The organism is bacterium (assembly GCA_036504735.1).
In the GTDB taxonomy this organism is placed as follows: Bacteria; Electryoneota; RPQS01; order RPQS01; family RPQS01; genus DASXUQ01.
Window position 1 is genome coordinate 173,015 of record DASXUQ010000010.1, and the last position, 115,343, is coordinate 288,357.

The 115,343-nt window shown below is 59.4% G+C and carries 94 protein-coding genes and 2 tRNA genes (2 of these 96 running past the window's edge); 74 read left to right on the top strand and 22 right to left on the bottom strand.

From position 1 onward, the window contains the following. The 41 genes from flhB to VGL38_10200 form a co-directional block, all read left to right on the top strand. Positions 1-78: the 3' end of a flagellar biosynthesis protein FlhB gene (gene flhB, locus VGL38_10000; GenBank protein HEY3295761.1), read on the top strand. 996 nt of this gene lie to the left of the window's left edge; 78 of the gene's 1,074 nt are visible here — the last part of the coding sequence; its start codon lies beyond the left edge, outside the window; it ends in the stop codon at positions 76-78. Between the two features lie 6 nt (positions 79-84). Further along, positions 85-2,193 carry a flagellar biosynthesis protein FlhA gene (flhA, locus tag VGL38_10005; GenBank protein ID HEY3295762.1) on the top strand — a complete coding sequence of 703 codons (2,109 nt, stop codon included), beginning with the start codon at positions 85-87 and terminating at the stop codon, positions 2,191-2,193. A 6-nt stretch (positions 2,194-2,199) separates the two neighbouring features. Continuing rightward, a complete protein-coding gene (locus VGL38_10010) occupies positions 2,200-3,399 on the top strand; it encodes a GTPase (protein ID HEY3295763.1) in 1,200 nt (399 codons plus the stop codon). A gap of 13 nt (positions 3,400-3,412) precedes the next feature. After that, positions 3,413-3,706: a hypothetical protein gene (locus tag VGL38_10015; protein ID HEY3295764.1), complete on the top strand. Its 294-nt coding sequence runs from the start codon at positions 3,413-3,415 to the stop codon at positions 3,704-3,706. 6 nt (positions 3,707-3,712) lie between these two features. After that, positions 3,713-4,480 (top strand): FliA/WhiG family RNA polymerase sigma factor, encoded by a 768-nt coding sequence (locus tag VGL38_10020; GenBank protein HEY3295765.1) that lies wholly within the window; start codon positions 3,713-3,715, stop codon positions 4,478-4,480. Between the two features lie 29 nt (positions 4,481-4,509). After that, positions 4,510-4,794, top strand: a complete 285-nt coding sequence (locus tag VGL38_10025) for a hypothetical protein (GenBank protein ID HEY3295766.1) — start codon at positions 4,510-4,512, stop codon at positions 4,792-4,794. Between the two features lie 25 nt (positions 4,795-4,819). Beyond that, entirely contained in the window at positions 4,820-5,935 is a 1,116-nt protein-coding gene (locus VGL38_10030) for a hypothetical protein (protein HEY3295767.1), read from the top strand. A 17-nt stretch (positions 5,936-5,952) separates the two neighbouring features. Next, entirely contained in the window at positions 5,953-6,210 is a 258-nt protein-coding gene (locus VGL38_10035) for a hypothetical protein (GenBank protein ID HEY3295768.1), read from the top strand. Between the two features lie 185 nt (positions 6,211-6,395). Further along, entirely contained in the window at positions 6,396-7,115 is a 720-nt protein-coding gene (gene flgF, locus VGL38_10040; protein ID HEY3295769.1) for a flagellar basal-body rod protein FlgF, read from the top strand. A 14-nt stretch (positions 7,116-7,129) separates the two neighbouring features. Beyond that, on the top strand, positions 7,130-7,915 hold the full coding sequence (gene flgG / locus VGL38_10045) for a flagellar basal-body rod protein FlgG (GenBank protein HEY3295770.1): 786 nt from the start codon (positions 7,130-7,132) through the stop codon (positions 7,913-7,915). 1 nt (position 7,916) lies between these two features. Continuing rightward, the gene (gene flgA, locus VGL38_10050) at positions 7,917-8,591 is read left to right on the top strand and encodes a flagellar basal body P-ring formation chaperone FlgA (GenBank protein HEY3295771.1); all 675 of its coding nucleotides are present in this window, start codon (positions 7,917-7,919) and stop codon (positions 8,589-8,591) included. A 13-nt stretch (positions 8,592-8,604) separates the two neighbouring features. Further along, complete coding sequence (locus VGL38_10055; GenBank protein ID HEY3295772.1) at positions 8,605-9,159, top strand: flagellar basal body L-ring protein FlgH; 555 nt, start codon at positions 8,605-8,607, stop codon at positions 9,157-9,159. Between the two features lies 1 nt (position 9,160). Next, positions 9,161-10,255 (top strand): flagellar basal body P-ring protein FlgI, encoded by a 1,095-nt coding sequence (locus tag VGL38_10060; GenBank protein ID HEY3295773.1) that lies wholly within the window; start codon positions 9,161-9,163, stop codon positions 10,253-10,255. Then, positions 10,252-10,560 carry a rod-binding protein gene (locus VGL38_10065; protein HEY3295774.1) on the top strand — a complete coding sequence of 103 codons (309 nt, stop codon included), beginning with the start codon at positions 10,252-10,254 and terminating at the stop codon, positions 10,558-10,560. Before VGL38_10060 ends, VGL38_10065 begins: the two co-directional genes overlap by 4 nt. Then, the gene (locus VGL38_10070; protein HEY3295775.1) at positions 10,557-10,922 is read left to right on the top strand and encodes a hypothetical protein; all 366 of its coding nucleotides are present in this window, start codon (positions 10,557-10,559) and stop codon (positions 10,920-10,922) included. The genes VGL38_10065 and VGL38_10070 overlap by 4 nt, the downstream gene beginning before the upstream one ends. Before the next feature lies 1 nt (position 10,923). Then, positions 10,924-12,318: a flagellar hook-associated protein FlgK gene (gene flgK, locus VGL38_10075; GenBank protein HEY3295776.1), complete on the top strand. Its 1,395-nt coding sequence runs from the start codon at positions 10,924-10,926 to the stop codon at positions 12,316-12,318. A 12-nt stretch (positions 12,319-12,330) separates the two neighbouring features. After that, positions 12,331-13,281, top strand: coding sequence for a flagellin (locus VGL38_10080; protein HEY3295777.1), 951 nt, complete (start codon positions 12,331-12,333; stop codon positions 13,279-13,281). A 10-nt stretch (positions 13,282-13,291) separates the two neighbouring features. Then, positions 13,292-14,347 carry a GDP-mannose 4,6-dehydratase gene (gmd, locus tag VGL38_10085; GenBank protein HEY3295778.1) on the top strand — a complete coding sequence of 352 codons (1,056 nt, stop codon included), beginning with the start codon at positions 13,292-13,294 and terminating at the stop codon, positions 14,345-14,347. Between the two features lie 40 nt (positions 14,348-14,387). Beyond that, on the top strand, positions 14,388-18,254 hold the full coding sequence (locus tag VGL38_10090) for a glycosyltransferase (GenBank protein ID HEY3295779.1): 3,867 nt from the start codon (positions 14,388-14,390) through the stop codon (positions 18,252-18,254). 10 nt (positions 18,255-18,264) lie between these two features. Further along, positions 18,265-21,171: a glycosyltransferase family 9 protein gene (locus VGL38_10095; protein HEY3295780.1), complete on the top strand. Its 2,907-nt coding sequence runs from the start codon at positions 18,265-18,267 to the stop codon at positions 21,169-21,171. Beyond that, positions 21,155-22,375, top strand: coding sequence for a 6-hydroxymethylpterin diphosphokinase MptE-like protein (locus VGL38_10100; GenBank protein HEY3295781.1), 1,221 nt, complete (start codon positions 21,155-21,157; stop codon positions 22,373-22,375). Before VGL38_10095 ends, VGL38_10100 begins: the two co-directional genes overlap by 17 nt. Then, positions 22,368-24,197, top strand: a complete 1,830-nt coding sequence (locus VGL38_10105; protein HEY3295782.1) for a glycosyltransferase — start codon at positions 22,368-22,370, stop codon at positions 24,195-24,197. The genes VGL38_10100 and VGL38_10105 overlap by 8 nt, the downstream gene beginning before the upstream one ends. After that, on the top strand, positions 24,194-25,801 hold the full coding sequence (locus VGL38_10110) for a glycosyltransferase family 9 protein (GenBank protein ID HEY3295783.1): 1,608 nt from the start codon (positions 24,194-24,196) through the stop codon (positions 25,799-25,801). The genes VGL38_10105 and VGL38_10110 overlap by 4 nt, the downstream gene beginning before the upstream one ends. After that, the gene (locus VGL38_10115; GenBank protein ID HEY3295784.1) at positions 25,785-27,425 is read left to right on the top strand and encodes a glycosyltransferase family 9 protein; all 1,641 of its coding nucleotides are present in this window, start codon (positions 25,785-25,787) and stop codon (positions 27,423-27,425) included. Before VGL38_10110 ends, VGL38_10115 begins: the two co-directional genes overlap by 17 nt. Then, positions 27,409-28,038 (top strand): hypothetical protein, encoded by a 630-nt coding sequence (locus VGL38_10120; protein ID HEY3295785.1) that lies wholly within the window; start codon positions 27,409-27,411, stop codon positions 28,036-28,038. Before VGL38_10115 ends, VGL38_10120 begins: the two co-directional genes overlap by 17 nt. Before the next feature lie 140 nt (positions 28,039-28,178). Continuing rightward, entirely contained in the window at positions 28,179-28,529 is a 351-nt protein-coding gene (locus VGL38_10125) for a MerR family transcriptional regulator (protein ID HEY3295786.1), read from the top strand. A 36-nt stretch (positions 28,530-28,565) separates the two neighbouring features. After that, positions 28,566-29,465 (top strand): flagellin, encoded by a 900-nt coding sequence (locus VGL38_10130; GenBank protein HEY3295787.1) that lies wholly within the window; start codon positions 28,566-28,568, stop codon positions 29,463-29,465. A gap of 46 nt (positions 29,466-29,511) precedes the next feature. Further along, the gene (locus VGL38_10135; GenBank protein HEY3295788.1) at positions 29,512-29,955 is read left to right on the top strand and encodes a hypothetical protein; all 444 of its coding nucleotides are present in this window, start codon (positions 29,512-29,514) and stop codon (positions 29,953-29,955) included. A 7-nt stretch (positions 29,956-29,962) separates the two neighbouring features. Further along, entirely contained in the window at positions 29,963-31,798 is a 1,836-nt protein-coding gene (gene asnB, locus VGL38_10140) for an asparagine synthase (glutamine-hydrolyzing) (protein ID HEY3295789.1), read from the top strand. A 150-nt stretch (positions 31,799-31,948) separates the two neighbouring features. Further along, positions 31,949-32,845 (top strand): flagellin, encoded by an 897-nt coding sequence (locus VGL38_10145; GenBank protein HEY3295790.1) that lies wholly within the window; start codon positions 31,949-31,951, stop codon positions 32,843-32,845. Between the two features lie 110 nt (positions 32,846-32,955). Further along, positions 32,956-34,872, top strand: coding sequence for a flagellar filament capping protein FliD (gene fliD / locus VGL38_10150; GenBank protein HEY3295791.1), 1,917 nt, complete (start codon positions 32,956-32,958; stop codon positions 34,870-34,872). Positions 34,873-34,874: 2 nt separating this feature from the next. Then, a complete protein-coding gene (fliS, locus tag VGL38_10155; protein HEY3295792.1) occupies positions 34,875-35,291 on the top strand; it encodes a flagellar export chaperone FliS in 417 nt (138 codons plus the stop codon). A 70-nt stretch (positions 35,292-35,361) separates the two neighbouring features. Continuing rightward, positions 35,362-35,670 carry a hypothetical protein gene (locus VGL38_10160; protein ID HEY3295793.1) on the top strand — a complete coding sequence of 103 codons (309 nt, stop codon included), beginning with the start codon at positions 35,362-35,364 and terminating at the stop codon, positions 35,668-35,670. A 202-nt stretch (positions 35,671-35,872) separates the two neighbouring features. Next, complete coding sequence (locus tag VGL38_10165; GenBank protein ID HEY3295794.1) at positions 35,873-36,688, top strand: response regulator; 816 nt, start codon at positions 35,873-35,875, stop codon at positions 36,686-36,688. Next, positions 36,685-37,968: a HAMP domain-containing sensor histidine kinase gene (locus VGL38_10170; GenBank protein HEY3295795.1), complete on the top strand. Its 1,284-nt coding sequence runs from the start codon at positions 36,685-36,687 to the stop codon at positions 37,966-37,968. The genes VGL38_10165 and VGL38_10170 overlap by 4 nt, the downstream gene beginning before the upstream one ends. Beyond that, complete coding sequence (locus tag VGL38_10175) at positions 37,946-38,311, top strand: response regulator (GenBank protein HEY3295796.1); 366 nt, start codon at positions 37,946-37,948, stop codon at positions 38,309-38,311. The genes VGL38_10170 and VGL38_10175 overlap by 23 nt, the downstream gene beginning before the upstream one ends. A gap of 1 nt (position 38,312) precedes the next feature. Continuing rightward, positions 38,313-38,621, top strand: coding sequence for an Hpt domain-containing protein (locus VGL38_10180; protein ID HEY3295797.1), 309 nt, complete (start codon positions 38,313-38,315; stop codon positions 38,619-38,621). Then, positions 38,618-40,111: a response regulator gene (locus VGL38_10185; GenBank protein ID HEY3295798.1), complete on the top strand. Its 1,494-nt coding sequence runs from the start codon at positions 38,618-38,620 to the stop codon at positions 40,109-40,111. The genes VGL38_10180 and VGL38_10185 overlap by 4 nt, the downstream gene beginning before the upstream one ends. 39 nt (positions 40,112-40,150) lie before the next feature. Continuing rightward, positions 40,151-40,516: a response regulator gene (locus tag VGL38_10190; protein ID HEY3295799.1), complete on the top strand. Its 366-nt coding sequence runs from the start codon at positions 40,151-40,153 to the stop codon at positions 40,514-40,516. 153 nt (positions 40,517-40,669) lie between these two features. Next, positions 40,670-42,631 carry a response regulator gene (locus VGL38_10195; GenBank protein HEY3295800.1) on the top strand — a complete coding sequence of 654 codons (1,962 nt, stop codon included), beginning with the start codon at positions 40,670-40,672 and terminating at the stop codon, positions 42,629-42,631. A 64-nt stretch (positions 42,632-42,695) separates the two neighbouring features. Next, positions 42,696-43,298, top strand: a complete 603-nt coding sequence (locus VGL38_10200) for a phosphatase PAP2 family protein (protein HEY3295801.1) — start codon at positions 42,696-42,698, stop codon at positions 43,296-43,298. 60 nt (positions 43,299-43,358) lie between these two features. Here the strand turns inward: VGL38_10200 and VGL38_10205 are convergent, their stop codons facing one another. Then, positions 43,359-43,760, bottom strand: a complete 402-nt coding sequence (locus VGL38_10205) for a hypothetical protein (GenBank protein HEY3295802.1) — start codon at positions 43,758-43,760, stop codon at positions 43,359-43,361. Between the two features lie 78 nt (positions 43,761-43,838). Between VGL38_10205 and VGL38_10210 the strand changes: the two genes are divergently transcribed. After that, positions 43,839-45,242 carry an MBL fold metallo-hydrolase gene (locus VGL38_10210; GenBank protein ID HEY3295803.1) on the top strand — a complete coding sequence of 468 codons (1,404 nt, stop codon included), beginning with the start codon at positions 43,839-43,841 and terminating at the stop codon, positions 45,240-45,242. A gap of 79 nt (positions 45,243-45,321) precedes the next feature. Here the strand turns inward: VGL38_10210 and VGL38_10215 are convergent, their stop codons facing one another. From VGL38_10215 to VGL38_10235, 5 genes are all read right to left on the bottom strand, one after another. After that, positions 45,322-48,480 (bottom strand): S8 family serine peptidase, encoded by a 3,159-nt coding sequence (locus VGL38_10215; protein HEY3295804.1) that lies wholly within the window; start codon positions 48,478-48,480, stop codon positions 45,322-45,324. 146 nt (positions 48,481-48,626) lie between these two features. Then, positions 48,627-49,838: a T9SS type A sorting domain-containing protein gene (locus tag VGL38_10220; GenBank protein HEY3295805.1), complete on the bottom strand. Its 1,212-nt coding sequence runs from the start codon at positions 49,836-49,838 to the stop codon at positions 48,627-48,629. A gap of 378 nt (positions 49,839-50,216) precedes the next feature. Then, entirely contained in the window at positions 50,217-52,679 is a 2,463-nt protein-coding gene (locus VGL38_10225; GenBank protein ID HEY3295806.1) for a T9SS type A sorting domain-containing protein, read from the bottom strand. A 158-nt stretch (positions 52,680-52,837) separates the two neighbouring features. Continuing rightward, entirely contained in the window at positions 52,838-53,221 is a 384-nt protein-coding gene (locus VGL38_10230) for a hypothetical protein (GenBank protein ID HEY3295807.1), read from the bottom strand. 230 nt (positions 53,222-53,451) lie between these two features. Further along, positions 53,452-56,484, bottom strand: coding sequence for a PAS domain S-box protein (locus VGL38_10235; GenBank protein ID HEY3295808.1), 3,033 nt, complete (start codon positions 56,482-56,484; stop codon positions 53,452-53,454). A 704-nt stretch (positions 56,485-57,188) separates the two neighbouring features. Here VGL38_10235 and VGL38_10240 point away from each other — a divergent pair. The 3 genes from VGL38_10240 to VGL38_10250 all read left to right on the top strand — a co-directional run bounded on the left by VGL38_10240 (position 57,189) and on the right by VGL38_10250 (position 61,405). Then, a complete protein-coding gene (locus VGL38_10240; GenBank protein HEY3295809.1) occupies positions 57,189-57,935 on the top strand; it encodes a UDP-2,3-diacylglucosamine diphosphatase in 747 nt (248 codons plus the stop codon). Between the two features lie 131 nt (positions 57,936-58,066). Then, the gene (locus VGL38_10245; protein ID HEY3295810.1) at positions 58,067-60,190 is read left to right on the top strand and encodes a PBP1A family penicillin-binding protein; all 2,124 of its coding nucleotides are present in this window, start codon (positions 58,067-58,069) and stop codon (positions 60,188-60,190) included. Between the two features lie 51 nt (positions 60,191-60,241). Next, positions 60,242-61,405 (top strand): hypothetical protein, encoded by a 1,164-nt coding sequence (locus tag VGL38_10250; GenBank protein ID HEY3295811.1) that lies wholly within the window; start codon positions 60,242-60,244, stop codon positions 61,403-61,405. Between the two features lie 454 nt (positions 61,406-61,859). Here the strand turns inward: VGL38_10250 and VGL38_10255 are convergent, their stop codons facing one another. Further along, positions 61,860-63,098 (bottom strand): LptF/LptG family permease, encoded by a 1,239-nt coding sequence (locus VGL38_10255; protein ID HEY3295812.1) that lies wholly within the window; start codon positions 63,096-63,098, stop codon positions 61,860-61,862. Between the two features lie 79 nt (positions 63,099-63,177). Between VGL38_10255 and VGL38_10260 the strand changes: the two genes are divergently transcribed. From VGL38_10260 to lptG, 10 genes are all read left to right on the top strand, one after another. Further along, positions 63,178-63,260: transfer RNA gene (locus tag VGL38_10260), tRNA-Ser, on the top strand. A 71-nt stretch (positions 63,261-63,331) separates the two neighbouring features. Next, a complete protein-coding gene (locus VGL38_10265; protein ID HEY3295813.1) occupies positions 63,332-63,778 on the top strand; it encodes a DUF1801 domain-containing protein in 447 nt (148 codons plus the stop codon). A gap of 110 nt (positions 63,779-63,888) precedes the next feature. Further along, positions 63,889-64,206, top strand: a complete 318-nt coding sequence (locus VGL38_10270) for an Hsp20/alpha crystallin family protein (protein ID HEY3295814.1) — start codon at positions 63,889-63,891, stop codon at positions 64,204-64,206. Positions 64,207-64,286: 80 nt separating this feature from the next. Next, positions 64,287-64,376: transfer RNA gene (locus tag VGL38_10275), tRNA-Ser, on the top strand. A 38-nt stretch (positions 64,377-64,414) separates the two neighbouring features. Further along, positions 64,415-64,888 (top strand): VOC family protein, encoded by a 474-nt coding sequence (locus VGL38_10280; GenBank protein ID HEY3295815.1) that lies wholly within the window; start codon positions 64,415-64,417, stop codon positions 64,886-64,888. Positions 64,889-65,075: 187 nt separating this feature from the next. After that, positions 65,076-65,963 (top strand): metal ABC transporter substrate-binding protein, encoded by an 888-nt coding sequence (locus tag VGL38_10285; protein ID HEY3295816.1) that lies wholly within the window; start codon positions 65,076-65,078, stop codon positions 65,961-65,963. A gap of 9 nt (positions 65,964-65,972) precedes the next feature. Beyond that, positions 65,973-66,674: a PEGA domain-containing protein gene (locus tag VGL38_10290; protein ID HEY3295817.1), complete on the top strand. Its 702-nt coding sequence runs from the start codon at positions 65,973-65,975 to the stop codon at positions 66,672-66,674. After that, entirely contained in the window at positions 66,671-67,051 is a 381-nt protein-coding gene (locus VGL38_10295) for a DUF3566 domain-containing protein (protein ID HEY3295818.1), read from the top strand. The genes VGL38_10290 and VGL38_10295 overlap by 4 nt, the downstream gene beginning before the upstream one ends. Continuing rightward, positions 67,044-68,471, top strand: coding sequence for a glutamate--tRNA ligase (gene gltX, locus VGL38_10300; protein HEY3295819.1), 1,428 nt, complete (start codon positions 67,044-67,046; stop codon positions 68,469-68,471). The genes VGL38_10295 and gltX overlap by 8 nt, the downstream gene beginning before the upstream one ends. A 66-nt stretch (positions 68,472-68,537) precedes the next feature. After that, positions 68,538-69,614, top strand: a complete 1,077-nt coding sequence (lptG, locus tag VGL38_10305) for an LPS export ABC transporter permease LptG (GenBank protein HEY3295820.1) — start codon at positions 68,538-68,540, stop codon at positions 69,612-69,614. 93 nt (positions 69,615-69,707) lie between these two features. Here the strand turns inward: lptG and VGL38_10310 are convergent, their stop codons facing one another. The 11 genes from VGL38_10310 to VGL38_10360 form a co-directional block, all read right to left on the bottom strand. Next, positions 69,708-70,964, bottom strand: a complete 1,257-nt coding sequence (locus VGL38_10310; GenBank protein HEY3295821.1) for a DUF5723 family protein — start codon at positions 70,962-70,964, stop codon at positions 69,708-69,710. Then, positions 70,964-72,493, bottom strand: a complete 1,530-nt coding sequence (locus VGL38_10315; GenBank protein HEY3295822.1) for a hypothetical protein — start codon at positions 72,491-72,493, stop codon at positions 70,964-70,966. The genes VGL38_10310 and VGL38_10315 overlap by 1 nt, the downstream gene beginning before the upstream one ends. 9 nt (positions 72,494-72,502) lie before the next feature. Continuing rightward, positions 72,503-73,840, bottom strand: a complete 1,338-nt coding sequence (gene ahcY / locus VGL38_10320; protein ID HEY3295823.1) for an adenosylhomocysteinase — start codon at positions 73,838-73,840, stop codon at positions 72,503-72,505. Next, positions 73,837-74,964, bottom strand: a complete 1,128-nt coding sequence (gene metK, locus VGL38_10325) for a methionine adenosyltransferase (GenBank protein ID HEY3295824.1) — start codon at positions 74,962-74,964, stop codon at positions 73,837-73,839. The genes ahcY and metK overlap by 4 nt, the downstream gene beginning before the upstream one ends. Before the next feature lie 302 nt (positions 74,965-75,266). Beyond that, the gene (locus tag VGL38_10330; protein ID HEY3295825.1) at positions 75,267-76,268 is read right to left on the bottom strand and encodes a sugar phosphate nucleotidyltransferase; all 1,002 of its coding nucleotides are present in this window, start codon (positions 76,266-76,268) and stop codon (positions 75,267-75,269) included. Between the two features lie 77 nt (positions 76,269-76,345). After that, positions 76,346-77,416, bottom strand: coding sequence for an SIS domain-containing protein (locus tag VGL38_10335; protein ID HEY3295826.1), 1,071 nt, complete (start codon positions 77,414-77,416; stop codon positions 76,346-76,348). Between the two features lie 458 nt (positions 77,417-77,874). Beyond that, on the bottom strand, positions 77,875-79,677 hold the full coding sequence (gene ptsP, locus VGL38_10340) for a phosphoenolpyruvate--protein phosphotransferase (protein ID HEY3295827.1): 1,803 nt from the start codon (positions 79,675-79,677) through the stop codon (positions 77,875-77,877). Beyond that, on the bottom strand, positions 79,667-79,933 hold the full coding sequence (locus VGL38_10345; GenBank protein ID HEY3295828.1) for an HPr family phosphocarrier protein: 267 nt from the start codon (positions 79,931-79,933) through the stop codon (positions 79,667-79,669). Before VGL38_10345 ends, ptsP begins: the two co-directional genes overlap by 11 nt. A 62-nt stretch (positions 79,934-79,995) precedes the next feature. Beyond that, positions 79,996-80,745, bottom strand: coding sequence for a PTS system mannose/fructose/sorbose family transporter subunit IID (locus VGL38_10350; protein HEY3295829.1), 750 nt, complete (start codon positions 80,743-80,745; stop codon positions 79,996-79,998). After that, complete coding sequence (locus tag VGL38_10355; GenBank protein ID HEY3295830.1) at positions 80,736-81,455, bottom strand: PTS sugar transporter subunit IIC; 720 nt, start codon at positions 81,453-81,455, stop codon at positions 80,736-80,738. The genes VGL38_10350 and VGL38_10355 overlap by 10 nt, the downstream gene beginning before the upstream one ends. Beyond that, positions 81,455-82,543: a polyprenyl synthetase family protein gene (locus tag VGL38_10360; protein ID HEY3295831.1), complete on the bottom strand. Its 1,089-nt coding sequence runs from the start codon at positions 82,541-82,543 to the stop codon at positions 81,455-81,457. The genes VGL38_10355 and VGL38_10360 overlap by 1 nt, the downstream gene beginning before the upstream one ends. Positions 82,544-82,944: 401 nt before the next feature. Here VGL38_10360 and VGL38_10365 point away from each other — a divergent pair, with 401 nt between their 5' ends. Then, complete coding sequence (locus VGL38_10365) at positions 82,945-84,186, top strand: T9SS type A sorting domain-containing protein (protein HEY3295832.1); 1,242 nt, start codon at positions 82,945-82,947, stop codon at positions 84,184-84,186. A gap of 18 nt (positions 84,187-84,204) precedes the next feature. Further along, complete coding sequence (locus VGL38_10370) at positions 84,205-85,446, top strand: T9SS type A sorting domain-containing protein (GenBank protein ID HEY3295833.1); 1,242 nt, start codon at positions 84,205-84,207, stop codon at positions 85,444-85,446. A 547-nt stretch (positions 85,447-85,993) separates the two neighbouring features. On the opposite strand, the gene VGL38_10375 is transcribed toward VGL38_10370, so the two are convergent. The 3 genes from VGL38_10375 to VGL38_10385 are packed head-to-tail and all read right to left on the bottom strand — an operon-like array spanning position 85,994 to position 89,808. Continuing rightward, positions 85,994-87,448 carry a TolC family protein gene (locus VGL38_10375; protein HEY3295834.1) on the bottom strand — a complete coding sequence of 485 codons (1,455 nt, stop codon included), beginning with the start codon at positions 87,446-87,448 and terminating at the stop codon, positions 85,994-85,996. After that, the gene (locus tag VGL38_10380; GenBank protein HEY3295835.1) at positions 87,366-88,886 is read right to left on the bottom strand and encodes an HD domain-containing protein; all 1,521 of its coding nucleotides are present in this window, start codon (positions 88,884-88,886) and stop codon (positions 87,366-87,368) included. The genes VGL38_10375 and VGL38_10380 overlap by 83 nt, the downstream gene beginning before the upstream one ends. A gap of 16 nt (positions 88,887-88,902) precedes the next feature. Continuing rightward, a complete protein-coding gene (locus tag VGL38_10385) occupies positions 88,903-89,808 on the bottom strand; it encodes a hypothetical protein (protein ID HEY3295836.1) in 906 nt (301 codons plus the stop codon). Between the two features lie 743 nt (positions 89,809-90,551). On the opposite strand from VGL38_10385, the gene VGL38_10390 reads away from it, so the two are divergent. From VGL38_10390 to fbp, 17 genes are all read left to right on the top strand, one after another. Next, the gene (locus VGL38_10390) at positions 90,552-94,154 is read left to right on the top strand and encodes a S8 family serine peptidase (protein HEY3295837.1); all 3,603 of its coding nucleotides are present in this window, start codon (positions 90,552-90,554) and stop codon (positions 94,152-94,154) included. 54 nt (positions 94,155-94,208) lie between these two features. Continuing rightward, on the top strand, positions 94,209-96,761 hold the full coding sequence (locus VGL38_10395; protein HEY3295838.1) for a S8 family serine peptidase: 2,553 nt from the start codon (positions 94,209-94,211) through the stop codon (positions 96,759-96,761). 67 nt (positions 96,762-96,828) lie between these two features. After that, positions 96,829-100,155 carry a M14 family zinc carboxypeptidase gene (locus tag VGL38_10400; GenBank protein ID HEY3295839.1) on the top strand — a complete coding sequence of 1,109 codons (3,327 nt, stop codon included), beginning with the start codon at positions 96,829-96,831 and terminating at the stop codon, positions 100,153-100,155. Positions 100,156-101,007: 852 nt separating this feature from the next. Continuing rightward, positions 101,008-102,621: a gamma-glutamyltransferase gene (gene ggt, locus VGL38_10405; protein ID HEY3295840.1), complete on the top strand. Its 1,614-nt coding sequence runs from the start codon at positions 101,008-101,010 to the stop codon at positions 102,619-102,621. A 102-nt stretch (positions 102,622-102,723) separates the two neighbouring features. Continuing rightward, entirely contained in the window at positions 102,724-103,140 is a 417-nt protein-coding gene (locus VGL38_10410) for a helix-turn-helix domain-containing protein (GenBank protein ID HEY3295841.1), read from the top strand. Between the two features lie 62 nt (positions 103,141-103,202). Next, positions 103,203-103,541, top strand: a complete 339-nt coding sequence (locus tag VGL38_10415; protein HEY3295842.1) for an STAS domain-containing protein — start codon at positions 103,203-103,205, stop codon at positions 103,539-103,541. Next, positions 103,525-105,051 (top strand): GAF domain-containing SpoIIE family protein phosphatase, encoded by a 1,527-nt coding sequence (locus VGL38_10420; GenBank protein HEY3295843.1) that lies wholly within the window; start codon positions 103,525-103,527, stop codon positions 105,049-105,051. Before VGL38_10415 ends, VGL38_10420 begins: the two co-directional genes overlap by 17 nt. Position 105,052: 1 nt before the next feature. Beyond that, entirely contained in the window at positions 105,053-105,460 is a 408-nt protein-coding gene (locus tag VGL38_10425; GenBank protein ID HEY3295844.1) for an ATP-binding protein, read from the top strand. Beyond that, on the top strand, positions 105,457-105,945 hold the full coding sequence (gene coaD, locus VGL38_10430) for a pantetheine-phosphate adenylyltransferase (protein ID HEY3295845.1): 489 nt from the start codon (positions 105,457-105,459) through the stop codon (positions 105,943-105,945). Before VGL38_10425 ends, coaD begins: the two co-directional genes overlap by 4 nt. Continuing rightward, positions 105,942-106,622: a pyridoxine 5'-phosphate synthase gene (locus tag VGL38_10435; protein ID HEY3295846.1), complete on the top strand. Its 681-nt coding sequence runs from the start codon at positions 105,942-105,944 to the stop codon at positions 106,620-106,622. Before coaD ends, VGL38_10435 begins: the two co-directional genes overlap by 4 nt. 10 nt (positions 106,623-106,632) lie before the next feature. Further along, on the top strand, positions 106,633-108,198 hold the full coding sequence (locus VGL38_10440) for a glycosyltransferase family 39 protein (protein HEY3295847.1): 1,566 nt from the start codon (positions 106,633-106,635) through the stop codon (positions 108,196-108,198). A gap of 45 nt (positions 108,199-108,243) precedes the next feature. After that, on the top strand, positions 108,244-109,821 hold the full coding sequence (locus VGL38_10445; protein ID HEY3295848.1) for a glycosyltransferase family 39 protein: 1,578 nt from the start codon (positions 108,244-108,246) through the stop codon (positions 109,819-109,821). 41 nt (positions 109,822-109,862) lie between these two features. Then, positions 109,863-111,428: a hypothetical protein gene (locus VGL38_10450; GenBank protein HEY3295849.1), complete on the top strand. Its 1,566-nt coding sequence runs from the start codon at positions 109,863-109,865 to the stop codon at positions 111,426-111,428. Between the two features lie 22 nt (positions 111,429-111,450). Beyond that, complete coding sequence (locus VGL38_10455; GenBank protein ID HEY3295850.1) at positions 111,451-111,993, top strand: HD domain-containing protein; 543 nt, start codon at positions 111,451-111,453, stop codon at positions 111,991-111,993. Positions 111,994-112,058: 65 nt separating this feature from the next. Further along, positions 112,059-113,429 carry a tryptophanase gene (locus tag VGL38_10460; GenBank protein ID HEY3295851.1) on the top strand — a complete coding sequence of 457 codons (1,371 nt, stop codon included), beginning with the start codon at positions 112,059-112,061 and terminating at the stop codon, positions 113,427-113,429. Between the two features lie 5 nt (positions 113,430-113,434). Beyond that, a complete protein-coding gene (locus tag VGL38_10465; protein HEY3295852.1) occupies positions 113,435-114,079 on the top strand; it encodes an HAD family phosphatase in 645 nt (214 codons plus the stop codon). A gap of 20 nt (positions 114,080-114,099) precedes the next feature. Further along, the gene (gene fbp / locus VGL38_10470; GenBank protein ID HEY3295853.1) at positions 114,100-115,110 is read left to right on the top strand and encodes a class 1 fructose-bisphosphatase; all 1,011 of its coding nucleotides are present in this window, start codon (positions 114,100-114,102) and stop codon (positions 115,108-115,110) included. Positions 115,111-115,185: 75 nt separating this feature from the next. Here the strand turns inward: fbp and VGL38_10475 are convergent, their stop codons facing one another. Then, positions 115,186-115,343, bottom strand: partial view of an MFS transporter gene (locus tag VGL38_10475; protein ID HEY3295854.1) — the end only. Its footprint extends 1,054 nt past the window's final position; the window shows 158 of its 1,212 coding nt (coding positions 1,055-1,212); the start codon falls outside the window, past its right edge; its stop codon occupies positions 115,186-115,188.

Below are 115,343 nucleotides of genomic sequence, written 5' to 3' on the forward strand. Positions count from 1 at the left end.
GCGGATCTTTACAAAGCGGTGGCGGAAGTGCTGGCTTACGTGTATCGTCTGAAACGTAAATTCTTCGGAGTGGCCTGATAAGATATGGGCGCGGCAAAACCGAAAGTCATGATGCCGGGAACCAAGAGCAACGGTTCGGCAATGAAGAGCCTCCTGTCCCACAGCGATATCGGGATGGCGCTGGCCCTGGTAGCGATTATCGTGGTGATGGTGATTCCCATTCCCACCTTTCTGATTGATATTTGCCTGGCCCTGTCCATCGCCCTCTCGCTCTCGATTCTGCTGACGGCTCTGTATGTCAAGGAGCCGCTGGAGTTCTCCGTATTTCCCGGCCTGCTGCTGGTGACGACGCTGTTTCGCCTTGCCATGAACGTGGCTACCACCCGGCAGATTCTCGGCCAGGGGTATGGTGGCGAAATCATTCAGGCGTTCGGCAGTTTTGTGATCAAGGGCAACTACGTTGTCGGTATCATCATCTTCCTCGTGCTGGTGGTGATTAACCTTGTGGTGATCACCAAGGGCTCGGGACGTATTGCGGAAGTTGCCGCGCGGTTTACCCTCGATGCCATGCCCGGCAAGCAGATGGCGATTGACGCCGATCTGAATCAGGGCCTGATCGATGAGCGCGAAGCCCGCCGCCGCCGCGACAAGATTCACCGCGAAGCCGACTTCTACGGCGCGATGGACGGCGCGTCCAAGTTTGTGCGCGGAGACGCCGTGGCCGGCCTGCTGATTGTCGGCATCAACATTTTCGGCGGATTTGCCATTGGCATGTTCCAGATGAAGATGGGTTTCGCGCAGGCGCTGCAGACGTTTACCACGCTGACGGTAGGTGACGGCCTGGTTTCGCAGATTCCGGCGCTGATTACCTCTGTTGCCGCCGGTATTACCGTAGCCCGTGCCGCCTCCGAGAATAATCTCGGGCGTGAAATTGCTTCTCAGCTTCTATCCTATCCCCGCGCGATCTACGTGGCGTCCGGTGTGCTGGCCTTCTTTGCCATCACGCCCGGCATGCCTACCATCCCGTTCTTGATCCTGTCCGCCTCCCTGTTTGCTCTTGCGCGGCTCTCCGCCGAAGCGGCGAAGCATCCCGCGCCCGCCCAAGCCGAGGCCGAGCAGGCCGAAGCCGCCGCCAAGAAGAAGCCCGAGCGTGTGGAGGACTTTGTGCTGGTGGATCCTTTGGAAATCGAAATCGGCTACGGCCTGATTCCGCTGGTGGAAGGCGGCCCGGGCGGAGACCTTCTGGACCGCATCACCAGTCTGCGGCGGCAATTTGCCATGCAGACCGGGCAGGTAATTCCGCCCGTACGCATCCGTGACAACACCCAGCTTGCGCCGAATCTGTATGTGATGAAGATCCGTGGCACCGAAGTGGGACGCAGCGAACTGCGCCCGAACATGCTGCTGGCTTTGACTCCGGGCGATGGCGCGCCGCGCATCGAAGGCGTTCCCACCCGCGAACCGAGCTTCGATCTGCCCGCCATCTGGATTCCGCGCCATGACAAGGAGCGCGCTCAGACCTCCGGTTACACGGTGATTGAACCCGCCGCCGTGGTCTGCACGCATCTCTCCGAGATCCTGAAGAAGGAAGGCTTCCGCCTGATGTCCCGCGACGCCGTGCAGGAGCTGATCGACGCGGTGAAGAGGACGCACAAGACAGTAGTCGAGGAACTGGTGCCGGGTCAGCTCGGAATCGGACAGATTCAGAAGGTCCTGCAGAATCTGCTGCGGGAAGGCCTGCCGATCCGGGATATGGTCACCATACTGGAAACCCTTGCCGACTACGCGCCAATCACCAAGGACACCGATTATCTGACCGAGGCGGTGCGGGTTGCGCTCTCCGCGGCGATCGCTCACCGCTATGAAGATGAGCCCGGCAAGCTGACGGCGCTGACGGTGGATCCCAAGCTGGAGCAGATGATTGCCGACGGTTTACGGACCTCCGCAAAAGAAGGCACGGAGTTCGCACTACCAGGTGCTATAGCTCATAAATTGGCCGATAAACTGCGGGATCTGTCCAAAACCATGCTGGCGCGCGGCTTCCAGCCCATACTGGTTACAGCGCCGGGAGTACGCAGTTTCGTCCGCCGGATGATCGAGCCGGAAATTCCCAACCTGATCGTGCTCTCGATCGGGGAATTGCCGCCTGCCACGAAGATTTTTCCCATGGGTATGGTCAACCTTGAAGGATAAGCGACCATGAAGACTCAAAAGTTCACCGCGCCGACCATGAAAGAAGCTCTGGCCAAGGTTAAGGAAGCCTTGGGCGAGGATGCCTTAATCATCAAATCGGAGAAGGTTAAATCGGACGGCGTACTGGGCTTCTCGCGGCAGGAAGTGATTGAAGTCACGGCGGCCCGTCCGGAAGAAGTTAAAGCAGACCTGCACAGTGGCCCCGAATTTGCTGAGACTCTACAGGAGACCCTGTCCAAGCCACCTGTTCAGGAGATCCCCGAACGCGAATCCATGGACCTGAGCAATCTGAATAGCGAAGTCAAACGGCTCCGCGAAGACCTGATGGATATCGGCAAGTTTATCAAGTATAACAACTTGCCAAATATGCCTCGGGAACTGGTGCGGGTTTGGGAGACTATGGGAGAGTCCGGCATCAACAAGGAGTGGGCTACCGATCTGGCGCAGGATGCTCTGGTCAGATTGGGCGCAGAAGAGCTGATCTCTGCCCCCGCCGTCGAGAACTACCTGATTTCCAAGCTGTCCACAGCGGTTCGGCCTGCCCCTCAACTTCAGTTGAAGCGTTCGACGCCTTTTAAGGTGATGCTGGTGGGCGCTCCCGGAGCGGGGAAGACCACCTTAATTCAGAAATTAGCTTCCGATCCCCTGGGCTACGCCAAACGCAAGATCGGCCTGATATCGCTGGACACTCATCGCATGGCGGCGATTGAGCAGATCCGCGCCTTTGCCCGCATCGCGGGCACACCCTTGGAAGTTGTCTTCCAACCGGAGCAAGCGGCGGCGGCACTCTCGCGGCTGGCTTCCTGCGAAGTAATCCTGATTGATACTCCCGGATGTTCGGTCGGCGACAGCGACCGCCGGGCTTTGATGAAACAGTTCATTGACGCGCTTGACCCCGATGAAGTTCATCTGATCCAGAACTCATCTGTGCGCGACGAAGACCTGATCTTCGCCTGCCGCCTGTTCCGGGATCTGGGAATTACCCATCTTGGCTTCACGCGGCTCGACGAGTCGCTGCGGCAGGGCTATCTTCTCAATGTGGTTAAGGCGGCGGAGCGGCCGGTAGCCTGGCTCAGCAAGGGACAGGGATTTATGGGCTGTCTGGAGCGGTTTACCACCGAACATCTGCGGCGCTGGACGGCTTTAACCGCAGCGGCGAACGTTGCTTCCGAGCAACCGAGAGTTGCCGAAGCCTTGAAGAAGTGAGACGGTAAACCCCATGCCCCGCGCCGCCACGTCTGATCTTTTTGAGCTGCTGAAGCTGCTGCGGCGCATTGTTGTGCTTGGCGTGGCCGCCTACGGTCTGGCCCGCGAAATGCCCTATACCACCTTAGCTGTACGGCTGGCCGCCCTCTGGGCCGTGCTCTATATCAGTTCCGGTCTGGTGGACATCGTGTTCCGGCGCCTGAGTTATCAGGCGGCGCAGAGCGAAGAACAAAAAGACGAACAAGCGGATGCCCCGAACCCGTCTGGAGCGAATCTTCCGGTGATGAGCGAGAATCGAGCCTCATAAGCGTCTATGAAAGCCATTAATCCAGCGATCGCAGGATGGGAAGCCTACACCCAGTCCCGCACTCCCGAAATGCGCGAGAAGCTGTTGCTGCAGTATCTGCCGCTGGTGCGCCGCGTGGCAAGCCGGATGCTGGGATCGCTGCCGCGCAGCGTACGCCTCGACGATCTTGTTTCCGCGGGAGTTGTTGGGCTGCTCTCCTCTCTGGATGCTTTCGATCCGACCCTCGGCGTCAAGTTCGAAACGTTTGCCATGAACCGCATTCGCGGCGCGATGGTAGACAGCTTGCGTGAACTGGATTGGGTTCCGCGCTCGGTGCGCCAGAAGGCCCGCCAGCTCGAACGCACGATGGAAGAACTGGTGCAGAAGCTTGGCCGGATGCCCGAGGACGCCGAAGTCTCGGACCGGCTTGGACTATCGGTAGAAGGTTATCAGGCGCTGATGGAAGAGGTCAACGTGACCGTGCTGCTGTCGCTCGATGATGCCTTTCCGAACCAGAACGGCGACGGAAGCTGCCTGTCGGAGATTGCGGCCGATCCCAATGCCGAGTCCAGCCATGAGCGCATGGAAGAACTTGAGCTGCGCGGCCTCTTAGTGGATAACCTGAAGAAGCTGCCGGAGCAGGAAAAGCTGGTGCTGGCTCTGTACTACTATGAAGAGCTGACCTTCAAGGAAATCGGCGACGTTTTGAAACTGACGGAATCGAGAGTCTCACAAATCCATAGTAAGGCGATCTTGAAGCTCCGGTCCAGTGTCCGCCAGACGATGAACCAATGAGGCGGCAGGGGCAGGAGCGGAGGTAGCTCATGATACAGCCCCTCGAAGAAAAGAGAAATCCCGGTGAATATATTAACCGGGTGAAACGGGTGGAGCATGATCACGGCCCGGGCTCGCGGGATTTCGCCTATGAGGTTGGCGAGATTTCCGAGGAGCAGCAGAAGCGCCGGCAGCCTCCGCACGAGTTCGGTGAAGATACGTACGAGCATTCGGAAGAAGAGGCCGGCGCTCCCGAGGCCGGACCGAATGACGACGCCAGGCACGGAACCACGCCCCCGCCTTCGGACGAAGGCAGCTTAGATATTACCATCTGATATGTCTCTCCGCACATTCTTCTCCATGACCCTGCTTCGCGTGGCGCTTCTCGGAAGCATGGCCCTCAGCGCCTTCGCCGCGCCCAACAATGCGTTGCTCGACGTCCGCATCGGCACTCACAAACAGTTTGACCGTGTGGTGTTCGAGCTTCAGAGCGCCCTTGTGCCGTCGGTAAAGGTCAAGGACGGCCAGCGGATCGAAGTGCGGTTCAGCGGAGTCAACGTGCCGCAGAATTTCTCATTGCCTTCTCTGCCGCCCGATCTGACGATCCTGAAGCGCATCGATGCCTTCCGTGAAGGGGAGGACATTCTATTCGACCTCACGTTGGTGCGCGACGCCACTCCCACGGAATTGCCTCTGATGGGCACTCCCTGGCGGCTGGCCATTGACCTTGCCCCGCGCACCGCGGCGGCACCACCCGAGAAGAAACCCGAGTATATTCCGGGCGATTTGCCCATTCCTACAAAGTTAGCCGGTGAGGATGTGACCGAGGCTCCGGAAGATCCGGCGCAGGCTCATGCGGTGCTGGCCTACTTCTATCTGGATCGCGGCGATACGGCCAATGCGGCGCAGGAAGCCCTGGCGTATCAGCAGATCACGGGCAAGGCCTTGGATCTGTCTGCCCGAACCGTGGCCAAAGCCACGCCGACGCCGCCTCCTCCACGACCGCAGAGTGCCCAGGCCAAGCAGGGCTTTTGGCCGAAGAAGTGGCCGAAGCTGGTCATTCCTACTCCCGTGATCTGGCTGATCATCTTTGGCGGCGGGTTGCTGGGTGGTCTGGCGATCAGAGGCGGTATCCGTCCGCCGCGTTTGCGCATGCCCAAGCTTCCCCAGCGCAAAAAGAAGCCGCAAAGCCAGGACATGGAAACGGAACTTTCGGACGATCTGCAAGCCCTCGAAGAGGCCGTTGCCCAGGAGCCGCCGCGCAAGGCCGCGCCTGCCGCACCGCCACCGCCGGAAAGGGAATTAATTCCCGAGCCGGTGCTTGAGGAAGAACAGGAGGTCCGGGAGAGTCTGATGGATCGCCGTGTACGCCGCGTGCTGGAACTCAATCGTGAGGGCCGCAGTGTCACGGATATCGCTGAAGAACTGCAAATGGGCCAGGATGAAGTAAAGCTTATTCTCGATCTCAACCAATAATTCGAAGGGTTTCTGTTTTGTCTATCCTGCGCATGCCGATGCGCGTCGGTGAAGTATTGTCCGCCACCGTGCGCCGTAAATTGTCCGAGAACCGCGTGCTGATCTCTTTGAAAGGCCACACTCTCGTTGCCGAACCGGAGCACGACGTCAGCCCCGGGGACGAAATCTCGGTGCAAGTGTTGACGATTTTCCCGCGCATCCGGCTTCGCGTGCTGACCGCGCCGCTGGCCGCAGACGCCAGTCGCCGCCGACCGCCCCTCGACCTGCATACCTGACCCGACCATGACGCCACAAGCGGCAGGGAAAACTCTGCCGCTTTTTGTTTACCCCCGCCGCCTTCAAGCTCTTCTCTAACTTTCCTATTCACAGGCCTTTAATTTGCGCTAAGTTTCGCGTGAAGGTGTTATAACGTTTGGCACCTTCCTTGCATCCTTTCCTTTAGCGAAAATGGAAGTTTGCAATGATTAAAGGCATCTACACGTCCGCCATGGCCATGCGGCAGGGTATCCTTAAGCAGGAAATCACTGCCAACAATCTGGCTAACGCGGGAACCACCGGCTTCAAACGCGACCGTCTCTTTGCGCAGGAATTGACCTCGGCGCAGGGCGATCCTGTCACGTCCGATCCCCTCTCCAAGAACGTCAGCCATTGGACGGAGTTCTCGCAGGGCGCCTTTGTGCCAACCGGCGAGACCATGGATTTCGCGCTGCAGAACAAGGGCTTCTTTGTGCTTTCCGACGGCCAGGGCGAATTCTACACCCGCAACGGGCACTTCGAGCGTTCCGCCGAAGGCCTGCTGGTTGACGTCCAGGGCCGCATGGTGCAGGGCGAAGGCGGGAATATCTCACTGCCCAACGGACTGGTCACGGTGTCTCCGGAAGGCCGCGTCAACGTGGACGGCGTGATGGTGGACCGCCTGCGCGTGGTGGATTTCGACAATCCCCAGACCCTGCGCAAGGCCGGAGGCTCCGCCTTTGCCAAGTCTCCCGAGACCAGCGGCGATATGCCGGTGGATGCTCCGGTCGTTCGTCAGGGCTTTCTGGAAAATTCCAACGTGGATGCGGTCAAGGAAATGGTGGAGATGATTTCCACCTCGCGCAACTACGAGATTAACGCCAAGCTGGTGACCACGCAGGATGACACGCTGCGCCAGGTTGTCGGCGAAATGGGCCGAGTCTAACCCCCACCCATCCTATGATCAAATCGCTGTATTCCGCGGCTTCGGGCATGAACGCCCAGCAGACGAACCTCGACAACGTAGCGAACAACATCGCCAACGCCAACACGACCGGCTTCAAGCGCAGCCGCGTGGAGTTTCAGGATTTGGTCTATGAAACTCTGCGTGGCACCTCCGCTACGGCGCAAGGAACCTCGGTGCCGGTGGAGTTGCAGATCGGCGGCGGTACCAAGCCTGTGGCGACCGTGCGCAACTTCGAAACCGGGACCCCGCAGGAAACCGGGAATCCGCTGGACATGATGATCCGCGGCGACGGCTTCTTTCAGGTGTTGATGCCCGACGGCTCGCGTGGCTACACGCGCGATGGATCGTGGAAGACCTCTTCCAACGGCCAGGTTGTCAACGCCGACGGCCTTCCTATGGAGCCCCCGCTGACCATACCGCAGGACGCCACCGGCGTCACGATTCAGACCGACGGGCGTGTGATGGTGACCACCGCCACGGCCACCGAGCCTACCGAACTGGGCCGTGTTGAACTGGCGCGCTTTGTCAATCCAGCCGGACTGACCAGCCTCGGCGGCAACCTTTATAAGCAGACCGTTGCTTCCGGTGATCCGATTGTGGCGCAGGCCGGCCTTGACGGCACGGGCACCCTCGATCAGGGCTACATCGAAAGCTCCAATGTGAAGATCGTCAACGAGATGATCGCCATGATCACCGCGCAGCGATCCTATGAATTGAATTCCAAGTCGGTCAAGACCGCCGATGACATGATCGGCATCGCCACCAGCCTTAAGCGGTAACATGAATACGCGCTTCAGTCTTCTCATTACCCTTCTTATCCCCCTGTGCCTGCATGCGGAAACCGCCGAGTGCCTTGTGCAGCGGCTGATTGCCGATGCCTGGTCGCCGCGCAGTGCGCGCGTGGAGTGGACGTTCAGCGGCAAGGTTCCCGCGGACTTGGGCGCGCATGATGACTGGAAGCTGTGTGAGCCGCGTCCAACGCGCCTGGCGGGAAACATCATTCTGGCCTTTGAGCGCACGGATGGCGGCGCCACCCGGCGGATCGTCGTCACGGGCACAGCGCATGTTTTTGGGCCTTGCCTGACGGTGAAGCAGACGGTTCCCGCCGGCCAGCCGGTGCAGGTTGCGAATCTTGACAGTATCAGCGCCGAATGGACCTATCTTAATGGCGATGCGGCGCAACTGTCCGATTTCTCAGCGGCCAAGGTCGCCACCCGGGCATTGACGCAGGGCAAGCCCATCACCACGCGGGACATCAAGGGCGCCAAACTGGTGCATCGCGGGCAAAACGTCAGTGTTTATTATGCCGAAGGCTCCGTGCGCATCCGGATTTCGGGACGCGCGCTCTGTGACGGCGCCATGGGCGATGTGGTTCCCGTGTCTACGGAACTTGTCGCGTCGCGCCGCCTGAGCGGCACCGTCAGCGCCGATGGTTCGATTCAACTCGAGAGATAAGAGAGGCTTCGCCATGCGACTACTCCTCGCCATACTGATTCTGATTCCGGCTCTCGTAGACGCCGGTCCCGCGCCGTCCATGTTTGCGGACCGTATTGCGCGGCAGGTGGGAGACGTGCTCACGGTGCAGATTGTGGAAAACACCAGCGCCACAGCGTTGGCCACAACCAACACCAAGGAAGAGTACAAAGCGGATTTGAGCGGCGGCAGTTCCGGAGGCTTCAGCAAGCTTATACCTTTCGGAGCCAACGGCGGCACCAAGAGCGAGCACAAAGGCGATGGCCGCACCGTGCGTCAAGGCCGGCTTACCGGCACGCTGACCGCTAAAGTGGTGGAAGTCTATCCCAACGGCAACATGCGCATCGAAGGCCAGAAGTGCCTGATCATCAACGGCGAACGGCAGATGACGATTCTGACCGGCGTCGTTCGTCCCGAAGATGTTGCCCCGGGAAACGTGGTCAGTTCCGACGTCATCGCCGATGCGGAAATCGCCTTCAAGGGCAAGGGCGTCCTTGCCAATGCCGAACGTCCCGGACTCATTGCACGCCTTTTCGACTGGTTGTTTTAATATGCGCAGCGCCATTCTCACTATCCTTATTGCCGTTCCGTTGCTGTCAGGTTTTGCTCAGGTCCGCATCCGCGATCTGACCACCTACCCGAACACTACGCCGACCACGCTGACAGGCTACGGCCTTGTGGTGGGTCTGGCCGGATCCGGCGACGGCAGCAAGTCCACCTTCACCCCCCAGTCCTTTGCCACCATGCTGAAGAGCTACGGCATTCAGGTCGATCCTAACGGTCTGAAGTTGAAGAATGTCGCGGCGGTGATGGTCACCTGCCAGGTCAAGGCCGGTTCACGCACGGGCGGACGGAATGATGCGCTGGTCTCTTCCCTTGGTGACGCCACAAGTCTGCAGGGTGGAACACTCCTGCGCACGGTGCTGCTCGATCCGTGGGGCAAGGCTGTGGCCGAGTGCCAAGGGCCGATGTCCATCGGTGGCTTCAATTTCGAATCGGCAGGCTCAAGCATTTCGCGTAACCATGCCGTGGTTGGCCGCATTCCCGACGGCGTCGTGCTTTTTGAAGATGCGCCCGCGCTGCCCGCTCCCGCCGACACCTTTGTCTTGAACTTACGGCAACCGGATTTGCAGCTTTCCGTGCGCATTTCCGACGCCATTAACGCTCGCTATACTCTGAGCGCCGACGTCCGCGACCCTGCCACCATCGTGGTGCATGTCCCGCCGGCACGCGGCACGCTGAGTTCACGCCTCGCCTTTCAATCGGAAGTCGGCGAATTGACGGTGACTCCCGTCGCCTCGGACCGCGTCGTCATTAATGAGCGTACCGGTACCATTGTCGTCGGCGCTGCCGTTGTGCTGATGCCTGCCGCAATTGCCCACGGCAATCTTACGGTGGAAATCACGGATCGCGCCGCGGTCAGCCAGCCGTCGCCCTTTTCACAGGGACAGACGATTTCCGAGCGTCAGAGCAAAATCTCGGTGGACAATGCCGGAACAGGGTTGCTGGAGATGGCCGGTGCGGCTTCCGCAGGCGACGTCGCCCGTGCTCTCAACGCGCTGGGCGTCAGTCCGCGCGATATGATCGCCATTTTTCAGGGACTCAAGGAAGCCGGCTCCCTGCAGGCGGAATTGGTAATTATATGACACAGAAAATCAGCCACGATCCGCTTCCGCTTGCAGCCAAGGCATCGCAGCCGCTGCACGCGAAGCCTAAGCACACTCAGGCGGACCAGGCGGCAGAACAGTTCGAGATCATGATGGCGCAGCAGATGATCAAGAGCATGCAGTCATCGCTCGAAGGCGGCAGCCTGTTCGGCGGCGGTGTGGCCGGTGATATTTACAGTGGTTTAGCAGAAGTCCAACTGGCGCAGACCCTGACCAAGGGTTCTCATTTTGGGCTCAAAGAGCAGATCCTTCGGCAATTGCCTAAGGCGGAGGTTCAGAAGTGATGAAATCTGTCCGCGGTGAATTTGTACGCAAGCTTGGCTGCTTGCGGCTGGAAGTCCAGCATCTGAATGAAAGTCTGCGCACCAACAACTTCTCGGGCATCGAAGAACGCTCGCGCACCATTCAGGATCTGCTCGTGGATCTGGTAAAGTACCAGCGAAAACTGACAAAGCTCGAACAACTGTCGATGAAACCCCGCTTCGCAACCCTGCGCGATGAAGCCCTCCAAAGCCTGGAGATCGCACGGCACATTCTCGACGACAGTCTCGAAGCCATGCTCGAGCTGGTGAAGTCGGTGCAGATCACATCGGGCTATGGACCCGATCAGCCCGGTTCCTCTTACTTCGTAGACCGGAAGGCCTGAGATGAGTACCCTTGCGGACATTATGAACACCGGCAGCTACGCGCTGCGCATCCAGCAGTTGGCGATGCAGGTGGTGGGACAGAACACCGCCAACGTCAACACGGATGGCTTCACGCGGCGCCGCCTCGACCTGACCACCGCGCCTCCTTCCGCCGGCCTCGGCGTGTGGGACGCGGGCGCAGGCGTGGATGTGCTGAACCTCGCGCGAGTGCGGGACGGAGTGCTGGACCGGCAGGTCCGCACCGGCAACGGCGATCTCAATTACTGGTCGAAGAAGGATGACGTGCTCAGTCAGGTGGAAAATGTCTTCAACGAGATGGGCGACTCCGCCATTGGCACTCAGCTTCAGGATTTCTGGGCGTCATGGCAGGATCTGGCGAATCATCCCGAAGGCGATGCGAACCGCAGTGCGGTCCTGCAAAAGGCTCAGACTCTTTCCGCCGGCGTACGCCGCGCCTACTCCGACCTTTCCCAGCGCCACGACAATGTAGATTCCCAGATCAAAACGGACGTTACCGAAGTCAACTCGCTGACCTCGAAGGTCGCACAACTGAACGTACAGATTGTCCGTTCGGAGATGAGCGGGGGAGAAGCTTCGGACCTGCGCGATGAGCGCGACCGGGTGCTCGACCGCCTCTCGTCTTTGATGAACATTTCGACGCAGGAAGACTCCAACGGCGCGGTCTCCGTGTTCAACGGCGGACAGGCCATCGTGCAGCTCGACCACAACACGGAACTCACCATGAGTACCGTGTCCAGCAACGGTTTGCTGAACACCGTGGTCACCTACGGCACCAGCGGACGGCAACTGGAACTGCAGGGCGGCGAAATTAAGGGACTGATGGACGTACGCGACAAAGACATCCGATCCGTGATGGACAATCTTGATACTTTCGCCGTGGCTCTGGCCAATCGTGTCAACGAGGTGCACCGCACAGGCTACAGCGGGACCAACATTACCGGCGTGGACTTTTTCGCCAGCGACGTAACCGGCGCGGCCAGTTTCCGCGTTTCGGACGCCGTAAGCGATGACTATTCTCTGATTGCCACCGCCGCCGCGCCCGATTCTCCCGGAGACAATTCCATTGCCCTGCAATTGGCCGGCATTCAGAACGAGAAACTGCTGAACAGCGGCCGCTCGACCGCCAGCGAGTTTTATCGCGATGCGATGCTGGATCTTGGGTCAAAGAAGTCCTTCGCCACCAGCCAGCTCAAGGTGGAGCAGGTTGCGGCGGACAACCTCGAAAATCGCCGCCAGCAGGTGTCCGGCGTATCCCTCGATGAAGAGATGACACGCCTCGTTCAGGTGCAGCAGGCCTACGGCGCCGCCGCCAAAATCGTCAATGCGGTGGACCAGATGATGCAAACCGTGCTTACTTTAGGCACGGCAGCGTAGTAAGGAGGCTCTATGAGAATTTCCGAAGTACAACGCCATCGTTCCTTCACCCAGAATGTCGACCAGCGTCTGGTCAACATGAATCGCATTCAGGAAGAGATCGGCACCGGACGCAGTCTGTTTACGCCGTCCGAAGGCGTCAGTCGCGCCAATCAGGCTCTCACCGCGCGCGATGCCCTTGCGACCGATGGTCAGTTTCTGCGCAATATCGACGATGGCCGGACCTGGGTGGATGCCGCGGATTCCAAACTGCAGGCCGTGGTGGACCTGCTGAATGAAATCGACGCGCTGGCCGTGTCGGCGGATAACAGCAGCCAGACTCCGGAAGATCGCCAGGCGACGGCATTGCAACTGGACCAGAAGCTGGAGACCCTGATGGGTCTGGCCAACGCGAAGAATGGCGACCGCTACCTCTTCGGCGGCTATGGCACTACGACCAGCCCCTTCTCGGCGGCCCGCGACGCCAACGGCAAGATTCAGGGCGCGGTGGCCAATCCGGACACCATTGCCGGAAAGATCTATCGCCGCATCGGCGATGGCGACGACATCCAGATCAACGTTTCCGGAGCGCAGCTCTTTCAACCGGTGGGCGCTGAAGGCACGGACGGCGACGTGTTCTACGTGATTTCGGCGCTGCGCGATACCATCGGCAATAATAACACGCCGCCCGCCGGCTATGAAGATACGCGTTCCAACGAACATCTTCGTGACCAGTTGGCGACGATTCGGGAACGCATCACGCAGCAGCAGACCTATCTTGGCAGCATCGGGCAGCGGCTCGATCAGACCAAGTCACGCCTGAAAGAGCGTGAACTCAACTTGACGAACAGCCTCGAGGACGCGCAAGGCGTCGACATGCCCAGTCTCGTCGCCCGCATGGCGACGGAATCCGGCGCGTACAACGCTTTGGCGGCGATGGGGCAAAAACTGCTCGGGCAATCCTTAGTAGACTATTTAGGATAAAGGTGAACACATGCGGGCATTGATTACAGGCATCACGGGGCAGGACGGCAGCTATCTGGCGGAACTGCTGCTGGCAAAAGGCTATCAGGTCTACGGCATGGTACGCCGCTCGAGCCAGGACAATCTGGGGCGCATCGAGCATCTGCGCACGCGCATTCAGGTGTTGCAGGGAGATTTGCTGGACGCCAACTCGCTGGAGAAAATTCTGCGCGAATCCCGCCCGAACGAGGTCTATAATCTCGCCGCGCAGAGCTTTGTGCCGACCTCCTGGGAGCAGCCGATTCTCACCGGTGAATTTACAGCCCTCGGCGTGACGCGCCTGCTTGAAGCCGTGCGCTCGGTGGATCCGTCGATCCGCTTCTACCAGGCATCGTCTTCGGAAATGTTCGGCAAGGTGCGCGAAGTGCCGCAGGGCGAGAATACGCCGTTCCATCCGCGGAGTCCGTACGGCGTCTCCAAGGTCTACGGCCATTACATCACCATTAACGCTCGCGAGAGTTACGGGCTGTTTGCCGTCTCCGGCATCCTTTTCAATCATGAATCCCCGCGTCGCGGTAAGGAATTCGTCACCCGCAAGATCACCCGCACGGCTGCGGCAATTCGCCTCGGTCTGGCCAAGACCCTCGATCTGGGCAATCTGGACGCGCGCCGCGACTGGGGTTTTGCCGGCGACTACGTGGATGCCATGTGGCGCATGCTGCAGCAAAACACGCCCGAGGATTTTGTCATTGCCACCGGCGAAACTCATTCGGTGCGCGAGTTCTGCGAACTGGCGTTTGCGCATCTCGGCTTGAATTACCGCGACCACGTGCGCGTCAACACCCAACTGGTCCGTCCCGCCGAAGTCGATCTGCTGGTGGGAAACGCCAGCAAGGCAAAGGCCCTGCTGGATTGGGAACCGCGCATCCGCTTCCCGGAATTGGTACGGGTGATGGTAGATCATGATCTGGCCGACTTGCAGAACGGCGCGACCGATTACCCGCAGGCCACGCGGACGCAAAACCGCCGCAATGACCTGAATCCCGTAGTGATTCCGCCGGCAGCAACGGTTCCGGCAGTCGGCTGACATCTTTCTTCATGTTCGCAACATCTAAAGAGATCCATAAGTGAATCGCAGCCTGCGCATCGGGATCGACGTTCGAGGCCTTGAAGTCGAGACCTCTCTCCGTCGCGGCATCGGACGTTATGTCTGCAATTTGATCCGCGCTCTTGCCGATCAGACGGTGGGACATCAGATCACGCTCCTCGGCGATGCCATGCCCTGGCACGTGGCACATCTTGCGCCGCTGCTCGAGCGGGGGCACGTGCGCTATGTCACCTACCATCCGACCTTCGCGTCGGAACTCGACGTGCTGCTGCTCACCGATCCCGCGCCGGTCCTGACCGGGCGCAAACTGCTGGCGTATCCGCTGAACGGGCTGCCTTGTGCGACGATTTTCTACGATTTGATTCCGCTGGCCTTTGAGCGGGAGTATCTGGAACCGAATCCTCAGTTGCAGCAGGAATACTTTGCGCGGCTGGAGGAAGCGTCCGAAGTGGCGTCGCTGTTTTTGACGATTTCGCGGTTTGTCGCCGAAGACCTTCATGTCCGTTTGGGCGTTGAGCCCTCGCGCATTGAACCGGTGATGGGTGGTCTCGACGAGGCGTTTCGCGACGCACCGTCTGCCGGCGAAACGGAGGCTGCACTGAAGCGTCTGGGCATCAGCGACCCGTATTTTCTTTACACCGGCGGCACGGATTTCCGCAAGAATGTCTCGGCAATTTTGGCCGCGTTTTGGCAGATGCAGGCGCAATCGCCGCGACGTGTCAAACTGGTTCTGTCCGGCGAGTTTTCCGCGGCGTGGAGACAGCAGGCGGAGAGCAATCCGGACTTTCGCGAGCATATGCAGGACATTATCACGCTCGGCTATGTGAGCGATGAAGACTTGCGCTGCCTGTATGCCGGCGCGATCGCCTTCGTGTTCCCGTCGCTTTACGAAGGTTTTGGCCTGCCTGCCCTCGAGGCCATGGCATCGGGATGCCCGGTGATCGTATCCGACGGCAGTTCTTTGAAGGAAATTGTCGGCGATGCCGGGCTGCTGGTCAATCCCGCGCGATCCGCCGAAATCGCCCGTGCCATGCTGCGCGTATTTGCCGAGCCCTCCCTCGCCGCATCGCTGCGCGAAAAAGGCGTTCAGCGCGCGAAACAGTATACGTGGGAAGACGTTGCCGCGCGAACGTTTGCCGCTCTTGGGCGCATTGCCCGTCCGGGCCGCACGCTTTCCGCTCCGTCACGCCGGATGCGTGTTCTCCTCCAGAACCGTTCCAACGCTTTCGAGTCTCCCGGTGGCGACACCGTGGTCATGGAAGAGCTGTACCGCACTCTCCGCGCGTATGATGTGGACGTTGAAGCGGCCGGCGGCTCGCCCGATTTGGCCGATGTGGATCTCGTGCATCTCGTCAACCTCACGGTCACCAGAACCGGCGAAGAGGTGGCGCGCAACTGCTCGAGCCAAGGTGTACCCTTCGTGCTAACGGCGTTGTTTGAAGATTGGCCGCTCTATTTGAATCCGTCCTTTGAGTCTGCCGGTCTTTTCAAAGAGTACCTTGAAAGCGGGCAGGATGAAGCGGTTTTCGCCCGTGGCTTGGCCCGCTTGCACTCCATGCCGGCTGGACCGCGCGTGGGCGGCGAAGACATTGCCCATCAGGCGGCGATGCTGTTCGCCTGTGGTGAATCGGAAGCCGCGCGCCTTGCCGAGGCTTATCCGCAGAGCGCCGGCCACATTCGCATTGCCAAGTTCGGCATCCGGCCCTACACGCAATCCAATGCGCAGGGCAAGGCGATGGTGAAGCGAGCTTTGGGCGTGGACTCGTACGCGCTCTGTTGCGGACGTCTCGAAACCCGCAAGAACCAGCTTATGCTTTTGAAGGCGCTCGAAGACAGCGAACTCCCCATTGTGCTCGCGAGCGGCGGCTTCAGCTACCAGCCGCCTTATGTCACGATGGTGACCAGATTCCGGCGCCGGGGACCGGTTCGTGTGCTTGGACGCGTCAGCTTGCCCACACTGCGCGAAATTATGGCGGCGGCCACTGTACATGTCCTGCCGAGTTGGTACGAACTACCCGGCCTGGTTACGCTTGAAGCGGCCAGTGCGGGCACCGCAGTTGTCGCTTCCGACTGGGGCGCAATCCGGGATTACCTGCCCGAAGGCCTGGTACATACCTGTCAGCCCGACGATCCCGCATCGATCCGCGCCGCCATTGAACGCGCACTTGCCGCCGGGCCTAATCCCGAAGCCAAAGAGCAGGCCGAGCGCCATACGTGGGAAGCCTTCGGCGAAGCCACGTACTCGGCATATGAACACCTTCTGTCACGCTCGCGCGCTTCATCCGTGTCATCTGCCGCCGTTCCGCAAGAAGAATCCAACATTCAACGATACCCTTCCGTGGAGGAAACCATGAACTCTGCCGAACGCATGACTCCGCGTTTCGACGCATCGATCATCATTCCCGTTTACAACCGCAGCCGCCTGACGCAGGAGTGCCTGGAGGCACTGTCCGCCGTCGAGTGTCGCGCCAGTTACGAAGTCATCGTGGTGGACAATCATTCCACCGATGAAACGCCCCGTATCCTTCAGGCGCTGGAAGGGGACGTCACCATTTTGCGGCAGAGCGAAAATCGCGGTTTCGCCGCCGCCTGCAACCGGGGGGCGCGCGTGGCGTCGGGTGAGTTTCTCGTCTTCCTCAACAACGACACGAAGCCGCAGCCCGGCTGGCTCGACGCCCTCGTGGATTGCGCCCGTGCCGAGTCCAATGCAGGCGCGGTCGGATCCCGGCTGCTGTATCCCGATGGCAACGTGCAGCATGCCGGTGTGGCGATCAGCGAAGCGGGCATTCCCTACCATATTTTGCAGAATTTCGGCAGCGAGCATCCCGCGGTTACCGAGCAGCGCGACATGCAGGCGGTTACCGCCGCGTGCATGCTGATGCCGGCGCAGCTCTTCCACGAGTTCGGCGGATTCGATGAAGGCTATCGCAATGGCTTCGAGGACATCGATCTTTGCATGCGCATTCGCGCCCGGCAGTATCGTGTCATCTATTGCCCGCAGTCCACGGTCATCCATCATGAAGAAGCTTCCGAAGGCCGCAAGGCGCACGACGCCGAGAACTTGAACCGCTTCCTCAACCGGTGGCAGGCGGCCATACAGCCAGATGAACTGCAGCTTCTGGCGCGGTACGGTCTGACCATTTCGTGGAAGAACGGAATCGGCACCTATGGCGATCTGCCGAAGAAGACCGAACCCCAGCATCCTGAGGCCACTATCGAATCCGCGCAGAAATTGTATGCCGATGGCCAGCTCGAAGAGGCGGCTACCGTGCTGCAAAGCCTTGTGGAAAGCCGGATGGTGCTGGGCAAGGAAGACAGCTTTGAAACCTACCAGACTCTTGGCAACTGCCTGGCGCGTCTGAATCGCATCGAGGAAGCCGAGAAGGCTTACTGCGAAGCGATCAAGCTCGATGAGGCTTCGGATCGTCCGTATCTCGGCCTCGGCGCGCTGGCAATGCTTCAGGAAAACTGGCAAGCGGCCATGTACGGCTTCATGACGGCACTGGCGAAGAACCCCGGAACCATCCGCGGCGAATTCGGCGTCGCACTGTCCATGGCGGTGCGCAACATGCACTGCGACGCTCTGGAGCACTTCCGCCGCGTGCTTGAAAAAGACTCGAACAATGCCGAAGCGCTGTTCTATTTCTACCGCAGCGCGGTGGAAAGCGGTCAGCCGCAAATGGCCATTGAGCCGTTGACGCGTTATCTGGACAGTCATCCGCGCGACACGAACTTCCTCTTCAGCCTTTGCGGCGCTTACTGGAAGTCCGGCGAAATGTCCCGGGCCGTGGATCTATGCCAGCGCGTGCTGGAACTCGACCCCAACCACGTTGCGGCGCGTGAAGTGATGGAACACCTGCAAAGCACCGTACTCGAACATGCATAGAGTCGTCGTAGTGCAATGGTCCCGGCTGGGCGACGTGCTGCAAACGCGGCCGTTGCTCCGCCACATCGCACGGCGCGATCCGGAGGCCCGGATCACGCTCTGTGCCGATGCTCGCTATGCGGGGATCATTGCCGCGATGCCCGAGCCGCTGGATTTCTGGCCGGTTGATCTGGCCCGGCTCAGCGCCCTTGCCCGTCATGCGTCGTCCCAGGCTCAGGCGATCTCCGATCTCCGCGACCTGCTCGCCCGCGACGCCGGAACGGAAATCCGCAACGTCTACGTATTGAGCCGTTCGCGCGCGGCGTGCATCTTTGCCGAAATGTTGCGTTCCAAAACCACCTTTGGCTACCGGCGCGTAGACGGCGCGATTCTTTCACCGACTCTGCTTCAGGACTTTGAGGCCGGCATGGCGAATGGAACGCCGCCGCCTGTGCAACTGGCCGATCTGTGGACCTGTCTGGATGAAGCGGCGCGAACTTCCGAGTGGCTGTCACCGCTCCGCAGCCCGTGGCACGGGACGAGCGAGGAGGGCGCTGAGAACATTGCCCTGCTCTGCGATGCGGGAGAAGAGACCCGGACTATCCCTACGGACTGGTTGGCCGAAGTCGCCACAAAGCTGCTCGAGCGGGAGAACGTACGGATCACGCTCCTTGGCGCGCGCGCACCTCATCCGGGAAATGACCGGTTATCTGCGCTGAGCGCAAGCACGCACCGCGTATCCGACCATCGGGGGCAGACAACCCTCGATCAGTTCTTTGCCAACCTTGCCCGGCAGGACCGCGTGATCGGACCGGATACCGGCGGCCTGCATCTGGCCGCTGCGCTGAACGTCCCGGTGATCGGCCTCTACTTTGGCGGCGCCTCCTGCCTCACTACGGGACCGTACAGTGCGCGAGCGGTGGTCTTGCAGGATCCGGCGTGGATGGATGAAACCGCCATGCATGTCGTATCGCTGACCGATGCCCGAAAAGAGTTGCCGCCGAGTGCCTGCACACCGGCGTTGGATGAAAACGGTGTTCGTTATGAATCCGCCGCCTGGCCCTACGATCTCCGCGAACAGATTGCTTCAGCCCGCAGGGACTTCATCACGCGAATGGCAGAAGGTGTGACGGTCATCATCCCCGAGTGTTCCGAAACTCACTATACGGACGAATTGCTGACCGATCTGCACCGTGACCTTGCCGGAACAGCCGCGGAAATTCTGCTCGTCAGCAGCGGTCCGGTCAGCCGGCGCACCGTCCCCGATAGCTGCCGGTGCGTATCCAGTCCAGAGTTGCTTACGTTCGCCCAAGCCTGCAATCGAGGCGCTTTCGACGCTCGCTTCAACCGCTTGCTCTTTCTCAACAACGACACCCGGTTTGCTCCCGGCGAACTGCGCACGTTTCTTTCGGCAGCACCGCGCGAAGGCGTTTGCTCGCCGTTGATCCGCTACCCCGATGGGCTTGTGCAAAACTGCGGCGTCCGGTTCGAGCAGGGCCGTGTTGTCGAAATCGGTCACGGTTCACTTGAGACGCAGGCATTGACCGAGAAGGCAGATGCCCTGTCTGCCGTCGCCTTGCTGGTCAACCGGAAAGACTTTTTGGCCCTGAACGGTTTCGATGAGCACTTCGTGAATGGCTATGAGGATTTGGACCTCTGTCTTAGAGCGCGGGAATCCGGCCTGTCATGCCGCGTTGTGCCTTCGGCATCGGTCACACATTTTCGCGGGTCCACTGCCGGACGCTTTTCTCAGGAAGACCCCAATCGCGTGCGGTTCGCGCAGCGCTGGGAAGAGTCTTTAACCGCGTCGCATTCTGCGTCTGACCCCGACCAAACCCTGACCAGCGCGCCGCTGCTGTTGATTTCCGCCGAGTCCGCCTGCGCCGCAGGCAGTTCGCTTCGCTGGATGTGGCCGTTGGAAGAAAGGGGCCTTCGCCCTTATCAAGATTTTGTCTGGCTGACCGAGGCCCGAGCACGGCGGCAACCTGAGACCCTTCAGCGTCTGCTCACCTCCGCGAAAACGGTGATCGTCTTTCGAGCCCTTGAGACCGATCAGGTTCAGGATGCCGTGCTGAACAGCGGCCGCAGACTCATCGTCGATTCGGACGACCTGTTGATCGGACGTTTCGCGGCGGATTCGCTGCGCGGCCAATCCCGCCGCGCTTACGAGGACCGTTTCCGGCGCCTGCTCGACAGGGCAGCCGTCATCACCGCCAGCACCACGCTGCTGGTCAATGCGCTGCGGGACCTCGGTTACACTACGCTGCATCTGCCTACCGCGCCCGCAACTCAGCAATGTTCGCCGCGAATGGAAGCAAGAGATGAACGCCGGGAACTGCGCATCGGTTTCTTCGGTACTCCGTCCCATCTGCTCGACTTGGGGAGCATCGTTCCCGCCCTCGATCAGGTCCTGGAAACGCATCCGGACGCCCGCTTCTACTGGTGGGGATGCCGCCCGGGCGAACTGGCCTATCATCCTCAGGTGCGGCAGGGTGGACCGGTGGTTGAGGATTACACCACGCACCTGCGCCGCCTTCACCGGTTCGATCTCGATCTGGTTCTGGTCCCGCTGCTGCCCGGCAAGGCCTCGCGCATGAAGAGCGCCGTCAAATACTTCGAATATGCGCTGGCCGGGCTTCCCGCGATTTATTCCGCCGTTCCGCCTTACATGGACGCCGTCACGCACGGCATCACCGGCTGGCTGGCGGATGAATCAACCGCATCGTGGATGAATGCGCTGAATACCTTGTTGACCGATGCCGGTCTGCGCCGCACCGTGGCGGCCAATGCTCGCCGAGACGTGGAGTCCCGCATCCTTGACTCCCGTGCGTGCCCCATCGTGAATGAGATTCTGAATTCGATTCTACCGGCGCATACGGCGCAAACTCTATTCGACAGGAGCCTTGCCGTACAGGCAGATCATGAACCCGTTTGCTGAATTTGCCATCTTCCCATCGCGCTGCGGCTTGCCTTCGGCGATGCACGTGCCCACAGACACGCTGATTCACAGCCGCGTGAACCCGGAGCGCGAGGCCGCTGATATTGCCGACGCGCACTCGAATCCAGCGGCTTCGTCGACCGTGATCATCGGTGGCGGGCTCGGTTATCTTGCCGAGGCGGTATCGCAGTTGCGCGGAGCCGGACACCCGGTTCATGTGATCGAGCCTCACCGCGAGGTGCTTTATCTTGCGCGTGCGAGCAGAGGCTATTGTGCCTATCTTACATCCGAACGAATTCACGTGCACTGCGCGGTTACGCGCACCGGTCTCTCTGCCACGCTACGGGACCTGCCGGCGGATGCGGCCGTGATTGTTGCTCCTTATCTGCTGCGACTTAGCGAGCAGGCGGATTTCCCGCTGGGTGGTCTGTTAAGGATCGTGCGTGCCGAAATCGCCTCGTCTGCAGTGTACAATCCGCTGCTGGCGGCGCAGTCGGGAGTCTTCGACAGGGTTCTGGCGAATCTTCCCAGCGTCTTCGCCGCGCGTCTAAGCGGGAGCAAAACCTCCATCGTAGCCGGCGCCGGGCCGAACTTGACCGAGTGTCTGCCTGCCTTGGCCGCACAGCGCTCAGGAATCACGCTCATCGCCGCCAGCGGCGCCGTTCCCGCGCTGCTCAATGCGCGCCTGACGCCCGACTGGGTATTTGCGCTGGAAGCGAAGGACACCGTCATCAAAGATCTCGAAGGTCTACCCCTCGGAACGCGTGTTGTGGTCTTTCCGTCTACGCATCCGGCCATCATCGGCGGAAACCGGTTCTCGCTTATCGCGGGCGCGAGTGCGGGCGCGCCGGGCCTGGAGACTCGCGGCGGCAGCTCCGTGATTCCGGCTCTGGATTTTGCCCTGTGCTCCGGCAGCAGCGATGTGGTGTTGATAGGTGTGGATTTGGGCAACCAGAACGGCACCTATGCTGCGGGCAGCGCGCGAAGCAATGCGGTATCGGAGTTTCGGAATGCCGAGCCTCCCAAGTTTCTATCGATGCGTGCCGGGCTCGAACGCGTCCTGCACGAGCGACAGCATCCATCTCGCGCCATTTATCACGTCCTCCGCCAGGGCCGGACGCTGTGCGGCACGGAGCGAATTTCTCCTGAGCGGGCGCGAGTGCTGCTTCATCAACGATCATTTTGCGAGGTTCAAGGTGAATAACATTTCCGGGTTCGAGCGGTATCTTCTGGATCCCGAAAGCCTGCGCGCAGTCAGCGAAGCCACCGATCTGCCCACCGGGCGGGCGCGAAACGGCCAACCGTCACTTTCGTTTCGCGGTATTCGCCTTCACTCGCAGGGAGATCCGCAGGCGGAAGCCGAGTTGCTGCTGGAGAGTGCGCGCGGTGAACTGGATGCGGCGCTGGCAAAATCCGTCGATGAACCGGTCACCTGCCTGATCTACGGTGCGGGTCTCGGGTACCTTATCCAGGCGATCTGCGCGTATGCGCCGGAGGGGCGGATCCGCATCGTGTGCCTCGAAGCGGATGCTGAAGTCGCCCGCAAGGCATTGCAGTTGCGCGTGTGGGAGCCCTGCAACGTGCCTGTGAGTTGGGTTGTCGGTGCCGGCAACCGCGATGGATTAAAGCACTGCGGCAACACGGCGAACGCGGTCGTCTTCAAGCTCACGCCCGGTTACCGGGCCAATAAAGCGGTCTATGCAGAGTGGTTGACGTCACTCGATGCGCGCGTCACCGCCGGACGCCCCATGCGCATTCTCGTTCCGACGCCGCTTTATGGCGGCTCCTTGCCCATCGCTTTCCACTGCGCGGAAGCCTTTCGTGAACTGGGGCACACGGTCGATGTCCTCGATCTGTCGCCGTGGCATCCGCAATACAAAGCGATTGAATCGGTCACGACGGACGCGCGCCATCGCAAGGTTCTGCAGGGCATGTACGCCACGTATCTTAGCGAACTGATTGCCGCTCGGGCTCTCGATTGGAATGCCGACCTCGTGTGGGCAGTGGCGCAGACACCGCTCACGGCCGGTGCGCTCGATGAGATGCGTCACGAGGGGATTCACACCGCCTTGTGGTTTGTCGAAGACAGCGCCGTCTTTGGTTACTGGCGCGAACTGGCGTCGCATTTCGACGCCGTATTCAGCATTCAGCGCGGCAAATTCCACGACGAGCTTAAAGCCGTCGGCGCCAAACATGTCCATTATCTGCCCTGCGCGGCCAATCCAGCGGTGCATTATCCGCTGAATCTCAGCGAGGCCGATCAACAGCGCTTCGGTTCGGACGTGAGCTTCGTCGGTGCGGGCTATGCCAATCGTCAAACGCTCTTCGCACAACTGGCGCTCAAGAACTTCAAGATCTGGGGCGCGGATTGGCCGGCTCAGTCTCCTGCATCGGTGTATGTGCAAGAAGAAGCGCGTCGTGTGACTCCCGAAGAGACGGCGGCCATCTATGCGGCAACCAAGGTGAATCTTAATCTGCACAGCTCGCCGCACCATGCGGGCGTGAATCCATTCGGCGACTATGTCAACCCCCGCACCTTCGAAATCGCCGCGTGCGGCGGATTCCAACTGGTGGATTCCCGTTCGGAGCTTGCGGAACTGTTCGAAGCCGGTAAAGAGATTGCGGTGTTCAAGGACGCCGCGGAAATCCCTGAGCTGGTGAATCACTACCTTGCCAACCCCGATCAGCGGGAGCAGATGGCAGCGTGCGCGCGCGAACGCGTGCTAAAGGAACATACCTACACCCATCGGCTGTCCGGTGCGCTGTCCTTCCTTGAATCACGCTTCCGCAAGCTTGCCGAGCGCAAGCGCGGCCCAAACTATGTATCCTCTCTTAAGCAGGCCGCCGGAGATGATGAAGAGTTACTGGCCTTCCTGTCGGCGTTTTCCGATGAGGAGGAGATCGATCTGGACAAAATCGTCTCGCGGATTGAAGTAGGCAAAGGCGAACTGACACGCACAGAAGGCATCTTCCTGCTCATGAAAGAATTTCGCGATTGGGGCCGCGAGAAAGGTGTGATCCAGTGAGCGCGCGCCATATTGCAGTGGTGAACTTCACGCGCATGGGCGACCTAATTCAGAGTGGACCGCTACTGCGATCCCTCGTGTCCGCGAACCCAGGGTGCCGGTTGACCCTCGTGGTCTTCGACAAGTTCCGCGATGCCGCAACGCGACTGCCCATGGTAGATGACGTGATCGGCTTCGACGTCGACAGTCTTTCTGCGCGGCTTGACGCGCGGCGCGGCGATCTTCCCACGGCCTATGGTTACATCCGCTCGTTCCTCCGGCATCCGCTGCTGCAGAAGGTCGATGATCTCTACAACCTGTCGCACACACCGCTTTCGGCCACGCTCTGCCGCCTGATGCGGCCGGCGAACACGTTTGGAATGCAATGCACACCCTCCGGCCGGACCACGGTCCGCGGAGAATGGTTCAATTACCTGTTGAGCGTTATGTCTAACCGCCGTCTGAATCCGTTCAATCTATCCGAAATCTACCTGCGAATGAACGGGCAGGGCGGCGATCATTCCGGTTTGGAATTCACCATAACCGAAGATGACCGCTCTGCCGCTCGCGCGCTGCTTGAAGCGGCGGGCATCGGCATGAATGAGCGCTATGTCGTCCTGCAACCGGGCGCCAGCAGCGCCTCGCGGCAATGGCCGGCGGCAAGTTTCGCCGATCTGGCACGCAGGCTGGCAAATGCGAAGTATCGCGCGGTCATAACCGGATCCGTTTCCGAGGAAACGCTCGCCGCACAGATTGCCGCCAACTCGGCGCAGAATGCGGTTTCGCTGGCCGGAAAGACGAATGTCGGGACATTGACTGCCGTGCTCGAAGGGGCCGAGCGCGTCATCAGCAATGACACGGGCACGATTCACCTATCCGCGGCTGTGCAGACTCCCGCCATTGGCATTTACCTCGGTCCAGCCTCGGCGAAAGATACGGCTCCCTACGGGGACGGCCACATCATTCTTGAAGCGGACGAGCCCTGCGCACCGTGCGACTATCAGCATCATTGCCGTGATTATGCGTGTCACCGTGCCATTTCGCCGGAAACAGTGTTCGCACTGATCGTCAATGCCGGAACGAGTCTGCCGCAAGTGAAGGGCGCCCGCGTGCACCGCACGTCGCTTACCGCTAACGGCACCTTCCGCCTGGCCCGACTGAATCAGCCTGAAACCGGCCATGATGATGCGCTGCTGGCCTTGTACCGGACGCTCTGGGATGCCCTGCTGGATGGTCCCTCGCCTGAACACGATGTGCTCCTGGCAGAGTGTTCGGAGGGATTGGATGACCTGCGGAGCATTCTGGCGCAAGCCCAGCAGTCTTCCGATGCCATTCGCCGTGAGGCTCTGAAGCCGGATTCCGACCGCGACCGCTTGACCGCGCTGCTCAAAGGACAATCGGTGTGGCATAACGCGCTATGTGAAATCATAGCGTCCCATCCGGATTTGTCACCGTTGCCGCGCTTTCTCCTCGTGCGGGCCAGCGCTCTGCACGCGGACACGCTTAAGGGCTACCTTGAAGATCTCCGGATAACCATGCGCCTTTTCCGGCGCGGTGTGGAGATTCTGGAGTCCGTGTGCAAACTCTCGCAGCCATCCAGGAGCAGCTATGCCGTCGCAGAGTAAAATCCTGGTCATCAGTCTTACGCGGATGGGTGACATCATTCAGTCCATCCCTTTCTTCCGCCGCTTGCGGCTGAAGCATCCGGACGCGGAGATTCACATGCTCGTCGAGAGCTGCTTCACCGATGTCGCCGCACTCGTTCCCGGCGTCGACGCGGTGCATGCTGTGAAACTCGAAGACCTGCTGCCATGCCTTGGCGCGGGGAAAGCATTGGATTTGGCTCGTGCGGTCTCCTTTTACCGGACGTTTGTGGATAAACTCCGTAACCAGAACTTCACCGAAGTGTGGAATCTGACGCACACGCGGCCCTCTATGGTGCTCTGTAATCTCCTCGCCGGAGAGCAGGGAAGAGGCGTGACCCTGGATCGCGAAGGACTGCAGCGCGTCAATTCTCCCTGGCTGCGCTATTTTTTCGCCACCAATCTCGCCCGCCCCTGGTGCCAGTTCAATCTTGTGGACATCTACGCCAATTGCGTCGATGGAGTGGAGTGGACGGCGGGTCGCGATCTGCAGGTGGATCTTCCAGCCGCGTCATGTTCCGGCACTACCACTGCGGCGCACTGGATCGCCATTCATCCGGGCGCCTCGCAGCAGGCGAAGCAATGGCCCGTGGCGCAGTATCGCGAGGTGGCGCGCCGGTTGGCGAAACACAGCGATGTGGAGTTCGTACTGATTGGCGGCCGTTCGGATGCACCGCTTGCCCGCGAGTTCGAGGGCATCCCGCGCGTCCGGAACCTTATCGGCAAGACATCCGTGCCGCAACTGGCGTTGCTGCTTTCCCATTGCCGCCTGTTGCTCAGCAACGATTCCGGGCCGATGCACATCGCCGCCGCCGTGGGCACCCGCGTCATCGATCTCACCGTCGGCAGCGCCCTGGCCGGCGAAACCGCGCCCTACGGCGAAGGCCACCTGGTGGTCGAGCCGGATAGCGATTGTTTCCCCTGCTCGCCGCATGGCGCCTGTCCTTCGCAGCCGTGCGCCGCGCGCATCTCAGCGGAGACGGTTGCCGCGCTGACGGAACTGGAACTGGGTATGCGATCCTCGCTGGCTCCCGATGATCTCGGCGGCTGCCGCGTCTATCGCACTCGCTTCTCACAAGCGGATGGCCTGCTGGAACTCGAGCGCCTCTTCTCCCGTACGGCTTGCGTACGCGACGACGTCAACGCGTTTGCCCGTCCGGCCTGGTTGTCCGCGCTGGAAGGCCGCGGAGTGGGGGCGGCCGCGTCGCGCTTCGTACCCACGGATCTGATGGCGGCGGCGCAGCGCGCGCAGGATGCCGCCATGCAAATCGAAGATCTCGCCGCCCAGATCGCCCGTGCGGCCACGTCTGCCCATGCGGACATCGAAGCCATTCAACGCTGGGGCGCCGCCCTTACGGGACAGGAAGAGCTGCTGCGCACGGCGCTTCAGAGTCACGGATTGCTGCGCAGTGCCCGTGCTTACACCGATATTGCCCGCGCCAGCCTCGCGGGAGGCACCCTGGCCGACCAAGCCTCCGAAACCGCGGACATCTATCACATGCTGGGCGCGTTGCTGCGGCACATCGCGGGCGCGGCTCCTACCCTCGAAATCAATAATTCACACATAACGTACTCTCGTGAGGATGCTCATGCGAATCTCGCTTAATGGACTTGAACTCGCGCGCCGCGCCGAAAACGACCAGACGGTCGGCCAAGTGCTTGCCGAACTTCGTTCGGAAATTCAGGCAGGCGGCAAAATCGTCACCGACGTCGTGCTGGACGGCCATGCCCTGCCCGACGGCTGGCAGCGCCGGCAGCGCCTCTCCGCGCCGGTTGCCGCCGTGCGCAACCTTGAGATCACCGTGCAGGAACCGCAACTGCTGAAGCGCCAAACGCTGCATGACGCGGCCTCTCTCGCCGGACGGCTGGTCAACCAGACCAAGCCTCTCAGCCGCAAGTTCCGCCTCGGCGACGAAGTTACCGCCAATACCGAACTGGCCTCCTTCCTCGACGATCTTAAACTGGTGCTTGCAGGTCTCGACCATTCCACTCGTACCGCCGATCCGGCGGGCCGCATCACCCCCGTGCGCGACCGCATCATCGAATCCGCCAATCGCCTTTTGCCGTCGCTGGACCGCCTCTACAAGGCCCAGGCCGGCGGGGATTACATCGCGGTGGCCGATGAACTGGAGTATGATCTCTGCGAGCAAATCTCCGGCTGGGAGCCGTTGCTGACGGATGCGGAGCGCACATTGGACTCTCTGCCGCAGGCTCAATAGCAAGATGCTCCCTGCTTGCAAGAAACTGTGCCGCGCCGCTCCCACGAAAATTAAAGTTTCACGTGCTGGTTTCCGATACTGAGAGTGACTGACGAATTGACAACATTTACCAAGAACGTGAAAGTGAAGGAGCCGCTGTTATGCCGAAGGGACATGGATTGAAAGCGCCGAAGCTTTTCTCGATAGGGCAGGTCAACGCCATTACCGGCATCCCGAAGCCCACCATCCGTTACTGGGAAAAGGAATTCGAAGGGTTTCTTGAGCCCGGGCGCACCACAGGGAACCAGCGGCGCTATGACGAGAAGAGCATTGCCGATCTCGAAAAGATCAACTATCTGGTCAAAGTGCAGGGATACACGCTGGATGGCGCCCGCCGCAAACTGGATCTGCTGCAGAAAATCGAAACCAGTGATGTTCCGCCGTCCGATCCGCTGGCCGAACTAGCCCGCGCCATGTCGCAGTACCTGCTGAAGAAGCTGGTCAAAGAGTAACACAATCGCAACAAACAATCAGAAAATAGGTTCATCATGAGTACACGGATCAATCACAACTTGCTGTCTATGTCGGGTCAGCGCGCGCTCTGGACCACCCAGAACGATCTGGACCAGGCAGTGCAGCGCCTCTCCTCCGGCCTTCGCATCAACCACTCGTGGGACGACCCCACCGGGCTGGGAATCTCGGAGCGCCTCCGTTCGTCCATCGGCGGCATGCAGGAAGCCGAAAAGAACGCCTCCTACGACATCAACATGATGCAGACGGCCGAAGGCGCGCTGGGTGTCATCGACGAGAAACTGGTCCGCATGCGCGCCATCGCGGTGCAGGCCTCCAACGGCGTGCTGACCACCCTGGACCGCCAGGTGGCCAACGTGGAATTCCAGCAGCTCAAGAGCGAAGTGGACCGCATTGCGAAGACCACCAACTACAACGGCTTCTACCTGATCAACGGCAGCCACGCGGCGGCCTCGCAGAGCACCGACACCACGATGGCCCTCGGCTACAACAATGTATCCACCGCGGGTGACGCCGCCGCCATCAAGTTCCATATCGGCGAAGCCAACGTCGCCGGTCAGGACTACTACTACGTGAACCTCGCGTCCATGACCAGCTCATCGCTGGGTCTGGCCGGTCTCGATGTTTCCAACACCGCCAGTGCGCAAATGGCTGTCGATACGATTATCTCGGCCATCAACTCCAAGGACGTCTCGCGCACCTTTATCGGATCCATGGTCAGCCGCCTGCAGAATACGATTCTCAATCTGAAGATCCAGCAGGAATCCGCCACCAGTTCCGAGTCTTCGATTCGCGACGCCGACTTTGCCGCGGAAATGTCCAACTTTACGCGGGCGCAGATTCTGATGCAGACCGGTGTCTCCATGCTGTCCACGGCGAACCAGCTCCCGCAGATGGTCACGCAGTTGGTTGGCTAATCCTATGATGTGAGGTCCAAACGCTGAATCCGAGGCGATCAAACTCATGACAGGCGCAACCTTTAAGGCGCGCGGTGCTTATCCAACAGCCCGCGCGCTGCGCAGTTTGCTTCAGGAACTGTTTGCGCAGTCCCTGCGGCAGATTGAATTGCTGGAGTGCGAGGACTATGAGGCCCTCGACGAGGTGCTGACCAGAAAGGCCTGCCTCGCCGAGATGCTGGCCGCTGTTCTCGAACAGGCGCGCAAGCTGGGCTGGGAGCTGCAGGATCCCTCGACCTATCCGGTCCAGGGACCGTGCGTACCCGTGATTCGCGACGCGGCCGAACTTTCCACGCGGCTGCAGGCGCACGAAAAGTACTGTCTGGGCGAGATGATTGCCCGCAAGAGCCGCATCGGAGAACGGCTGACCTCGCTCCTGAATCGTCGCACCGCCGCGGCCGGGTATAGAATACCCCGGGTGCGCGGCAACACCATCGATACCGAACGCTGAGACTCTTATGTGCGGATTTGCCGGCGAATTTCTGCTTGACGAACAGGACCAGGTGAACCCCCGGACCCTCGAGCGCCGCGCGTGCTATTTGCACCACCGTGGTCCCGATGCTCAGGGCACATGGCATGACGAGCTGGTGGGGCTTTCCCACGTGCGCCTCAAGCTGCTGGATCTGGACAATGGCCGTCAGCCCATGCGCAGCCCGCAGGGCACGGTGCTATCCTATAACGGGGAAATTTACAACAGCACCGAGCTGCGCGCGGAACTTACCGTGCGCGGTCACGAGTTCCGCACGGTCAGCGACACGGAAATCGTGCTGGCCGCCTATGAGACATGGGGCGCCGCCGCATGGAACCGTCTGAACGGCATGTTCGCCTTCGCGCTGTATGATCCGCACAAGGCCCGGCTGTATCTGGTGCGCGACCGGCAGGGCATCAAGCCAGCCTATTACCGTTTTACACCGCGCGCCGTGGAATTCGGCAGCGAGCCCTCGGCATGGGATCATCTGCATGTCGGCCAGACTCCGCTGAATCCTCCGGGCGTGCTGCATTACCTGCGTTTTGCGCAGCCCACGTCCGGCGCGCATTCCCTCTTCCACGACCTCAAGGTGCTGGAGCCGGGAACGCAGCTCGTGGTCGATCAGCATGGAGCCGTCGTTGAACGCTGGTTCGCGCCGTCGCAAAACTCCCACGTCGGGACTCAGGACAGCCTGCCCGTGATCCGCGCCAAGGTGCGGCATCTTCTGCATCTGGCCGTGGGGCGTCAAATGGTGGCCGATGCGCCGGTGGGTGTGTTCCTCTCCGGCGGGGTAGACAGCGCCATCCTCGCCGGACTGCTTGCGCAGATGCGGCCCGAGCGTCCGCGCACCTATACCATTGCGCTGGAAGGCGATGAGGCGGAGTTCGCTCCCGCGCAAGCGGTGGCCGACCGCTGGAAGTGCCGCCACACGCAGGTCGCGGTCTCGCCCGCCCGCTTCTTTGAAGCCATGCGTGACATCGTCCGCCTGCGCCATGTTCCCACAGTGTATCCGAATGAAATTCTGATTTGTCTCCTCGCGCAGGAAGCGGCGGCGGATGTCAAAGCCGTGCTGACCGGCGAGGGCGCCGATGAACTTTTCGGCGGGTATACGGGAGTGCTGACGGTCTTTGACCTCTATACCCGCGCCTTGGCCTCTCCGGAGCCGCTGAAGGTGCTGCTGCAGAACGTTTTGAAGACCGAGAACCCCAACCTCGATCTGCGCGACGACTCGCGCTTCTTCGCCAGCGTCTTCTCCTGGTTTCATCCGCAGGAATTGGAGCCTCTGCTTTCGCGGCGCTGGCGGGAACACCTGCACCGGTTTGAGGCCGAAGATCCCTTTGCCGGAATCCTGCGGACTTTTGGCGGCACCTCTCCGGAAAATCGTTTCCACTGGCTGTTGCAGTATGCTCATCTGCCCAACCTGCTGGGACGTTTGGATGGCGCAACCATGGCGGCCTCCCTCGAAGGGAGAGTGCCCTACACCGACACCGATTTAGTGGAATATGTCTCGGCGCTGCCTCATGCTCTGAAATTTGAGGCGGGTCAGCCCGACAAACCTCTCCTTCGCAGCATTTTTTTCGATCTCTTGCCTCCTGAGGTGGCCCAGCGGCCCAAACGTGCCTTCGATGCCTCGCTGGATCGCCTCTTCGCGAGCCCCGAGGGTCGGCGCGAGCTGGAGCAAATCAACCATTCCGGACCGATGTCGGAGATCTTCAACCCTTCGGCGCTCGCCATGTGGTTGAACTCCAACCGGTCGCTCGGCCACTGGCAGAAGTGCTGGCTGCTCGTCTGCCTGAACATGTGGCTGAATCGCAACATCTTGTAGCTCATTGGAATAGAGACCCTTCTCCGGGTACACTGCGCTAAAGTCCACCGCGCCTTCGCCGATAACTCTAACGAATAGTTTGAACGCGAGGCATGAAAGCGAGCCCAGCGTCCCTGTGTCACAAAACGCACTCTTCGGAGGAGGAAGTAAATGAGTACACGGATTAATCACAACATGCTGTCGATGTCGGCGCAGCGTTCAATCTGGACAACCCAGAATGATCTCGATGCGTCGGTGCAGAAGCTGTCGACAGGCCTTCGGATCAATAATTCTTGGGATGATCCGACAGGCTTGGGTGTCTCGGAGCGCATGAGGGCGAATATCGCCGGTATGCAGGAAGCCGAGAAGAACGCGACCTACGACGTCAATATGTTACAGACGGCCGAAGGCGCGCTGGGTGTTATCGATGAGAAGCTCGTCCGCATGCGCGCCATCGCGGTGCAGGCTTCCAACGGTATCCTGACCACGTTGGACCGGCAGGTGGCCAACGTGGAATTCCAGCAGCTCAAGAGCGAAGTAAATCGTATTGCCAAGACGACCAACTACAACGGCTTCTATCTGATCGACGGCAGCCACGCGGCGGCCACGGCGAACACCGATACCACCCTCGCTTTGGGTTACAACGGTGTTTCCGAGACCGACGCCTCGGGCATCAAGTTCCACATCGGTGAGAACAATATCGCCGGTCAGGATTTCTACTATGTGAACCTGGGCGACATGACCTCCTCCGCATTGGGTCTGAACAGCCTGAACGTGGCGGACACGGCGTCCTCGCAGGTCGCGGTGGACACGTTGATCAAGGCCATCAATTCGAAAGACACGGAGCGTACGTTCATCGGCTCGATGGTCGAGCGCCTCCAGAACAGTATTCTGAATCTCAAGATCTCGCAGGAAAGCGCGACCAATTCCGAGTCGACGATCCGTGATACGGACTTCGCCGCGGAAATGTCGAAGTTTACCCGCGCGCAGATCCTGATGCAGACAGGTGTCTCGATGCTGAGCACAGCCAATCAGCTCCCGAACATCGTCTCGCAGCTTGTAGGATAATGGCCCGCACTTTCCGCGAAGGAAAGAGCGTGGCCGAAAGGTAATCGTGCCGGGCGCCGCTTTCTGCGCCCGGCCATGGCCACGACTCCGCCTTCAGAAAGGAAGTGCCTATGTCTTCAAATCCAACATCCACTGTGTCGGGGTTGGTGTCCGGCATGGATTGGGAAACGACGATCAAACAGCTTCTGGCGATTGAACGTCGTCCTCAAATCATGCTCCAGGATCGAAAAGATCAAAATGACACCAAGTTGAGTTTGTGGGCGCAGATCCAATCGAAGGTCCAGAATCTCCAAAGTGCGATGGAGGGCATGGACCAGCGGTCTGAGTTCGCGGTAAAATCGGCATCCTCCTCCGATCCATCGTTAGTGGCGGTTGCGGCTAATGCCTCTGCGGCTGAAGGAGCGCACACCCTCGAAGTGCTGCAGCTCGCCAAGGCCCACAGAATCGCGGCACAGGGATGGCCAGACAAGAGTCAAACCGGCGTCGGTGACAGCGGTGGTAACTTCGTGATCCAGGTCAACGGACATACCATCACTCTCGCCGACGCCGATCTCTCTCCGTCCACCACCCTGGAGGACCTGCGCAATCTCATCAACGGCTCCGCCGACAACCAGGGGCTGGTCACCGCGTCCATCGTCGACGATGGCTCGGGAACGAACCACTACCGCCTCGTCCTTACGTCCGACGCGACGGGCACCGATAACCAGATTGTCATTTCCAACAACCCGACCGGTCTGGACTTTGCCAACAATCGCATCGACACCGCGGAAACCGGTCCCAACTGGACAGGCACGTCGGCCCTGACCACATTGGGGAGCTATTCCGGCACCACCAACAAAACCTTCACGTTCACCGTGGCCGGTTCGGGAACCCAGACCGTCGGCAGCGGGGACATGACTCTCAACTGGGTCGACAGCCTCGGCAATACCGGATCGGTCGTCGTCCCCAATGGCTACGCGGGCGACAATCTCGCGGTCTCCGAAGGCGTACAGATCTCCCTTGGCGCGGGCGACCTCGTGGCCGGACAATCGTTCGATGTGGACGTCTTCACGCCGCAGCTTACCGCCGCGCAGGATGCCCATATCCGCATGGACGGCATCTTTATGTCCAAGGCGTCCAACACCGTCACCGATGTGCTCGACGGCGTCACCATCAACTTGCTGTCTGCCGACGCCAACAAGACCGTCAACCTGTCGATCTCCAATGACAAGCAGGCGGTCAAGGACAAGATCCAGAGCTTCGTGACGTCCTACAATTCGCTGATGACGGACATGTCCACCTTCTCGGCGTACGATGACAAGAACAAAGTGTCCGCGCCGCTGACCGGGGACAGTTTTCTGAGTTCCATTCGCTCCCGGCTGTTGTCGACCGTCGCCGAAGCGGTTAAGGGGCTTCCGGATTCCGTCCGCTACAACAACCTGTCGTCGGTGGGGATTACGAGCGGCACGGGCGGACAGCTCAGCGTCGACAGCGAAGCCCTCGACACCGCCCTTGACGAGCACTTCGAGGATGTCGTCAACTTTTTCACCAAGGATTTCACGTCGGAAGACAGCAAAGTGTTCTTCGTCAACGCGGGCGAGAATACGCAGCCGGGCTCCTACAATCTGCAATTCAGCTATGACGCGTCCGGCGCGATTTCCGGCGCGACCATCAACGGCCATGCGGCCACGGTGGATGGTCAGCTTATCCATGGCGCGGCCGGAACCCCCGTCGAAGGGTTGATTCTCGGCTTCACCCATTCGGGCGGCGGCGCAGGCAGCGTCAACACCGGCATCCGTTTCTCGCAGGGCATCACCGGATCTATCGCCGCCGAATCCGCTCAAATCGTCAATGACACCACCGGGACGGTTCACTTTGCGATGGATGACCTGACCAAAGCCAATGAGTCCCTTGACCGTCAGATTACATCCTGGGATAGCCGTCTGTCGACCACCGAGGAACGGCTGCGGCATCAGTTCACCCAGCTCGAGACCCTGATTTCACAAATGAAGAACCAAAGCAGTTATCTTTCTGCCACTCTTGGATGACCATGAAACTGAATTCTACGCACACGATCTACAAGGAGGCGGACGTCGCCTGCAGCCGTCCGCAACTCGTGCTCATGCTGCTCGACGCCGCCGGCCGCTATTCCCGCGAAGCCGCGTCTCATCTGCGGGCCGAACGCTGGGCCGAAAAGGGCCAGGCCGTTGACGCCGCTTTCGAATGCCTGGCCGAACTCCGCAAGGGCCTGGATATGACCGCCGGAGGCGAGGCCGCCGCCAATCTCGATCAGATGTACGACTTCCTGATTACCAAGCTGACCATCGGCAATGCGTCCCGCGACGCCGCGCAATTCGATCAGGTTGCCCAAGCGGTACAGACCTTGCGTGATGCGTGGGAACAGCTCTTCGAACGTCTCCGCGCCGAAGGTAAACTCGTCGCCGATGATGGCGCCATCATACGGTAGTACTTGAGCGTGGCATGAACCTTGCTCAATACTCTGATATAGCAAACTCACACTCCTATGCGATATTGCCATGAAAGTTAATGATCTGCATGGTGCCATCCGCGGCCTCGACCCGCGCGAACTCCAGAAAACGGAGCGGCCTCCCGAAAAACCGGAAGCCGCGAACCACCAGTCCACCGATGGTGACTCACTGGATGTGAGCCTGTCTGCTCATGTTTCAGCCCGTTCCAGCGAAAACATGGACGCATCGCAGGAGGCCTCCGCCCTCAGCCCGGCGCGAGTGCAGGAGATCCGCGACCGGATTCAGTCCGGTTTCTACAACTCCCCGGCGGTGATCGGCGACACTGCAGACAAGCTGTTGAGCTTTTACTCCCGCTAACCAAGTTTTGTCCTTTCCGCTACAGAAAGTGGGTCAATTTTGCCCACTTTTTTGTTGGCCTCCGCCCGACCCCGGCCTTTCTCCGCCTGTTTCCCACCCAAACGCATGACAACGCGTCAACTTCCTTATGGTATGAATCTTGCCGAATTGTCATTTATGAACTGTCTCTGCGCCTATCCTGAACCTACTAAGAGTCCTGCCCGTGAGTCGAATTCTACTGATTGACGACGACGTTCAGGTGAATGAAGTGATGAAAGCGACCCTCGAGGTCCTCGGACACAATGTTGTGGCCGTCGAAGATCCGCAGAAGATCGCCGAGACCCTGACAACCTTCCACCCCGACGTCACGCTGGTGGACTATATGCTGCCCGGCATTTCGGGTCTCGACGTGTTGCGCGAACTCAGCCACTCCGATCCCCATTCCATCCGCTACCTTGCCACAGGAATGGCCGATTTCCGGTTACTGCAGCGCGCGGTAGATGCCGGAGCCAGTTCCCTGTTGAGCAAGCCCTATCGCATCACCGACCTCGTCGCGCTCATGGACCTGGCCGCGCAACTTGCCGCCGCTCTGCATGCGGAGCAAACGCCCGGCAACGCGGCGGACGCGTCCCTGTGCCTGAATTTTTCTATGGCCGAAACGGCGGACATGGGCGACATGATCGGCCAACTGATCTCCTTTGCCCGCAGCCATGGGGCGGAGGATGACGTGGCCACTCGCCGCCTGCCGCTCATCGCCGGCGCGCTGGTCCGCAACGCCCGTGTGCACGGCGTTGCACAGGGCGCAGACTCGTTCACGGTAGAAATCGAAGACAGCGGAACGAATTTCCGCCTGAATGTGACCGATAACGGCCGGGGCTTCGACTCGCAGAAGGCCGTTGCCCGCGCCCGCTCCTCTATGGACAAGCCCTGTGCCTCGGGACTGCAGCTTGTACTCGCGTTGAGTAATGAGCTGCGCTTCGAAAACAACGGCTGCCGCGCGTGCGTAACTCTCGGCAAATCCGGACGGGAAACGCCATGACATCCGCGGGCGCCGCCAACGGGAGTCCGCATCCCTTAGGGAAGAACCTCCTCCCACCGGACCTGATTGCCGGCGGGGAGGCAGGATTTTTGCCTGTTGTTTTGCATTTGCTGGATCTGCTGCCGCTGGCCTGCCGCATCGTGGATGCAGACCGCCGCGTGGTGTGGCAGACACCCGCACTGCAAAACCTGCTGACGCTCAACGGGGACCTGTGCTGCGAGAGCCTTGGCTGTCAGCACCATGCTGCCGACTGCCCGAGCCTGCGCACCATCCAGTCGGGCCGCGCCCAGCGCGCCAACCGCTGGCTTGGCCGGCTGTATGTGTCCGTGGAAACGGTGCCGCTGACCGCCGCCATTGATGGCCGCGACGCCAGCTTCGAATTTTTCACGGACATCACCATCGAAAAGCGGCTCGAGACCGCCTATATTCAGCAGCAGGAACTGCTGGAAGCCACCAACAAGGCGATGATCGAAATCAATCATCACCTCGAAGCGGCGCAGCAGGAACTCGAAGTCAAGAATCAATCCCTCGAGCAGGCCAATGATCAATTACGCTCGCTGGATCGTCTGAAAGATGAGTTCATCAGTATCGTCTCCCATGAACTCAAAGCGCCGCTCACATCGATTAAGGGATCGGTTGATCTGATTCAGCTCTTCGAACGGGACAAACTCAGCCCCAAAGGCAGCGAGCTGCTGGCCATCTGCCGCCGCAGCACGGACCGCCTGAACGGCATGGTCAAGGATCTGCTGGACGTCGCTCGCATCGAATCGGGCCGCCTCAGTCTGGAATTCGTGCGTTTCCCCCTGCACTCGGTGATTGTCGAGTGCTTCGAGACGTCGCGCACTCTTGCCGAGCAGAAATCCCTCAGGCTGGACAACGGCGTGCCCGAGGAACTGGAAATTGAGGCGGACTATGGCCGCCTGCTGCAGGTCCTGATCAATCTCGTGAACAACGCCATCAAGTTCACCGATCAGGGCGGCATCACGGTAGACGCTCTTGCCGAACCTGCCGTGGTCACGATCACCGTGACCGACACGGGTATCGGCATCCCCGAAGACGCTCAGGCAACTATTTTCGAAAAGTTCGGGCAGGTCGGCAGCACCTTACATCGGAACACCAACGGCACCGGCTTGGGATTGTCCATCGTGCGCGGGATCGTTCGGGAGCATGGCGGTGAAATCGGAGTGCAGAGCGTGCCGGGCCATGGCAGTTGCTTTACCTTCACGATTCCCCAACCTCCAGGAAAGGTACGCGCCTATGCCGCCAGTCCTCTTGATTGATGACGATCCGGATATACGCGTGCTCGTAGAGATGGCTCTCCGCCTGCACGACATCGACACCATTGCCTGTTCGCAGGGTATGGAAGGCCTGAAGGCTCTCGAGACGTCCATCTTCAGCCTGGTCATCCTCGATGTGATGATGCCGGACATGTCCGGCTATGAAGTGTTACATACGATAGCCACGCGCTTCGGGACTCAGGCGCCACCGGTCGCGGTGTTCTCCGCCCGGCCTCCCGACGCGCTGGCCCGGGAACTCCACGGTTTGCCCGTCGCCTGCATCCTGCCCAAACCCTTTGAGCCGGACAAGCTGGCCACGATTGTTGAAGCTCTAATAAGGAAATAATATGGCCGAGTCTCAACCCAGCCGGGTGGTGAAGGAGCTGCGCGCGGCATACCTGAAATCCCTGGCGGTGAAGATGACAGAACTCGCGGAGGCTCTCAAGGCCCGCCAATTTTCCGCGATTGTTCGCCTCGGACACCAACTCAAGGGCTCCGGCCGTTCCTATGGCCTGCCCGAAATCTCGGACCTTGGCGCTCGCATGGAAGAGGCCGCCGAAAATCGCCGGCTGACCGTGCTGGAACCCCTGCTGGCCGAGTTCGAGGCGACGATGAACCACGTCGCCGATGATCAACCTACGTCGGAGAAATCGTGAGCGAAGTGCGCCCATTGATTATCGTCGCCAATGATGACGCGGATATGCTCCAACTGACGGCGGCGCAGATCCGCGAATACGGCTACACCAACGTTATCACGGCGGACGACGGCGATGTCGCGGTGGAACGCGCGCGCGAACTCCGCCCCGACGTGGTGATCTCCGATGTCTCGATGCCCCGCGTGGACGGTTTTCAAGTCTGCCGGATTCTCAAGTCTCCGCTGTTCAACGGCAGCGAGACCATTCCCGTGATTCTGACGTCCGCAACCTACCGCGACGTGATCGCCGAACAGGTTGCCCGCAGCGTTAAGGCCTATGCGTATCTCGAGCAGCCGCACGATCCGGCGACGCTCTTTCGCCTCATTGAGCTGGCGCTGGGGAAGACTCAGCCGGAAATTACCGACCGCCACCTGCTCCGGTACCTCGGAACCATCGCCGTTGTCGATGATGATCCCGATGTCGTCCGCCTGCTCGAGCATATCCTGCGGTCCGACGGCTGGCGCGTGCTGGTGGCCACCGATGGCGCTCAGGCCAAGCGCCTGATCGAAGAGACGCCCGTGCAGCTTGTCCTGCTGGATTATCAGATGCCCGATTGCAACGGGCTCGAACTGCTGCGCTGGGTCAAGCAGAAGCGCCCGCAGGCCGTCGCCATTATGATCACGGCCAACTCCAGCGAAGACGTACTGATTGACCTCATCAAGAGCGGCGCCGATGATTATATCCGCAAACCGTTCGATCTGGACACGGTCAGCGTCGCCTGCCGCAATGCGCTCAACAAGTTCAACTTCCTGCGCATCCACGAGCAATTCCAGGAAAAGATCGAGAAGCTCCGGTCCGTAACCGACTACCTCGATCTGGTGATCAATCTCAGCCAGGAAGCGATCTTCTCCTGCGATCTGGTGGGCCGCTGCCGCATCTGGAATACCGGCGCGGAAAAGATGTACGGCTACGCCGCCGAGGAGATGCGCGGTCACATTGTCGACGACTTCCTCGATCCGCCCGACTTCAAGCGCAAGTCGCCAGATGTCATCAAGATCCTCAAGCAGCGCGGCGGCTCGATGGTCGAGCCGGAGATCATGCGCCGCAAGAAGAGCGGCGAGATCTTCCCCGTATTCGCTACCTATTCGGCCATTTATAATTCCGAAGGGGAGTACATCGGCTTCTCGGTGATCGAACGTGACGTCACCACCGTGCGCGCGCTCGAAACCGAAAAGATCAAATCTGCTCGTTTGCGGGCTATCACCCAGACGGCCGTGACGGCCAACGACCAGATTAATACCCCGCTTGGCGTCATTCTCGGCTACGCGCAGTTCCTGCAGCGCAAGCTCGGGCCTCTGAGCCCTGAAGACACGGCGGCGCTCGAAACGATTCAGCAGCAGGTCCTCAAGATCAAGGGGATCATGAACAAGCTCAAACTGATGAGCGATCCCATTGTCAAGAACTACTCCATCGAAGGAGTGACCATGCTCGACCTGAATCAGTCCCGCTAATCCCGATTCGCAATCAGTACAACACAAATAGGGTGCTCTATGGAAACGTTGAAAAAAAAGGTGCTGGTGGTGGATGATGACGAGGTCATCCGCGATCTACTCATTAACTTCCTGAAGTTCTCCGGTTACGAGGGAACGGGTGCACCCAACGGTCAAGCCGCGCTGGATATCGTGCTGGTCGATCCGCCGGATATGATCATCACCGACATCCACATGCCGTTCATGAACGGCTTCCAGTTGCTGCGCGCCGTCAAACGGGTCAATCCTGACTTGCCCGTGGTGTTTATCACCGGCTTTGCCCACTTCCGCCGCTTCTTTGCCGACAAGACGGCCCGGGCGGACGGATTCCTCGAGAAACCCTTCTCGCTGGAAGCTATCGACAGCCTGGTGAAGAAGTTTCTGTAAACCGGACGCATTCACTGGCCGAATCGTCAGGGCACCCGGTCCGCGTCATTCTGTCGCCGGTGGGTGCCTTTTGCCGCTTGTTGAAGGGGCGGTTTGGAGCTACACCTCGAGCCCTATTGACTATCTGGCTCATAATGAATATATTTGACCCATATGGAAAGCCGTGAACTGCTTATTATTGATGATGACGAGTCGATCCACAAGGTGCTTGTGGACTATCTCTGCTCGCGGGGGTTCAGTGTCTACTCGGCCTTTAATGGGCGGGAAGGACTGGACCTGCTCCGCCGTCATCCCAGCATCCATCTGGTCATTACCGACGTCCGGATTCCCGGTGCGGACGGGCTTGAAGTCCTGACACAGATCAAACAGCGCTACCCGCAGATGCAGGTGGTGCTGATGACCGCGTTCAGTGACAAGAACCTCGCCATCCGGGCCTTCCGCCAAGGCGCCGACGACTTCCTCGAAAAGCCGTTTCATCTTGATGATCTGGGCGAGGTTCTCGAACGCAGCGTGAGTCGGCAGCATCTCCGCTCGCTTTCGCGCCGCTGGCGGCAACTGCTCGAACACCTGCCCCTCGGTCTGGTGATCTGTTCGCCCGACGGCATGGTGGAGGGGGTAACCCCTGCCGCCCAGCTTCTTCTGAACAGCTCGCTGGAGGATATCGTCGGCCGGCCGCTGTGGGAGGTTCCCGGGCTGGAAGCCGCGAAGACCTTTCAGCCGCAAGACACCCCCGGCACGCAGTCTGAGGTGATTGAGGTCAGTATCTGCGGACGCTGGATCGTCGTGCAGCCTGTCGAAACCGGCCTCGGCTCCGATATCGTCTCGACGTTCTTCGTGGTCTCGGATATCACGGAAGAGAAGGCGCTGCAAAGCGAACTCTCCAATTTGTCCAAGGAGTTCGAGGCCCGCGTCGAAGAGCGAACGCAGAACCTGATTACGGAACTGGAGTTTTCCCAGCAACTGCTCGACACCGCCGGTGTGCTGATTGCCGTGCTTGACGGCGAGGGCAAGCTGGTGCGGCTCAACAAGTTTGCCGAGGAGATTTCGCGCTTCAACCGCCGCGAAGCCGAGCATGTCTTTTCGCATTTTGTCCAGCATCCCGAGTCGCCGCTCTCCCGTATCTTTGATCCGCGTTCCACTGAGGAGCTGGCCGGACTGATTGCCGATCTGCCCACGCGCGACGGCTCCATGCGCATCATCTCCTGGAGCACACGCAACTTCGTCTCGCGCCAGGGCATGAAGGGCCGGCTGATTGTCGGGATCGACGTCACCGAGCAGAAACAGCTCGAGTCCATGCTCAAGAGCTACAATGTGCAGCTCGAGAACATGGTCGAATCGCGCTCGCTCGAACTTCGCAAAAAGGACGCGCAGCTCATCCACACCGCGCGTTTGGCGTCCCTTGGCGAAATCGCCGCCGGCATCACGCACGAAATGAAGCAGCCGCTGAATGTGATCTCCATTACCGCCGATCTCATCAAGCTGCTGCACAAGAACCGCACGCTGACCGACGATCTGCTGCTCTCCAATCTCGAGAAGATCCGCCGCACGGTCGACCGCATGGCGACCACTATGAATCACCTGCGCGGCTTCACGCATATCGATTCGGCCAACTTCAAGCCGTTCCGTATTCAGGAAGCGGTGGATGGGGCACTGTCCATCATTGGCCAGCAGATCCGCCTCGACGATATCGACATCAGCCTGGAAATGCCCGATCAACTCCCCAAGATCCAGGGAGAGCTTCATCAGATCGAGCAGGTGCTGGTCAACCTGATGCAGAATGCCCGCGATGCCATTGTCGGCAAAATGCAGGCAATGGAAGCCACGGGCACGATGGATGGCGCACCCAAACGTCTGGCGGTGCGCGGCGGCGCAAGGAACAATGGCCGCGAAGTTTATGTAGAAGTGGAAGACACCGGTTCGGGCGTGGACGCGGCCATCCGCGAACGCATCTTCGAACCGTTTTTCACCACCAAGGAAGCGGATCGCGGCACAGGACTCGGCCTGTCGATCAGCATGAACATTGTTCAGTCCCACGGGGGTGCGGTCGAACTGGAAAGCACTCCCGGCCAGGGCAGCACGTTTCGCGTGATCTTTCCCGCGGCCCCGTCGGAGTAACGCGCGGTGGCGGGTGGAGTTCGCGCCTCCCATTTCCTTGCTCTGTAACCAGATTAGGTTGAACGTGGGAACTGACTTTTCCTGGCTCATCAATATGGACCGCGCCGCGTTCGAGGTCCTCAATAAGACGTTCACCAGCCGTCTGTTCGACTCGCTGATGCCTGTCGTCTCCAACATGCTGGTCTGGGTGGTGCCCTTGGGCATCGCGTGGGTGGTGTTCTTCTTCTTCACCGACCGCCGCGGCAAGATTGTCGCCCTCTGCTGCTTCGTGGTCATTGCGGCCACCGACCAGCTCTCATCGCACGTCGTCAAGCCCGCTGTGCAGCGCGTCCGGCCATGCAACGTGGTACCGGAAGCGCGGCTCTACAAGGACGGACAATGGCAAACCACCGACAAATTTGCCCTGACCACCTATGTCCACTCGTACAGTTTTCCTTCCAGTCATGCGGCCAATATCGCGGGGCAGGCGATGTACTGGGGCTACTTCTATCCGGAAATCAGCCCCCTGCTGGCCGCTGCTGCGTTGCTGGTAGGTTTCAGCCGCATCTATCTCGGCATGCACTGGCCGTTTGATGTGCTGTCCGGCTATCTGCTGGGCATCGCCGTCGCCCTGACCATTGCCTACCCGTTGCGGGCCTGGGTGTTGCCGCGAGATGAGAACCGATAACAAAAAAGAACCCCGATGCTATCGGGGTTCTCACATTTGTGGAAGAGTCGGACGGGTGGTTCAGCGGAACATGGCTTTGATCGAGCCCCACGTGTGCTGCACTGCCGAGAAAGACAGGGACACTTCCCGGATATCGCTATACCGGTACGTTCCGTCCCGGTCTACCATCTTCAGACGGTAGTAAAACATGCGCTGATTGTCGGCATCCAGCGGGCTGATATCGGAGAACTCATACTGCGAGTAGGAGCCCTTCGCATTGATCTGCCCAACCGTGAAAAAGGTCCGGGCATCCGCCGAACGCTCGATCACGAACATCTGGAAATTCTCTTCGAGGCCGGTGGACCATTCAAGCTGGCTATGATCTACAACCGGAAATACGCGAAAGTCTGTCAGTTCAATGGCCGCCATTCCAGCGGCGGCACATCCTAACAACAATAGAAACAAAAGGGTATACTTATACATGGAAGAAACCTCCCTGTTCTTCAACAATCAGAAGTTACCGATTAATCTTCAAATTGTCAAGTACCTTAGGACAGCAAGATGAAGTTAACCTTTCACGGGGCATCCGGCGAAGTGACGGGGTCCCAATATGTCTTTGAAGTTGGCGGTCGACGGGTTCTGATGGAATGTGGTCTCTTTCAGGGGCGGCGCCAAGAGGCGTACGACAAGAACCGCCATCCCGACTACGACGCCCGCTCCCTGAATGCCGTCGTGCTTAGCCATGCCCATCTTGATCACAGCGGCAATCTGCCGCGGCTGGCAAGTCTCGGCTACAACGGGCCGGTGTTTATGACTCCGATCACAGCGGACCTTTGTGATCCCATGCTGCGGGACTCGGCGCATGTGCAGCTTAAGGATTTGGAATTTGTCAACAAGCTCCATCGTCGCAAAGGCCGTCCGGCCTTCAACCCACTGTACACGATGGAAGATGCCGAGCAGATCCTGACCCAATTTCAACCCCGTCCCCTGCGTCAGACCTTTGATGTGGTGCCGGGAGTGCGGGCGACGTTTATCAATGCGGGGCACGTGCTGGGTTCAGCGCAGATCATTCTGGATCTGGAAGAGCATGGCCGCCACCTGAGACTGGGCTTTACAGGAGACCTTGGCCGTTCGCAACTCCCGGTACTCAAAGACCCGGATCATCTGACCGATGTGGACGTGCTGATGACCGAAACCACCTATGGCAACCGTGATCACGATCCGATCACCGAGAGCGGGCCGCAGTTGTTGGAGGTGATTCTCTCGACGTATGCCAAGCGCGGCAAAGTGATCATCCCGTCGTTTGCCCTCGAACGCACACAGGAGTTGCTGTTCCTGCTGGCCGAGATGCGCTCTTCAGGAAAGCTGCCAAAGGATATGCCGGTCTATGTGGACAGTCCGCTGGCGGTCAAATGCACGGAGATCTTTGCCCGCCATAAGGAAGCTTACGATCCGGAGACGCAGGCCTTGATCAAGAGTGGCATCAATCCCTTCGACTTTCCGGGCCTGCATTTTACCCAGTCGGTGGAGCAGTCGAAGGCTCTGAATGTGGCTGGGCAGCCGATGATCATTCTGGCGGCTTCGGGCATGATGGAAGCGGGGCGGATTCTGCACCACCTGCACAACAATATCGAGGATCCTCACAGCACGATTCTGATCGTGTCCTATCAGGCAGAACATACCTTAGGAAGACGTATAGCAGAACGTATGCCGGAAGTGAACATCTTCGGTGAACCGCACAAATTACGCGCGCGGGTGAAGATACTCAACACTTTTTCTGGTCATGCGGGCAAAACGGATCTTTTAGCCAACGTTCGGATGGTGAAAGAGACGTCTCCACGGCTGAAAACGGTCTATTTGGTCCATGGTGAAGAGTCCCAAGCCGTGCCGTTCATGCAGACCCTGCAAAGTTGGCACGCGTTCGACTGTGTTTACCCCAAAAGAGGGGAGACCGTAGAACTCTAAGGTTTGAACATTGAACCGGAAACGGCAAAGCCCCGGCTTTTGGGCCGGGGCTTTGTGCATGCAGGAAATGGCGACGGGGTTACTTTAGCAGCATCAGTTTTTGGGTTTCGACGTGGGTTCCAGCCTGGAAGCGGTAGAAATAGACGCCGGAGGACGCGCTTTCACCCGACCAACTGTAGGTGTGGGAGCCAGCTTTCATTGGCTGATTGACCAGCGTGGCCACCTTCTGGCCCAACAGGTTGAACACATCGAGCCGCACGGCGGCATCGGCGGTGAGTTCAAACTGGATGTTTACCGTATTGTTGAAGGGATTGGGATAAGCCTTGCAGAGTTTCTCCGACTGCACCACGGGTTGGCTATCGAGGACTTCCTGATCGGACGGGCGGCCCATGCGATGATTCAGACGGTCATAGAAGTCAGACAAACGCCGGTGAGCGGATGCGGGTGTGCTTTGGACCTGCGGCCCGCCTGTAGAAAGCAGGGACACGATGTCAGACGCCACGGCGGCCCACAGGCTGTCCTCGCCTGCCGGTTCGGCCAGAATCGTCTGCAACTCGGTCGTAGCCGCAACGTAGTTCTGCGCGGCAATGAGCGCCCAGACCGCTTCGCGCCGTCCGGCATACCTTACGGCCATCGGGCGGGTCGTATCGGCCCAAAGAGTGTACAGCGAATCAAAGAGCACTGTGCCCGAAGGGACGGTGTGCAGGCCCGTCCGCAAGGCTCCACGCGCGGCCCAAAGCGCGGCTTCATCGTCAGGATATTGATCCAGCATGGCGCGGTAGCCTTCGCTGGCCGTGCTGTAGCTGCTGTTCAGTTCGCTGGCGGCCGCATCGGAATAGGCGGCGAAGGCCGGGTCTTTCTCGGTAATGATCAGGGTTCCGCAGGTGGTACCGCTGGCGGAGGGTTGGCCAACAAACCCGGTCGTCGGGCAGAAGTGCTTGTTCGTGGAACTGGGTGCGGAATTGTCCGGCTCGAAGTAGTTTTCCTTGACATTGTGTTGCTTCACGATTCGGCAGCGCTGACTGACATCGTACATGTACGTGCCGTTGACGTCAAAATGGAAAGTATTGAAGCCGGAGTTCAGCAGCGGGTAGGACGTGGACAGGTAAACCAGCGGCGCAAAGCCTGCCGGTGGATCCTCGCAAATGCACGTGAATCCGCACGACCCGCACCAGAGGGCACTCTGGCCGGCTCCCACATAGTTGCCGGCGGAGGCCTGGCCGTACTGGTTCAGGACGATGTTGGCGGCGTTCTCGCACTTGATCTGATAGGGGAGATTCAGCGCAATGCGGTTGCAGGTCAGGCGGGCAGTGGTGGTATTGAAGTAGCAGCCCGCGATCGGCGATGTTCCGGTGCCGTTGCTCACGATGGTATTGTGGTCAAACAGCGCCGCTTCGCCGGTGTTCGGATCGTCGCCCACCCAAAAGACACCGCCCCGGCCACAGTTGCGGATCGTGTTGTGGGTGATCGTGCCCTGACTGGTCGCGCCGCGAATGCCGTAATTCGTGCAGGCTTCGATCAGGTTGCTGTCCACCAGCATGTTGGCGCTGGAAATGTCCAGCCCCACGCCGCAATCATAAAGGTGGGAATTGTTGACGACGCAGCCCGGAGTCGGCTTATAGACGAAGATTCCGCCGCCGCGCACGACACCATAGCTCATCATCAGGCTCGACTGATAGCCGTGAACGTTAATGGGACCCCACGTGCCGGTGCCGCTGGGCTCGAGCCGAACCGAGTCCGACGCCGTTCCGTTGACCACCAGTGTCCCCAGCACTTCGAGCGTCGCGCCCGGCCCGAAGGTCAGCCGGACTCCCGGTTGCAGCGTCAAGGTTTTTCCCGCCGGGACAATCAAGCCGCCTTCGATGTAATAGGGGCTGTCACCTGAACCGGCGTAATTGGGGCTGTGCGGATCGTAAATATGGGGACGGATCGTCAAGTTAGTCGCCAGCGTCTTTACGCCGGGTGCGCGCAGCAAGGCTTTGAAGGCGTTGACACGACCGTAGCCGGAGACCGTATCCGGGCCGGGCTGAAGAATATCATCGGCGCTCTGCTCGAGAATACTCCTGATTTGTGACGCGGATAAGGTTGAATCATAGGACTTAAGCAGACCCGCAATACCTGCCACGGCAGGAGAGGACATAGAAGTGCCCTCCATATATTGGACCAGTTCTGCGGGGTACTCCGTGCACATCCATCTGCAACTATCTTCCGCATGCGGAGCACGATCCGATACAATGTCCATGCAAGCATCATTGGAGCAATCTCCCAAACCACCGCCGGGTGCGGCTACGGTAACGCTATGTCCAGCACGGGAATGAAAGCAGCCTGTATGCGTACACGACTCCCCTTCCAGTCGCTCATCGTTGGGATTTGTACCGGCGATAGCAAGCACATAGGATCGCCCAGCATCATCGGCAAGGTTGGCAGGATAGTCGCAGTCCGTACCGCCAAGTTCGTTACCGCAAGCGAATGCCAAGAGCGCACCGTGCTGACCGGCGGCGTCTATGGCTACGTCAAGGGCCGGATTATCGTGCACAGGGACACTATAGCTGATGTTGAGGATCTGAGCGTGCCGGGAAACGTCGGCGTGAGTAATACAGACGGCCATTGTCCAGGCATCCGGGTCGTTTTGATAGACCATCTTCACAATTAATCCGGTGCAGGCCGGGCAAACGCCGACAACCCCATAGCTATTCTCCTCAGCTAAAGCAATCCCGGCCACATGTGTGCCGTGACCTCTAACATCGTCAAATGCCCGTTCCGGGAAAGGCGGATTACCATAACTGGGGTAACCTAAGGTATCGAGGATGATGCGTGTTGAGTCAGCAAGATCTGGATGCGTCAATACGCTATCGTAGGTTGGCACCCCTGTGTCCAGAATTGCAAGTCTGGTTGACCGCGAGCCACGGCAAATAGCATGTGCTTCCTCGATCATCATATCCGCGCCAATCGTGCCTCCCCCTTGGCCAGTGTTCTTAAAACTCCATTGAAGACTCCAGCACGAATCTGCGGTTTGAGGGTGGAAGATAATATCCGGGCAACAGTGCAGGGTGTTGGAGTTGGTTTCGAAGTCAGCGCAAAGCGGAACGACTGCCAGCGACTCGGGGAACGCAAGGAGGTACATGCGTAAGGTCGGCAGTTGGCCTTCCACTGTTGCCGCATACTTGGAACAGAGTGAACTTAATGCGGCGAAGCTCGTGTCCGTCTTCACGACGAGCATCGCTTTGCCTTTCACCATCTCCACATCTTGGCCGTTCCACGTCTCTGTAGTTGTGTTCCATTGGCCGAAAGCTACGCTTGCCCATAGTAATATCATACCGGCCGCACATCTGCATATCCACCCACACTTGAAGAAGCGTTGAGCACCCACATTGACCTCCAGTTTCATTTGAGCAGAATTATTTTTGCAGGCGGGATGATTTCCCGGCTGCCATTTGTGATTGTAGCCTTAAGAAAATAGATGCCGGAAGACAGCCCCGGCGGGTTCAGCCACACCGAGCCGGGACGCTCCACCTCTTGCGTATAAACTTCCCGGCCCAAAAGATCATAGATCTGTAGCATGGCAGGCCGATCATAGGTGACCACAAAGCCGCCATTGCTGGGGTTGGGATAGACCGTCAGGGCGGGCGTAGCCGGGAGTGGCCGGACAGGCGCGGTGGCATCGGGGACGCCCGACACATAGATTCCCGCCCCATTGATGGCCAGGCAATGGTCAGGTGCGGCAGACAGCAGGATGGCTGGAACGGTGTTGGTGGTATCCGCCTGCCACTCGGTCAGGTCGTCGGACACCTTGAAATAGCCTTCGTCAGTGTAAACCAGCAGGCCGGTCTCCGTATACGCGATGGCAGCTCCGATCGTGATGTAATCCGGAAGCGGGAATACCAAGGTATCCCCCGTCACCTCATCATAGCGGCCGATGTGGTGATAGCCGAGGGCATAAACCCACGGCTGCACAGGATGGTACGCCGTACCTTGAATCGCTTCCTCAACTGACAGCACAAGCCGGAACGTGCTGTCGGGAATGCTGACGCGCCACAACGTGTAGTCCGCCGTATAGTAGAAAACTTGCGGCGCGTTGCGCGCCCAGAAGAACGGATGAAAGTCCGTCGGCCCGCCGAACCACGTCCAATGCTGGCCGCTGTCGCGCGAAATATAGATGGAGCCGTTACCCTCTGGTTCGCTCAGGGTGACCCAAAGAGACGTATCGGCTGGGCAGATCATAAAATCGTTGGTCCCGCCCCCAAACCACGTCCAGGTGGAGTCCTCAATTTGCATGTAGATTCCGTTATCGGTAGCGGCAAAGAGGTTGGACCGGCAGTAGGGGTAGGACACCAGCCGGAAAATGCGGCGGCCGCGCAGCCCAAGATAGTGCCAGACCGTATCCGTTTCCGCACAGGCCCAGACCCCGCCCCCTTGCGGATCTCCCACATGCGCATACGCTCCGGCCAGCACCTGCGAGCGGTCCGCCGGGTCGATGATGGCACAGTACATCAAAGGTGACGGCTGCCCAAGGAACCGCCACGGGTCCTGACACGCGCAAGCCTCTCCCAAGAAGAGGCCCCAAGCCATCAAAGCAAGCCAAATCAGAGTCTTCATAGCTTCATATCTCCAAAGCCCAACAAAAAAGCGAACGGCCTTGATTTACAAGGGGTTCGCTTTGAATAGTCGAATGCAGCCACACCGCCTCCCGTCCCTAAGGTGTATAGCCAAATGATGTTGGTTCCAATATAATCTATCGGTGGCGGATTGTCAAGCCTTTTCGCATAAACAGTGGCAGTTGAAGATCGAATATGGATTTGCGTGTGAAACGGGAAGGAGTTGCATCCGGCACTCGCTGCAGGTGTGATCCTGTGCTGCCCTTCTCTTGACGGCCTTCAGAAAAACGGAACGGGCGGCCCTTGCGGGTCGCCCGTTCTAATCCTACAGATTGAGATCCTTCTGCCCGAAGACGGGCGTCAGGATGACCCTAAAGGGTCACTTCATCAACAACATCTTGTGGGCAGCGCTGAAGCTGGCGGACTCGATGCGGTAGATATAGACGCCGCTCGAAAGCGAGCTGGCATCGAAGTGAGCGGTATAGGAACCCGGAGCCACCTGGCCGTCAACCAGCGTCGCCACTTCCTGGCCCATGACGTTGAAGACCTTCAGCGTCATACGTTCGGTGCGCGGCACGGAGTAACGGATTTCCGTGGTGGGGTTGAAGGGGTTCGGGAAGTTCTGCTCGAGCGTCCACTGCGCCGGGATCACGTGAGTGTTGTCCGAGACGGCGTTGGTCGAGACGATGGTGGCGTGGATGTTGTAGAAGTAGTTGGCCGTCGCCGGGGCGCCGGTGCCATTCCACGTGTAGTTGTGAGCATCATCCCACGGCTGGGAATCATCACCCAGAATGGCCGGGAATGCCGTATCGGCCGTGCTGACGGTCTCAATCCAAACCCAGAACGGGCCGGTGAGGTTGTGCAGCGTGGCTTCACTGTGCGTGTCCACGGTCTTCCACTGATCCGGGCCGGTTTCGCTGGAGGCCACGGTGATCAACTGATTGTACAGGGACGTTCCGGGAACGCCGGCGTTGTCGGCATAGACATGATAGCGGATCGGCAGATCGCCGGGCTGGCCCATGTCATACTGCGCGAGCAGGCCGGTCACATTGTAGGTTCCCACCACCACGGAGTCGGTCTGCGGGGTGAACTTCACCAGCGGGCCGGTGCCATTAGCGTAGTTGAATCTCCAGTGCACCGTGCGGTTGTCATAACCGATTTCCGGTTCGGCGGACGCCGGCTGCAAAACGACGTTATTGACGATAGAGGAGTCGTTGCTCAGATTCTCGTCCGTGCTGAGTTGTGACCACGCCTTGATGGTGTAGGTGCCGGCCGTGTTCAGGGTCACGTTACCGATCTTGGTGACGGTAGCGCCCGGCTCCAGCGAGAACTGGGTGAACGGACGGTTGGTCTGGCCATTGGCAATCACGCGGAAAAACGCAGGAATGCTGTTTTCCGCCGTCTGGCCGACGTTCTGGAAGTAGGCCTTGACGCGGATCGGGCGGCTGACCATGTTGGGGTACTTCACCTGGAAGGTGTAGCAGGTCACGTCATTGGGGAAGCCAGCCGTGTAGTCGAGGGTAAAACCGTCGAACTTGGGGCCGACATCCACGGTGTTGTGATTGCTATCCGACTGGAACGTGAAGCGGAACTTCAGCACGTTGCCGAGCAGCGCGGAGAAGTTCATGGGGTTCTGATAGGAGGAGTCGAACCCTGCCCACGTCGGCGGCAGATCCGTGTAGACGAAGTTCTGGGCCGGCGGCGGCTCGCAGGTCGGGTTGGAAACCGCGCACCAGCTACGGCCGGAGTCGATGGAGACTTCCATGCCCCAGTAGTCGCAACGAGCGGGGAAAGAGTCGCATTGAACCACACCCGTGCAGGCCACGTCGGCGATCAGGGTGCCGTTGGCGTGATTACGGGTATCCATAAGCGGCGACTCGAGCACCGTATGCATGTTGGCATTATACTGGCTGTTCGAAGCGTTATTGCACACGACAATGTGCGAGCCTGCCGGGGAGGAGGCATCGGTGGCAATGCGCCAGAGATTGCCGCCTGTGGGCAGGTTGGTGCTCGTCGTCCACTGGCCAACCGCATTGCAGTCGTCGGAGAACACGGTGTCCGTGGCGCCGGTCTGATAGACGCGGATGTTGTCGACTTCCCAGCCGAACATGGAGGGGATATCAGGAGTCGAGGTGGCCGGATCCGAGGCAAAGGCAAAGCGCAGTTTCACATTCTGGCCAGCCCATGCGGAGAGGTTCACCGTCTCCTGATGCCACGTGGTGCTGGCACCACACCAACCGGGCACGTTGATGCCTTCATGGTGCTGGAAGCCGAAGCTATAGAGGCTTGTGCGATCATAGGCCGGACTCAAAGCTGTTGAAGGAACAACAGTCCACGTGGCGCCACCGTTGGTGGAGATGCGGAGATTGCATCCGTCCCAACCGTTGTAACTGGGGGGATCAAATGGGCCTGTGGGCGTCTCCACACTGTAGCGGTGCCAGAAAACCATGCCGGGAGTCGTCGCCGGAAGCTGAACCGGCGGGCTGTCGAGCACCCAGTATTCGGCATCATGATAGCCATTCAAACCATTGGTGGTGTCGCCGACCCACCAGGAGGTCCCGGTGCCGCCGAAGGCATTGAAGTCATCAATGTGCCACGGGGATGGGGCTGCGGTCAGATCGATAGGCGTCCAGCCATCAAGGTCTCCGGTCTCCCAGTTCTCAAAGTAGATGTTCTCATCCAGAGCGCGGCCATGCGGGCGCACGGTCACGTTCGTCGCCCGTTGTACTTCCGGGCTTCTGTGCTGAATATCACCGATCAGTGTGTTCGTCATGCCGGCAAAAGCCGCCATCGTAAGGCACACGGTGCAGAGCAGCATCCAAACAGGCAAACGTCGAGTCATCAGTGTGTTCTTCCTCCGTCGGGTTATCACTCGATCCGCATCATGCGGACCTGTGGAGTAGCAAAGTGCATTTGAAATAAAATAATCAATTCCATAGGCATAGTCAAGTTTTATCGTACTGCGGTTTCAGTACTTCAGACACCCCTCAAAGGTGGTCATCATACAATTTTTCCAATGATATAACCAATGACGATGCCAATCAGAAAGACATAGGTCAGCACACGGGAATCCACGACCGAGCGGGAGTGTCCCCTTTGGGCCAGAAAGATGGCCGCAAAGTACCCCGCGCCGTTCATCAGCCAGAGGAAGGGAATGGAGAGTGCCTTCAAGATGAGTGGGCCGGCCCAGGGGATAAGGCCGAGAATGGCGATGAGCCCGGTAAAAGCCGACGTCAGCAGTCCCACCAATGCGGCAATTGCTGCCACCAGACTGCCCTTGAGGCCCAGCAACCAGCCGACCAATACGACCAGCAGAGTGACGGCCAGCGCGATCAGGGTGCGCCTGTATTGGGCCCAAATGATAGCGATTCTTGGAGTATACATAATTTCCTATCCACTAATTGCTATGCAAAAGATACGCCCATCCGCAACCATTTGCAAGCGGCACGCCGGAGGAAAGTTATTCGCAGCCATGCCCACTGCACCATAGAAAACCGGCGATAAACATTTAGGTCTTTGTTTCTATTCTTATTGGTAAGCAGTTGTCCGCTACTATGGAAAGACCCCGCTCGGAAAAGCGGGGTCACCATTGTTCGAGAATGTCGGCGCAGGAATTAGCCGCGCAAGGCGGCGGCAATTCGCAGCAAGTACTCCCGGGTACCTGCCGGCTTCTGGATGATGTCCTTCACGCCGATTGCTTCCAGTTCAAGGCGCAGCTCCGGTTCGAGGTAACCGGTCGTGGCGATGACTTTCAACTCCGGTCTGTGCTGCATCATCCAGCGAATGGCATCGGTTCCGGCAAGGTGGGGGAGACCGAGATCGGACAGCACCAGATCAACCTCCAACATGTGCTGTTCGAACAGGACTACCGCCGACACTCCATCGCGGGCAACCAGTGTCTTGTAGCCGGCAGCCGTCAGGGACGTGACCAGAAGTTCGGCCAGACTGGCCTCGTCTTCAATAATCAGGATGGTCCCCTGCCCCTGTGTCAGCACTTCCGTCTGTCGCGGCTTCGCGGGACTCGCGGTCACGTTGGGCGGGACGGGAATGTAAAGATGAAAGGTGCTGCCTTTCCCAAGGTCCGACTCCACGCCGATAAACCCCTTGTGGTTGCGTACAGCGCCGTAGGACACCGCCATGCCGAGGCCGGTGCCTTTGCCCTTTTCCTTGGTGGTGAAGAAGGGCTCGAAGATCCGCTGCCGCGTGACCGCGTCCATTCCGGTTCCGGTGTCGGTAATGTCAATCAGGACATAGGAGGCGGCCGAGGCGTCTGCAAAGGAGCGGCGGACCGTCGTGCCATCCACGACACTTGTCTGGATCGTCATCACACCGCCGTCCGGCATGGCATCGCGGGCATTGACGCAGACATTCAGGAGGGCCTGATGAACCTGAGCGGCATCGGCCATGATGAGGGGCAGGGATTGGCCGGGAAGGAAACGGACCTCGATGGTACGCGGAAAGGTCTCTTGCAGCATCCTCCGCAGCTCCTTCAGCATCACGTTGAGGTCCAAGGGTCCGTACACGATGTCGCTCTTGCGGGCGAAGGTCAATATCTGCCGGACCAGTCCCGCGCCGCGATCCGCAGCAGCTTCCATGGCGGTCAGGCCTTTCTGCACGTTCGCAGGCAGGCCTCCACTGGTTTGCAGCATGCTCACATAGCCGAGAATGATCGCCAGAATATTGTTGAAATCGTGGGCGATGCCGCCGGCGAGTGTGCCGATGGATTCTAACTTTTGGGCCTCGAAGACCTGCCGCTGCAGAGACTGTTTTTCCTCCTGCGCGCGGGCCCGCTCCGTGACGTCGCGCACGATTCCGAGGACCGCGTGCTGGCCGTCCCAGTCCACGAGGCTGAGGCGTGCTTCCGCGGGGAAAGATGTACCGTCCTGCCGCTGCATGTCGCCTTCCACGAAGACATAGCCGATGGATGCCAATTGTTCGCCGATGCGGCGCGGCTGATCCGGCGTTGCCGGGACAGCCACATGGGAAACGGTCATGGAGGTCAGCTCGGTGTGCGAGTAGCCAAGTGCCTCGCAGGCGCTGCGGTTCACGGCGATGATCTGCCCGCTCTCTCCGACCAGGAAGATGGCGTCGCCGGCGCATTCGAACAGTTGGCGGAACCGCTCTTCGCTGTGGTGGAGTGCGGATTGGGCCTCCTCGCGTTCCCGCAGCGTACGCAGAGCCAGAATGCCATAGGCGAGATCGTCGGCCAGTTCCTGAAGCAGGTAGACCTCAAGGTCGTCGAACGCCGTCGGCTTGGAGGAGTACAGCGCCAGTGTTCCCAGCGGCGTCCCGGACGTCTTCAGCGGCAGAATGATGAAGGACGGACAATGGCGGTCATCCACGCCGAATCGCAGGGTCAGGTCCACCAGGTCTCCACCCGTATCCTGCGCAACATAGACCTCCCCCTGCCGCAACTTGTCGATGATGGATGCTGTCCGGTCGGACTCCAGGATCGACGCGATTAACAGGTGTCTTTCGTCTTCATCACTGTCAAGCCCGTAGTGAGCTGCAGGAGTAATACGGGAGAAATCGCCGTCCGGGACGGACCCTACCCATGCAAGGCGGTAGCCGCCGATTTCCACCAGTGCGTGGCAGACCCTGTGGAGGAGCACCTGCTCTTCCTGAGCGCGCACCAGGATCTCGTTGCAGGCGCCGATGGTCCGCAGGGCGCGGTTGGTCTTGCGCAGCTCCATTTCGACTTGGGCGCGCACGATGGCTGAACCGATCAGGTCCGCCGCCGTGCGCAAGGCATCCACCTCGGAGACGGTCAGCTCGCGTTCCTCGCGCACCTCCGCGAGGGCGATATTTCCCCACCAGTCAGCGCCGGCGAAGATGGGCAGCATCGCCACCGTGCGTGCGCCGGTGGCCTCTAAGGCGGCGCGCTCACCCGCCGGCAGATCGCGCACATACTCACAGATCAGGTCTCCCTCAGAGAGGACATTGATCCAGCGCGAAAAGGCGCCGCCGTTGAGGGAAGCGAAGGGACCGTTTGCGGACTCCCCTTCCGGCACAACCAGATCCTTAGCGCGCCAGCAGAAACGCAGCGCAAAGCGCACACAGTTCTCTTCGTCGCGTTCCACCTCTGCAAGGTATAGATGACTGACGTTTACGGCAACCCCGAGGCGGCGCAGAATTCCGGGAATCCGCGTGCGCCAGTCGCCGGGCTCGAGAAACTGATCGGCGGCGAAATTCACAGCACTGAGAATCCGCTCGCGCCGCAGGGCTGCGGCCTCGCGGCGGCGTGGCTCGGTCAAGTCCCGGAGAGTGATCAGCAGCAGCGTAGTACACCCGGAGCGCAGGGGAGTGACCGTCAAGGCCGCGTCGAACATCGTGCCGTCCACACGCCGTACCGTGCACTCGATCCGCTCCGGGGTGCCTGCGAGAGCGGTGACATACAGACTGCCGATCCGGCTTCCGTCCGCATCATCGGTGGACGTGTCGAGCACAAAGGATTCAATGGGGCAGCCGATCAGATCATCGCGGGCGCCGGAAAGCGCGGCGGGGGCGCTGTCGCTGCAATCGCAAATCATGCCATCCTTCAGCAAGAGCGCCGCGTCCTCGAAGCCATTGGCGATCTCGCGGAACAGGGTGTAAAGATCGGTAGAACCGGAATCCGGCTCGTGACGAAAATGAGGAGCAATCGTCATAGTTGCCCTTTCGCCATCATGAGGCGACGCATTTTTCTAATCAGCATCGAATTGAAACCTGGAGTGTTTGGAGTTCAGGTGGCCACGGTTTTCAACTGGGTCTGATCCACAACGGCATAAAGCCAGAGAGTCTAATAGTTGTCCTGCGAGCGCCTTGGCGCCACCCGCTAATGAAATCAGAAATTTTGTATGAAAGATGCAGCGAAAAAGTTGTATATGCCTAAAGAAATCAAGTAATACTCGTGGAGCCAGAGCAGGAAAGATCGACAGGAATGCTATGAACCCTCATGATAGAGGAGTTAGAAGTCAAAAGCAATGGGGAAAGGCACATCATTATGCACCATTTGCGCTCGAAACAAATTTTCAAGTGCAGAGTTTTCTGCCACGCCTCTCTTGGTGTCATTATCAGAGGTTCCGTCCCATGCAGCGTTCATGTGAGTCATTCGGCACAATCAGCGTTTTTTGGTTTGACTGGTCGCCTGAATGCGGCGAAAGTCGAGGGATATGTTCACCAAAAATTGATCATATGTATAGAACTTATGGACTTCCACAATCGATCAACTAAAGGTAACTTATAGGGTTGTCTATGCTGACCGGATGTCAGAATCACCGAGCGGTCTTCAAATGCGACGAATTGCGCGTGCGATGGGGAAGGCAAGTTGATTTACCCCTTGAAACTTAGTATATTTGATAACATGGCCCCTATGCCGTCCTTGACCGCGCTCGCAGCCCCGGTCTACTTCCTGTCCGATGCACATCTCGGCGCGATTCTTATCCCGGATGTCCACCAACAAGAACTGAAACTAAACCACCTGCTGGACCGAGTGTCCGATAACGGGCGGAGCCTTGTGCTGGTCGGAGATCTGTTCGACTTCTGGTATGAATGGCGGCACGTGATTCCCAAGTCGCCGTTCCGCGTGCTTGCCCGGCTGCGGCAACTTGCCGATCACGGTGTAGCGATCCATTACCTGGCCGGCAATCACGATTTCCGGTTGCGGGGATTTCTGGAGAGCGACGTGGGAATGCGGATTCATCAGGACACTCTGTCCGCGGAAATCGGCGGGCAGCCCGTGTACATTTTCCACGGTGACGGTGTGCTGGAGCGGGATCATGGGTACCGCTTCGTGAAGAAAGTCCTGCGCAACCGCGCCGCCCAACGCGTGTTCTCCTGTATTCATCCGGATCTGGCCATGCGTCTGGCACACGGCACCAGTGTGACCAGCCGCGCCGTCATCAAGTCCAATCCGAATGACGACGCCGAATACCTGAGTTATGCCCGGAAGAGGTTTGCCGAGGGCTACCGTGGGGTCGTGATGGGGCACACCCATCGCCCGGTGGAACATAAGGAAGACGGCTGCACGTACGTCAACCTCGGCGACTGGATTATCCACTATACCTTCGGTTTGCACGACGGCACATCGCTCGGCCTGCAACGGCTTGCAGAGACCTGAGAGCCTTTCGTCTGATCATCGTCTTTTGCCGCGCGCCCGGCGTCCGGTAAAGTCACTTCATAAACATTTCGCATTTGAGCGTTCCAAAGTCTCCGACTTCCAAAGAACCCCGCCCACGCGGGAAGCGCACGGTGCTGTGGCTGGTGTTGATTGCCGCCGCGGTGATCCTGACCGGCGGGACCGGTTTCTACCTGTATCTGCGCAGCGGCATGCCGTCGGTGGAGCAGCTCGAGAATTTCGAGCCGCAACTCTCGACCAAAATTGTCGACCGCAACGGCGATCTCCTCAAGGAGATCTATACGCAGCGGCGGAGTTACGTCCCCCTTTCCGAAACCACGCTCTGGGTGACCAAGGCATTTCTGGCGATTGAGGACCACAAGTTCTACGAACACTGGGGGCTGCGGCCCATGGCACTGGTGAAGGCCGTGCTCGAGAGTGTGGTTCGCTTCGATTTCCATTTCCGCGGCGCATCGACCATTACCCAGCAGCTTGCCCGCAACCTTTATTATACCTCCCAGCGGAATATCGTTCGTAAACTGCGCGAGGCGCTCACCGCCATCGAGATCGAGCGCTACTACTCGAAGGACGAAATCCTCGAGATGTATCTCACGCAGACCTATTTCGGGGCCGGAGCCTACGGTATTGCCGCTGCGGCCAGTACGTACTTCTCCAAATCTCCCGCCGACCTGACTCCCGAAGAAGCGGCGCTGATGGCCGCCATTCCCAAGTCTCCCACACGCTATAATCCGCTGGCCAATCCGGAGAACGCCCTCACGCGCCGCAACGCGGTGCTGATGCGTATGCGCGAAGTCGGTTATCTCAATGATGCCGCCTATAATGAAGCGCGCAAGAAGCCGCTGGGCTTGAGGCCATCCACCATTGACGGCAGCCTGGGCATTGCCCCCTATTTTACGGAGACGATCCGCCAGCAGCTCAACTCCATTGGCCGTACGTACAATTTCGATCCCTATAAGGATGGCGTCACGGTGCACACCACGCTGGATGCCACCTTGCAGGCCTGCGCCGAGGATGCCATCGGCTCATCGCTGCCGGAATTGCAGAAGCGCGTAAACACCACTTTCCGCGAAACGGAACTGTCCTGGATCCTGCAGAAGGTCTATCCTAATGCCTCGGTAAAAGAGCGGCGGAGGCTCAGCACGGAGAGCCGCACTGTAGACTCTCTGGCCAACATCTACATGCCGGTGCAGGTGGCGTTCATTGCGCTGGATCCGTCCACGGGCGGAATTCTGGCGATGGTGGGCGGACGCGACTTTCTGGAATCCAAATTCAACCGCGCGGTGCAGGCTGTAAGGCAGCCGGGCTCCTGTTTCAAACCGTTTGTCTATGCAACGGTGCTGGACCAGGGCATTCCGATTACGACGCGCGTTTCCAATGAGCATATCAGCTTGCCCGGAGGCGGTGGGAAGACCTGGTCGCCGCAGAACTATGACGGCGACTACGGCGGGACGGTGGATCTGCGTGAAGGTCTGTACAAGTCGCTGAATGTTGTCGCCGTGCGGCTGATTCACGATTACACCTCGGCCAAAAATGTGGCCGCCATGGCCCACAAACTGGGGATCACGACGCAACTGGATCCGTACGACGCCCTTGCGCTGGGTTCGTCGGGAGTGATCCCGCTGGATCTGGCGTCGGCCTTTGCGGTGTTCCAATCGGGCGGTGTGTGGTCCAAGCCGATGTATATGACCGAAATTAATGATCAGTTCGGTCAGCCGATTGTCAACTACCGCCCCGAGCATAAGGCGGTGCTTTCCGAACAGACGGCTTTTCTGGTGCAGTCGCTACTGCGGTCGGTGGTGGACCGCGGCACGGCGGCGGGACTCCGGGGGCAGTACGGATTCCGCCAGCCGGCGGCGGGCAAAACCGGCACCACCAACGATTACACCGATGCCTGGTTTGTGGGCTTTACTCCGCACCTTCTGGCCGGCGTGTGGGTAGGGCTGGACGATCCTTCCAAATCTCTGGGCCGGGGCATGCAGGGCGCGCGCGCCGCGCTGCCGATCTGGGCCAAGTTTATTGTGGAAGCCTACAAGGAATTAGAATATCCCGCCGACGATTTTGATGTGCCGAAGGGCGTGACGTCCGCCTCGGTCTGTGATGACACCGACATGCTGGCCACGCCCAATTGTCCGCGGGTGCACACCGAATATTTCAACAGCAAATTTCCGCTCCCCGACCCGTGCACGCTGCACGGCGGAACGAAGAGCGCGAAAAAACAGAGGCCGAGCCTCTTCTAACCTGAGGAACCTGTTATGTCTACCTTGTGCCGTCGCCGTAATCGCGGAAGTGTGGCACTCGTTGTCAGTATTATCGTCGTCGTGCTGGTGGTGGTGGTACTGGTCTTCCATTTTGTCTCCCGCCGTCAGCCCGCCGAGGTCAAGAATTTCCAGGAATTGGTGATGCACGTTGACAAGCTCAACACGCAGATCTCCGATCGCGAAGGCAAGATCATGGATCTGGTGCGCAAGTACAACGCGAGTCATCCCAATGCGGCCTTCGATACCACCGGCATCGCGGCGATGGGACTCTCCCCGGAGCAGGCCGAAATTCTCTCCAAGCGCGTCTCGCAGGAGAAAGACGTCTCCTATCGCGGACTGCTGCAGGAAGTGATCAGCCTCAACGGCGAAGTCGACAAGTTGAACCAGCAAATGGACGAGCTGCGCTCGCAGCTTCCCAAACCCTATGCCGTGCAGCAGGGAGACAGCCATTTCAAGGTCTGTCTGGAATGGTTGACCAGCGAGAAGGGCGTGCCCGAGGATGAAGCGGTGAAGCTCATCGAACAGTCCGCGTTGACGCAGGAACTGCTCCCCGGGTTCGAGGTCTGGAACTATTACGAGGCTCCGAAGGCGGAAGGAGACAAGCCGATCTTTGGAACGTTTGTGACGCAGGGCACCGCGAAGCTCTCACCCAATGCCCTGGCTCGTTCGACCAAGCGCCGGATTGATTCGGAACGCCAGAACCTGATTCAGGCCCGCAATCAGAAGGAAGAAGAGGTCAAGGATCTGGAGACCCGCCGCGCCGAACTGACGGACCAGATCAAGGGTCTCGAGGAAGAGCGCAAGAACATGATGAACCAGATGGGCGAAATGGCGCAGAAGAACGAATCTCTTGCCCGTCAGCTCGCCTCGGTTTTTTATGTGGTGGGAACGTTCAAGGATCTCAGCAAGCAGGGGATCATCAAAAAACCGACGCTGGGCAAGTGGCAGTCCTCGGACATGGACAAGATCCAGAACCCGAGCGTGCTGGACACGCGTGCCGATACGCGTATCACGTTTACCGCGGCATCGGTAGGATTGGGCCGCATCAATCAGGTGTTGCTCTTCCCGCGCTCCTATGACGAAGGTCAGGATTTCAAGATCACGGTCAGTGAAGACAAGCAGACGGTGACGATTGATCTTTTGAAGCGTGAGAAGTTCCAGCTTTCCAAGCTGGCCGTGGCTGTAGATGGCTGAGACGAGATGCTGAAAGCACATGCGTTCAGCGAAATACTACTCAATGAGTCTCATTGTGTCTGTTTCGCTGAACTGCATGGCGGATTTTTAGCATTTAAGCGATCTGGGGAACTTTGAGCCAGTTGCGTCGTATCAGGCATAACACAGAAGTGTTATTTGACAGTAAGGCTATGCTAATTCTGGAGACCTGCCGTGACAAATTCCTCACAGATGCTTCCTGAAAATCCTGATGGCACGGACGCTCTGCAAGACGGCTGGGTGACGCCTTCGAAGACGCCTCGCAAATCGGCCGCACAGACCTCGCCCCACACGCCGGATCCTAAAACAGATTCCGACACCTGGGATAAGGTTCAAGACGGCTGGGACAAACATAAATAGCCCCGCACACATTTCCCGACAATTCAAAGGCCGCGATTGCTCGCGGCCTTTTTATGTCTATAAATGAAGTGATGGCCTATGTCGATTTGCGTTTCGACAGGATGATGCGGATCCAGTCTCTGGGAGTAGAGAGTTCTCCTCTGCGCTCACGCCATAACAGCACCAGCGCAAGGCCCATGAACAGAATGTTGGGCGCCCACATGGCAATCCATGGTGCGACGCGGCCGCGGTCGGCGATGTCCTCGCCGCCGATCAGGAAGACCCAATACACCAGGAAGAAGACGATGGAGTACCCCGCCGAAACTCCGATGCCCGACTTCTTCACCCACTGACCGAGCACCGATCCTAAGATGGCAAAGACGATACACGCCGCGGGGATGGAGAATTTCTTATTGACCTCGACCTTGAGGTTGTTCAGTTCCCGCCGGTTGGTCTTCAGTGAATCAGTCTTTTCGATCTGCTTGATGCGGCTTAAAAGCTGCACGGTATTCAGCTCCCGCTCGCCCCGCCAGTCCGACTCCGTACGCCGTAACGACATTTCGGGAGAATAGATCCGGAACACGGCCCGGGAAAAATTCGTAATCTGAAAATCGGAGGGTTTTGCGCGGGTGGCGCGGTCTATCTCCCCGTCCCGCAGCAAAAACTCAAAACTCTCGGTGTTCTCGTTGTAGCGCAGCACGCCGTTCTTGGCGGTGATGGTGCTGCTGTACTCGGGATCATTCTCCTGATAGACCACTACGTCCTTGACCTCGGAGGTGGTCTGGTTGACGTCCCGCGCAATCATCACATAGCCCGGAATATCGGAAAGAAAGACTCCCGGCTCGAGGACCATGGTGGGCTTCTTGCGTCGAATGTCGGCCTGAAGCTGCCGGGCGCGGTGGTTCATCTGGGGCAGCGCCTGATCATTGAACAGGGCCACCGACAGGGCAATCAGAACGCCCATGAACAGCGCCGGGCCGATCAGCCGCAGAGGCCCGGACCCGGAGGACTTGAGGGCAACAATCTCGCCGTCGGAGGACAGCCTCGCGTAACTGGACAGCGTTCCCACCAGCACCGACATGGGCACAGCAAGCGCGACCATCCACGCCAGATTCAGGAAAAAGAACTCGGCAACGGTGGACAACGGCAGCCCCTTGCCCGCAATTCTTCCCAGCATCTGGAACAATAAGTTCAAGACAAACAAGAAGATAATCAGACTGAGGCTGAAGATAAACGGGGGGATAAATTCCCGAATGATGTAACGCCAGAACGTCATACGGTAGGCTAACGCGCGATGGTGGAGGCGGTCTCCCAGGGGAACGGGTCTTGAAGCCAAAGATACGCCAAATTTTCTTGATTTTCACCTTGGAATGGCCTATATTTGTAGGCTTTTGAAAAGCTGGGCCATTTTGAGGGGAGGACTAGTCCTAATGGTAAGGCGGCGGTCTTGAAAACCGCTGGGCGAAAGCCCTTGGGGGTTCGAGTCCCTCGTCCTCCGCAAAGGAAACTAAGAAAGCACGAAAATCCGAAATCCGCAGCGTAAAGGCAGACAAAACGGAAGACGGAGGGATGATGAAGTCGGCCGCGACCACGGTGAAAGACTATCTGGCCGAATTGCCGGTGGAGCGCCGCGAGGCGATTGCAGCGGTGCGGAAGGTGATTCTGGCGAACCTCCCGGAAGGATACAAGGAGGTGATGGGCTGGGGGATGATCTGCTATGTGGTGCCGCTGTCCACCTATCCGGACACGTACAACGGGCAACCGCTGGCGATCGCGTCGCTAGGGTCGCAGAAAAATTACATGTCGCTGTACCTGTTGGGGGTGTATGGGCACAGGCCGACAGAGGAGTGGTTCCGCAAGGAATGGGCGGCGGCCGGCCTGAAACTGGACATGGGAAAATCCTGTGTGCATTTCAAGAAGTTGGAGGATCTGTCGCTGGATGTGGTCGGCAGGGTGATCGCGCGCATCCCGGTCGACCGGTTTATTGCCGCTTACGAGCAGGGGCGGAAAAAATAATCAATATTTTATTTTGCGATGGCCGGCCTTATGGCGCCGGGTGCGCGTCGCGCACACATGGAACGTTACCTCGAAGGTAGATAGTAAAGCCGTTATGAAGGGAGCTTGTCATGGCAGTGCTCGTTCTGGTCGACGTACCGGGTGTCAAGAAGCAGGACTATGAGAACCTGCGCAAGGAAGTCCGCTGGGAAGATAATCCGCCCAAAGGCGCGATGATTCATGTCGCCGGGGTTGATGAGTCCGGCGTGATGCATGTATCCGATGTCTGGACATCGGAGGAAGACTTCAATAACTTCGTGACAACACGGCTGATGCCGGGATTTCGTAAGTTCAATCTTCCGCAGCCGGTAGCCAAGATCTATCAGGTTCACAATGCCAATGTGTTCGACCTGATTGATCAATTGAAACCGGCGCCAATGACACGGTAGATCGGAATGTGAATTCAGAAGCCAGAATGTCGGCGCAGGATTCCTTTGGCTTTTTGGATTTTTGATGTTTTGGCTTTTGAGGAGAGGTGGCCGAGCGGCTTAAGGCGGCGGTTTGCTAAACCGTTGTAGGGTGTAAAGCCTTACCGGGGGTTCGAATCCCCCCCTCTCCGCAAATAGTTTTCCCTATTTTAGAATTATTGGTGCTCTTATGCAGAAGATTACAACCTTCTTATGGTTCGATAATCAAGCGGAAGAGGCGGCGAAACTTTATGTATCGCTGTTCAAAAATTCGAAGATCCTGAACATCACGCGGCACGAGGGCGCGGGACCCGATGGCACTGAGACGGTGGCCGTCGTTGATTTCCAGTTGGACGGGCAACTGTTCATGGCAATGAATGCCAAGGGGCCGTTCAAATTCACCGAAGCCATTTCCTTCATGGTAAACTGCGAGACGCAGGAGGAAGTGGACAGACTGTGGGAGAAGCTTACAGAAGGCGGTGAGGAATCCATGTGCGGCTGGCTCAAGGATCGATTCGGATTATCCTGGCAGATTACTCCGATAATCCTGAATAAGATGATGGCCGATCCAAATCGGAAGAAAGCAAACGCCGTGATGCAGGCGATGCTCGGGATGCAGAAGATCGACATTGCGGCGCTGAAACGGGCCTACGATCAGGGGTGATTCCGCCACGGTCATCCGCGGCAGGGCGGCAAAGGCGCTGAGCTAAAGGGTGACCGGAATTCATCAGCCTGCGGTTTCCCTGTTCCCCCATGGCGTATCCTATGTGACGCGCGTGCTACGCCTCCGGAGCACGCGTTTTTGTTGCAGGAAGCGGACGAAAGAAGAACGAAAGCTGAACGAGTTCGCAGTGCGCATTCTCACAATCATTACCTTACTCATCCTGGCCGTTGGTTCGCTGTCCTTTGCGGCGGAGCCGCTGAAAATTGTGGCTTCCACAACGGATCTGGCGGCGGTGGCGCGGGAGGTGGGCGGTGCGCGAGTGACCGTCGAAGCTCTCTGCCGGGGAGACCAGGATCCGCACGATTTTGAGATCCTGCCCTCGCAAGTGATGCAGGTGCAGCAGGCCGACATCTATCTGAAAGTCGGACTGGCCCTCGATCCCTGGGCGGACAAGCTGATTCAGAGCGCGGGGAATACGAGGCTGCGGGTGGTGGATTGTTCCCACGGCATCGATGTGATCGGCAAGGCCGAACATCATTCCGAAAACAGCCCGCATCCGCTGGGCAATCCGCACTACTGGCTCGGCCCGTCCAATCTGATTACCGTGGCCGAGACCATCCGCGACGCCTTTAAGGATGCCGACTCTTCTTATCAGGATGTCTACGGCCAGCGTGGCTACACCTTCCGCAATAAGATGGAATCGGCGATCTCCCGCTGGAAAACCACGCTTGCGCCGTGCAGCGGAATGGGCCTTGTATCATCCCATCCGAGCTGGGACTATTTCGCGCGGGATTTTGGCCTGGAGATTGTCGGCACGGTGAGCCGTGTTCCCGATGCCGAACCGTCTCCGGTTGAACTGGCCACGCTGGAGCAGACGATTCGCACTCGAAGCCGCGTCGTGTTTTTGCGCGAACCGTTTACGTCCGACCGCTTTCCCAATGTGCTGGCGCGGGACACGGGCATTTCCGTGCTTACCGTGCCGTCGTCTGTTGGCGCACTGCCGCAGGTCACCGACCTGTGGTCGCAATTTGATTACCTGACCACGCAGTTAGCTTTGCACTGTCAGAAACCGTAGTGAGTTCTTGTGGCCGCTACCCGTAATACGTCGCAGCAAGCTGTTGCCCCTGAGATGAAGTCCCCCAGCGACAAACTCGAAAATCCCCGCCGCCGCCGTCAGGTGGTGCTCGGGCTCGTGCTTTCCGGATTGGCGCTGGTGATGGCACTCCTGTGGGGCATCTGGGCGGTGCTGCACAATGAGACCGGCGTATTGATTGTGACCTCGCATCCGCCCGGGGCGGAAGTGATTTTGAATCGCCGTCCCACCGACCTGCTGACCAGCGCCTTTCTGTCGGATCTTCCCGCGGATTCCTTCCTCGTGAGTCTGCGTCTGGACGGACACCGGCCTGTTCCGCCGGCGCAGGGCGTGCGGATTGCGCCCAACGAGACGACGCGCGTGACCTTTATCATGGCTCCTATCGAGCGCGGTGACCGCCGTCCGCTCCCACCGGTCAGTGGACGCAGCACCAACTGGCAATGGCGCAGTGTGCGCGTGCGGTCGGATCCCGACAGCGCGGCCATTATTGTCGACGACAAAGAGCTGGGGATTCGCACGCCGTTAACGCTGCTGCTCGATCCGGGCGTGCATCACGTGCAGGCTCGCTGGCCGGACGGAGCGCGGGATTTCAAAAATGTGACGATTGATCCGTCGCAGTCCCCGCCGCAGATCACCATGAAACCGGCCACCTACGAAAGCTATCCGCGGCCGAAGAAGGGGATTCTGCGATGAAACGGGAGATCCTGCGAGTCGAACCCGCGAGCGCGGTCCGTATTGGGTTTGTCGTCGGGCTGTTCACCGGCTTTGTGGCGGGCCTGGTGGAAGCGGTGCTGCTGAAGGCCATGTCCGGCACGCCGGGCGGCTCGCTGCTGCCCCCGGAGGCGGCTCCACTGGCCAATTCCAGCGCGGGCACGCTGTTTCTGCTGGCCATCGTCATGGGCCTGCTGTTCTCTTTGATTTTTGCATTTCTTGGCGCGCTGCTGGCGTTTGCCTATAACATGGCCGCGCGATCCTTCGGCGGTATTGAATTTCACATGAGTGGTGATGACCGGCCTCCGGCTCGCGAAGCGGAAGCTGTAGAATCGCCTGAGGATGAAGACGATGTCTGATGTTCGCGTTCGCTATGCTCCCAGTCCCACCGGCTATCTGCACGTCGGCGGTCTGCGTACGGCACTCTACAATTACCTGTTCGCCCGGCAGCATGGCGGCACGTTTGTGCTGCGCATCGAAGACACCGATCAGACCCGCAAGGTGGAAGGCGCCGTCGAGAATTTGCTCGAAGTGCTGGAGTGGCTCGGCCTGGAGTTCGATGAAGGGCCGTCGCGCGGCGGAGAGTATGGACCGTACGTGCAATCGGAGCGTCTGGAGATGTACCGCGAGCATGTGCGAATTCTCGCCGGGACCGGACATGCCTATCCCTGTTTCTGCAGCAGCGCGGAACTGGATGCGATGCGCTTGGATCAGCAGGCGCGGGGCCGCGTGCCCATGTATGACCGCCGTTGCCGCAGGATGGATCCTGCCGCTGCCAAAGCGCGGATCGACGCCGGAGAGCCGCATGTCTGGCGCATGGCCGTGCCCGAGCGGCGCGTACTGATGATCAGCGACGTGATCCGCGGCGATGTACGCTTCGACACCGACACGGTGGATGATCAGGTGCTGCTCAAATCGGATGGCTTTCCGACGTATCATCTGGCGAACGTGGTAGACGACCATTTCATGAAGATCAGCCACGTGATTCGCGGCGAGGAATGGCTGCCGTCCACCCCCAAGCATGTGCTGCTCTATGAATTTTTCGGCTGGACCGCGCCGGTGTTTGCCCATCTGCCGCTGCTGCTCAATGCCGACCGCAGCAAGATGTCCAAGCGGTCGGGCGACGTGGCCGTGGAAGAGTACCGCAAGAAGGGCATTCTGCCGCAGGCGCTGATTAATTTTGTCGCGCTGCTGGGATGGCACCCGCAGGATGACCGCGAAGTCTTCACCGTACCCGAGTTGATTCACGAATTTTCTCTCGAGCGCGTCAACAAGGCCGGCGCAATCTTCGACATGGCCAAGCTCGAGTGGATGAACGGTGAGCACCTGCGAATGCTCTCCGACGAGGCTGCGCTGGATTACCTGCTGCAGTTCACCAATGGCAGCGTGTCGCGCGACGTGCTTCGCCAGGTGTGGCCGATGATGAAGACGCGGATCCGCCTGCCCAAAGATCTGTTCGGCGACAATCTCTATTTCTTTGCCGATCCGGTGGAGTACGACCCGGCGGGTGTGGCCAAGCACTTTGCCAATCCTGAGATCATGCAGGTGCTGGATGCCTACCGCGACGAACTGGGCCGCGTCGAGCCCTTCGATGCCGCGACGCTGGAAGCCCATCTACGCGCGCTGGCCGAGCGTCACACGCTCTCGGCGGGCAAGCTCATTCATCCCACGCGTCTTGCGCTGACCGGCAAGACCGTCAGCCCGGGCCTGTTCGAGATGATGGAAATGCTGGGACGCGACACCGTGGTGAGACGACTTGCCAAGGCGCTGCGTCGCTGACCTCCATTCCGTCCGATCCGGTATTCTCCTTATCATTTATCCCTTATCCCTTAGCCTTCTATTTGAATGAAGCAGCTTGACCGATACATTCTCCGGCGGTTTTTCGAGTACTTCTTTTTCGCGCTGCTCGCCAGCGTGATTATTTTTGTTACCGTAGACAGCACGGAGAATCTGGACAAGTTTATCGATGCGAAGGTGAAGTACTACGAAATTGCGTATTACTATTACCTGTATCTGCCCTATATCACGTATCTGACTCTGCCGGTCTCCGTATTGCTGGCCACGCTGTTCAGCATCGGCGGACTGGTCTACCGCAATGAGCTGACCGCCATGCAGTCGGCGGGCTACAGCCTGTGGCGGGTGCTGGGTCTGTTTTTGCTGGTGGCTGTGCCGCTCAGCGGGGGGATGCTGGCCTTTGGGGAGAGTGTGGTGCCGGCGGCCAATCACGAACGCAACGACATGTACCGTGTGCGCGTGAAGAAGCAGCAGAGTTCGGCGTCGACACGGCAGGGCAAGCTGTTCATTCAGGTCAGCCCCAGCGAGTACCTGAAGATGGAAGGCTACGATCCGCAGACGCAGACGGGTGATCATGTCACCATGCACCAGTTCGAAAACGACCGTGTGCTGCGCCGGATCAATGCGGACCGCATCCACTACAACGGCAAATCGTGGGTGCTGTACAACGTGTTCACGCACGATTTTGGCGGTCAGGCTCTGGCCGTTGCCCATAAGGATTCCCTAGTGCGGGCCGATCTGCACATCACGCCGATGGACCTGTCGCAGGTGACTATCGAGCCTGAAGAGATGAACTACAAAGATCTGAAGGCGATGGTCGGGCGGCTGGAAATCAGCGGTGTGAAGGCAGGGAAGTGGGTGGTGGATCTGGCCTTCAAGCTGTCGCAGCCCTTTGCTACGGTGATCATCGTGTTGTTCGGCGTGCCTTTCGCGGCGTTCCGGCGGCGGGGCGGGCTGGTGCTGGGATTCGGACTTTCGCTGCTGGTGTGTTTTGTCTATTTCGGTTTCATGCAGATCGGCAAGATCCTCGGCTACAACGGCACGATTCATCCGCTGATGGCGGCATGGGCGGGAAATATCGCCTTTGGCCTCCTCGGCTTAGGGCTGATCTGGAGAGTGCCGAAGTAGAAAAGGCAAAAAGCGAAAATCCGTCTGATGCATATATGAGAACAGGCGAACCTTGCGGTTCGCCTGTCCTGTTTTTCGGAATAGCGAGATTGCTTAGAAGAGCAGTCTCTGCGAGAAAGCGAAGCCAACGCCGCGGGCGCCGTTGAAGGCGCCACCGGCCCAGGAGCCGCCGAGGTCGAGAAGGTAGTGTTTGAAGTGGAAGCCGGTGCCGGCTCCGAAGCGCGAGCCCCAGAGACCGCCGACACTGATACCACCCTGCACCACCCACCATCTTACCGGGAAGTACTGACCGGCCACGCCCACTTCCAGGCCGCTGCGGCCCTGAACGGTGGTGGAGGTGCGGACAGCGATGTCACCGAGCAGATTGGCCTTGGGGCTAAGCTTGTACCGTCCGTTGGCCTGCAACACGACGGGCAACTGGGTTTCCACCGTGCCGCCGCCATAGGTCGTGTCCACTTTGTGGAACGTGCTGTCCATGTTCACCTTGCTGCCAAGCTGAATGCCGGAGCTGTCAACGAAACCGGACACGAACTTGTTTTCTTTCACATCCCACGTGATGCGGGCGCCGATCTGCTGGGCGGAAAGGCCGACTTCCCACTTGTCATTCAGCACGGCCATGGCGCCGAGATCGAAGCCCACGCCGTCGCCACGGGTGGACGTCACGGAGTGGAACACGCCGCCGCCTACGAGCGAGGCGGTGGTATCGGTCATGTTGACCTTGAAACTTCCGGAGACCTGTTCGGACTTGGCCAGTGCCACGCCCTGATAGAAATGGAAGCCCGCGCCGAAGTACAGATCGGGAATCTTTTCCTGATCGAAGCGGTAGGCGAAACCTGCGCCGTAATCTACCACGGCCTGGCCCGTTCCTTCCAGCGTTCCGAAGTTGTACATGCGGTTGACGTCATTGCCGGTGAGGGCCAGCACCGCCAGATCCTTCGGCAGATTCATCGTGCCGGCGGACTGCATGGCAATGCGCGCGCCGAAATGCTTGAAGCCGAACCCGAGCACCGGGAGGGCCATCTGCATATCGCCGCGAATTCCCGAACCGGGAATCTGATCGAGAATGCTGCGGATTTCCGAGGCTTTGTAGTTGTGGTCACCGGCGAAGTGCTTGTTCCAGTAACCGACGCTGAACGAGTTGTTGGCGATGCCGAGGCCCAGCGAGGGGAGTTCCCACGTGGCGGTATAGCCGCGGTCGGGACCAAGAATCGCCGGATTGAAATTCAGCGCATCGCTCTTGTCGAACAGATCATGCACGCCTGCGCGGCTGACCGATTGCGGATCCAGAGCCTGACCGAAAGCGGCCAGAGCCACGACGAGGATGGCGACCAATAGAAGTAGAGTTCTCATTAGTCGTTCCCCTTCGTGCTGACGTTGCGCTTGAGGTCGGCGATAATCTGGACCTTTACGTAATCGCTGGCGTTGGCGACGCGTGTCGCGCCATCCGAACTGGTCAACGCGAGGTCAGTACGCGTGTAGAGTTCGCCGGCTTTCAACAGTGTGATCGTCGTGCTGTCCAGCATCAAGGTATCCACCGTCATGACTTCCGAAATGGCGTTGCCATTGGCGTCAAGCTGCGGAATGGGAATGATCATATCGATGACCGTGTCCACGTTCGCGTGGGACGTCGACAGCACATTGTTGCGGATGGAATCGGCCACCAGATAGACGCGGCCACCCACCGGCAGATGATTCCAGACGCGGATAATCGCCATCGCGCCTTCCTGTTCGATGTCCTTTGCGCCGTCGATCTTCACGGTATCAATCTGGTCGTCGCCCGTCGCATGCATCGTGCTCAGCGTGAAACTCAGCGGCGAGCGCATCTCGATGTTCAGATTGATCGTGTCACTGCCGGAGACCTGAAGGACATCGCCGTTCATGGTCATCGTGGCGGTGGCCGATACGGTTTCCGGGTAGATCTGGATCATGTCGGCCAGACCGGTAACCACAAAGGTGGTATCGCCCGCCAGCGGCACGTTGCTGCGGACAATCGTGTGATTCACGCCGTTGCCGGTAGGCGGTTGCGCGTGCATCAGTACATTCAGGTCCGTGGTCGCATGGTAAAACGTGGGGTTGCCCTTCATATGAATGTAGGCGTCCACGGTCGTGGGGTGTACGGCGTTCCAGCCCTGCGGCAGTTGCTCGACATCGGTAGTTGAAGACACCGTCGGCAGATGCAGATTGTTGATTCTGCCGGAGAAGGAGATAAAGTGCATGGCACTGAGCCGGGCGCCGATCTCCAGAGCGTCGTTCAACGGCGCGCTGACGCTGATCGTAATCGTCCCTGCGTCCGGCTTCATGTGATAGTTGTGCAGACTGATCACCGTGTCGCGTTGCACGGTGGTCACGGTGTTCACCGTCACGTGCAGGGTATCGCCGGAGTTGCTCGTCAGGTTACGGATGGTGACACGCACCGGGCCGCCGCTGGCGCCCGACGTGCTGCGCAGCGACAGGGTCAAGGTGCCGTCATTGACGACCGCATCGGTGACCGTGTGCTGAGTCGGCAGAGTGGCAACGGCTGACGCTGAGGAGAGCCCGGCCGGCTTCGGGAAGGGGGTGACCGTCAGGCCTTGCACGGTCAGCGAATCATGCAGCGGTACATTGACCTTGGTGAATGCCGAAAAATAGAGCTGGCCGGTGCTGTCCTGACCGATGCCCGATCCACTATCCTGCAAGGCCGAATCCGACATGACCAGTTCAGTCAGTCCATAGGTGCGAACACCCAGAGGTACGACGAGATGAGTGTCCCAACTCAAATCTCCGGGAGCTTGGGGGAGCGAGCATCCGCCCGCTGCCAGCCCAAGAAATACGCAGAAGCAAAAGACGTGAATAAACCGCCTCGTGCGTGGGACCTTCAGCTTCTTAACCGTCTCTTTCATTAGAATCCTTTAGGTTCCGATTGTCCAGGAAGAGAGATAAGCCTTTTGTTCGGCAGTCAGCTTATCGATCTTGCAGCCCATTGTGGCCAATTTCATGGTAGCGATATAGTCTTCGATCTTCGTAGGCACGCTGTGCACCGCTACCGTCAGTTTTTTGGCGTTTTTCACAGCATACTCGGAGGTCAGGGCCTGGGTGGCAAAGCTCATGTCCATGACCGAAGCGGGATGTCCGTGCGCCGCGCCGAGATTCACCAGGCGACCTTCAGCAATCACCATGATGCGGTTTCCCGACGGCAGCGTGTAACGATCTACGAACGGTACGACATTCTTTTCAACCTTCTTCGCAATCTTGCCGAGTCCTTCCAGATCCAGCTCGACGTCGAAGTGGCCGCTGTTGCAAACCAGCGCCTGATCCTTCATCTTGGAAAAATGCTCCGGACGGATGACGTGAATGTCACCGGTGACCGTGCAGAAGATGTCTCCGATGAGAGCGGCCTGCGCCATGGGCATCACGCGGAAGCCGTCCATCTTCGCCTCAAGAGCGCGAACCGGATTGACTTCGGTGACGATGACGTCGGCGCCGTGGCCCTTGGCCCGCATCGAGAAACCCTTGCCGCACATGCCGTAACCGGCCACCACCACCGTGCGTCCGGCAATGAGGACGTCCGTCGCGCGGATGATGCCGTCCAGCGTGGATTGGCCCGTTCCGTAGCGATTGTCAAAAAGGTGCTTGGTTTCGGCGTCGTTGACGGCAAAAACCGGCAACATCAGCTCGCCCTGCTTTTCCAGCGCGCGCAGGCGAACCACGCCGGTCGTTGTTTCCTCAAGGGATGCCACAATCCCTTTAGCAAACTCTTTATGGGTCGTGTGCAAACCGTGTACCAGATCGGCGCCGTCATCCATCGTGATCGACGGCAGGAAACGCATCGCGGCGTCGAGGTGGGCATAATAGGTGTCGCGATCTTCACCCTTGATGGCGTACACGCGGATGCCGTAATCTTGCACCAGCGAGGCCGCCACATCATCTTGCGTGGAGAGCGGGTTGGATGCCACAAGCACCAGTTCCGCACCGCCGGCCTTCAGAGTCCGCGCCAAATTGGCGGTCTCGGCGGTGACGTGCAGACAGGCAGCCATGCGCATGCCCTTCAGCGGCTTTTCCTTTTCGAAACGCGCGCGGATTTCGGCCAGCACAGGCATATCGTGGTCAGCCCACATAATACGGCTCTTGCCCTGCGGAGCCAGACCGAGGTCGCGGACGTGGTACGTCTGCCCGGTGGGGATGGGGGACTTGCCGTTGGACTTGTTGCTTACAGCAGTCTTCTTCGATGCGGTTTTGGTCACGCTCATGCCAGATCTCCCGCGCGGTTGGTTTTTTCCCAGGTGAAGCCGTCGCCGCTGCGCCCGAAATGGCCATAGCTGGCCGTATCCCGGTAGATAGGACGGCGCAAATCGAGGTCGCGAATAATACCCTTGGGGGTCAGATCGAACTTCTTGCGCACCAGCGCCACCAGTTCCTGACTCTCCCGTTTGCCGGTGCCGTGAGTGTCCACCATCACCGAAACCGGTTCGGCCACGCCAATGGCGTAGGCGAGCTGAATGGTGCACTTCTCCGCCAGACCCGCGGCGACGATGTTCTTCGCCACCCAGCGGGCGGCATAGGCGCCGCTGCGATCCACCTTCGTGGGATCCTTGCCGGAAAACGCGCCGCCGCCGTGAGGCACCCAGCCGCCGTAGGTATCCACGATAATCTTGCGGCCGGTCAGGCCGGCATCGCCCTGCGGACCGCCGATTACGAACCGCCCCGTGGGATTGACGTAAATCTGGCAGTCGTCCTTAATCATCTCGCGCGGGATCGTCTTGAAGATGACTTCGCGCTTGATCTCTTCGGTGATTTCCTTGTGCGTAATGCGCTCGTCGTGCTGGCAGGACACCACGATGGTTTCCACCGCAACCGGCTTGCCATTCTCATAGCGCACGGACACCTGGGACTTGCCGTCGGGCCGCAGCCAGCTCAGGGCGCCGGACTTGCGCACGTCGGAAAGGCGGCGGGTGAGCCGGTGCGCCAGTACGATGGGCAGCGGCATCATCTCTTCGGTTTCCGTGGACGCATAGCCGAACATCATACCCTGATCGCCCGCGCCGTCCCGGTCCACGCCCATGGCGATATCCGGACTCTGGCGGTCGATGGTGGTAACGACGGCGCACGTGTCGCAGTCGAACCCGTAGGCGGCATCGGTGTAGCCGATGCTCTTGATGACGCCGCGCACCAGCGCCGGGACGTCGACGTAGGTGGTGGTGGTGATTTCGCCGCCGACCATGGCCAAACCGGTAGTGACAAACGTCTCGCAGGCGACGCGACCTGTCGGATCGTCCTTGAGCACAGCATCGAGCATCGCATCCGAGATCTGGTCGGCGATCTTGTCGGGATGGCCTTCCGTCACGGATTCACTCGAAAAAACAAAACTGCTCATAGTCCTCTTTCATGGGCGAATTGCGGAAGGCTGCGCTCTCTTCGCCCGCTCAGAGCGCAGTCCGTTATTGTATGGTGATTCAGTAAAAAATTCCAATTTCCCTTTTTCCCAAAGGGGAAGGGCCAAAGACCGTACCCTTCGCGGCAGCCGTAACCTTCGCGGCGGCAGGGCTCTTGGGTATTGCCCTGCCCCGCTTGGCCATATGTTTGAAGATTTGAAGAGCCGGGCACCATCCTGCCTTAGCCGGGCATGCAAAATCCCAAGACGCATGCCGCGGCGAAGCGTAGGACGGCATCTGCGCCTTACTCTCCCGCCAAATCCGGGCCGGATTCAATTTCGCTGGAATCGCCGAGGTTGTAGCGTTGAAAATAGCCGGTAATGGTGGAATTGTTGCCGACGAGCGATCCCGAGACCAGCGCGCTTTCGACGTGCGCGCCTTCTCCTAAGATGCTGTCCCGCACCATGGCGTCGCGCACAACCGCGCCGTGGCCGATGGTGGCATACGGGCCGATGATGGCGTTATCGAGGACGGCGGAGGGGTGAATGTAGACCGGCGGGACAATCAGCGCGCCCGGGTGCTCGCCCGAAGCGCCGTTGTGCTCTCGATCCAGCAGGTGGCGGTTGGTCGCCAGCAGCGTCTCCGGCTTGCCGCAGTCGAACCACTCGCTGACCGGGAAGGTGGAAACCTGCTCGCCCTGTTCGATCATCAACTGCAACGCGTCCGTAAGCTGGTACTCCCCGCGAGTGGTAAGCTGGCGTTCGAACAGCGTGTTGATACTCTGTCGCAGCAGCGGAGCGTTGCGAATCAGGTAGATACCGACCAGCACCAGATTGGATTTCGGATACTCGGGCTTTTCCACGAGGCGCTCCACGCGGCCTTCGGGAGTGAGTTCCACCACGCCGAAACGGCGCGCGTCCAGCACGGTCTTGACGCCGAGACTGGTCGTTTTTTCGTTGGCAATCATCCCCTTCAGATCGGTCTCGAAGATCGTGTCGCCGAGGATGACCAGCACTTCTTCGTCCTGCTCGTCGAGTCCGAGGGAGACGGCGTCAGCCAGACCGCGCGGCTCCGCCTGCACGGCAAATTCGGCGGGCAACGCATGATTCTGCCGCACGTAGGTCTCAATCAGGTCGCCCATCTGCCCGACGACCAGGCTGACCTTCGTCACACCGGAATCGGCCAGTGTGTCGAGAATATGGCCGAGAATCGGCTTTCCGGCGACGTTCAACAGGACTTTCGGCTTGGTGAAGGTATGGGGCCGAAGACGTGAACCGAGTCCGGCGACTGGGATGATTGCTTTCACGGGGTGGTGGTGTTACTCGGAAGAAGAGGGATAATCCGGTGCCGATGACGCCAACGCAGGTAAAATCCTGGTGCGATTCAGGCGACCGGCTGGTAATTCTTGAGCTTGGTGATGATAGGAATGTCCATAGGGTCCTGCGCCCGCAGGACGGCAAGGTAAACCGTGGCCGCATCCAGCAGCAGCAACATGCGCAAACCGGTTTCCAGACGCGACATTTCCCGCCCCCATAGTTCGGCGGGATCCAGTGTGAGGTGCGAAATGCGGTAGGAATCCAGCAGGCTCTTCATGCCCAGCCGGGGGTCGGTGAAGGTTTTCCCGAAGTACCATTCGCCGAGGAAGATCACCAGCGGCGGCGGGAGCACCTGGCCGAGGAATTCAAAGGCTTCAACTTCATTGTGCGCCATCTCCGGCAGGGGAGATGCGTGTGACCAGACCTTGCTGTTTTCGGAGAGCTGCGCGCGGAAACGGAACGCCTGCGCGGGCATGCCCAGCCCGTCTACGGTGTAGATGACCGGAACCTTGTCGATCAATTTGGCTGCCAGCGCCAGAGCGGGATTACTTTCCAGACTCAGTACCCGGTACTCTTCGGCAACACGGCTCAACGTCTCGCAGATGGCACGGCATTTCGGTGCCACCTGAAACCCATAGAGCGCGTCGAAGATTGCGATCATGGCGCCCAAACCGAAGCCCACGGCCGCGCGCGGAGGGTAACCGCCGGGCAGCTTTAGATGGGCTACGCCGGCTTTCTGCGACAGTTCCTGCAAGCGTCCGCCGCTGCTCATCGTAAACCAGATCCGGGACGGCGGCGTCGCTTCAAAGGCATGCACGCTCTCCACGGTATTTCCCGAGTAGCTGCTCACCAGCCGCATGTCCGCAGACTCGCGCGGGTAACGCTGCACGGCAATCCGCAGGGGAAGAACCGGCGGCTCCAGACCGAACCCTTGCAGCAGGTCTGCCGCCACTGCGCTGCCACCCAGCCCGAACCAGTCAAGGGCCTCAGGCTTGCACAGCCTATGGGCGCGCACAAAATCCCGCCCCAGATCCAGTCCGGCGAGAATCTGTTGCGGAAGTTCAAGTGTCTTGCCCAGCATGCCGCTCTTGTCAAGCGTGGCCAGGCGGTCTTCCGAGAGATTTATTTTGAGAGCCATCGAATCTCCATTTCGAAAAGTTGATGGTTCGACAGAAAGCACGCGAGCCGCATTTCTGATTCCTCCCCGCACCGCGGCCTGCATCATGGTCTTTCTCCTTCCCCTACTTTAGTGGGGGAAGGCTGGGATGGGGGTGCATGCCCGGCCACAGCAGGATGATGCTTGGCTCTTCTGCTCCCCCTTTCCCTATTTCATGGGGAAAGTCCTTAGACCTCGACGAAGGCGGGGGGGCCGGGGGGATGGGGGTCTGCAGGCAATCACTAGGCGCCACGCTCCGTCGTGCCGGATTCCCGGTGCGTGCTGCCCTCCAGGCTGACGGTCCGCCAAAGGCGAGATCTCGGCTTCGCCGGACCAGAGGCCGCCGCTAGGGATACGTCTTGGGACCGCGCGGTCTTCCGCGCTGTCCCCCGGCGAAGCCGGCCCCGGGTGCAGGCGTCACGCCTGCGGCTTAGCCCTTGTCATGAGAACCAAATCGGCAAATCCGCCAATCGTGATTTCAGTTCGCCGGTCAGGTAACTGGTGACTTCGGCAGCCGTGGCGAATTTCAGCGCGCGGATGGCGATCTTTTTGCAGTCGGCATAGGACAGAGTGCGCACCACCTTCTTAATCTCCAGAATCGAAGTCGAGTTGGTGGAGATTTCGTCGATGTCCAGCCCCACCAGCAGCGGTGTGGCGACGGGATTCGCGCCCAGTTCGCCGCAGATCGCCACCGGCTTGCGATGGCGGTGCGCGCCCTTGACGGTGGTCTGAATCATCCGCAGCACCGCCGGATGGAAACTGCGGTAATAGCTGGCGACCATTTCATTCCCGCGGTCGGCGGCAACGGCATACTGAATCAAGTCGTTGGTGCCGATGGAAAAGAAATCACATTCTTCGGCCAGACGGTCGGCCATGGCTACGGCGGACGGCAGTTCCACCATAATGCCCACCTGAATGCGCGGATCGTGGGGGATGCGCTCGGCGGTGAGTTCAATCGCGGCTTCCCGCAGCACCGCTTTGGCTTCCCGCAACTCTTCCAGGCCGGAGATGAAGGGAAACATAATGCGCACGTTGCCGCGCTTGGACGCCCGCAGAATGGCGCGAAGCTGGGCGCGGAACAGATCGCGGCGCGAGAGCGACACGCGAATCGCACGGTAGCCGAGGAACGGATTCTTCTCCTGCCGCAGATTGATCGAACCGTGCAGCTTGTCCCCGCCCAGATCGAACGTGCGGATCACCACCGGGCGCGGCGCCATGATGTCGGCTACGCGGTCATAAGTATCCGCCTGCTCGGCTTCGGAGGGCACCGTGTCGCGCGTTAAAAACAGAAATTCGCTGCGGAACAATCCGATGCCTGTGCCACCGTGGTTCAGCACCGATTCGGCCTCGAACGGCAGTTCGATGTTGCCCCACAGATTTACATGGTGATCGTCCGTGGTCGTGGCCGGCTGATCTTTGAGATTCTGCAGCACCGACTGGAAGGACCAGTACCGTTCCTGCTTCGCCTGATACTCTTCAATGGTCTCGGAGGAGGGATGAATAATCACCTTGCCCGAGTTGCCGTTGAGAATAATCGGATCGCCGTTCTTCACGGTCAGCGACAAATTACCCAGCCCCACGACCGCGGGAATATCCAGCGAGCGCGCCAGAATCGCGGTGTGCGAGGTCAGCCCGCCGAGATCCGCCGCCAGTCCGTGAATATGCTCCCGGTCGATGTGCAGCGTGTCGGTTGGGGAGAGATCCGCGGCCACCAGAACCACCGGCGCATCAAAACTCTGCGGGATGATGTCTCCCTGTCCGGTCAGAAAACGCAGCAGGCGGTTGCTGACGTCGCGGATGTCGGCGGCGCGCTCACGGAACGTCTCGCCATGCTGCTTCTGCATCATGTCGATGTGATAGTTGAGCACGTCGCTGACGATATAATCGACCGAAAACTGTTCGAGCGCGACGCGCGACCGCACCTGCTCATGGAAAGAAATATCTTCGAGAATCAACAGATGGGCGTCGAAAATTTTGCTGACGGCGATTCCGGCGACCGCAAGCGCGCGGTCGCGGGAACGTTCGATCGCGGCACGCGTCTCTTCCAGGGCGCGCTCGAACTTCTCGAGTTCTTCCCTGACCTCGCCCGGCGCAATCTTGCGCGGCGTGACGGTGGGCAATTCCGGAATCAGCAAATGCACTCCACCGATGGAGATTCCCGGCGATGCGGGAATGCCGCGCAGAATTATTTCCTGCGCCGGAGCCAGAGGAGGAGCGCCGATCTCGGCCGTCTCATTCTTCATTAAACTTATTCTCGATTAAGATCATCAGTTCCGCTGCCAGCGCCTCTTCATCCTCGCCGATGCACTCCAGGGTAAGCTTGGTTCCCTGACCGGCGGCCAGCATCATCACTCCCATGATGCTCTTGGCGTTGACCCGCATGCGGTCGCGCACCAAAAACACATCGGACTTGTATTTCGAAGCAATCTTGGTAAACAGCGCGGCGGGCCGGATATGCAGACCCAACCGGTTTTGGAGGACGAATTCTTTCTGGATCACGGCATTCTGGGACTAAATCATAGGATTAATACATCGAGGTTCGTAGGAGGCGGAGGGACTGCTCAGTGCAGCGCCCGCACAAACTGCGGCAGCAGGAACACCGCCAGCAGCGCAAACAACACAGACCAGGTAATGAGCCACTGCCGGCGCGTGAGCAGCAGCACCACGCTGAACGCCAGCAGAAACTGGCCGCAGTAAAACATGGAGTCGGAAAGTGTGCGGTCGAAGGCCACGGCAAACAGCAATCCCGCCAGCACCGCGCCGGTTACGCCCAGCACTCTGCGGGCGCGGGCAATGGCCGAACGGTTCAGCACACTCAGCACATCGGTGCCCAGCCGGTAGCCTTCTTCCACGCCCCAAACCCGCAGATAGAACAGCGGCAGATTGTAGAGCAGCAGACTGCTTGCCGCTACCGCCATCCACACATGCAGCGTGGGGAAACACAACATCACCAGCACGGCCAGCGAAAACAGCAGCGGCTTCCAGCGGTCCCAGATCAGCGAATCGCCCACCATCCCGAGCGGTCCGCAGAGTTCCGTCTGCCACTCGGCAAAGGCTTGCGGGTCTTTTTCCAGATCGCCTTCTTCCAGCCGCCTGCGCAACGCTCCCACTGCAAACGCGGCGAGAACCGGATGCGCATTCAAATAGTCCGCGGAAACTTTTACCCGCTGGGGGCTCTGTCCGGTCTGCCGCAGCCACGGCCAGAGCGCAAACAGATAGCCGCCGCCCTGCATGGTGTGATAGTTGAGCAGCACCTGCAGGAACAGGGAGCGGACCGCCAGCCGCCGGGCTTCACCGCGCGCTAAAGCCATAGCCAGCTCACTCCCAAGCCGATCACCGCCGACACCGCAAACCAGCCAAAGGTGCGGCGATGCACAAACCGCGCGGCAATCACCGCCACGCCTGCGCCGAGCAGCCCCGGCCACAGTCCGGAAAGCAGCCGGTCGGTCTCCGCAATCAGCCCTGCGCTCACACCGAAGGTCGAGAACTTTCCGAGATACAGCGCCATTACCCACTTGCCGCCGAGAAACGCGGCCAGTGTCAGCAGAAAACCCGCCAGCAGGTGAAGGCCGATCGCGCCGAGAAACAACAGGGAGAACCGTGCGCGCCGTCCGGCCTGCGCGGCCAGCACCACGTAATCCGAATAGCGAATCAGAACCGTGCGCACCAGCGGCGTCACTTGCGCGCCGAGCTGAGATACCAGAAGTCCCACCACCGCCGCAATGGTCAGCGTGATCCACGCCGGATTTCCTTCCGGAGTGGGAGGAACGCGGCAGGCTAACGCGGTGGCAATCAGCGCGCCCACATTGCCTTCGGGAATTTTCGCCGCGCCGATGGGCAGGCTGCCCAGCCAGATCAGTTGAAAGGCGACGCCAAAGAACAGGCCTACTTCGGGCCGGCCCACCAGCAAACCCCATAGCGGGCAGGCGATCAGCGGCTGGGAGATCATGAACTGGGCAACGGCGGTGGTGTCCAAATAGACAAACGCGCCTGCCAGTGCAACCCAGACCGCCTCGAGCATCAGAACTCCCGTTCGATCATAAGACGCGCCCAGTCTTCCAGAAGATCACGGTAGAAGGATGGAGGAACATCCGTCAGGTAGGTCAGCGCCTTGTCCACTCTCTGCCGCGCAAGTTCCGCCGTGTGGGACAGGCTGCCCAAATCGTGAAACAAGGTCTTGACGTCCGCCACCTGCTCCGCGCTGGCGTGGGCATTGCCCAGCGTCTCCAGCAGCAGTTTCTTCTGTGCCGGCGATGCCTTGGTGAAGGCATGCTGCACGATCAATGTGCGCTTGCCTTCGCGTATGTCGCTGCCCACGGGTTTGCCGAGCATTTTTTCATTGCCGACAATCCCCAGAATATCGTCCTGCAACTGAAAGGCGGTGCCGCAGGCGCTGCAAAACCGTCCCAGCGCCAAAGGCAGCGGATGTTTCAGATCGGGAATATTCAACCCAATCGCCGCACCCGCCTCGCCGCAAAATTCATACAGTGCGCCGGTCTTCTTCCAGAGCATGTGCTCGATCTGCTGGGCGGTAAGCTGCTCGATGGGAATCCTCGAATACTGCACGTCCAGCATTTCGCCGTCCACAAGGGTGCAGAGCACGCGCGTGTCCAGCGTGTTGATCAGCATTAGCGTGACCATCGGATCGAGCCCGTACTTGGACGTCAGTTCGGTCATCAGACTGATGCCCCAGCCGTGCTGCACGTCGCCTGCCAGCACCGCCACGGAGACACCGTAGTGCCGCGCTTCGTCCTCGTCGTGGTCATAGAGCGCGCGGGTGGAAGGCTTGATGCGGAACCGCTCGTGCACGGTGGGAGCGCCACGGCGGATCGGGTCGCGGTCGATAATATCATCGTGAACAAGTGTCCACGTATGGAAAATTTCGGTAGCTGCCGCCGCGCACAGGGCTTTGCTCTCGTCGCCGCCTACCGCGCCTACGGAAAACAGCAATACGGCGGGTCTCAAACGCTTGCCGCCGGACTCAAAATAACAGGTCACAGCCTCCCGCATATCCTCGGGAGCGAAGCGGTTCAAATACTCCGGCTGTAGCACATAGTCCTGCACCCGGACCACCCGCGTCTCAATCTCTTCAAGAAGTGTCTGTATCAAAAGAATTTAGGTTAGTGAAATCCGACCCTTCGGAGCCTCCCTCCGCTTCGCTATAAGCTTTATATAATACAGCATTTGTCCGTGAATAGCAAGGGCGTTCTCAAATCCCGTTTTAGCAGGCCCTCCATAGCCGGAGTGGCCCAGTGTCGCCGCTTTGTACCCTTCCGCCACTCGGTCAGTGTCATGCAGGCTCTTGAAAACTCTACCGCAACATCAACATTTCCTGCCAATGCAACAAATGTCTTGACTATTCAAGCGGGATAGGCTATATTGAACCGATCATATCTTCGTGCCGTGCAACTCAGGATGGGAGGCAATGTGGCCAAAATCCAACAATCCAAGCGAACTCATTCCGCATCCGGAACGTTCGCTTTTTTGTTGGCCTTTGGAGACCTATAGCTATGAAAACTCTGATTTGGCTTGCCTTGATGGCTTTGGGCCTCTTCTTGGGTGAGGTTCGCGCTTGCGAAGGTCCGTGGCGGTTTCTGGGGCGGCCTTGGTGGGATGCGTCGGCGTTCGGGGACGCTATGCCGGACCCGGAGGACCGGAGCCGAGTTCTGATCGGGACCTTGGCGGCGTGGTCCATTCCCGGCACGGGTGGGGTCTACACCTGCTCGGAAGAGGACACCGCATGGCAGTATGGGGGATTGGCAAATTGCGCGGTGCGGAAGCTGTCTTACTATCCGTACTGCCGCCCAAATGTGTTTGCATCCACCGACAACGGGCTATACATGCGAATTGCTGATACCACGTGGATTGCCCTTACGAGCGGCGGTGGAATCTTCCAGAATTGGGGGTTCACAATTTGCCCTCACGACACATCGGTGTGGCTGCGAGTACTGCGTGACGACATGAATGAAGGCCGAATGATGATCTCGCGTAATAGCGGGCAAAGCTGGACGGTGTTTTATGAGGCTCCAGGATTCGGGGTACCGCTGTGGTCCCGCACTTACGAGCAAGTCAGCTACTTTATGCAGGGACATATGCTGGCGCGGCTGAGCATCGCGGACAGCACCGTTAACATGGTGTTGTCGCTCAACGCATCCCCCAGTCTTGCCTATCATTCACAACAGCCTTGGATCTACGCTGGAGGATTTGACTCGCTTGGCCGATATGATGAAATCACCGGCGATACACTGAAAGTGCCGGTGCCCCCCGAAGCTATGTCTGTCGTTAGCTTGGCCTACACGGAGGAAGGTTTGCTGGTCAGCACCTCACATGGTTTCTTCCATGTTTCGGATGACCTGACGGTTTGGGAGGCACTTCACGATACGGTCAACACCAGTGTCTGGATACTCCTTTACACCTCCTCGGATCAATGCCTTGCCTTGGGCTTTGACGGACTTCATAAGGCCAGTGCTCCCAACATTCTCTCTCCGCAGCGCTCAACTCTGGGTATACGTGCGCTTGCTGTCTACCCGAATCCCAGCAACGGCGGCTTTGTGGTCACCTATGACCGGCCTGCTCTGCTCCAGATGTATGATGTGTTGGGGCAGGCGGTCTATGCGCAGCGCGTCCAGAGTTCGGGCTCAATCTGGCTGGATCTGCCGGGTCTTTCTTCCGGCACCTATTTTCTGAAAGCCACAAACACAACAGACGGCCGGGAGCAAAGCCCGGCGGTCAAAATAACCTTGGTCAAATAAACGGGGAGGGACTCCGTGATGGGACTGCTGATCGGAATCATGCTTGTGTGCGGCATCTTCGGCACACGGACACTGGCGTGTGACGGGCCGTGGCGGAACCTCGGGCAACCGGCAGGATCTGTCACGAGTGCCACAATCAACCCAGCGGATGGTTCGGTGTGGGCAACAGGATCCAACGGCATCTATACGTGTGCGGATGGGGACACCGTTTGGCACTTTGCGGGACTCGCGACGCAATCGGTGTTCAAGCTGACCTGCTTTCCGTACTATGGTCCTAATGTATTCGCGGTTACTTGGGGTGGATTGTACATGCGGCTTGCCGATACCACATGGGTGCACCTTTCGGCCCCCGGCGGAGGATACTATCAACAACGGGATTACAGCATTTGCCCCTATGATACATCCCTGCGTGTCTGCTCAAACTTCAGCACAGACTTTGGCAGCATGATTTATGTCTCGCGCAACAGCGGTCAGGATTGGACAAATATTTACGAGGAAGAGGGTGCGACCGCACTCTTCACGAATCTGACTTGGTCACGCACCTTGGAGAATGTCTTCTACTTCATCGGTGGGGCAGGGGTCCATCAGACCAACCTCGCCGATAGCACCACCCGTACTCTGTTACCCTTCAGCACATTTTTGCCTCTTGCCGTCGCCAGCCATCCGCAGCAGCCCTGGGTCTATGCCGCCGCGGGAACGCACATTGGCCGCTATGACGAGGCCGCCGATGATACGATGATGGCTCCCCTGCCGCCGGGTGTCACGAACATCATGAATATCGCTTATACCGAGGAGGGCCTGCTGGCGAACACCGATCAGGGCTTCTTCCATGTGTCCGATGACCTTGCCACTTGGCAACCTGACAGCATCAACACGGTACAGGCTTATCTGGTGTACACCTCCGCTGACCGCTGTCTGGGCGTAACCTATGCCGCAGGCCGTGCAGGGGTTTATGTTTCCAGCCGCCCTAATGCCGTACATGCGCAGCAAAATGTTCCGGCATCCGCGCAGTTGGGCGTGTACCCTAATCCCTTCAATCCCACCACAGAAATCCGGTTCGATCTTCCGCAAGCCGCCCGCGTGGAACTGAAGGTTTACAACTCCCTCGGTCAACTTGTGAGCACACTGCTCGATGAGACCCGCGCGGCAGGATCTTACAGCATCCCCTGGAACGGTCAGAATCATGCCACCGGTCTCTATTTCTGCCAAATCAAAGCCGGTCCCTTCACCGCCACCCGCAAAATGCTGCTGCTGAAGTAGCCTTTATCTTGGCCGCCGCGCTATTCAGCGCGGCGGCCAAGCCTCCCGCCTGCACCATTTCCCCACAAATTCCCCATCCTTTTCCTCCCGCAAAAACAGCATTTCCGCCACTCCCGATCCAAATCCAAGCCCGCCTGCACTCGGTACTTGCGCATTAGTTCAAAATTTGCTTGTGAGCCCCCATCATCCCGGCGTATATTAGGGATCGATCCGAGAAGAGCGCAGCAAGCTGCGCAACTACTCCGGCACAGAATCGGGCCGTAGTTGCACAGCTTGCTGTGCCTTCTTCCGGAGCGGTGAATGGGCCGGCCATATGAAGAGAAAAGACTCATGTCGCAACGGTATTTACGGTGTTTTCGCCCTTTTTTCAGCCTTTCAGTCCGCCCTTCGGGCGAGATCTCGCTCTGCGGACCCTTCAGAATTTCAGCATTTTCTTCAAGTTCGCCAGTTCATTTGGTACAAAATAATTTTCCTGTTAAGACATCACAAAAAAACCGCGCGGGCACTGTGTCCCGCGCGGCGAAAAAACCATCTATGAACCGAAGGATTATCTCAGCGGTTTGCCGACGGCAAGTTCGAGAGCAATCAGCGACGACTGATACGCCAGCGTTGTCTGCAAATTGCTGGTCTCGGCCTGGGCATAGGTAACTTCGGCATCGCGCAAATCGAGCTGTGATGCGGCGCCAAGGCGATACCGCTCGCGTTCGAGATTCAGACGGCGCTCCGCCAGATCGCGGTTGCGGCCCGTAAGCTGAAGCTGACCGAAGGTGTTCACCAGGTTGAAATAGGAATCGTGCACCGCCTTGACCACGCTGAGCTGCAACTGCTTCTCACCCTCCACGGCCTGTGCGCGTGACACGCGGGCCGATTCAAGATTGTACTCCCGCGTGAAACCGTCGAAGATATTCCAGTTGAGATTCAGCGAATAGCGGTTGCTGATGTTGCGCGGGTTCAGAGTGAACGGCACATTCTTTCCGGAATTCTCACTGCGGCCGAACTGCGCTCCCACCGATGCCGTCGGCAGATAGTTCGAGTAGTTCATGTTGACATTCTGCGTGGCCCGCTGCACCGTCAGCCGCGCAATGCGCAGATCGCTGCGGGAGCCGTACGCCACGTTCACCAGACTGTCCACATTGAACTGATACGGCGTAACCCCAATTCCCTCTTCCAGCGGATACGTGCTGTTCAGGTTGATGCCGATGATCTGGTTCAGAGCCTCGCGGTCCGACTCGAGCGTGCGTCCCGCCGTGGACAGATCATTCTCGGCGGTGTTCAGATCGATCTCCGCCTGCATCACGTCCAACTCGGTAACGGCACCCACCTCAAAGCGCGCACGGGCCAGATCCAGAGCGTCCTTGCGCTGATCACGCAGACGCTTGTCCAGATCCACCAACCGCTCCTGAGTGAGCACCACCATCACCTGCTCGGCAATCTGCGCCGCCAGATTCTTCTTGACATTGTCCACGGACTCATTATTGATCTTCTCCTGCACCTTGGCTAACCGGTACAGGAAAAAACGCCGCCCGCCTTCAAACAGTGACTCATTGAGGGAGATGAACATCGAGGAGGAGCGGCTGTCCCCTTCGGGAACAGTCACGGCAGGGATCGTGTCGTTAAGAAATGCCAGTTGCGGATTGTGAGGCACGCCGCCGCTGGTATCCCAGTTCACGACGTAAGTCCGGAAGACCTCGGCGGGCCGCGCGTTGATGACTCCAACGCTGCCGTTCGGATTCACAAACGTCGGGCTGCGGTAGTGAGTCTGGGAGAAGGATAGCCCCAGAGAGACCGTCGGCAGGAACTGACCAACCGCATTGATCTTGCCGATGGTATTCAGGCGCGTGGTCAGCGTAGTTTGCCGAAGCACGGGGCTATATCGGAATCCGAGGGCAATCAGGGAATCCAATGACAGGGGTGTGCTGCTATTGATGACCGGGAATTCGGGCTCTGCCAGAGCGACCGTGGTCAGCAGCAGCAGTCCCATCGTCAGGAGACGAATTTTCATGCTGAGTGTCAGTTTCTATGAATTGAGACTTGATTTGATGCAGATAGTCGAGCACCGCATCGTGCTCATTGGGAACGCGGCCATCCAGAATGGCCTCTTCGAGGGCATCCTTAATCTTTCCGACTAAGGGACCAGGCTTAATGTTGCAAGCCGCCATGATTTCGTCACCCCGCACCGGACTCTGAAACGCCCGCAGGTTATCCTTTTCGATGACATCCTGAATCCGCTCCCGGAGTTGGCCGAACTGCTCGAGATATCTCTTGACTTTATTGGGCTTGGACGAGGTAATGTCTGCCCGGCAAAGTGTCAGCAGGTCTTCCAGGTCTTCGCCGGCATCGACAATCAGCCGCCGTACCGCGCTGTCCGTGACGCTTTCCCGCGTCAAGTTGATGGGCCGCATATGCAGGGCGACGATCTTGGAAAGCTTGCCGGTGACATTCTCGGGGAGCTTCATCCGGCGCCCGATGGACCTAACCATGCGCGAGCCGAGGTCCTCGTGGCCGTGGAAGGTCCAGCCGGACTGCGGGACAAACCGCTTGGTGCGGGGCTTGGCAATATCATGCACCAGAGCCGCCAGCCGCATAATGGGATCTTCAGTGGCCTCTGCAATCTGATCCACCACCAGTAGCGTGTGCTCGAAGACGTCCTTGTGATGGTGAGGGCCGATTTGTTCCACTCCGGCAAGCTGGCTGATCTCGGGGAAGATGACGTCCATGGCGCCGGTCAGAAACAGCAGGCGGATGCCGATGGACGGTTTGCGCGCCGAAAGGAGTTTGATAAACTCCTCGGTGATCCGCTCCTGGCTGATAATCTTCAGCCGGCTGACCATGCGCTGCAAAGCGTCGAGGGTGATGCGGTCAATGCTGAACTCGAGCTGCGCGGCGAAGCGGATCGCGCGCATGATGCGCAACGGATCTTCGGAAAAGGTGCGCTCAGGCTCAAGGGGTGTACGCAGGATACCCGCTTGCAGATCCAGCACGCCTTCAAAAAGATCAATCAGGCGGCCAAACTCATCCTCGTTCAGGCTGGCGGCCATGGCATTGATCGTAAAATCGCGGCGCTGCAGATCGGCTTCAAGTCCGGCGGAGAGTACGTGCGGCTTGCGGGAATCGGCGTCGTAGGATTCTTCCCGTGCCGAGACGAAATCGAGATGGTAGCCGTGATAGGGCACCATGGCGGTGCCGAACCGCTCGAAGATCACGGGTGCGCGCACGCCCAGGTGCTCGGAGAGTTTCCTTGCGAAGGCGACGGCATCTCCGATGACGGTGAAGTCGATCTCTTTTTTGTGAGCCCGGCCCATGAGCTTGTCACGGACATAACCGCCTACGACATAGAGCGCGACGTGCTGCTCGTCGGCGAAGCGGCCAAGGCGGTCGAGAATCCGGGAGTCCTTGCGGACAAACACGCGCTCGGAATGGGAAACGGATTTGATGGTCAAAGTGGTGTCAGCCGCATCAGGGTTTAGAGAGCCGGGCTTGCAGATCGCGCAGTCTTCCCGCGCGTCGCTCGGCAACATCGGGGGTGCGATAGGTGTCCAGTCCGGCGCGGGCAAAGGCCAGTGCATCATTGGGCCGGCCCAGCGCATCGGCACAGGTCATCATCCGCCAGTAGAGTCCAATCGGCTCATAGCCGTTATTCTCCGGCAGAGCCAGATACTGATCGAGGAGCAGGTTGGCGGTCTGTTCGGCTTCGGCCCAGCGCTCTTGCCGTTCATAAAATGAAAGCTTCGGCCAGAGAAAATTGCGGCAGCCGGGAAACCGCTGCAACTGGCTTTGAATGATGCTGTCGGCGGTGGTGAAGTCTCCCTCATCCATCGTATGCCAGACAATGGATGTCAACGCCGTGGAGCGGGAAAAGGCGGCATATCGGGCGGCGGTCCACAGATCCTGCCAGCCGCTGGACTTTTTCGGAATCAGTGGCAGCCAGCGCAGCAAAGACGCGTGCGTCGCCACCGCATAACGATACGCGCCGCGCCCAAGATAGGCGTCATAGAACTGCGGATCGGCATCGATAGCATCTTCGAACGCGTTCTTCGCCTTGATCAGCGCCTTTAACGCAGGCAGCGTCTTGCCTTCATGGTTGAGCAGCAAGCCGCGTGCACCGAGGGCGCTGCCTCGCAGATATGAGAGCACGGCCCGGCTTTCATTTCCAGCATTGCGCATCGCGTCGCAGGCGTCGATGCAGGAATCGCACAGCTCCATAAACTCGGCACGTCCCACGGTGTCTTCAAGATCTACCATGTGGGCATAGCTGATGGCGATTCGGCCATAGAGACCGGCGGGGTGAGCGGGAAAGGCACGCTCCAGATCGTCGCAAATGGCACGGGCGGCCTGATAGTGGCCGCCCACAAGTGTATCCATCAATGCGGGGTAATACGAGAGAGGTGTGGCCGTCTGTGCAGCGAGGGGGATGGAGCCCAAGGGGAGCAGGCTAATCCCTGCTATAAGACAGACGAACCATCCGCGATGTTTAAGCACTTTCAACTGTAAACGCATTCTACGGGGAATTTTCCCTGACCTACGGCCTAAAAACAAGATGGCCTGAGTATTAATAATAACTTAAGTTGCATTGACACGCCGCATCGCGGGTCGTCGGGAAGGGGCTGACAGGCCACCTTTGCCACGGACTTGGCCATTGCAATCCGGCTCGCCTCTATGGGGAAGAGAGGCAACGTTGCAACGGAAGTCAAAGGCGGCCCAAAATCATGTGAGGATGGCAAGTAAGTTACGATAAAATTGCCAAAAAGCAAGGCCAGACGGCGTCCGGAAAATAACTGGGAGCAGCACAAAAAGGGTAGCGGACATGCCTGTTCTTGCGTATATTAACTACACTCACGATGAATAGGACGCGGCAGCTACGGTGTGGCGGGGAGAGCGGAAGATCGGCTTAGGCGGTTAAGGTAGTAATGAACGTCCCGTTTGTACTTCGTCGCGCGAGTTCAAAGCAGTGTCCGCGAATGGTACGTTGTTTGGCAGTGTTGATTTGTACACTGTGTTTTTGTGCATTTGGGCAATATCCGGCTGAGGTTGGTCGCCCAAGTCCCTCTATTCTGCATGCACCCCTCTTCGAGAGGAAAATTCTGGTCCTTGATGTCCAGAGTGACGTGAAAGGTGAACTCCGGGTTCTCCGGCAGAAACATACATCGCCGCAGGCAATCCACAAAGCGGTGGTCTTGCTGCTCCAAAAGACTGCCAGTGAGAGTCAGGTGCCGGTAGTGGCAGAACTGGCGCGGATGCAGGGAGAAGGCGCGGTAAAATCCTTCCAACCGTACTTTGTGGCTAATTGCATTGTGGTGGAGGCTACCGGTGCGGCCTTTGCGGACTTGAAGACGGCACCGGGAGTGGCGGAGATTGAGCCGGACTACGGAATTGCGATGATCTCCGATCCTCCTGCGGAGCCGGATCATGCTTTTGCGACGACGCAGGCTGGACTGATTGCGATCCGTGCGCCACAGGTCTGGGCGATGGGCATTACCGGTGCGGGTGTGCTGGTTTCCCACATGGATACCGGGGTGAACGGAGCCCATCCGGCGCTGACGGGAAAATGGCGCGGGAGTTACGGGTACCCGGCTGCGGCCTGCTGGTTCGATCAGCAAGGGAGTACCACCAGCCCGGTGGACCAGGCCGGGCATGGAACGCAGACGATGGGCATCCTCTGCGGCACCGCACCGGGGGATACCATCGGTGTGGCATGGGGCGCACGGTATATCTCCTCACGGTTGAATCAGCAGAGCGGACAATCCACAGTGACGTCGGCGCTGGCAGGCTTTCAATGGCTTTTGGACCCGGACGGAGATCCGGAAACCTTCGATGACGTGCCGCGAGTAGTTTCGAATTCCTGGGGTCTGGAAGCGGCATCGTATCCGGCCTGCTATTCGGTCTTCGACGCGGTGATCGATAACTGCGAGGCAGCAGGCATTGCGGTCTTTTTCTCGGCGGGGAATGAAGGGGATCACGGCGCGGGAACGATCCGCATTCCGGCGGCGCGCGCGGCGACGCCCACGAGTTCCTTCGCCGTAGGCGCGTATGACGTGGCGGTGGATTCGATCTGGAGCTATTCGAGCCGGGGACCTTCTCCGTGCGCGGCAAATCCGGAATTGGCAATCAAGCCGGAACTGGTCGCACCGGGACGGAGCGTGCGCAGCGCCTATCTTGGGACGTCGTACCTGACGGCGACGGGGACCTCCTTCTCGACGCCGCATGTGGCGGGAACGGCGGCGCTGATGCTGGAAGCCAACCCGGCGCTTTCGACAGATTCGCTGAAAGAGATTCTGCTGCTCACCGCCGTGGACAAGGGACCGCCGGGCAATGACAATACCTATGGCTATGGAGAACTGGATGCGCTGTCAGCGGTGATGGGAGCGTTGGGCGGCGTGGGCTGGGTCGCGGGACATGTGACGGATGCTTATGGCGGTGCGATTGCCGGTGTGGTGACCATCGCCGGCGATCCGCATCACACACAGGCGGACGGCGCAGGGAATTTTGCGCTGGCCATGCCTGCGCAGATGGCCTTCACCCTGCGGGTCGACGCGGCGACGTTTCAATCGTATTCCCGTGCGGTGACGTTGAACGCCGGGGATACGCTGTCTCTGGAGATCGTGCTGAGTGTGGCGGCGGACTGCGGAGTGATTACGGGAACGGTGACCAATTGCCGTGGGATACCCGGTGCGGGGGCGCGGGTGTGGGCCGCAGGGGCCAGCGTGCCGGCGACGGAGACAAATCTTGACGGCCACTTCCATCTGGTGCTGCCACAAGGGGTGTACGGCGTGAGCGCGTCGGATGGCTGGTGCGCCGACGGAACCGTTCCGGGCGTGCAGGTGTCCGGCGGCGGAATCAGTGACATCGAAATTGTGCTGCCTGCCAATCCGGCGTATGTGTGCAGCGACCCCGATCCGCGGGGCTACCGGGCCTGTGACAATAACGATCCCGGCGGGCCTGTCTACGATTGGACGGAGATTGCTCCGGCGCAGGGGGGACGCGGCACAGTGCACAATCTGAGCGAAGGCTCGACGGTACCGCTGGCGCTGCCTTTTTCCGTAAGCTTTTATGGGGTCAGCCGCGACAAGCTCTATTTGAATCCGAAGGGGAATGTGAGCTTTGTGCGAGGATTCACCGACCGGGTGAACACGGCACTGCCGCGCAATTACACGCCGCTGATTTTGCCGTTCTGGGATGATGTGAGCGATGCGGACGGGGGCGACGTCTGCTCGTATCACGATGCCGCGCACGGGCGTTTCATTGTGGAATGGTCCGCAGTCCCGCACTATGGCGGCGGCAATCCCGAGAGCTTCGAACTGGTGATTTACGATCCGGCCATGCTGCCGACGAGCACGGGCGATGCCGTGCTGGAGATGCGGTACCGGGATCTCAGCATTTCCGACGATTGCACGGTGGGGATTGACGGGAACGGCGGCGGCAATTACCTCCAGTATGTGTACAACGGATCTTACGGCGCGCACTCTTCGGAACTGACCGGTGGCCGTGCCATACGGTTCCAGTCGGGGACGCCATCGGGAGGCGCGGGAAGTCTGGCGATTTTGAATCCGTCCCTCATGCTGAGCGTGCCTCAGGGGCAGACGGTGGACACGGCGCTGATTTTGAGCAATGCGGGAAATGCTCCTCTGGCGTATGCCGTGACGCTGGGGTACGACACCGCTTCGCGGGCCTACTCGTGGACGAGTTCACGCACCACCGGCGGTCCGGCCTACGAGTTTTTCGACATCACCTCGCTGGGGCAACCGACGGGAGTGGCGGGCGATGACAGCACGGGTGATCCGCGCCCGATGCCGTGGTTCTTCCCGTTTTATGGACGGAGTTTCAACCGGGTTGCGATCTGTTCCAACGGGTGGATCTCTTTTACATCCTGTTTGAGCAGCATGTCCTGGCAGCCTGTACCGCTGAATGACGAGCACGATCCGTACTACGCCATTGCGCCGTACTGGACGGATCTCGACCCGACGCGAGGCGGAGCGATTCTGTGCTACGATGACGCGGAGCGGGAACGGTACATCTTGCAGTGGAACCAGATCCGGCGTTACGGGTCGTCGGCGCCCAACACATTCCAGATCGTGCTCTACCGCAACGGGACGGTCGATTTTGTCTATGCGACCATGGCGAGCCCGGTCAACGCGGGGGCGGTGGGCATCAAAGGCCGCAACGGCGAGTGGCTGCAACTGGCGTACAATCAGGCGTTCGTGCAGAGCAACACGCTGGTCCGGATGTTTCAGCCGGACACCTTTGCGACGCACTGCAGCGTGCGCGATGCGGTGCAGGGGGTGATTGCGGCGGCGCAGCAGGTGAGGGTGCCGCTGCGGTTGGAAAACCACCACATGAGCTTCGGCGAGCAGTCCTGGCAGGTGAATATCGGCTCTTCCGATCCGCACGGAACGCGAGTGGCAGCAACCGTAAGCATGCTGAACATGCCCGACCCTTCCGGGCTGCACGTGGTGCTGATTCCGGCGGGGCCGGGCGGCGTGACGCTGCGCTGGAACCGGATCGTGGCGCCGCGCTATTGCATTTACAGCGGCTCGCCCCAGACAGGAGTGACCGACCATTTCGAGACGGCGGTGACGGACACGTTTGTCACGCTGCCCTATGCGCCGGACAACCGGCGGGTGTTTGATGTGCGGTTCTGTGATACTTCAGCGGCTGCGCTGAAGCGGCAGGCGGAGGTTGCGATCACGCGAACTCAGACGTCCGGGAAATAGTTACGCTACCGGCCGCGAAAGCGGCCAAATCGGGACTACGGAAGGGAGTTTGTTATGCAGCTCTGGCGTATTCCGGTTTGTATCCTCGCTGCGGCGTGTGCGCTCGCGGCGGCGACAGACATTTCCGCAGCGGAATTTTCTCCGCTGCTGGACCGCGAACTGTCGAAAGCAACTTCGGGAGATTTTGTCAGCGCGATTGTGATTTTGGAGAGCCCGATTGACATTCGTGCGCTGGATGAGCGGTTGCACGTGGAGAAGGCGAGCAAGCTGAAGCGGCACACGGACGTGCTGGCGGCGCTGCATTATAATGCCGAATCCACGCAGCCGAAGATCCGCGCGGAGTTCGACCAGGCGATCAGCAACGGCGTCATGCAAGGCTACACCGCCTATTGGATCGAAAACTGCTTCGTGATTCACGCAGCGAAGAGCTTCATCGAAGGTTTGCGCACCCGCGGCGACATCCGGTATGTCACGGAGAACTTCCGGGCGGAGCTGATTGAACCGGTGCGCCGGGAGCGCGCGGAACGCAATCCGCTGGACTCGCGGACCATGGCATCTGGCATTGTGGCGACGGGGGCACTGCGGGTCAATGAGGAGCTGGGGATTACCGGCAGCGGAGTGCTGATCGGCGACTGTGACACGGGCGCGGACCGCAATCATCCGGCGCTGGGCGCGCGCTGGCGGGGGAATTTTGCGCCGTGGTGGCAGTGCTGGAAGGACAATGTCAATCACAGCAGCCAGGCGCCTTCCGACGGCAACGGGCACGGGACGCACACGCTGGGCACGATGACGGGACGGGCGGTGAGCGGGGCGGACACGACCTGGGTCGGCTGCGCACCCAATGCCCGCTGGATTGCCAACAATGCGATTTCGATGAACGTTGGCCGGACGCTGGACAACGAGATCCTGGCAAGTTACCAGTGGTTTGTCGATCCGGATACGGTGAACCATTCGCTGGACGCCGTGCCCGATGTGATCAACAACAGTTGGGGCACCTATGCAAATATAGGCGGCGATCCGGTCTATACTCAGTGCTACACCTTTTGGAACACGGCGATCCTGAACGCCGAAGCGGCGGGGATTGTGGTGATTTTCGCGGCGGGCAATGAGGGAGCGAGCGGTCTGCGCAGTCCGGCGATCTACTCGCTGAACGAGCTGCAGATCTTTTCGGTGGCGGCTGATTCGGTGGACGGACACACGCCGCCGTATGCGTTGGCAGGCTTCTCGAGCACGGGGCCGACGCCATGCACGCCGGCGATTCCGAATAACATCAAGCCGGAAATCTCCGCGCCCGGGGTGCATGTCTATTCGTCGCTGCCCGGCAGCAGTTACGGCTATCTGGATGGGACGTCAATGGCCACACCGCATGTATCGGGGATTGTGGCCCTGATGCGCGAGGCGTGTCCGAATTGCGATCCGGCGACGATTAAGCAGGCGCTGATCAACACGGCGATTCGCACGGGGTATGTGACGCCGCCGGCCACGGAGAATAACCGTTTCGGCAACGGGTTTATTGACGCGTACGCCGCGGTGGTGTCGGTGATGGGGAACATGGGACGCGTGATGGGGACCATCCGCGACGCTTCGACCAGCGCGCCTGTGCAGGCAACGGTGCAGGTGGTGGGCGGTGTCCAAAGCACTCTGTCATCGGCGGCGGGAAGCTATTCGCTGGTGCTGCCGGGAGATTCGACCTACACGCTGCGCTATTCGCTTTACGGTTATGCCACGCACGATCTGACCGTCCATGTGGTCACCGATGACACGACGCTGCAGGATGTGAGCCTTGTGCCGCGCACCGTGGTGACGCTGTTGGCGGAAGATTTCGAAACCGGCGCGACGGGATGGACGCACACGACGCCCGGCGGGCAATGGGTAGATCAGTGGAACCTGACCACGCAGCGCGCGCACAGCGCAACCCATGCCTACAAATGCGGCGATACCGGAACGGGAAATTACGCGAATTACAACGACGCGCGCTTGACGTCGCCGGTGATCACCGGACTTCCGGCGGAAGCGCGGCTGCATTTCTGGCAGCAGATTGAGGCGGAGGTGTCGGCGGCATTTCCGGATTCGGCCTATGATGGCGGGATCCTTGAAGTGTCGGCCAATGGCGGAGCCTTCATGCAGATCAGTCCGCTTAGCCCCTATCCCAAGACGTTCCGCTGGCAGCGCGGCGGCGGCGGCCCGGCCACGGGACCGATGCTTGGCCAGCCGTGCTTTTCGGGAAGTGTGACGGCATGGACAGAGGTGGAAGCGGATTTGTCCGCCTTTGCCGGACAGGCGATTCAACTGCGTTTCAGGTTTGGCAGTGACCAGTCCAGCGGGATGGCGGGATGGTTTGTGGATGATGTGTTGGTGACGGCCTTCGGGCCGAACAACCTGACGGCGCCGGAATCCGTGGTGATTTTTGTGGACGGGACGGATGTGATTTTGCGCTGGGCGGCGGACGGGAGTCCGGCCTACCGGGTCTACAGCGATACCGATCCGGCGGGTACTTTTGCCACGCTGGTGGGAACCACGGCGACGCCGACGCTGACCCTGACGGGCGGCGCGGCCTCCCCGGCCAAGACATTTTACATCGTGCGCGGATGGAACGGACAGCCTTGAGCGCGTGCCGCGCAGGATGAGGACCTTATTTGAAGAGAAGACGTTATCAGCTAATGCAGAGGTGACAATGCGCACGTGGGATAGAATCGTACTCTTACTCGCGATCCTGGTGCTGGCTTCAGCGGTACAGGCACAGGATGTATACCGCTCACATATGATGGTCAAGGTGTTTCCGGAAAACAAGGCCCGGCTGGCGGAATTGTACCGCTACTCGAATCTCGACGTGGTGCCAGGCGAACAGCCGGACCAGCCGGATGTGATCGGGCTGCCGGAGGATCTCGAGTTTCTGACCGCCCACGGCTACCGATATGCGATGATCCATCAGAATCTCGAACAGTTCTATGCGAGCCGGTTGGAAGGTCCGGCGACGTTGATGGGCGGATACAAGACGTATGTCGAGATTCAGGCGGCGATGGATTCGATCCACAATGCGCATCCAGGCATTGCCACGGCCAAATGGAGCATCGGCGCGACGGCGGAAGGGCGGCAGCAGTGGGTAATGCTGATTACCAACCTTGCGGACTCGGCCACGGCCAAGCCGGAGTGCTTCTATAATTCGCTGATCCACGCCCGTGAACCGGCGGCGATGGAGTGCAATTTCTATTTCATGAACTGGCTGACGGATAATTACGGCACGGATCCGCAGGCGACGTATCTGGTCAACAACCGCCGCCTGTACTTTTTACCGTGCGTAAATCCCGACGGCTATGTGTACAATCAGACGACGAATCCGAACGGCGGCGGACAGTGGCGCAAGAACCGCCGCGTGAACGGCGACGGCTCGTACGGCGTGGATCTGAACCGGAATTTCGACGCGGCATGGGGCATCGACGATAACGGGTCTTCGCCGATTCCGTCGGATCTTACCTATCGCGGGCCGTCGGCATTTTCGGAATTGGAAACTCAGCACATCCGCGATTTCGTGAACTCGCGGCATTTCGTGACCGAACAGGATTACCATACGTTTTCGGACGATATTCTCATTCCGTGGGGAACCAGTTATTATCCGCCGCCGAGCGGCAATGGCCTGTGCGCCGATGACGCCACATTCCGGATGATCCTCGACTCGATGAATTACTTCATCCATAGCATCAACGGTGTGTGGTACCTCACGGGAACGCCGTGGGAGGTTCTGTACAACACGAACGGCGGTTCTTTCGACTGGGAATACGGCGACGCTTCACACTCCAAGATCTACGCCTTAACGACCGAAGTCGGTAACCAGTCGGACGGTTTCTGGCCGACGCCCAGCCGGATTTTACCGCTGGCGCAGGAAAACCTGCCGTCGCTGATGTTCCTCGCGCGGATCGCGGGCACGCTGGCGCCGAGGCCGTATCAGATCACGAACCTGGGGCCGTGCGAGAGCGAACTTAGCGGCAACGGGAACGGAGTGATTGAGCCCGGCGAGACGGTGAATTACCAGTTGTCCCTGATGAACAGCGGCACGAGCGCGCTGGCGAATCTTCAGGGGCAATTGTCGAGCACCGATCCGAATATCACGATTACCGGCGGCACGGCGAGTTGGGCAACGCTGAATCCGAATCAGACGGGTTCCAATAGCACGCCGTTCCATATTTCGGTGAGCGCGACCAGCCCGGCGCCGTACATGGCACCGATGAGCCTGCATCTGACGGCAACGGGGTTGGACACGACGCTGGCGCTGAATGCGACGGTCGGGGCCTCGGCGATGTCGGACAATGTGGAAGGCGGCGTGGGCGGCTGGACGACGGGCGGGACAAACAATCCGTGGCACATCAGTACGCGACGCGCACAGTCGGCGACCCATTCCTGGTTTGCCGGAAACGAAACCGGGAATTACGGGGACAATATCAACGCGTATCTGCTGAGTCCTGTGATGATTCTCGGACCCGGGGCGGAGATTTCTTATGACCAGTGGTATGCCACGGAAGCCGGGTTCGATTTCTGCTATTTCGAAATGAATACGGGCACGGGCTGGACGCTGGTGGGGACAAACGTCAGCGGATCGTCGGGAGCATGGCTGCACGTCACGCGGACATTGAATATCGCCTGCGCAGGAACGGCGGTGCAGTTCAGGTTCCGGATGACGTCGGACGCGAATACCGCAGGTGAAGGCTGGTACATCGACAACATCGCGACGAGTTGTCCGGTGCCGCCGGTGATTTCGGTGACTCCTTCCAGCGTGACGGCCCATGCATCGATGGGCGGAACGGACACACAGACGCTGCACATCTGCAATACCGGCGGCTGTTCGCTCACGTGGAGCGCGACCTATTCGCAGACCACACCGCTTTCCACCTTTGCGCATCTTCCGTCGCCCGAGGCCGGAATGCTGTTGACGGTTCCGGCGGAAGATCCTGCGGAGAATGTGACGGATAAATATGCGACGGATGCGCGGCACGGACGGAATCAACTGGACAATCAGGGCGGACCGGACGCCTTCGGTTATACCTGGAAAGACTCCAACGAACCGAACGGACCGGTGTATAACTGGGTGGAGCTTGCAGGCCTTGGAACGCGAATGAGTTTTACGGTGGATGACACGACGATTGCGGTGACGCTGCCGTGGAACTTCCCGTTCTATGGAACCAATTACAGCACGGCGCGGATCAGCGGCAACGGCAACATCCATTTCAGCGTGGACACATTGGACTACGGCAACCGTTCGATTCCCAGCATCCGCCTGCCCAATGCCATGATCTGTCCGCTGTGGGATGATCTGAGTCCGCAGAATTCGGCGGGAATTTACTATTACAATGATACCGCGAACGGGCGGTTTATTGTACAGTACGACAGCGTGCCGCACTTCAACACGACGATAGGCCTTTACACCTTCGAGGCGATTCTCTACAACACCGGGCGAATTGTCTTCCAGTATCAGAGCCTGTCGGGCGCGCTGAATAGCTGCACGGTGGGAATAGAGAATGCAGCGGGCACGGTGGGATTGCAGGTGGTGAACAACGCGGCCTATCTGGCGAACAATCTGGCGATCCAGTTGCAGGTGGTTACGCCGTGGATGACCTTCGGCGGCGCGGCGAGCGGCAGTTTGAGTGCCAACCAGTGCGCGGATGTGACGTTGAATTTTGCGGCGGGATCTTTGCCTGTGGGAACATACACGGCTGAGATTACGGTTCAGACCAACGACACACAGCACAATCCTGTGGTGGTGCCGGTGTCCTTTGCCGTGGGACAGTTAACGCCTCCGGCGCGGTTTGTGATCCACTGCGACCCATCCAATGCGACGCTGGTGCTCACGTGGCAATCTACCGGTGCGCCGCACTACCGGGTCTATTCGGCGACGACACTGGACGGGCCATACACGACACTGGTGGGCAACACGACGAGCCCGACGCTGACGATTCCTGTTCCGGCGGAAGCGGTGCTTTATTACCACGTGGTCTCGTCCGACCAGTAGACGTCAGGCTTATTGACCAAAGCAACAGGGCGCGGTGGTTACCGCGCCCTGTCTGTTATTTAACGAGGAACGAAAGAGGTCAGCGTAGGAGGATCATCTTTTGGATGTGGGATGCATCAGCACCGGGGAGGACGTGGCCGCGGACTTCTCTCGCCCGAGGTCCTTCACTGCGTTCAGGTCGAAGACTCCGGTGGAGTCCACGGACTCTTACGAGATGACAAAGTTGGTCGGGGGCGGTGCGGGGCTCGGGGGAATGCAGGTCCAGCGTCAGGCCGGATGAGGTGAGGAAGTAGGTGGCGCCGGGGGCGTCGTACTTGAAAGAGAACGCGCCGTCCCATTGCCTTCATTTTGGACGAAGAAAGCCGTCTGCGGCAGGGGCGTGGTAGCGGCGAGGGTCGCGGTGGCGAGCAGCAGGGTCAGGAGGATCGGGCGCATAGGTGTGGGCCTTGAGGTACTTTTTCTTAAGATAAGAATGAAATGGGAAATAGGAAATAGGAGGGCCGCTGGGGTGGGTTTCGGCCGGGTTGTGTGTTCGGTTCGGGGCAGGGTGCGGTGCGGCTCAACCCAGCTCGGCAAACATCTTAGGGCGGATGGGGTTTGGGATTCCGTTCCGAAGCAGAACGGAATGACAAGGGTTGGTGGGCAGTGCCGTAGGAGTAGGAGTGATTGCTAATTGAGCTTAAAATAGCTATTTTCAAGGCAGGCAGCGGGAGCGGGCTTAAGGCGGCAATTTTCTAACCGAAACTCACTATGACATCCAAGATCGCATCTTCCTTGTTGATTGTTATTCTTTTGTTTGTGACTGGGGTTGCACAGGCGGCTTCGCCGAGGCCGGCGTGGGCGCAACACTGCATGGTCTCCAGCGCGGACCGGATGGCGACGGAAGTGGGAGTGGATGTGCTGAAGAGGGGCGGAAATGCCGTAGACGCGGCGGCCGCGGTGGCGCTGGCGCTGGGTGTAACGGAAAGCTTTTCCAGCGGCTTGGGCGGGGGCTGCTTTATCCTGATCCGGATGGCAGACGGGCGAACGGTGGCGATTGACGGGCGGGAGACGGCTCCGGCCAAGGCTACACGGCTGATGTATGTGCCGAAGGATACCACCAAGGCTTCGGATCTGTCCACCGCCGGGCCGCTGGCATCGGGGACGCCGGGAGAACTGGCGGCGCTGGATCTGGCGATTCGCAATTACGGCAAACTGACGCTGGCGGATGATATTTCGGGAGCGGTGGCGCTGGCCGATACCGGGTTTGTGGTCAATATGCGCTATGCGCGCGCGCTGAAGTCGGAGCAGGAGTTGCTGGGCCGCTTCCCCGGAACGAAAGCAATTTTCTTCAAGAATGATAAGCCTCTGGCCTTTGGAGAAAGGCTGGTGCAGACGGATCTGGCAAAGACGATGAAGCGGATTCAGGCAGAGGGGATCGGGGCTTTCTATTCAGGTTCGATTCCGCAGATGGTGGAAGCCTACATGAAGGCCAACGGCGGCATTCTCAGCGCCAAGGATTTTGCCTCCTACAAGCCGCTGACGCGGGAGCCTGTGCGCGGGAGCTACAAAGGGTATGATGTGATTTCCATGCCGCCGCCGTCTTCAGGGGGAATTCACGTGGTGGAAATCCTGAATCTGCTGGAACCGTACGATCTGAAATATCTGGGCGCGGGTTCGTCGGATGAGATCCATCTGATTTCCGAAGCGATGGGAATCGCCTTTGCCGACCGGGCACAGTATTTGGGAGATCCGGATTTTGTGAAGGTGCCGACGGCGGGTCTGCTAAGCAAAGACTATGCGACGGAACGCCGCAGCCATATCAGCCCGCTGGCGCACGAAAAGCTGGCCGAAGGCGGTCAGCCGGGCGCGTATATGCGCAGCGACACGGCGAGCACTCCGCCGCGCAGCCACACGACGCACCTGTGTGTAGTGGATTCGATGGGGAATATGGTCTCGATCACGGCGACGGTGAATACGCCGTTCGGCTCGGGTGTGATTGTGCCGGGCACGGGATTCTTCCTGAACAACGAGATGGACGACTTTGTCACGTGGCCGGGGAAGCCGAACTACTTTGGCTTAGTCGGAAATGCGGCCAACGAAATTGCGCCGGGCAAGAGGCCTTTGTCGTCGATGTCGCCGACCATTCTGACCAAAAACGGAAAACCGTTTATGGTGGTGGGCAGCATGGGTGGGCCGCGGATCATTACCAGCGTGGTGCTGACGCTGCTGAACCTGATTGATCAGGGAATGAATGTTCAAGAGGCGATGGACTTTCCGAGGTTCCACCAGCAATGGATGCCGGACCAGCTTTACGTGGAGTCGGATACGCCGATGGATGTGCAGGTCAATTTGCGGAATAAGGGGCACAACGTCCGTCCTCAGAGCAGGTGGGCGGCAGTCACAGCGATTGTGGCGGATAGCACCTATGGTGGCTGGTGGGGTGGGGCAGACAGCCGGGTGGACGGGCTGGCCAAGGGGTTTTGAGGCGTTTACCGCACAAAATTGCCAATCCGGGACAGAAAGAGTTGACAATATACGGTGCTCTCTGTATATTGCCGTTAAGCTCAATCAGTTTCAATGAATGCTATGTCCAAGATTGGTACGCGGATTCGGCAGGCCCGTAAGCAGGCGGGGAGTTCACAGGAAGACCTGGCCGAACGGATAAATGTGAACCGTTCCTATCTGTCACTGGTAGAGAACGGCAAATCTTCTCCGACGTTTGAGTTTCTGGAGAAGATTGCCACGGGCTTGAGCATAAAAGTTGAAGATTTGGTATTGGGGCAGTCCATTGCGGGACTGGTGAATCTGGATTCTGATGAAGGCCCGCTGTATGAAGGGTTGGCGGAACTTCTGCGGGACGAAGAGCAGATGCTGCTCATGAACCCTTCACCCGACGAGATGAACATTTTGAGAAATATCCGCGTGGATGCACGCTATCACCCGTCCAAGAGGTTTTTCGTCGAAGCCCTGCTGGACTATCGGAAGAACAGGTTGGCGCGGTAGGTCGGCACGGATAGTTCATAAACGACTACATTCCTAAAACATTTTTAGAAAGACGCTTTGACATGAAATTCTCCAACACCGTCAGAGATGGTATTCTGGTTTTTTCGTTGAAGGGCAAGATCATGGGCGGGCCGGAGTCCGCGGCCTTTCACGAAGAGTTGCGCAAGTCCGTTGCCGGCGGGCAGCGGAAGGTCATTCTGGACCTGGGCGAAGTGGAGTGGATGAATAGCTCGGGCCTTGGGCTGCTGATTTCGGCGTTGACGACCGTTCGGGCGGGCGGCGCGGAGATGAAGCTGGCGCGGGCCACGGACAAGATCACGTCGCTGCTGGTCATCACCAAGCTGAATTCGGTTTTCGAAGCTTATCCCGACGTTGAAGATGCCGTTGCCAGCTTCTCCTGACCGTCCCCCAAAATCGCTGGTGCACGACCTCGGCCTGCCCGGTTTGCGCGCGCAGGCTGAGGATGCTCCGTTCGGCGACCGGCTGCGCGTGCTGGATGAGCGGCTGCGGGAACTCTCGGATCTGTCCGCGGAGTTGCTCGAGTCGTTGCGCAACGGCCAGCCGGATCCGGTCCTTGCCGAGCGCTTTGTCGCGGTGTGGCGGGAAGCGGTGCGCGGCGACGCGGTGCTCGAACTGTTCCGTGAAGTGGAACGCGAGCGCCAGGAGAATCAGACGCTGATGGACATCAGCATGAAGCTCTCCAGCGCGTCAGCGATTGAGGACGTGCTGCGCACGATTCTTGACCTGTTGAAGCAGGTGGTGGCATTCGACGCGGCGGGCATCTTCGTGTACAACCGCGAGATGGGGCAGATCGAAATCGACATGCTCTCAGGCTATGAGGGCGCGTCGCGCGAACTGATTCACCGCAAGTTTCAGGAAGCGGTGAAGGCCGGGCAGGGGATTGTGGGCACGGTGATTCAGACCGGGCATCCGATCTATGTGCCGGACATCCGCGAAGATCCGCGCTACATTGCGGTGCGCGAGACGACTCTGTCGGAACTGGCGGTGCCGATTGTGCTGCGGGACGAAGTGGTGGGAGCCTTCAACCTCGAATCGGATGAGGTGGATGCTTTCACCGAGCGGGATCTGCGCAGCCTGACGACATTTGCCAACCATGCGGGCGTGGCCATCGAGCGCGCGCGCACGGACCGGTTGCGGCAGCATTCGCGGCGGATTCAGGAAGAGATTCATCTGGCGCGGCGGATTCAGATGTCGTTTCTGCCGGGTACGCTGCCGAGTTTTGCGCCCTATGATCTGGCGGGGATGAATTTCCCGTCGAGCGAAGTGGGCGGCGACTACTTCGATTTCATCTGCATCACCGACAACGACATGGGAGTCGCGATCGGTGATGTGACGGGACATGGCGTCGGCGCGGCGCTGTTGATGGCGAATTTCCGCGCCTGTCTGCGGATCGAATCCCGCAACAATTTTGCGATCCGCACGATTCTCGGCAAGGTGAACGATTACCTGTACGAGACCAACATGCCGGATAGCTTCGTGACGGCGGTGTACGGCGTGCTGGACCGGCGGCACAACACCTTCAGCTATTCGAACGCGGGGCACAACCCGCCGTTCCGCATGAGACGGGACGGGAGCGTCGAACAGCTCGAAGTAGGCGGCCTGATTCTCGGAGCGTTTCCCAGCGTGATCTACAAGGAGACGACGATCTCGCTGCAGCCGGGAGACCTGCTGGTGTTTTACACCGACGGCGTGACGGAAGCGCACGACGCCGACGGCAACGAATTCGGCCTGGAGCGGCTTGTGGATCTGGTGCGCGAGCACCGGGATCTGCCCGCGGCCCACATGGTTCGCCGCATCTGTGATACGGTGCATGATTATCAGTCCGCCGCTTCGACACAGGACGACCTCACACTTTCCATCATCAAGTATGTCTCAACCATTGAAGGTTGATATGCTGCGCATCCCCTCTTCCCTTGAGGAACTTCCGCACGTTGATGCGGAGGTGGAACGTATTGCCCTTGAAATGGGCTTCAACGACGACGCGCGCGCAGATCTTGGCATCTGCGTGACTGAAGCGGCCGGCAATGCGATCACGCACGCTCACCATGAGCGCCCGGATCTGTTTGTGGAAATCCGCTTCGAACAGTTTCCCGATTCGCTGCGCGTGGTGGTGCGGGATCACGGGCCCGGCTTCGACGTGGAGAAGGTGCCCGATCCGACGCTGCCCGAGAATCTGATGAAGGCGAGCGGGCGGGGGCTGCATGTGATCCGCATGCTGATGGACGGAGTGGAAGTCAAGCGCCTGCCCGACGGCATGTGCATTGCCATGACCAAGAAACTGAACTCCAAAGCCGCGTGAGAACTGCACTCTATCCGGGCACCTTCGATCCCATCACCTTCGGGCACATGGATGTGATCCGCCGCGCGGCGGAACTGTTTGACCGCGTGATCGTCACCCTGGCCGTCAATTCGTCGAAGACCACCCTGTTTACGGTGCAGGAGCGGCGGGCGCAGATTGAAGAGGCGGTGAAGGGAATCGCGCATACCGAAGTGGGCGAATGCCGGGGCTTGCTGGTGGACTATGCGCATCAGCAGAAGGCGGTGGCGATTGTACGCGGGGTGCGCGCGGTCTCCGATTTCGAATATGAATTTCAGATGGCGCTGACCAACCGCAAACTGGCGGAAGACATCACGACGGTATTTCTGATGCCGCACGAACGGTACACGTACCTGAACAGTTCCATCGTGCGGGAAGTCGCGCGGCTGGGCGGCCATGTAGAATGTTTTGTCCCGGGGTTTATCGCCGAAGCGATGGCCCGCAAGTTTTCTGAGGAGAAGCGGTGATCCCGCGAATCGGACTGGACCTGGAGCCGGGAGTGCAGATCGCCCGCCTCATCCCGGACCTTGATCTGCTGGACGTGGCGTACGGCGCGGTGCGCGGCGGGGCTCAGATCATTCTGCTGCCCGTTTCTGTCTTTGTGACCTCCACTACCTACACGCCGGACCTGTTCAACCGGCCCGGGCTGCCGTTGTTTGCGGTGAAGACGGAAGAAGACGATCTGGACCGGGTGCCGGGATTGGGTGTGGCGCCGGACCGGGTGGTGGTAACGGGAGCGCGCGGCACGACGATTTCGGACGTGAGCCGGGTGGCGGACGTGTCGCAGCGTGTGGTGGGCACGAACCAGGAGATCGGCGTGCTGGTGGCGCCGGATCCGGTGGCGATTAAGGAACTATCCCGCGCGCGGGTGCAGTGGGCGTATTTCTCCACGGAAAATGTGTACCACGCGGCCAGCCGCGAAGAGGCGGAAGCGGAAACGGCGCGAATCGCTTCGGCGGCGCTGGCTGCCAACCGGTTGAATTTGCGGGTGGCATTGTACGGGCCGACGGGACGGCATTTGCCGCCGAGTCTGGGCGCGATGGCGCACATTGAAGAGATTTATCCGGCTCCCGATCTGTGGGCGATGGCGCTGCGCCTCGGATGGGAAGGAGCCATTTCCGAATACCGGTTCCTGCTGCGCTGAATTTCCTTCTATGAAGCACCGCTACTTTGCGTGGCTCCTCCTGATTGCCGGCATGGTCTGGTGCCGCGCGGGATTCGTGGAGGATGTCTTTTACAACATCGACGAGGCGGAGTACGCGGTCGCAGGCAGCGCGATGAACCACGGCTGGCTGCCCGGCGTGGATCTGCTGGGGAGCACAAAGCCGCCGGGCATCTCGGCGCTGTTCAATGTGCTCTTTCATATCTTCGGCCACAATCTTGGCGCGGTGCACGTTGTCCATGTCGTGATCATGATCGCGACGGGCATGCTGGTGATGGAACTGGCGATAGCGCTGTGGGGGATGGCGGCGGCGATACCGGCGGCGGTATTGTTCTGGATGGTGTCCAACACGTACCACATTCCCTCGGAGACGCTGGCGCTGAATGTGGAATCGCCCGAAATGCTCTTGGCCGTGGCGGCGCTGCTGCTGGCCTGGATGAAACCGCAGAAGCGGTGGGCGCTGGTGGTGGCGGGTGCGGCGCTGGGGATGGGCGCGCTGTTCCGGCAAAGCGTGGTGTTTTTCGCGCTGCCCATGGCAGCGGCGATCTGGCGGGAACCTTCGCGGCGGCTGTATCGCATGTCGCACGTCGCGGCGGGTTTTGTGCTGGCGTGGCTGCCGTTGCTGGCGATTTATGCCGCGTCGGGAGCGCTGGGGTGGGCGTGGGATAGCTGGGTGCGGTACCCGATTGCCTATTCGGGCGACGGCGGCATGGAGATGTTCTTCGGCGCGTTGAATGATTACGGCTCGACCTTTGTAACCGAAGCGACCGTGCCACTGGCGCTGCTGATCGGCGGGATTATTCTTCAGTGGCGGGACCGCTCAACACCACGCGCAAAGTTCCTGTTGTGGATGACGGCCGCTGCGACGCTGGCGCTGTGTGCAGGGTCGCGCTTCTTCGGGCACTACTGGATACAGATTTTCCCCGTGGCAACGCTGCTGGGCGTGTCAGTGTGGCTGAAACTGGCGCAGGGCACAAAGGTCATGAAGCGGCTGCTGGGGGCGGCGGTGGTGATCGGCGGGATCATGGCGATACTGCATTTTCCCACGTGGCGGAGTTGGGACCCGGATCCGATCCCCGCGGGCTTCGGGCACTACTCGATAGGAGCGGATCAGCTCGAAGTGACCATCGGTCACTTTGCGCGGGCCAACACCACACAGGATGAGACGATTACAGTGTGGGGATATTGCCCGCAAATCTACTATTATGCGGACCGTCTGCCGGGAACACGCGACTACCTGTGCCATTACACCACGGGCTATTCTCCGGGGACCTTCGATCCGACGGCAGAGCGCGCGGTGCGGTCCGAAGGGCATCCCCAGGCCAAGCAGATGTTCCTTGATGATCTGGAGAAACGCAAGCCGAAATACATCATCGACTTGGTGCAGGTCAGAGCATACGCGTTTCCGTTTTACAATTATTCATTGCGGGACTATCCGGAGCTGGCATCCTACGTGCGCCGGAACTATCTTCCCGAAGGCAAAATCGGCGAGGCGCTGATCTATCGCCGCCGCACGGCGAGCGATACGTGGCAGCCTGCCGATCAGGATGTGAAGTAGGGAGGGGATCTTAGTCCGCAGATGATTGCAGCAGTGGACGGTCCCATGAGGCAGCGGTGGATTGCCTGGCTGATACTGGCCGCGGGCATGCTGATATGCCGCGCGGCGTTTCTCGAGAGCGTCGTTTACAACATCGACGAAGCGGAATACGGAGTGGCCGCGCGGGGTCTTGACCACGGGCTGCTGCCGGGCGTGGATTTTCTCGGGTCGAACAAGACTCCGGGGATTGTGTTTTTGTATGGCGCGCTGTTTCATCTCTTCGGCTCATCGTTGATCGTCACGCGGGTGGCGTACATTCTGATGCTGGTGGTGGAAGGCGGGCTGCTGGTGGAACTGGCTATCCGTCTGTGGGGCGCGACGGCGGCGATTCCGGCGGCGCTGCTGTTCTGGATGGTTGCCAACAGTTTCGATATTCCGCCCGACATGATTCCGCTGAACACGGAAGGCGCCGCCATGCTGGTGGCGGTGCTGGCGGTGTGGCTGGCCTGGTGGAGACCGAAGGACATCCGGGCGGTGCTGGGTTCCGGCGCGGCACTGGGACTGTCGGTGCTGTTCCGGCAGAGTTCAGTGTTCTTTATTCTTCCGGTGTTCAGCGTGCTGATGCTGGCGCCGGGACAACGCGTGAAGCGCAGCGTGATGCTTGCGACGGGAGCGCTGACGGTGTGGGCGCCCGTATTGGCGGTGTATGGGGCAAAGCACGGGCTGGGGTGGGCGTGGGATAGTTGGGTGCGGTATCCGCTGGAGTATGCGGGCGACACGGGCATCAACGGATTCGCGGCGCGGCTTGCCTACATGGCCAGTGAATTCGGATTTCAGTTGATGGTTCCTGTAGCCTTGGCGATCTATGGCGCGGTTTTGCTGATTCGCCATGGACGCAAGGAACAGTTTGTCTTGCTGGGATCGCTGCTGCTGGGTTCGTTTCTGGCGCTGTGTACGGGGTCGCGGTTCTTCGGACATTACTGGGTGCAGATGTATCCCATTGTGGTGCTGTCGGCTGTTTCAGCATGGCAGTGCATGGCACAGGGAACGAAACGGACGAAGCTGCTATTGACAAGCCTGGCACTGGTGGCGGGACTTGTGGCGCTGACGCACTACAACACGTGGCGGACGTGGGACCGTTATGCGCCGCCTCGCGGAATCTCCTTTTTCCGCCTCGGGGTGGAAAATGACGAGGTGAAACTGGGCGCGTTTGCCAAGGAGCACACGTCACCGGACGAGAAGATTTGCGTCTGGGGCTACTGTCCACAGATTTACTGGTATGCGGAACGGTTGCCTGCCGTGCGGGATTTCATCTGCCACTATGTGGTGGGATACTCGCCGGGGGTGTCCAATCTGGTCATGGGGCAGAGTGAGCGGCGCCTGGGTCATCCACGGGCCGTGCAGATGTTCCTTGAAGACCTTGAGCGCAACAGACCGAAGTATATTTTCGATCTGACGCCGGTCAAGCGGTACACGTTTGCGTTCACATACTATCCGATGTCGAGCAGTCCGCTGGTGGCGGACTATGTGCTGGCGAACTATGTGCCGGACAGCCGGATCGGAGAAGCGGAGATTTACCGCCGCCGGACTCCCGCAGACACGTTGCAGCCGGGATCATCCGATCTGGAGCCTGCCGAAGAGTAAGTGTTCGGATTCGTTGCCGGTCGCCATCTGGGAGGGTTCCCGTGAAACAGCGGTGGTTGGCATGGCCGGTGGTGGCGCTCGGTATGGTGATTTGCCGCGCGGCATTTCTGGAAGATGTTGTCTACAACATCGATGAGACGGAGTACGCGGTGGCGGCGCACGGGCTGGATCACGGCTGGCTGCCCGGTGTGGATTTGCTGGGCACAACCAAGCCGCCCGGTGCGGCCGTGCTGTACAATGTGCTCTTTCATCTGTTTGGCCCATCGCTGACGGCGGCGCACGTCACGCAAACGGTGGTGATGATTGCGGCGGGAATTGCCGTGATCGAGTTGGCGATAGCGTTGTGGGGATTGACGGCGGCGCTGCCTGCGGCCTTCCTGTGGTGGGTGCTGTGCAACAGTTACGGCCTGCCGCCGGAGATGTTCAGCCTGAATGTGGAATCGCCCGGACTGGTTTTGCTGGCGCCCGCGCTGCTGCTGGTCTGGAAGCGGCCGCAGCGCAGGTGGTCGCTGATTGCGGCGGGAGGTGCCGTGGGGTGCGCGGCGCTTTTCCGGCAGAGTTACGCGGTGTTTCTGCTGCCGTTGATGGTGGCGGTGTGGGCGATTCGCCCGCAGCGACTGAAGCGCGCGGTGGGGACGTTGGCGGGGTTCGCGCTGCCGTGGGTGATAACGGGCATCGTGTACGCGTCATCGGGCGGACTGGCCTGGGCGTGGGATTCGTGGGTGCGGTATCCGCTGACCTATGCCGGGGATGTGGGTGTTTCCGGGTTTATGCAGGCGCTGCTGATCAACGGAACGGAATTTTTCAAGCAGGCGATTATGCCGCTGTGCCTGGCGGTATTCGGCTGCGGATTGTTGATGCAGAGGTGGCCGTCGGCGCGGACGAAGTTCGTGGCGGCGACCGTAGTGGCGTCCTTTCTGGCGCTGTGCGCGGGCTCGCGGTTCTGGGGGCATTACTGGCTGCAGGTGTATCCGGCGCTGGCAGTGACGGGAGTGTATGCGTGGTTATGGCTGAACCGGCGGTTTGCGCGGTATCGCGTGGCGGTGAGCGGCGCGATTGTGATTGCCGGGCTGATTCTGGGGATGCGGCTGCCGACGTGGCGGACATGGGACTTTACGGCGCCACCGCGCGGCATTTCCTATTCGCGGCTGGACGATGAGCAGACCGAGCGGGAGATCGGACGGTTTGCCATGGCGCACACGGCAAGCGATGAGACGATTGTGGTGTGGGGCTATTGTCCGCAAATCTATTATTACGCGCGACGGCTGCCGGGAGTGCGCGATTATCTTTGCCACTACATTACGGGCTATTCTCCGGGCTCATTCGATCCCTTTACGGAGCGCGCGCCGCGGGAGCAAGGGCATTCGATGGCGCAGCGGATGTTTATCGAGGATCTGGAGCAGCGGCGGCCCAAGTATGTGTTTGACCTCGTGCTGATAGACGATTACCCGTTTACATTTCTGAATTATTCGCTGCGGGATTACCCTGACCTGGCCTCGTACATGCGCGAGACGTACCTGCCGGAGGGCCAGGTGGGGCGGGCGCTGGTATACCGCCGGCGTACGGCACAGGATACGTGGATTCCCGACGCCAAGGATGTCGAGTAGATTACTTACCCGGAGAGCACCTATGCCAGAGAGACTGATTTCTAAGTTCCCCGAGATCGCCGAGATTACCGACCTTGACCTGCGTCAGAAGACCATTGCCGTCTTTCAGGATGCTCTGACCATGGGCGGCTGGAGTGTCGATGACCTCGAGCGGATCCCGTTCACGCTGCTGATTCCCAATTGCGAGGTCAGCCTTCTGGCGCATACCCGCAGCGTGGTGCAGACGGCGCTGAAGATCGCCGAGGTGCAGGAAGCCTTCTACAACAAGTATTATCAGCTTGACCGCGACATTCTGCTGACGGGCGCTATCTTGCACGACGTGGGTAAATTGATGGAATACGCCGAGACGGAGAAGGGATTTATCAAGAGCCCGGCGGGCAAGATCATGCGCCATCCATTTTCGGGCGCCGCTCTGGCCATGAAGCACGGGTTGCCCGTCGAAGTGCAGCACATCATCGCCGTCCATGCGCACGAAGGCGACGGCGCGTACCGTTCGCCCGCCGCCGTGATTGTTCACCATTCCGATTTCATTAACTTCGAGCCGCTGCGCGATTTGCTGAAGTGATGATCGCGCAGGCTTACCTTTTTTTCACCCTATTTGAAAGACCGTGCACCCCGCACGCACACCGCATGAAATTTCCCGTAGAACCTTTCCGCATCAAAACTGTCGAACGTATTCGCCAGACGACGCGCGAAGAGCGCGAAGAGTATTTGAAGAAGGCCGGATTGAATATTTTTGCCGTGCCTTCGGATTCGATTTATGTTGACCTGCTGACGGACAGCGGCACGTCCGCGATGAGCGATCAGCAGTGGGGCGGGCTGATGACGGGCGACGAAGCCTACGCCGGCTCCCGCAGTTTTTACCGCTTCGAAGCGGCGGTAAAGGACATCACCGGATTTCCGAACGTGATTCCCACGCACCAGGGACGCGTGGCCGAGAACCTGCTGTTTTCGACGATCTGCAAGCCGGGGAAGATTGTCCCCAGCAACACGCATTTCGACACCACCCATGCCAACGTGACGGCCAACGGCGGCGACGCGCGCAACCTGCCGATCGATGCGGCGCTGGTGCCGTCCGAGCAGCATCCCTTCAAGGGAAACATGAACCTTGAGGCTCTGGAAAAGACGCTGGCGGCGGACGCGGCGAACATTCCGATGGTGGTGATGACCGTCACCAACAATTCGGCGGGCGGACAGCCGGTGTCGATGGAGAATATCCGGGCGACGTCGGTCCTCTGCAAGAAGTACAAGGTGCCCTTCTTCCTCGACTGTGCGCGCTACGCGGAAAACTGCTGGTTCATCCACGAACGCGAAGCGGGCTACAAGAACAAAAAGGTGATCGACATTGCGCGGGAGATGTTCAGCTACGCGGACGGCACGTGGATGTCCTCCAAAAAGGACGCGCTGGTGAATATGGGCGGCTTCATTGCAATGAAGGACTCCGCGCTGACGCAGACGATCAAGACCAAGCTGATTCTGATCGAAGGCTTTCCGACCTACGGCGGTCTGGCGGGACGTGACCTTGAAGCCATTGCCATCGGTTTGTACGAAGCGCTGGACGAAGAGTATTTGAACTACCGGACGTCGCAGGTGCGGTATCTGGGCGATATGCTCACCGACGGCGGCGTGCCCATCGTGCTGCCCGTGGGCGGGCATGCGGTGTTCGTGGATGCGGCGAAGTTTTGTCCGCATATTCCGCCGGAACAGTTCCCCGGAGTGTCGCTGACGGTGGCAATGTACCGCGAAGCGGGCATTCGCGGCGTGGAGATCGGTTCGCTGATGTTCGAGGAGAAGGACAAGGCGACCGGCAAGGCGATTCATCCGCCGCTGGAACTGGTGCGGCTGGCGATCCCGCGCCGCGTCTATACGATGTCGCACATGCAGTATGTGGGCGAGTCGATTCTGGAGATCTACAAAACGCGGAACACGCTGCGCGGCGTGCGGCTGACCTATGAAGCTCCGCTGCTGCGGCATTTCACGGCGCGGATGGAGGAGATCTGAGCGGCGTGGCAGACCACAACATCAAGGCGGTTTTTTTCGATCTGGACGGCACGCTGATCGACTCGATGCCCGCGCACGTTACGGCGTGGCAGACGGTGCTGCGGGACGTGGGGATCGAGATGGACGAGCTGTTTATCAAACTTGCCGAAGGCGAGAAGGCGGACGATACGCTGAAGCGTTTGCGGCAGGACTACGGCCTGGCGGCAACCGACGCCGATTTGCAGGAGATGCTGAAACGCAAGCGCGCGCTGTACTGGGAGCTGGCGCCGCGCGGCATTATTCCGGAGGCGCGGCGGATGCTGGTGGACCTGTGGGATCAGGGTGTGGAATGTGACATTGTGACGGGATCCATCCGCGCCAATATGGACGGCGTGGTTCCGGAAGAAGATATCGCGCGGTTCACGCACATTATCACGCCTGAAGAATACACGCATGGAAAACCTGATCCGGACCCGTATCTGACCGCCTTGCGGCGCAGCGGTCTGGCGGCGGATCAGTGTATGGTGCTGGAGAATGCGCCGCTGGGAATTCGATCTGCTCGGGCGGCCGGACTGTTTACCCTGGCCATCACGACGACGCTGCCTGCGGACTATCTGACTGAAGCCAATGTTGTGATTTCGTCGTATCATGAGCTTCTAAATTATGTGTAGAAAGGAGTCGAGTCGTGCAGTTGCCGAACCTCGTCACCATTGAGCGGCACATCCTTGATCAGGAGCGACAGAACCCGGAAGCTACCGGCCAGTTGTCGCGGCTGCTCTACCAAATTGCGTTTGCGGCCAAAGTGATCAGCCGCAACGTGCGTCGGGCCGGTCTGCTGAACATTCTCGGCGGCACGGGAGACACCAACATTCAGGGCGAAGCGGTTCAGAAACTGGACGTCATTGCCGAAGAAACCATGAACGCAGCATTCGACCACACCGGAGTGCTCTGCTGCATGGCGTCGGAGGAGTCGGAAGGATTGATTCCCATTCCTCCCCAGTTCGACCTGGGCAAGTATACGATGGCCTTCGATCCGCTGGACGGCTCGTCGAATATCGCGGCCAACGTCAACGTGGGCACGATCTTCTCGGTGCACCGCAAGGTGACGCCGGGGCGTGAAGGCACAATGGACGACATGCTGCAATGCGGACGCAAGCAGGTGGTGGCGGGGTATGTGATGTACGGATCGTCGACGATGATGGTGTATACGACGGGCAAGGGCGTGTACGGGTTTACACTGGAGCCGATGCTCGGCGAATTTTTGCTGTCGCACCCGAACATTCAGGTGCCCCAGCACGGAAGCATCTTCAGCGCCAACATGGGCAACTACCACTACTGGAGCGAAGGGGTCCGCAAGTATGTGGATGACATGATGAAGCCGGATACGGAGCGCCGCCGGCCCTACAGCAACCGTTACATCGGATCGCTGGTGGCGGATGCGCACCGCACGCTGCTGTATGGCGGAATTTTCATGTATCCCATGGACTACAAGGATCCGAAGAAGCCGAAGGGCAAACTGCGGATGCTGTATGAAGCCTCGCCGATGGCGATGATCTTCGAACAGGCGGGCGGCATGGCATCCAACGGGAATGAAAATATTCTCGATGTCCGGCCCGGTGGATTGCACGAACGCACGCCGGTGTATCTCGGCTCACGCGATGAAGTGACGGAAATCGAAACCTATATCAAGAATTTCGGGTAAGCCTGTTCTGCCGGACGATACGCAAGAGGCGCACGATTTGTGCGCCTCTTCTACGTTTCCGCCAGTGAAAATGCTTCAGTGATGCAGCGTCGCGGCGAAGGGCCGGGCAATGACGGGGCCGAGCAGGCGGCGAAGGCGGAAGAGGCAGAGGATGCCCAGCAGACCCATCATCAAACCGGCGGAAATGTAGGGGGCATCTGGCTCATAGGCTTGGAAGAGCCATGTTCCCCAGA

What these genes read in the sequence shown, in the direction of transcription:
- flgG (HEY3295770.1), top strand. Translation starts at nt 7,130, where the DNA reads ATGATCAAATCGCTGTATTCCGCGGCTTCGGGCATGAACGCCCAGCAG.
- VGL38_10400 (HEY3295839.1), top strand. Translation starts at nt 96,829, where the DNA reads ATGCGCACGTGGGATAGAATCGTACTCTTACTCGCGATCCTGGTGCTG.
- VGL38_10415 (HEY3295842.1), top strand. Translation starts at nt 103,203, where the DNA reads ATGAAATTCTCCAACACCGTCAGAGATGGTATTCTGGTTTTTTCGTTG.
- VGL38_10425 (HEY3295844.1), top strand. Translation starts at nt 105,053, where the DNA reads ATGCTGCGCATCCCCTCTTCCCTTGAGGAACTTCCGCACGTTGATGCG.
- VGL38_10455 (HEY3295850.1), top strand. Translation starts at nt 111,451, where the DNA reads ATGCCAGAGAGACTGATTTCTAAGTTCCCCGAGATCGCCGAGATTACC.
- VGL38_10205 (HEY3295802.1), bottom strand. Translation starts at nt 43,760, where the DNA reads ATGTATAAGTATACCCTTTTGTTTCTATTGTTGTTAGGATGTGCCGCC.
- VGL38_10335 (HEY3295826.1), bottom strand. Translation starts at nt 77,416, where the DNA reads ATGGCTCTCAAAATAAATCTCTCGGAAGACCGCCTGGCCACGCTTGAC.
- ptsP (HEY3295827.1), bottom strand. Translation starts at nt 79,677, where the DNA reads ATGAAGAATGAGACGGCCGAGATCGGCGCTCCTCCTCTGGCTCCGGCG.
- fliD (HEY3295791.1), top strand. Translation starts at nt 32,956, where the DNA reads ATGTCTTCAAATCCAACATCCACTGTGTCGGGGTTGGTGTCCGGCATG.
- VGL38_10440 (HEY3295847.1), top strand. Translation starts at nt 106,633, where the DNA reads ATGAAGCACCGCTACTTTGCGTGGCTCCTCCTGATTGCCGGCATGGTC.
- VGL38_10230 (HEY3295807.1), bottom strand. Translation starts at nt 53,221, where the DNA reads ATGTATACTCCAAGAATCGCTATCATTTGGGCCCAATACAGGCGCACC.
- gltX (HEY3295819.1), top strand. Translation starts at nt 67,044, where the DNA reads ATGTCTGATGTTCGCGTTCGCTATGCTCCCAGTCCCACCGGCTATCTG.
- VGL38_10120 (HEY3295785.1), top strand. Translation starts at nt 27,409, where the DNA reads ATGCGAATCTCGCTTAATGGACTTGAACTCGCGCGCCGCGCCGAAAAC.
- VGL38_10240 (HEY3295809.1), top strand. Translation starts at nt 57,189, where the DNA reads ATGCCGTCCTTGACCGCGCTCGCAGCCCCGGTCTACTTCCTGTCCGAT.
- VGL38_10030 (HEY3295767.1), top strand. Translation starts at nt 4,820, where the DNA reads ATGACCCTGCTTCGCGTGGCGCTTCTCGGAAGCATGGCCCTCAGCGCC.
- asnB (HEY3295789.1), top strand. Translation starts at nt 29,963, where the DNA reads ATGTGCGGATTTGCCGGCGAATTTCTGCTTGACGAACAGGACCAGGTG.
- ahcY (HEY3295823.1), bottom strand. Translation starts at nt 73,840, where the DNA reads ATGAGCGTGACCAAAACCGCATCGAAGAAGACTGCTGTAAGCAACAAG.
- VGL38_10270 (HEY3295814.1), top strand. Translation starts at nt 63,889, where the DNA reads ATGGCAGTGCTCGTTCTGGTCGACGTACCGGGTGTCAAGAAGCAGGAC.
- VGL38_10385 (HEY3295836.1), bottom strand. Translation starts at nt 89,808, where the DNA reads ATGGATACACTTGTGGGCGGCCACTATCAGGCCGCCCGTGCCATTTGC.
- VGL38_10125 (HEY3295786.1), top strand. Translation starts at nt 28,179, where the DNA reads ATGCCGAAGGGACATGGATTGAAAGCGCCGAAGCTTTTCTCGATAGGG.
- VGL38_10265 (HEY3295813.1), top strand. Translation starts at nt 63,332, where the DNA reads ATGATGAAGTCGGCCGCGACCACGGTGAAAGACTATCTGGCCGAATTG.
- gmd (HEY3295778.1), top strand. Translation starts at nt 13,292, where the DNA reads ATGCGGGCATTGATTACAGGCATCACGGGGCAGGACGGCAGCTATCTG.
- VGL38_10135 (HEY3295788.1), top strand. Translation starts at nt 29,512, where the DNA reads ATGACAGGCGCAACCTTTAAGGCGCGCGGTGCTTATCCAACAGCCCGC.
- VGL38_10210 (HEY3295803.1), top strand. Translation starts at nt 43,839, where the DNA reads ATGAAGTTAACCTTTCACGGGGCATCCGGCGAAGTGACGGGGTCCCAA.
- VGL38_10130 (HEY3295787.1), top strand. Translation starts at nt 28,566, where the DNA reads ATGAGTACACGGATCAATCACAACTTGCTGTCTATGTCGGGTCAGCGC.
- ggt (HEY3295840.1), top strand. Translation starts at nt 101,008, where the DNA reads ATGGTCTCCAGCGCGGACCGGATGGCGACGGAAGTGGGAGTGGATGTG.
- lptG (HEY3295820.1), top strand. Translation starts at nt 68,538, where the DNA reads ATGAAGCAGCTTGACCGATACATTCTCCGGCGGTTTTTCGAGTACTTC.
- VGL38_10190 (HEY3295799.1), top strand. Translation starts at nt 40,151, where the DNA reads ATGGAAACGTTGAAAAAAAAGGTGCTGGTGGTGGATGATGACGAGGTC.
- VGL38_10060 (HEY3295773.1), top strand. Translation starts at nt 9,161, where the DNA reads ATGCGCAGCGCCATTCTCACTATCCTTATTGCCGTTCCGTTGCTGTCA.
- VGL38_10175 (HEY3295796.1), top strand. Translation starts at nt 37,946, where the DNA reads ATGCCGCCAGTCCTCTTGATTGATGACGATCCGGATATACGCGTGCTC.
- VGL38_10195 (HEY3295800.1), top strand. Translation starts at nt 40,670, where the DNA reads ATGGAAAGCCGTGAACTGCTTATTATTGATGATGACGAGTCGATCCAC.
- VGL38_10460 (HEY3295851.1), top strand. Translation starts at nt 112,059, where the DNA reads ATGAAATTTCCCGTAGAACCTTTCCGCATCAAAACTGTCGAACGTATT.
- VGL38_10370 (HEY3295833.1), top strand. Translation starts at nt 84,205, where the DNA reads ATGGGACTGCTGATCGGAATCATGCTTGTGTGCGGCATCTTCGGCACA.
- flgA (HEY3295771.1), top strand. Translation starts at nt 7,917, where the DNA reads ATGAATACGCGCTTCAGTCTTCTCATTACCCTTCTTATCCCCCTGTGC.
- VGL38_10350 (HEY3295829.1), bottom strand. Translation starts at nt 80,745, where the DNA reads ATGGCTTTAGCGCGCGGTGAAGCCCGGCGGCTGGCGGTCCGCTCCCTG.
- flgK (HEY3295776.1), top strand. Translation starts at nt 10,924, where the DNA reads ATGAGTACCCTTGCGGACATTATGAACACCGGCAGCTACGCGCTGCGC.
- VGL38_10010 (HEY3295763.1), top strand. Translation starts at nt 2,200, where the DNA reads ATGAAGACTCAAAAGTTCACCGCGCCGACCATGAAAGAAGCTCTGGCC.
- VGL38_10015 (HEY3295764.1), top strand. Translation starts at nt 3,413, where the DNA reads ATGCCCCGCGCCGCCACGTCTGATCTTTTTGAGCTGCTGAAGCTGCTG.
- metK (HEY3295824.1), bottom strand. Translation starts at nt 74,964, where the DNA reads ATGAGCAGTTTTGTTTTTTCGAGTGAATCCGTGACGGAAGGCCATCCC.
- VGL38_10160 (HEY3295793.1), top strand. Translation starts at nt 35,362, where the DNA reads ATGAAAGTTAATGATCTGCATGGTGCCATCCGCGGCCTCGACCCGCGC.
- VGL38_10395 (HEY3295838.1), top strand. Translation starts at nt 94,209, where the DNA reads ATGCAGCTCTGGCGTATTCCGGTTTGTATCCTCGCTGCGGCGTGTGCG.
- VGL38_10375 (HEY3295834.1), bottom strand. Translation starts at nt 87,448, where the DNA reads ATGAAAATTCGTCTCCTGACGATGGGACTGCTGCTGCTGACCACGGTC.
- VGL38_10315 (HEY3295822.1), bottom strand. Translation starts at nt 72,493, where the DNA reads ATGAAAGAGACGGTTAAGAAGCTGAAGGTCCCACGCACGAGGCGGTTT.
- VGL38_10365 (HEY3295832.1), top strand. Translation starts at nt 82,945, where the DNA reads ATGAAAACTCTGATTTGGCTTGCCTTGATGGCTTTGGGCCTCTTCTTG.
- VGL38_10145 (HEY3295790.1), top strand. Translation starts at nt 31,949, where the DNA reads ATGAGTACACGGATTAATCACAACATGCTGTCGATGTCGGCGCAGCGT.
- VGL38_10410 (HEY3295841.1), top strand. Translation starts at nt 102,724, where the DNA reads ATGTCCAAGATTGGTACGCGGATTCGGCAGGCCCGTAAGCAGGCGGGG.
- VGL38_10020 (HEY3295765.1), top strand. Translation starts at nt 3,713, where the DNA reads ATGAAAGCCATTAATCCAGCGATCGCAGGATGGGAAGCCTACACCCAG.
- VGL38_10220 (HEY3295805.1), bottom strand. Translation starts at nt 49,838, where the DNA reads ATGAAGACTCTGATTTGGCTTGCTTTGATGGCTTGGGGCCTCTTCTTG.
- VGL38_10445 (HEY3295848.1), top strand. Translation starts at nt 108,244, where the DNA reads ATGAGGCAGCGGTGGATTGCCTGGCTGATACTGGCCGCGGGCATGCTG.
- VGL38_10055 (HEY3295772.1), top strand. Translation starts at nt 8,605, where the DNA reads ATGCGACTACTCCTCGCCATACTGATTCTGATTCCGGCTCTCGTAGAC.
- VGL38_10065 (HEY3295774.1), top strand. Translation starts at nt 10,252, where the DNA reads ATGACACAGAAAATCAGCCACGATCCGCTTCCGCTTGCAGCCAAGGCA.
- flgF (HEY3295769.1), top strand. Translation starts at nt 6,396, where the DNA reads ATGATTAAAGGCATCTACACGTCCGCCATGGCCATGCGGCAGGGTATC.
- VGL38_10280 (HEY3295815.1), top strand. Translation starts at nt 64,415, where the DNA reads ATGCAGAAGATTACAACCTTCTTATGGTTCGATAATCAAGCGGAAGAG.
- VGL38_10310 (HEY3295821.1), bottom strand. Translation starts at nt 70,964, where the DNA reads ATGAGAACTCTACTTCTATTGGTCGCCATCCTCGTCGTGGCTCTGGCC.
- fliS (HEY3295792.1), top strand. Translation starts at nt 34,875, where the DNA reads ATGAAACTGAATTCTACGCACACGATCTACAAGGAGGCGGACGTCGCC.
- VGL38_10225 (HEY3295806.1), bottom strand. Translation starts at nt 52,679, where the DNA reads ATGACTCGACGTTTGCCTGTTTGGATGCTGCTCTGCACCGTGTGCCTT.
- VGL38_10235 (HEY3295808.1), bottom strand. Translation starts at nt 56,484, where the DNA reads ATGACGATTGCTCCTCATTTTCGTCACGAGCCGGATTCCGGTTCTACC.
- VGL38_10215 (HEY3295804.1), bottom strand. Translation starts at nt 48,480, where the DNA reads ATGGTGAAAGGCAAAGCGATGCTCGTCGTGAAGACGGACACGAGCTTC.
- VGL38_10115 (HEY3295784.1), top strand. Translation starts at nt 25,785, where the DNA reads ATGCCGTCGCAGAGTAAAATCCTGGTCATCAGTCTTACGCGGATGGGT.
- VGL38_10025 (HEY3295766.1), top strand. Translation starts at nt 4,510, where the DNA reads ATGATACAGCCCCTCGAAGAAAAGAGAAATCCCGGTGAATATATTAAC.
- VGL38_10295 (HEY3295818.1), top strand. Translation starts at nt 66,671, where the DNA reads ATGAAACGGGAGATCCTGCGAGTCGAACCCGCGAGCGCGGTCCGTATT.
- VGL38_10080 (HEY3295777.1), top strand. Translation starts at nt 12,331, where the DNA reads ATGAGAATTTCCGAAGTACAACGCCATCGTTCCTTCACCCAGAATGTC.
- VGL38_10170 (HEY3295795.1), top strand. Translation starts at nt 36,685, where the DNA reads ATGACATCCGCGGGCGCCGCCAACGGGAGTCCGCATCCCTTAGGGAAG.
- flhA (HEY3295762.1), top strand. Translation starts at nt 85, where the DNA reads ATGGGCGCGGCAAAACCGAAAGTCATGATGCCGGGAACCAAGAGCAAC.
- VGL38_10180 (HEY3295797.1), top strand. Translation starts at nt 38,313, where the DNA reads ATGGCCGAGTCTCAACCCAGCCGGGTGGTGAAGGAGCTGCGCGCGGCA.
- VGL38_10355 (HEY3295830.1), bottom strand. Translation starts at nt 81,455, where the DNA reads ATGCTCGAGGCGGTCTGGGTTGCACTGGCAGGCGCGTTTGTCTATTTG.
- VGL38_10100 (HEY3295781.1), top strand. Translation starts at nt 21,155, where the DNA reads ATGAACCCGTTTGCTGAATTTGCCATCTTCCCATCGCGCTGCGGCTTG.